This window comes from Streptomyces sp. NPDC001070 (genome assembly GCF_053598835.1).
This window is the reverse complement of the sequence record NZ_JBSFLB010000021.1, coordinates 1-109,494: the sequence shown is the minus strand read 5'-3', so window position 1 is coordinate 109,494 and position 109,494 is coordinate 1. Positions and strand designations below refer to the sequence as shown.

General features: G+C 73.4%; 110 protein-coding genes and 1 pseudogene (1 of these 111 only partly in view). 43 read left to right on the top strand and 68 right to left on the bottom strand.

The window, feature by feature from the left end; genetic code table 11:
* The 3 genes in view from ACWDAS_RS25185 to ACWDAS_RS25175 are tightly spaced (at most 41 nt apart) and all read right to left on the bottom strand, a layout consistent with a single transcriptional unit that may run on beyond the window.
* Nucleotides 1-128 carry the start of a GNAT family N-acetyltransferase gene (locus tag ACWDAS_RS25185; RefSeq protein WP_450394923.1) on the bottom strand. 694 nt of this gene lie to the left of the window's left edge, so 128 of the gene's 822 nt are visible here — the first part of the coding sequence; its start codon is at nucleotides 126-128; its stop codon lies beyond the left edge, outside the window.
* Nucleotides 125-682 carry a YbaK/EbsC family protein gene (locus ACWDAS_RS25180; RefSeq protein WP_450394921.1) on the bottom strand — a complete coding sequence of 186 codons (558 nt, stop codon included), beginning with the start codon at nucleotides 680-682 and terminating at the stop codon, nucleotides 125-127. The genes ACWDAS_RS25185 and ACWDAS_RS25180 overlap by 4 nt, the downstream gene beginning before the upstream one ends.
* A gap of 41 nt (nucleotides 683-723) precedes the next feature.
* Nucleotides 724-1,296 carry a helix-turn-helix domain-containing protein gene (locus ACWDAS_RS25175; protein WP_450394919.1) on the bottom strand — a complete coding sequence of 191 codons (573 nt, stop codon included), beginning with the start codon at nucleotides 1,294-1,296 and terminating at the stop codon, nucleotides 724-726.
* 96 nt (nucleotides 1,297-1,392) lie between these two features.
* On the opposite strand from ACWDAS_RS25175, the gene ACWDAS_RS25170 reads away from it, so the two are divergent.
* Complete coding sequence (locus tag ACWDAS_RS25170) at nucleotides 1,393-2,256, top strand: EamA family transporter (RefSeq protein ID WP_450394917.1); 864 nt, start codon at nucleotides 1,393-1,395, stop codon at nucleotides 2,254-2,256.
* A gap of 115 nt (nucleotides 2,257-2,371) precedes the next feature.
* Here the strand turns inward: ACWDAS_RS25170 and ACWDAS_RS25165 are convergent, their stop codons facing one another.
* Nucleotides 2,372-3,148 (bottom strand): acyltransferase, encoded by a 777-nt coding sequence (locus ACWDAS_RS25165; protein WP_450394915.1) that lies wholly within the window; start codon nucleotides 3,146-3,148, stop codon nucleotides 2,372-2,374.
* Nucleotides 3,149-3,188: 40 nt separating this feature from the next.
* Nucleotides 3,189-4,109: a pseudouridine-5'-phosphate glycosidase gene (locus tag ACWDAS_RS25160; RefSeq protein WP_450395068.1), complete on the bottom strand. Its 921-nt coding sequence runs from the start codon at nucleotides 4,107-4,109 to the stop codon at nucleotides 3,189-3,191.
* 56 nt (nucleotides 4,110-4,165) lie between these two features.
* Here ACWDAS_RS25160 and ACWDAS_RS25155 point away from each other — a divergent pair, with 56 nt between their 5' ends.
* Nucleotides 4,166-4,699: a gamma carbonic anhydrase family protein gene (locus tag ACWDAS_RS25155; protein WP_450394912.1), complete on the top strand. Its 534-nt coding sequence runs from the start codon at nucleotides 4,166-4,168 to the stop codon at nucleotides 4,697-4,699.
* Nucleotides 4,700-4,703: 4 nt separating this feature from the next.
* Here ACWDAS_RS25155 and ACWDAS_RS25150 read toward each other — a convergent pair whose 3' ends face one another.
* On the bottom strand, nucleotides 4,704-5,357 hold the full coding sequence (locus ACWDAS_RS25150; protein WP_450394910.1) for a DedA family protein: 654 nt from the start codon (nucleotides 5,355-5,357) through the stop codon (nucleotides 4,704-4,706).
* Between the two features lie 134 nt (nucleotides 5,358-5,491).
* The gene (locus ACWDAS_RS25145) at nucleotides 5,492-5,944 is read right to left on the bottom strand and encodes a DUF4442 domain-containing protein (protein WP_450394907.1); all 453 of its coding nucleotides are present in this window, start codon (nucleotides 5,942-5,944) and stop codon (nucleotides 5,492-5,494) included.
* A gap of 72 nt (nucleotides 5,945-6,016) precedes the next feature.
* Between ACWDAS_RS25145 and ACWDAS_RS25140 the strand changes: the two genes are divergently transcribed.
* Together ACWDAS_RS25140 and ACWDAS_RS25135 are read left to right on the top strand one after the other, a co-directional pair.
* Nucleotides 6,017-6,982: a hypothetical protein gene (locus ACWDAS_RS25140; protein WP_450394905.1), complete on the top strand. Its 966-nt coding sequence runs from the start codon at nucleotides 6,017-6,019 to the stop codon at nucleotides 6,980-6,982.
* A gap of 87 nt (nucleotides 6,983-7,069) precedes the next feature.
* A complete protein-coding gene (locus tag ACWDAS_RS25135) occupies nucleotides 7,070-8,401 on the top strand; it encodes an MFS transporter (RefSeq protein WP_450394903.1) in 1,332 nt (443 codons plus the stop codon).
* On the opposite strand, the gene ACWDAS_RS25130 is transcribed toward ACWDAS_RS25135, so the two are convergent.
* On the bottom strand, nucleotides 8,341-9,135 hold the full coding sequence (locus ACWDAS_RS25130; protein ID WP_450395065.1) for a spermidine synthase: 795 nt from the start codon (nucleotides 9,133-9,135) through the stop codon (nucleotides 8,341-8,343). The two genes, ACWDAS_RS25135 and ACWDAS_RS25130, sit on opposite strands and share 61 nt — an antisense overlap.
* A gap of 120 nt (nucleotides 9,136-9,255) precedes the next feature.
* Nucleotides 9,256-10,428, bottom strand: coding sequence for an elongation factor Tu (gene tuf, locus ACWDAS_RS25125; RefSeq protein WP_450394900.1), 1,173 nt, complete (start codon nucleotides 10,426-10,428; stop codon nucleotides 9,256-9,258).
* Between the two features lie 273 nt (nucleotides 10,429-10,701).
* On the opposite strand from tuf, the gene ACWDAS_RS25120 reads away from it, so the two are divergent.
* Entirely contained in the window at nucleotides 10,702-11,115 is a 414-nt protein-coding gene (locus tag ACWDAS_RS25120) for a DUF6086 family protein (protein WP_450394897.1), read from the top strand.
* Here the strand turns inward: ACWDAS_RS25120 and ACWDAS_RS25115 are convergent.
* Both ACWDAS_RS25115 and ACWDAS_RS25110 read right to left on the bottom strand, forming a co-directional pair.
* Nucleotides 11,102-11,743: a class I SAM-dependent methyltransferase gene (locus ACWDAS_RS25115; protein WP_450394895.1), complete on the bottom strand. Its 642-nt coding sequence runs from the start codon at nucleotides 11,741-11,743 to the stop codon at nucleotides 11,102-11,104. The genes ACWDAS_RS25120 and ACWDAS_RS25115 overlap by 14 nt on opposite strands.
* Nucleotides 11,740-12,453: a DNA alkylation repair protein gene (locus ACWDAS_RS25110; protein WP_450394893.1), complete on the bottom strand. Its 714-nt coding sequence runs from the start codon at nucleotides 12,451-12,453 to the stop codon at nucleotides 11,740-11,742. The genes ACWDAS_RS25115 and ACWDAS_RS25110 overlap by 4 nt, the downstream gene beginning before the upstream one ends.
* Nucleotides 12,454-12,503: 50 nt before the next feature.
* Here ACWDAS_RS25110 and ACWDAS_RS25105 point away from each other — a divergent pair, with 50 nt between their 5' ends.
* The 3 genes from ACWDAS_RS25105 (at nucleotide 12,504) to ACWDAS_RS25095 (ending at nucleotide 15,637) form a co-directional block, all read left to right on the top strand.
* Nucleotides 12,504-13,178, top strand: a complete 675-nt coding sequence (locus ACWDAS_RS25105; RefSeq protein WP_450394891.1) for a TVP38/TMEM64 family protein — start codon at nucleotides 12,504-12,506, stop codon at nucleotides 13,176-13,178.
* 532 nt (nucleotides 13,179-13,710) lie between these two features.
* Complete coding sequence (locus tag ACWDAS_RS25100; RefSeq protein ID WP_450394888.1) at nucleotides 13,711-15,051, top strand: transcriptional regulator; 1,341 nt, start codon at nucleotides 13,711-13,713, stop codon at nucleotides 15,049-15,051.
* Between the two features lie 55 nt (nucleotides 15,052-15,106).
* A complete protein-coding gene (locus ACWDAS_RS25095) occupies nucleotides 15,107-15,637 on the top strand; it encodes an NUDIX hydrolase (RefSeq protein WP_450394885.1) in 531 nt (176 codons plus the stop codon).
* A 60-nt stretch (nucleotides 15,638-15,697) separates the two neighbouring features.
* On the opposite strand, the gene sigJ is transcribed toward ACWDAS_RS25095, so the two are convergent.
* Nucleotides 15,698-16,651, bottom strand: coding sequence for an RNA polymerase sigma factor SigJ (sigJ, locus tag ACWDAS_RS25090; RefSeq protein WP_450394882.1), 954 nt, complete (start codon nucleotides 16,649-16,651; stop codon nucleotides 15,698-15,700).
* A gap of 155 nt (nucleotides 16,652-16,806) precedes the next feature.
* Here sigJ and ACWDAS_RS25085 point away from each other — a divergent pair, with 155 nt between their 5' ends.
* Nucleotides 16,807-17,220: a hypothetical protein gene (locus tag ACWDAS_RS25085; RefSeq protein WP_450394879.1), complete on the top strand. Its 414-nt coding sequence runs from the start codon at nucleotides 16,807-16,809 to the stop codon at nucleotides 17,218-17,220.
* Between the two features lie 83 nt (nucleotides 17,221-17,303).
* Here the strand turns inward: ACWDAS_RS25085 and ACWDAS_RS25080 are convergent, their stop codons facing one another.
* Nucleotides 17,304-17,918 carry a flavin reductase family protein gene (locus ACWDAS_RS25080; protein WP_450394876.1) on the bottom strand — a complete coding sequence of 205 codons (615 nt, stop codon included), beginning with the start codon at nucleotides 17,916-17,918 and terminating at the stop codon, nucleotides 17,304-17,306.
* A 34-nt stretch (nucleotides 17,919-17,952) separates the two neighbouring features.
* Nucleotides 17,953-18,513, bottom strand: coding sequence for a hypothetical protein (locus ACWDAS_RS25075; RefSeq protein WP_450394873.1), 561 nt, complete (start codon nucleotides 18,511-18,513; stop codon nucleotides 17,953-17,955).
* Between the two features lie 36 nt (nucleotides 18,514-18,549).
* Here ACWDAS_RS25075 and ACWDAS_RS25070 point away from each other — a divergent pair, with 36 nt between their 5' ends.
* Both ACWDAS_RS25070 and ACWDAS_RS25065 read left to right on the top strand, forming a co-directional pair.
* Complete coding sequence (locus ACWDAS_RS25070; RefSeq protein WP_450394870.1) at nucleotides 18,550-19,257, top strand: response regulator transcription factor; 708 nt, start codon at nucleotides 18,550-18,552, stop codon at nucleotides 19,255-19,257.
* Nucleotides 19,254-20,615: a sensor histidine kinase gene (locus ACWDAS_RS25065; protein WP_450394867.1), complete on the top strand. Its 1,362-nt coding sequence runs from the start codon at nucleotides 19,254-19,256 to the stop codon at nucleotides 20,613-20,615. The genes ACWDAS_RS25070 and ACWDAS_RS25065 overlap by 4 nt, the downstream gene beginning before the upstream one ends.
* A 39-nt stretch (nucleotides 20,616-20,654) precedes the next feature.
* On the opposite strand, the gene ACWDAS_RS25060 is transcribed toward ACWDAS_RS25065, so the two are convergent.
* Nucleotides 20,655-21,425, bottom strand: coding sequence for a CAP domain-containing protein (locus tag ACWDAS_RS25060; protein ID WP_450394865.1), 771 nt, complete (start codon nucleotides 21,423-21,425; stop codon nucleotides 20,655-20,657).
* 314 nt (nucleotides 21,426-21,739) lie between these two features.
* Between ACWDAS_RS25060 and ACWDAS_RS25055 the strand changes: the two genes are divergently transcribed.
* From ACWDAS_RS25055 to ACWDAS_RS25040, 4 genes are read left to right on the top strand one after another with little or no spacing between them, the layout of a single operon-like run.
* The gene (locus ACWDAS_RS25055; RefSeq protein WP_450394863.1) at nucleotides 21,740-22,225 is read left to right on the top strand and encodes a cation:proton antiporter regulatory subunit; all 486 of its coding nucleotides are present in this window, start codon (nucleotides 21,740-21,742) and stop codon (nucleotides 22,223-22,225) included.
* A 4-nt stretch (nucleotides 22,226-22,229) separates the two neighbouring features.
* The gene (locus ACWDAS_RS25050; RefSeq protein ID WP_450394860.1) at nucleotides 22,230-23,447 is read left to right on the top strand and encodes a cation:proton antiporter; all 1,218 of its coding nucleotides are present in this window, start codon (nucleotides 22,230-22,232) and stop codon (nucleotides 23,445-23,447) included.
* A 30-nt stretch (nucleotides 23,448-23,477) separates the two neighbouring features.
* Nucleotides 23,478-24,425, top strand: coding sequence for a HAMP domain-containing sensor histidine kinase (locus ACWDAS_RS25045; RefSeq protein WP_450394857.1), 948 nt, complete (start codon nucleotides 23,478-23,480; stop codon nucleotides 24,423-24,425).
* A 2-nt stretch (nucleotides 24,426-24,427) separates the two neighbouring features.
* Nucleotides 24,428-25,087, top strand: a complete 660-nt coding sequence (locus ACWDAS_RS25040; protein ID WP_450394854.1) for a response regulator — start codon at nucleotides 24,428-24,430, stop codon at nucleotides 25,085-25,087.
* A 452-nt stretch (nucleotides 25,088-25,539) separates the two neighbouring features.
* On the opposite strand, the gene ACWDAS_RS25035 is transcribed toward ACWDAS_RS25040, so the two are convergent.
* The gene (locus ACWDAS_RS25035; RefSeq protein WP_450394851.1) at nucleotides 25,540-26,112 is read right to left on the bottom strand and encodes a rhodanese-like domain-containing protein; all 573 of its coding nucleotides are present in this window, start codon (nucleotides 26,110-26,112) and stop codon (nucleotides 25,540-25,542) included.
* Nucleotides 26,113-26,192: 80 nt separating this feature from the next.
* On the opposite strand from ACWDAS_RS25035, the gene ACWDAS_RS25030 reads away from it, so the two are divergent.
* Entirely contained in the window at nucleotides 26,193-26,480 is a 288-nt protein-coding gene (locus ACWDAS_RS25030; RefSeq protein WP_450394848.1) for a metal-sensitive transcriptional regulator, read from the top strand.
* A 43-nt stretch (nucleotides 26,481-26,523) separates the two neighbouring features.
* Here ACWDAS_RS25030 and ACWDAS_RS25025 read toward each other — a convergent pair.
* From ACWDAS_RS25025 to ACWDAS_RS25010, 4 genes and pseudogenes are all read right to left on the bottom strand, one after another.
* Nucleotides 26,524-26,655, bottom strand: a pseudogene (locus ACWDAS_RS25025) (sulfite exporter TauE/SafE family protein); the annotation flags it as partial.
* 334 nt (nucleotides 26,656-26,989) lie between these two features.
* Nucleotides 26,990-28,333, bottom strand: coding sequence for an acyltransferase family protein (locus tag ACWDAS_RS25020; RefSeq protein ID WP_450394845.1), 1,344 nt, complete (start codon nucleotides 28,331-28,333; stop codon nucleotides 26,990-26,992).
* A gap of 179 nt (nucleotides 28,334-28,512) precedes the next feature.
* Nucleotides 28,513-31,359, bottom strand: a complete 2,847-nt coding sequence (locus tag ACWDAS_RS25015) for a poly(A) polymerase (RefSeq protein ID WP_450394843.1) — start codon at nucleotides 31,357-31,359, stop codon at nucleotides 28,513-28,515.
* Between the two features lies 1 nt (nucleotide 31,360).
* Nucleotides 31,361-33,094, bottom strand: a complete 1,734-nt coding sequence (locus ACWDAS_RS25010; RefSeq protein ID WP_450394840.1) for an RNA ligase family protein — start codon at nucleotides 33,092-33,094, stop codon at nucleotides 31,361-31,363.
* Nucleotides 33,095-33,539: 445 nt separating this feature from the next.
* Here ACWDAS_RS25010 and ACWDAS_RS25005 point away from each other — a divergent pair, with 445 nt between their 5' ends.
* Nucleotides 33,540-34,577: a hypothetical protein gene (locus ACWDAS_RS25005; protein WP_450394837.1), complete on the top strand. Its 1,038-nt coding sequence runs from the start codon at nucleotides 33,540-33,542 to the stop codon at nucleotides 34,575-34,577.
* A gap of 79 nt (nucleotides 34,578-34,656) precedes the next feature.
* On the opposite strand, the gene ACWDAS_RS25000 is transcribed toward ACWDAS_RS25005, so the two are convergent.
* From ACWDAS_RS25000 to cobF, 4 genes are all read right to left on the bottom strand, one after another.
* A complete protein-coding gene (locus ACWDAS_RS25000; RefSeq protein WP_450394835.1) occupies nucleotides 34,657-34,827 on the bottom strand; it encodes a hypothetical protein in 171 nt (56 codons plus the stop codon).
* A gap of 53 nt (nucleotides 34,828-34,880) precedes the next feature.
* The gene (locus ACWDAS_RS24995) at nucleotides 34,881-35,003 is read right to left on the bottom strand and encodes a hypothetical protein (protein WP_450394833.1); all 123 of its coding nucleotides are present in this window, start codon (nucleotides 35,001-35,003) and stop codon (nucleotides 34,881-34,883) included.
* 137 nt (nucleotides 35,004-35,140) lie between these two features.
* The gene (locus ACWDAS_RS24990) at nucleotides 35,141-36,565 is read right to left on the bottom strand and encodes an MFS transporter (RefSeq protein ID WP_450394830.1); all 1,425 of its coding nucleotides are present in this window, start codon (nucleotides 36,563-36,565) and stop codon (nucleotides 35,141-35,143) included.
* A gap of 114 nt (nucleotides 36,566-36,679) precedes the next feature.
* Complete coding sequence (cobF, locus tag ACWDAS_RS24985; protein WP_450394827.1) at nucleotides 36,680-37,447, bottom strand: precorrin-6A synthase (deacetylating); 768 nt, start codon at nucleotides 37,445-37,447, stop codon at nucleotides 36,680-36,682.
* Nucleotides 37,448-37,895: 448 nt separating this feature from the next.
* Here cobF and ACWDAS_RS24980 point away from each other — a divergent pair, with 448 nt between their 5' ends.
* Entirely contained in the window at nucleotides 37,896-38,603 is a 708-nt protein-coding gene (locus ACWDAS_RS24980; protein ID WP_450394825.1) for a CAP domain-containing protein, read from the top strand.
* 66 nt (nucleotides 38,604-38,669) lie between these two features.
* Here the strand turns inward: ACWDAS_RS24980 and ACWDAS_RS24975 are convergent, their stop codons facing one another.
* From ACWDAS_RS24975 to ACWDAS_RS24960, 4 genes are all read right to left on the bottom strand, one after another.
* Nucleotides 38,670-39,938, bottom strand: a complete 1,269-nt coding sequence (locus ACWDAS_RS24975; RefSeq protein ID WP_450394822.1) for a glycoside hydrolase family 18 protein — start codon at nucleotides 39,936-39,938, stop codon at nucleotides 38,670-38,672.
* Nucleotides 39,939-40,471: 533 nt separating this feature from the next.
* The gene (locus ACWDAS_RS24970) at nucleotides 40,472-41,815 is read right to left on the bottom strand and encodes a 6-phospho-beta-glucosidase (RefSeq protein WP_450394819.1); all 1,344 of its coding nucleotides are present in this window, start codon (nucleotides 41,813-41,815) and stop codon (nucleotides 40,472-40,474) included.
* Nucleotides 41,812-42,564: a DeoR/GlpR family DNA-binding transcription regulator gene (locus ACWDAS_RS24965; protein WP_450394816.1), complete on the bottom strand. Its 753-nt coding sequence runs from the start codon at nucleotides 42,562-42,564 to the stop codon at nucleotides 41,812-41,814. The genes ACWDAS_RS24970 and ACWDAS_RS24965 overlap by 4 nt, the downstream gene beginning before the upstream one ends.
* 257 nt (nucleotides 42,565-42,821) lie before the next feature.
* Nucleotides 42,822-43,586: a hypothetical protein gene (locus ACWDAS_RS24960; protein ID WP_450394815.1), complete on the bottom strand. Its 765-nt coding sequence runs from the start codon at nucleotides 43,584-43,586 to the stop codon at nucleotides 42,822-42,824.
* A 231-nt stretch (nucleotides 43,587-43,817) separates the two neighbouring features.
* Between ACWDAS_RS24960 and ACWDAS_RS24955 the strand changes: the two genes are divergently transcribed.
* Entirely contained in the window at nucleotides 43,818-44,669 is an 852-nt protein-coding gene (locus ACWDAS_RS24955; protein ID WP_450394813.1) for a DMT family transporter, read from the top strand.
* Nucleotides 44,670-44,715: 46 nt separating this feature from the next.
* Here the strand turns inward: ACWDAS_RS24955 and ACWDAS_RS24950 are convergent, their stop codons facing one another.
* Nucleotides 44,716-47,124 carry a phosphoketolase family protein gene (locus ACWDAS_RS24950; RefSeq protein WP_450394811.1) on the bottom strand — a complete coding sequence of 803 codons (2,409 nt, stop codon included), beginning with the start codon at nucleotides 47,122-47,124 and terminating at the stop codon, nucleotides 44,716-44,718.
* A gap of 246 nt (nucleotides 47,125-47,370) precedes the next feature.
* Between ACWDAS_RS24950 and ACWDAS_RS24945 the strand changes: the two genes are divergently transcribed.
* A complete protein-coding gene (locus tag ACWDAS_RS24945) occupies nucleotides 47,371-49,287 on the top strand; it encodes a PAS domain S-box protein (RefSeq protein WP_450394809.1) in 1,917 nt (638 codons plus the stop codon).
* Here the strand turns inward: ACWDAS_RS24945 and ACWDAS_RS24940 are convergent.
* Nucleotides 49,262-49,627 (bottom strand): VOC family protein, encoded by a 366-nt coding sequence (locus ACWDAS_RS24940; RefSeq protein WP_450394806.1) that lies wholly within the window; start codon nucleotides 49,625-49,627, stop codon nucleotides 49,262-49,264. The genes ACWDAS_RS24945 and ACWDAS_RS24940 overlap by 26 nt on opposite strands.
* On the opposite strand from ACWDAS_RS24940, the gene ACWDAS_RS24935 reads away from it, so the two are divergent.
* Nucleotides 49,626-50,336, top strand: coding sequence for a class I SAM-dependent methyltransferase (locus tag ACWDAS_RS24935; protein ID WP_450394803.1), 711 nt, complete (start codon nucleotides 49,626-49,628; stop codon nucleotides 50,334-50,336). The genes ACWDAS_RS24940 and ACWDAS_RS24935 overlap by 2 nt on opposite strands.
* 27 nt (nucleotides 50,337-50,363) lie before the next feature.
* On the opposite strand, the gene ACWDAS_RS24930 is transcribed toward ACWDAS_RS24935, so the two are convergent.
* The 7 genes from ACWDAS_RS24930 to ACWDAS_RS24900 all read right to left on the bottom strand — a co-directional run bounded on the left by ACWDAS_RS24930 (nucleotide 50,364) and on the right by ACWDAS_RS24900 (nucleotide 55,820).
* The gene (locus ACWDAS_RS24930; RefSeq protein WP_450394800.1) at nucleotides 50,364-51,776 is read right to left on the bottom strand and encodes a hydroxysqualene dehydroxylase; all 1,413 of its coding nucleotides are present in this window, start codon (nucleotides 51,774-51,776) and stop codon (nucleotides 50,364-50,366) included.
* Between the two features lie 140 nt (nucleotides 51,777-51,916).
* Entirely contained in the window at nucleotides 51,917-53,083 is a 1,167-nt protein-coding gene (locus ACWDAS_RS24925) for a lactate 2-monooxygenase (protein ID WP_450394797.1), read from the bottom strand.
* A 66-nt stretch (nucleotides 53,084-53,149) separates the two neighbouring features.
* Nucleotides 53,150-53,425, bottom strand: a complete 276-nt coding sequence (locus ACWDAS_RS24920) for a hypothetical protein (protein ID WP_450394794.1) — start codon at nucleotides 53,423-53,425, stop codon at nucleotides 53,150-53,152.
* Nucleotides 53,426-53,432: 7 nt separating this feature from the next.
* Nucleotides 53,433-53,969 carry a DoxX family protein gene (locus tag ACWDAS_RS24915; RefSeq protein WP_450394791.1) on the bottom strand — a complete coding sequence of 179 codons (537 nt, stop codon included), beginning with the start codon at nucleotides 53,967-53,969 and terminating at the stop codon, nucleotides 53,433-53,435.
* 93 nt (nucleotides 53,970-54,062) lie between these two features.
* Nucleotides 54,063-54,674: an NAD(P)-dependent oxidoreductase gene (locus ACWDAS_RS24910; protein WP_450394788.1), complete on the bottom strand. Its 612-nt coding sequence runs from the start codon at nucleotides 54,672-54,674 to the stop codon at nucleotides 54,063-54,065.
* Nucleotide 54,675: 1 nt separating this feature from the next.
* A complete protein-coding gene (locus tag ACWDAS_RS24905; RefSeq protein WP_450394785.1) occupies nucleotides 54,676-54,894 on the bottom strand; it encodes a hypothetical protein in 219 nt (72 codons plus the stop codon).
* A gap of 50 nt (nucleotides 54,895-54,944) precedes the next feature.
* On the bottom strand, nucleotides 54,945-55,820 hold the full coding sequence (locus ACWDAS_RS24900) for an Fpg/Nei family DNA glycosylase (RefSeq protein ID WP_450394782.1): 876 nt from the start codon (nucleotides 55,818-55,820) through the stop codon (nucleotides 54,945-54,947).
* Between the two features lie 147 nt (nucleotides 55,821-55,967).
* Here ACWDAS_RS24900 and ACWDAS_RS24895 point away from each other — a divergent pair, with 147 nt between their 5' ends.
* The gene (locus ACWDAS_RS24895) at nucleotides 55,968-56,648 is read left to right on the top strand and encodes a hypothetical protein (protein ID WP_450394779.1); all 681 of its coding nucleotides are present in this window, start codon (nucleotides 55,968-55,970) and stop codon (nucleotides 56,646-56,648) included.
* Between the two features lie 15 nt (nucleotides 56,649-56,663).
* Here the strand turns inward: ACWDAS_RS24895 and ACWDAS_RS24890 are convergent, their stop codons facing one another.
* Entirely contained in the window at nucleotides 56,664-59,081 is a 2,418-nt protein-coding gene (locus tag ACWDAS_RS24890) for a SpoIIE family protein phosphatase (protein ID WP_450394777.1), read from the bottom strand.
* 180 nt (nucleotides 59,082-59,261) lie between these two features.
* Here ACWDAS_RS24890 and lnt point away from each other — a divergent pair, with 180 nt between their 5' ends.
* On the top strand, nucleotides 59,262-60,797 hold the full coding sequence (gene lnt / locus ACWDAS_RS24885) for an apolipoprotein N-acyltransferase (RefSeq protein ID WP_450394775.1): 1,536 nt from the start codon (nucleotides 59,262-59,264) through the stop codon (nucleotides 60,795-60,797).
* Here the strand turns inward: lnt and ACWDAS_RS24880 are convergent.
* Entirely contained in the window at nucleotides 60,769-61,677 is a 909-nt protein-coding gene (locus tag ACWDAS_RS24880) for a Gfo/Idh/MocA family protein (protein WP_450394772.1), read from the bottom strand. The two genes, lnt and ACWDAS_RS24880, sit on opposite strands and share 29 nt — an antisense overlap.
* Nucleotides 61,678-61,690: 13 nt before the next feature.
* Nucleotides 61,691-62,896: an FAD-dependent monooxygenase gene (locus tag ACWDAS_RS24875; protein ID WP_450394769.1), complete on the bottom strand. Its 1,206-nt coding sequence runs from the start codon at nucleotides 62,894-62,896 to the stop codon at nucleotides 61,691-61,693.
* A 652-nt stretch (nucleotides 62,897-63,548) separates the two neighbouring features.
* On the opposite strand from ACWDAS_RS24875, the gene ACWDAS_RS24870 reads away from it, so the two are divergent.
* Together ACWDAS_RS24870 and ACWDAS_RS24865 are read left to right on the top strand one after the other, a co-directional pair.
* On the top strand, nucleotides 63,549-64,133 hold the full coding sequence (locus ACWDAS_RS24870; protein ID WP_450394766.1) for a TetR/AcrR family transcriptional regulator: 585 nt from the start codon (nucleotides 63,549-63,551) through the stop codon (nucleotides 64,131-64,133).
* Between the two features lie 52 nt (nucleotides 64,134-64,185).
* The gene (locus tag ACWDAS_RS24865; RefSeq protein ID WP_450394763.1) at nucleotides 64,186-64,692 is read left to right on the top strand and encodes a DinB family protein; all 507 of its coding nucleotides are present in this window, start codon (nucleotides 64,186-64,188) and stop codon (nucleotides 64,690-64,692) included.
* 572 nt (nucleotides 64,693-65,264) lie between these two features.
* Here the strand turns inward: ACWDAS_RS24865 and ACWDAS_RS24860 are convergent.
* Nucleotides 65,265-65,927 carry a response regulator gene (locus ACWDAS_RS24860; RefSeq protein ID WP_450394762.1) on the bottom strand — a complete coding sequence of 221 codons (663 nt, stop codon included), beginning with the start codon at nucleotides 65,925-65,927 and terminating at the stop codon, nucleotides 65,265-65,267.
* Entirely contained in the window at nucleotides 65,924-66,973 is a 1,050-nt protein-coding gene (locus tag ACWDAS_RS24855; RefSeq protein WP_450394759.1) for a sensor histidine kinase, read from the bottom strand. The genes ACWDAS_RS24860 and ACWDAS_RS24855 overlap by 4 nt, the downstream gene beginning before the upstream one ends.
* Nucleotides 66,974-67,180: 207 nt before the next feature.
* Between ACWDAS_RS24855 and ACWDAS_RS24850 the strand changes: the two genes are divergently transcribed.
* Nucleotides 67,181-68,101: an ATP-binding cassette domain-containing protein gene (locus ACWDAS_RS24850; protein WP_450394756.1), complete on the top strand. Its 921-nt coding sequence runs from the start codon at nucleotides 67,181-67,183 to the stop codon at nucleotides 68,099-68,101.
* Nucleotides 68,098-68,922, top strand: a complete 825-nt coding sequence (locus ACWDAS_RS24845) for an ABC transporter permease (protein ID WP_450394753.1) — start codon at nucleotides 68,098-68,100, stop codon at nucleotides 68,920-68,922. Before ACWDAS_RS24850 ends, ACWDAS_RS24845 begins: the two co-directional genes overlap by 4 nt.
* A gap of 270 nt (nucleotides 68,923-69,192) precedes the next feature.
* Here ACWDAS_RS24845 and ACWDAS_RS24840 read toward each other — a convergent pair whose 3' ends face one another.
* The 6 genes from ACWDAS_RS24840 to ACWDAS_RS24815 form a co-directional block, all read right to left on the bottom strand.
* Complete coding sequence (locus tag ACWDAS_RS24840; RefSeq protein WP_450394750.1) at nucleotides 69,193-69,873, bottom strand: uracil-DNA glycosylase; 681 nt, start codon at nucleotides 69,871-69,873, stop codon at nucleotides 69,193-69,195.
* Nucleotides 69,874-69,950: 77 nt separating this feature from the next.
* The gene (locus tag ACWDAS_RS24835; protein ID WP_450394747.1) at nucleotides 69,951-70,934 is read right to left on the bottom strand and encodes an aldo/keto reductase; all 984 of its coding nucleotides are present in this window, start codon (nucleotides 70,932-70,934) and stop codon (nucleotides 69,951-69,953) included.
* Between the two features lie 101 nt (nucleotides 70,935-71,035).
* Nucleotides 71,036-71,797: an SDR family oxidoreductase gene (locus ACWDAS_RS24830; RefSeq protein ID WP_450394744.1), complete on the bottom strand. Its 762-nt coding sequence runs from the start codon at nucleotides 71,795-71,797 to the stop codon at nucleotides 71,036-71,038.
* A 23-nt stretch (nucleotides 71,798-71,820) separates the two neighbouring features.
* Complete coding sequence (fabG, locus tag ACWDAS_RS24825; RefSeq protein WP_450394742.1) at nucleotides 71,821-72,582, bottom strand: 3-oxoacyl-ACP reductase FabG; 762 nt, start codon at nucleotides 72,580-72,582, stop codon at nucleotides 71,821-71,823.
* A 120-nt stretch (nucleotides 72,583-72,702) separates the two neighbouring features.
* Complete coding sequence (locus ACWDAS_RS24820; RefSeq protein ID WP_245938895.1) at nucleotides 72,703-73,044, bottom strand: DUF3037 domain-containing protein; 342 nt, start codon at nucleotides 73,042-73,044, stop codon at nucleotides 72,703-72,705.
* A gap of 47 nt (nucleotides 73,045-73,091) precedes the next feature.
* Entirely contained in the window at nucleotides 73,092-73,910 is an 819-nt protein-coding gene (locus ACWDAS_RS24815; protein WP_450394740.1) for a HipA family kinase, read from the bottom strand.
* 303 nt (nucleotides 73,911-74,213) lie between these two features.
* On the opposite strand from ACWDAS_RS24815, the gene ACWDAS_RS24810 reads away from it, so the two are divergent.
* Nucleotides 74,214-74,675: a Rieske (2Fe-2S) protein gene (locus ACWDAS_RS24810; protein WP_450394737.1), complete on the top strand. Its 462-nt coding sequence runs from the start codon at nucleotides 74,214-74,216 to the stop codon at nucleotides 74,673-74,675.
* Here the strand turns inward: ACWDAS_RS24810 and ACWDAS_RS24805 are convergent.
* Nucleotides 74,658-75,347: an isochorismatase family protein gene (locus ACWDAS_RS24805; RefSeq protein ID WP_450394732.1), complete on the bottom strand. Its 690-nt coding sequence runs from the start codon at nucleotides 75,345-75,347 to the stop codon at nucleotides 74,658-74,660. The two genes, ACWDAS_RS24810 and ACWDAS_RS24805, sit on opposite strands and share 18 nt — an antisense overlap.
* 85 nt (nucleotides 75,348-75,432) lie before the next feature.
* Between ACWDAS_RS24805 and ACWDAS_RS24800 the strand changes: the two genes are divergently transcribed.
* On the top strand, nucleotides 75,433-75,903 hold the full coding sequence (locus ACWDAS_RS24800) for a pyridoxamine 5'-phosphate oxidase family protein (protein WP_450394729.1): 471 nt from the start codon (nucleotides 75,433-75,435) through the stop codon (nucleotides 75,901-75,903).
* Between the two features lie 51 nt (nucleotides 75,904-75,954).
* Here ACWDAS_RS24800 and ACWDAS_RS24795 read toward each other — a convergent pair whose 3' ends face one another.
* Complete coding sequence (locus ACWDAS_RS24795; protein ID WP_450394727.1) at nucleotides 75,955-76,869, bottom strand: LysR family transcriptional regulator; 915 nt, start codon at nucleotides 76,867-76,869, stop codon at nucleotides 75,955-75,957.
* 68 nt (nucleotides 76,870-76,937) lie between these two features.
* Between ACWDAS_RS24795 and ACWDAS_RS24790 the strand changes: the two genes are divergently transcribed.
* Nucleotides 76,938-77,906, top strand: coding sequence for a DMT family transporter (locus ACWDAS_RS24790; protein ID WP_450394724.1), 969 nt, complete (start codon nucleotides 76,938-76,940; stop codon nucleotides 77,904-77,906).
* Nucleotides 77,907-77,925: 19 nt separating this feature from the next.
* Here ACWDAS_RS24790 and ACWDAS_RS24785 read toward each other — a convergent pair whose 3' ends face one another.
* The gene (locus ACWDAS_RS24785) at nucleotides 77,926-79,263 is read right to left on the bottom strand and encodes an aminotransferase class I/II-fold pyridoxal phosphate-dependent enzyme (RefSeq protein ID WP_450394721.1); all 1,338 of its coding nucleotides are present in this window, start codon (nucleotides 79,261-79,263) and stop codon (nucleotides 77,926-77,928) included.
* Nucleotides 79,264-79,298: 35 nt separating this feature from the next.
* Here ACWDAS_RS24785 and ACWDAS_RS24780 point away from each other — a divergent pair, with 35 nt between their 5' ends.
* A complete protein-coding gene (locus ACWDAS_RS24780) occupies nucleotides 79,299-79,970 on the top strand; it encodes a pyridoxamine 5'-phosphate oxidase family protein (RefSeq protein WP_450394718.1) in 672 nt (223 codons plus the stop codon).
* 14 nt (nucleotides 79,971-79,984) lie between these two features.
* Nucleotides 79,985-80,623: an FMN-binding negative transcriptional regulator gene (locus tag ACWDAS_RS24775; RefSeq protein WP_450394715.1), complete on the top strand. Its 639-nt coding sequence runs from the start codon at nucleotides 79,985-79,987 to the stop codon at nucleotides 80,621-80,623.
* Nucleotides 80,624-80,656: 33 nt separating this feature from the next.
* Here the strand turns inward: ACWDAS_RS24775 and ACWDAS_RS24770 are convergent, their stop codons facing one another.
* From ACWDAS_RS24770 to ACWDAS_RS24745, 6 genes are all read right to left on the bottom strand, one after another.
* Entirely contained in the window at nucleotides 80,657-82,180 is a 1,524-nt protein-coding gene (locus ACWDAS_RS24770; RefSeq protein ID WP_450394712.1) for an FG-GAP repeat protein, read from the bottom strand.
* A gap of 149 nt (nucleotides 82,181-82,329) precedes the next feature.
* Nucleotides 82,330-83,316, bottom strand: a complete 987-nt coding sequence (locus ACWDAS_RS24765; RefSeq protein WP_450394710.1) for an EamA family transporter — start codon at nucleotides 83,314-83,316, stop codon at nucleotides 82,330-82,332.
* Nucleotides 83,317-83,428: 112 nt separating this feature from the next.
* Nucleotides 83,429-83,590: a hypothetical protein gene (locus ACWDAS_RS24760; protein ID WP_450394707.1), complete on the bottom strand. Its 162-nt coding sequence runs from the start codon at nucleotides 83,588-83,590 to the stop codon at nucleotides 83,429-83,431.
* A gap of 199 nt (nucleotides 83,591-83,789) precedes the next feature.
* Nucleotides 83,790-84,485 (bottom strand): pyridoxine/pyridoxamine 5'-phosphate oxidase, encoded by a 696-nt coding sequence (locus ACWDAS_RS24755; protein ID WP_450394704.1) that lies wholly within the window; start codon nucleotides 84,483-84,485, stop codon nucleotides 83,790-83,792.
* Nucleotides 84,486-84,558: 73 nt separating this feature from the next.
* A complete protein-coding gene (locus ACWDAS_RS24750) occupies nucleotides 84,559-85,980 on the bottom strand; it encodes a ricin-type beta-trefoil lectin domain protein (RefSeq protein WP_450394703.1) in 1,422 nt (473 codons plus the stop codon).
* Between the two features lie 293 nt (nucleotides 85,981-86,273).
* Entirely contained in the window at nucleotides 86,274-88,505 is a 2,232-nt protein-coding gene (locus ACWDAS_RS24745; RefSeq protein WP_450394700.1) for an RICIN domain-containing protein, read from the bottom strand.
* A gap of 581 nt (nucleotides 88,506-89,086) precedes the next feature.
* Here ACWDAS_RS24745 and ACWDAS_RS24740 point away from each other — a divergent pair.
* Both ACWDAS_RS24740 and ACWDAS_RS24735 read left to right on the top strand, forming a co-directional pair.
* Entirely contained in the window at nucleotides 89,087-90,391 is a 1,305-nt protein-coding gene (locus tag ACWDAS_RS24740) for a ThuA domain-containing protein (RefSeq protein ID WP_450394698.1), read from the top strand.
* A gap of 316 nt (nucleotides 90,392-90,707) precedes the next feature.
* A complete protein-coding gene (locus ACWDAS_RS24735; RefSeq protein WP_450394696.1) occupies nucleotides 90,708-91,136 on the top strand; it encodes a type II toxin-antitoxin system Rv0910 family toxin in 429 nt (142 codons plus the stop codon).
* 78 nt (nucleotides 91,137-91,214) lie between these two features.
* Here the strand turns inward: ACWDAS_RS24735 and ACWDAS_RS24730 are convergent, their stop codons facing one another.
* Nucleotides 91,215-93,488: a glycoside hydrolase family 3 N-terminal domain-containing protein gene (locus ACWDAS_RS24730; protein WP_450394695.1), complete on the bottom strand. Its 2,274-nt coding sequence runs from the start codon at nucleotides 93,486-93,488 to the stop codon at nucleotides 91,215-91,217.
* A 106-nt stretch (nucleotides 93,489-93,594) separates the two neighbouring features.
* Between ACWDAS_RS24730 and ACWDAS_RS24725 the strand changes: the two genes are divergently transcribed.
* Entirely contained in the window at nucleotides 93,595-94,698 is a 1,104-nt protein-coding gene (locus ACWDAS_RS24725) for a LacI family DNA-binding transcriptional regulator (RefSeq protein ID WP_450394692.1), read from the top strand.
* 109 nt (nucleotides 94,699-94,807) lie between these two features.
* On the top strand, nucleotides 94,808-95,416 hold the full coding sequence (locus ACWDAS_RS24720; protein WP_450394690.1) for a hypothetical protein: 609 nt from the start codon (nucleotides 94,808-94,810) through the stop codon (nucleotides 95,414-95,416).
* Between the two features lie 89 nt (nucleotides 95,417-95,505).
* Here the strand turns inward: ACWDAS_RS24720 and ACWDAS_RS24715 are convergent, their stop codons facing one another.
* A complete protein-coding gene (locus ACWDAS_RS24715; RefSeq protein WP_450394688.1) occupies nucleotides 95,506-96,126 on the bottom strand; it encodes a PadR family transcriptional regulator in 621 nt (206 codons plus the stop codon).
* Between the two features lie 171 nt (nucleotides 96,127-96,297).
* Here ACWDAS_RS24715 and ACWDAS_RS24710 point away from each other — a divergent pair, with 171 nt between their 5' ends.
* On the top strand, nucleotides 96,298-97,188 hold the full coding sequence (locus ACWDAS_RS24710) for a universal stress protein (RefSeq protein ID WP_450394685.1): 891 nt from the start codon (nucleotides 96,298-96,300) through the stop codon (nucleotides 97,186-97,188).
* 55 nt (nucleotides 97,189-97,243) lie between these two features.
* A complete protein-coding gene (locus ACWDAS_RS24705; RefSeq protein WP_450394682.1) occupies nucleotides 97,244-97,738 on the top strand; it encodes a universal stress protein in 495 nt (164 codons plus the stop codon).
* Nucleotides 97,739-97,833: 95 nt separating this feature from the next.
* Here the strand turns inward: ACWDAS_RS24705 and ACWDAS_RS24700 are convergent, their stop codons facing one another.
* Nucleotides 97,834-98,325 carry a cupin domain-containing protein gene (locus tag ACWDAS_RS24700; protein WP_450394681.1) on the bottom strand — a complete coding sequence of 164 codons (492 nt, stop codon included), beginning with the start codon at nucleotides 98,323-98,325 and terminating at the stop codon, nucleotides 97,834-97,836.
* 64 nt (nucleotides 98,326-98,389) lie between these two features.
* Entirely contained in the window at nucleotides 98,390-98,758 is a 369-nt protein-coding gene (locus ACWDAS_RS24695; RefSeq protein ID WP_450394678.1) for a DUF4267 domain-containing protein, read from the bottom strand.
* A gap of 88 nt (nucleotides 98,759-98,846) precedes the next feature.
* On the opposite strand from ACWDAS_RS24695, the gene ACWDAS_RS24690 reads away from it, so the two are divergent.
* On the top strand, nucleotides 98,847-99,428 hold the full coding sequence (locus tag ACWDAS_RS24690) for a TetR/AcrR family transcriptional regulator (RefSeq protein ID WP_450394675.1): 582 nt from the start codon (nucleotides 98,847-98,849) through the stop codon (nucleotides 99,426-99,428).
* 61 nt (nucleotides 99,429-99,489) lie between these two features.
* Here ACWDAS_RS24690 and ACWDAS_RS24685 read toward each other — a convergent pair whose 3' ends face one another.
* The 5 genes from ACWDAS_RS24685 to ACWDAS_RS24665 form a co-directional block, all read right to left on the bottom strand.
* Nucleotides 99,490-99,720, bottom strand: a complete 231-nt coding sequence (locus ACWDAS_RS24685; protein WP_450394673.1) for a GNAT family N-acetyltransferase — start codon at nucleotides 99,718-99,720, stop codon at nucleotides 99,490-99,492.
* Nucleotides 99,687-100,235 carry a hypothetical protein gene (locus ACWDAS_RS24680; protein ID WP_450394671.1) on the bottom strand — a complete coding sequence of 183 codons (549 nt, stop codon included), beginning with the start codon at nucleotides 100,233-100,235 and terminating at the stop codon, nucleotides 99,687-99,689. The genes ACWDAS_RS24685 and ACWDAS_RS24680 overlap by 34 nt, the downstream gene beginning before the upstream one ends.
* A gap of 151 nt (nucleotides 100,236-100,386) precedes the next feature.
* Nucleotides 100,387-101,859 (bottom strand): glyceraldehyde-3-phosphate dehydrogenase, encoded by a 1,473-nt coding sequence (locus ACWDAS_RS24675; RefSeq protein ID WP_450394668.1) that lies wholly within the window; start codon nucleotides 101,857-101,859, stop codon nucleotides 100,387-100,389.
* 136 nt (nucleotides 101,860-101,995) lie between these two features.
* Nucleotides 101,996-102,460 (bottom strand): hypothetical protein, encoded by a 465-nt coding sequence (locus tag ACWDAS_RS24670; RefSeq protein WP_450394665.1) that lies wholly within the window; start codon nucleotides 102,458-102,460, stop codon nucleotides 101,996-101,998.
* A 122-nt stretch (nucleotides 102,461-102,582) separates the two neighbouring features.
* Nucleotides 102,583-104,547, bottom strand: a complete 1,965-nt coding sequence (locus ACWDAS_RS24665) for an N-acetylmuramoyl-L-alanine amidase (RefSeq protein ID WP_450394663.1) — start codon at nucleotides 104,545-104,547, stop codon at nucleotides 102,583-102,585.
* A gap of 751 nt (nucleotides 104,548-105,298) precedes the next feature.
* Between ACWDAS_RS24665 and ACWDAS_RS24660 the strand changes: the two genes are divergently transcribed.
* Genes ACWDAS_RS24660 through ACWDAS_RS24650 form a run of 3 tightly spaced genes read left to right on the top strand, consistent with a single transcriptional unit; the run spans nucleotide 105,299 to nucleotide 107,110 of the window.
* A complete protein-coding gene (locus tag ACWDAS_RS24660) occupies nucleotides 105,299-105,706 on the top strand; it encodes a GMC oxidoreductase (protein WP_450394660.1) in 408 nt (135 codons plus the stop codon).
* A 2-nt stretch (nucleotides 105,707-105,708) separates the two neighbouring features.
* On the top strand, nucleotides 105,709-106,440 hold the full coding sequence (locus ACWDAS_RS24655) for a molybdopterin-dependent oxidoreductase (protein ID WP_450395061.1): 732 nt from the start codon (nucleotides 105,709-105,711) through the stop codon (nucleotides 106,438-106,440).
* Nucleotides 106,379-107,110: a cytochrome b/b6 domain-containing protein gene (locus ACWDAS_RS24650; protein ID WP_450394657.1), complete on the top strand. Its 732-nt coding sequence runs from the start codon at nucleotides 106,379-106,381 to the stop codon at nucleotides 107,108-107,110. Before ACWDAS_RS24655 ends, ACWDAS_RS24650 begins: the two co-directional genes overlap by 62 nt.
* A gap of 200 nt (nucleotides 107,111-107,310) precedes the next feature.
* On the opposite strand, the gene ACWDAS_RS24645 is transcribed toward ACWDAS_RS24650, so the two are convergent.
* Entirely contained in the window at nucleotides 107,311-107,865 is a 555-nt protein-coding gene (locus ACWDAS_RS24645; RefSeq protein WP_450395059.1) for a CGNR zinc finger domain-containing protein, read from the bottom strand.
* A gap of 128 nt (nucleotides 107,866-107,993) precedes the next feature.
* Nucleotides 107,994-108,470: a MarR family winged helix-turn-helix transcriptional regulator gene (locus ACWDAS_RS24640; RefSeq protein ID WP_450394655.1), complete on the bottom strand. Its 477-nt coding sequence runs from the start codon at nucleotides 108,468-108,470 to the stop codon at nucleotides 107,994-107,996.
* Nucleotides 108,471-108,810: 340 nt separating this feature from the next.
* On the opposite strand from ACWDAS_RS24640, the gene wrbA reads away from it, so the two are divergent.
* Nucleotides 108,811-109,419, top strand: a complete 609-nt coding sequence (gene wrbA / locus ACWDAS_RS24635; protein ID WP_450394653.1) for an NAD(P)H:quinone oxidoreductase — start codon at nucleotides 108,811-108,813, stop codon at nucleotides 109,417-109,419.
* Nucleotides 109,420-109,494: the final 75 nt, after the last annotated feature.

Below are 109,494 nucleotides of genomic sequence, written 5' to 3'. Positions count from 1 at the left end.
CGGGCGTAGAACGGCCAGCCGACGCCCTCGCGCACGAAGAGCGTGAGCGGGCCGAGCTCCTCGGCGCGGGCGCCCGCGCGGGGCACGGCGTCGTAGTAGCGCTCCAGGCGGTCCAGCAGTTCCGTCACGCGGGAAGTCCCAGCCCTTCCAGGAGTTCCACGCCGGGCAGCGACGCCAGTGCCTTCCCCGGCACCAGCAGCTTGCCGCGCCTGCGGCCGCTGCCGATGATCACGTACGGGGTGTCCGCGACCGCCGCGTCCACCAGCAGCGGCCAGGCGGCGGGCAGCCCGATCGGGGTGATGCCGCCGTACTCCATGCCGCTCTCGCCCACCGCGGTGTCCATGGGCGCGAACGAGGCCTTGCGGACGCCGAGGTGACGCCGCACGAACCCGTTCACGTCGGCCCGGGTGGTGGCGAGGACGACACAGGCGGCGAGCGTCACGTCCTGGCCGCGCTTGCCCGCGACGACCACGCAGTTCGCGGACTGGTCCATGCCGACGCCGTACGTCTCGGCGAAGACCGCGGTGTCGGCCTTCTCGGGGTCGGTGTCCACGAGCAGCAGTTCCTCGACGGGCACCTCCCCGCTCCAGGCGGTCAGGGCGGCGGCGACGGAGGCCGGCAGCAGGTCGAGCCGTTCGACGGCCGGGTGGACGTCGGCGAAGGTGCCGATGGGTGCGCGCATGTCCAGCACGCTAACAAATCCGGTGAGTTGGCGGAGGCGCCTCAGTGGGGGGCGGGGACCGAGATGGCCAGCGTCATCTCCATGACCTCGGTGCCCCGGTTGCGGTAGCCGTGCGGCGCCGCGGCCTCGAAGCTCGCGGTCGTCCCGGCGGGCACACGGTGCTCCTGCCCGTCGACGACGAGGGTGAGCTCGCCCCGCTCCACCCGGATCAGCTCCACCGTGCCGGGCGGGTGGGCGTCCGAGTCGTGGCCCTCCCCCGGCATGATCTGCCACGACCACATCTCCAGGGGGCCCGGCGCCTGACCGCCGGCCAGCAGCAGGCCCCGGCTGCCCGCCGGGGTGCTCCACAACTCGACGGCCTGGTCGGCGGGGACCAGCCGCACCTTGGGTCCGTCCTCGTAGTCCAGCAGGTTCACCAGGCTCGCGCCGAGCGCGTCGCCGATGCGGACGATGGTGCCCAGGCTCGGATTGGTGCGCGCCTGCTCGATCTGGATGAGCATGCCGCGGCTGACGCCCGCCCGGGCGGCGAGCGTGTCGAGGCTGTAGCCGCGCTCCAGGCGCAGGCGCTTGACGTTGCGCGCGAGGGAATGGGCGATCAGGTCGAGGTCCGGCACCTACACCGTCCAATAGATTGAATGCAGCAGTTCACTTTGCTGCACTACTCTGGGTTGCACTGCGCTGTTCACCGTACTGCACTGCGAGGGAGCCCCATGACCGCGGTCTTCGCCCTGGCCACCAGCCTTCTGTGGGGCCTCGCCGACTTCGGCGGCGGGCTCCTCACCCGCCGCTTCCCCGCGCTCACCGTGGTCGTCGTATCCCAGGGCGTGGCCGCCGCCGTGCTCGGCGCGGTCGTCGTCGCGACGGGCGGCTGGACCGAGGCCTCACCGCGCCTGTGGTTCGCCGCCGCGGCGGGTCTCATCGGCCCGGTCGCCATGCTCTGCTTCTACCGCGCCCTCGCCCTCGGCCCCATGGGCGTCGTCTCACCCCTGGCCACGGTGGGGGTGGCCGTCCCGGTGAGTGTGGGGCTGCTGCTCGGGGAACGCCCCGGGCCCGTGCAGTACGCGGGCATCGCGGTGGCCGTCGTGGGCATCGCCCTGGCCGGCGGACCCGAACTGCGCGGGGCGCCGGTGCAACGGCGGGCCGTGGTGATGACCCTGGTCGCGGCCTTCGGCTTCGGCGCGGTCATGACCCTCGTCGCGGAGGCCTCCCACACGGTCACCGGGCTCTTCCTCGCGTTGTTCGTGCAGCGCGTCTGCAACGTCGCCGTGGGCGGGGCGGCCCTGGCGGTGTCCGCGCGGCGGGGCGCGCCGGTGCTTCCCGAGGGGGGCCTGCCGACGGTCTGGCGCAGCCTGCCCGCGCTGTCCTTCGTGGGCCTCGCGGACGTCGCGGCGAACGGTTCCTACGCCCTGGCCGCGCACCACGGCCCCGTCGCGGTGGCCGCCGTCCTGGCCTCCCTCTACCCCGTCGTCACAGCGCTGGCCGCCCGCGGCGTGCTCGGGGAGCGGCTCCGCCCCGTCCAGGCCGCCGGCGCGGGGTTGGCCCTCGCGGGGTCGGTGCTGCTTGCCGCGGGCTGACGGGGTGCGTGTGGCTGCGCCGGGCTGCCCGGTGTCGCCTGTGTGCGGGTGCGTTGTGGTTGCCGTCGGGGGTGGGGGTCCCCGGACACGAACGGCCCGAACACGGGAACCGCGGTCAGGCTTCCGACGCCAGCTTCCCCTCAAGCCCCGCGAGAAGCTCCGGCTCCAGCCCCGCAAGCGCCGCCAGCTGCTGATGCGTCGCCCCCGCGGGAACCGGCCGCGGCGTAGGCGTCCGCAGCGGCGGCTCCCACCCCCGCTCGGGCGTCCAGCGCCGGACGACCCGGGCCGGCGCGCCCGCCACCACCGAGTGGTCGGGGACCTCGCCCCGCACGATCGCCCCCGCCGCGACGACCACGTTCCGCCCGATGCGCGCCCCCGGCAGGATCACCGCGCCCGCACCCAGCCAGCTCCCCGACCCGATCTCCACGGGCGCGGAGCGCGGCCACTGGCGGCCGATGGGCTCGTGGGGGTCGTCGTACGAGTGGTTGTCGCTCGTGACGTAGACGTACGGCCCGCAGTAGACGTCGTCGCCGAACACGACCGGCCGGGAGGCGATGACGTGGCTGCCGCGGCCGAGGACGACGCCGTTGCCGAGCCGGACGACGGGGTCGGGGCCGAGGTCGAGGCCGGGCATCATCCCGGCCGTCAGGGTGACCTGTTCGCCGATGATGCAGCACTCGCCGAGGTGGATCCACCGCTCCCCGAAGATCGTCCCCTGCGGGAACGCCAGCCGGGTGCCCGCCCCGATCCGGCCGAAGCGGAGCGCCCCGGGGCGGTCGGCGGACACGGCGCCCGCGTTCTGGATCCAGCGCCAGCCGCGGTGCACCAGACGCGAGACGGCACGGCGGCGCCAGGCCGCCGCGGAGGAGAACAGGTTCTCGTTTTTCGGCACCCGCTCACCGTACAGAGGGCGGGCGGACGCGGCCGGACGATCAGGTGTGATGTGCGCCGCGTTCGGCCCAGGCCACGGCGACCCGCGCGGCGAGCCGTACGTTGCCGCGCACGGCCGCGAGGTTGGCCTCCAGGCTGGCGCCGCCGGTGTGCTCGACGAGGTGCCCGAGGAGGAAGGGGGTGACGGCCTGGCCGGTGACGCCCTCGCGTTCGGCGGCGGCGAGCGCCTCGGCCAGGACGCGGTCGTGGAGGGCCGGGTCCAGTTGCTCGTGCTCCGGCACGGGGTTGGCGAGGATGATCGCCGAGGGCGGGCCGTCGAGGCCGTCCTGGGCGGCCATGACGCACGCGGCGTCGTCGGGCGTGGTGACCGTCCAGTCGACGGGCTCCCCGGACCGGCTGAGGTAGAAGCCGGGGAACTCCTCCGTCCCGTAGCCCACGACGGTGACGCCCAGGGTCTCCAGGCGCTGCAGGGTGGCCGGCACGTCGAGGATCGACTTCACCCCGGCGCACACGACCGTGATCCGGGTCCCGGCGAGCAGCCGCAGGTCGGCGGATTCGTCCTGCTCCTCGGTCCAGCCGCGGTGCACCCCGCCCAGTCCGCCGGTGGCGAAGACCCGCAGCCCGGCGCGGGCGGCGAGGAAGGCCGTGGCGGAGACGGTGGTGGCGCCGCTGGCGCCGGTGGCGATCGCGACGGGCAGGTCGCGGTGGCCGAGCTTGCGCATCCCCTCGTCGTTGGCGATGCGCTCCAGGCCCTTCTTGTCGAGCCCGACGCGGGGCACGCCGTCCAGCACCGCGATCGTCGCGGGGACGGCGCCGGCCTCGCGCACGGCGGCCTCGAGCTCCAGCGCCACCTCGTGGTTGCGCGGGCGGGGCAGGCCGTGGGAGATGATCGTCGACTCGAGGGCGACGATCGGGGTACCCGTTTCCAGCGCGATGATCACGTCATCGGAGAACTTCAGCACGCTGTACGCGCTACCCGCCACGCGATCAGCGCAATCACGCGGCTACGGTGATCCCCATGACGGAGAGAGCCTTGATCGCGGATGTCGCCGGGCGCACGCCCCGCCTGGACCCCGGCGCCTTCACGGCGCCGACCTCGGTGGTGCTCGGCGACGTGACGATGGCCGCCGGCGCGAGCGCCTGGTACCACGCGGTGCTGCGCGGCGACTGCGAGTCGATCAGTGTGGGCGCGGGCAGCAACATCCAGGACAACTCCACGGTGCACGCCGACCCCGGTTTCCCGGCGGTGATCGGCGCGGGCGTGACGGTCGGGCACAACGCGGTGCTGCACGGCTGCGTCGTCGAGGACGACGTCCTCGTCGGCATGGGCGCCACCGTCCTCAACGGCGCCCACATCGGCGCCGGCTCCCTGATCGCGGCGGGCGCGCTCGTCCCGCAGGGCATGCGGGTGCCGCCGGGCTCGCTCGTGGCGGGCGTACCGGCCAAGGTGCGCCGTGAGCTCACCGAAGAGGAGCGGGAGATGGTGCGGATCAACGCGGAGCACTACGTGCACCTCGCCGGCGCCCACAGGGCGGCCTTCGCGCGGGATTGACGCCTCAGTCCGCGGCCGCCGCCACGGCCTCCTCCTCGGCCGCCGTCTCGTGGGCCTTCGCGGCGGCCTTGGCCCGGCGGCGTACGACGAGGAACGAGCCGAGGCCGATCAGCACGGCGGCCGCCAGGCCCAGCCAGGAGAAGCGCTTGAGCCACGGCTCGGCGACGATGCCGACGTAGTAGATGACGACCGTGGTGCCGCCCGCCCACCCGATGCCGCCGAGGACGTTGGCGATGAGGAACTTCCAGTACGGCATCTTCAGCACGCCCGACAGCGGGCCGGCGAAGATGCGCAGCAGCGCGACGAAGCGCCCGAAGAACACCGCCCACATGCCCCAGCGCGTGAAGGACGCCTCGGCGGTCGCGATGTGCGCCGGCGAGAAGTGCTTGGGGAAGCGCCGGCCGAGCCCGTCCAGCATCGGCCGCCCGCCGCGGCGGCCGATGGCGTAGCCGATCGAGTCGCCCACGATCGCGCCGGCCGAGGCGCACACGCCCACGAGCCACGGGTTGACATGCCCCTGTGAGGCGAGCAGGGCAGAGCTGACGAGGATGATCTCGCCCGGCAGCGGGATGCCCAGGCTCTCCAGGCCGATGACGAAGCCCACCAGCAGGTAGACGCTGACCGGCGGGATCGTGCCGAGCCACTCCTGGACGTGCAAGGCCGCTTCCTCCCCCTAGGGCGGTCGGGTGTCGGGCAGTGCGCGGGGAGCGCATCGTTGCAGCGTAGCCGACATGCGGGCCGGCGCGTCGCCACCGGAGCGTCCGCCAAGGCCGCCCGGGCGGGGGCCGCCGCTCAGTTGTCGGGGCGCAGGGTCCAGACGATCGTCATCTCGCCCGTGACGGCTCCGTCCTCGCGCCGGATGGCGACGGTGACCGGGAACTCGGGGCGCTCGCCCCTGTCCAGTTCGGCGATGACGTCGGCGGCGGGGCGGCCGAGCTCGGCGGTGGCGGTGACCGGGCCCATGGCGAGCTTCTTGTAGCCGATCTCGGCGCGGACGGCGAGCGGGACGGCGCGCGAGAGCCGGCCGGCGAAGGCGGCCAGGACGATGGCGCCGCTGGCGGTCTCGGCGAGGGTGAACATCGCGCCGGCGTGGGGGCCGCCGACGTGGTTGTGGTAGGCGGGCTGGTCGGGGAGGCGGACCACGGCGCGCTCGGCGGTGGTCTCCAGGAACTCGATGCTGAGGGTGGCGGCCATCGGCACGGTGGCCGCCATCCGCTCGCCTATCTGGGGCTGGTTCTCGGACATGGCCGGATGTTACCAACAGGTAATGAACGCTTCCGTGGAACCACGACGGCCCGGCCCCTAGTGTCTCCAGCCATGTGGCCAGGACAGCAGCAGCCGGGGGAACCGCAGTATCCGCAGCAGCCCCCACAGAACCAGCCCCCGTGGCAGCAGCAGCCGCCCTCCCCGTACCGACCGCAGGAGCACCCGGCCTACCGGCAGCCCCCGCAGATGTGGGGCGCCCCGCAGATGCCGGGTGGGCCGAAGCCGCCCGGGGGACGCCGGGGGGCGGTGATCGCGGTGTCGGTGGTGGCGGCGGTCGCGGTGGTCGCCGCGGCCGTGCTCGTGGCCGTGAAGCTCACCGGGGACGACAAGGCGGAACCCCAGGCCGGACCGTCCGCAAGTGACTCCCCGCTCACCTCGGAGAGCGCCTCGGACTCCCCCACCCCCACACCCTCCGCGTCGGCGGGCGACGCCGGCCCGGGCCCGGACGACGCCCGCGGCGATCCGGGCGAGAACGCGGTCGAGCCCGTGGTGCCCGGCTGGCAGACCGTCGTCCGCAGCGACATGGGCGTCGCCTACGACGTGCCCAAGGACTGGACGGTGAAGTCGCAGGGCCTGCTCATCGGTTACGAGTGGGACAAGTACCGCATCGTCACCGGGGGCGCGGCCACGCTCGACGAGAAGTGGTGCGGCACCGACGAGCGCGGCCTGGCGGGCGTGAAGGGCGGCAAGGGCGCGAAGAGCCTGAAGTCCGAGGCCGCGAACGAGGCCTACAACTGGGCGTACGGCAAGTACAACCGGGAGGGCGGCACCAGCCTGACCGAGGCCACCGCCCGCACCTTCACCAACGCCCAGGGCGTCAGCGGCTGGATCTCCTCCACCCGGGCCACCGGGATGAAGGGCGAGTGCGCCGCCGACGGCACCGCGTACAGCTTCACCTTCCTCGGCAAGGACAAGGAGGTCCGCTCCTGGATCCTTGTCGTGGACAGCGGCTACGCGGGCGCGACCGACGCCGGGACGGTGGCGAAGGTGCGCGACAGCGTCCGGCTGGTCGGCTGAGGGCCCGGCGCGCCGGGCTCCGGGCCCCCGGGTCCCCGGGCCGGAAAACGGATTGCCAGAGGCGGGCCCAGCGACGATAGTCCCCGGGTGAACCCCGACACAGCAGCCCGGCTGCGCTTCCCGTCCTGGGCCGGCCGCAACTTCCGGCTGCTCGCCGCCGCCGCCTTCGTGACCGGGCTCGGCGCCTCGGGCGCCACCGTCGCCTCGGCCTTCGCGGTCCTGCAGGCGGGCGGCGGCGGTACGGACATCGGCCTGGTCGCCGCCGCGCGGACGGTGCCGCTCGTCGTCTTCCTGCTCATCGGCGGCGCGGTCGCGGACCGGCTGCCCCGGCACCGGGTCATGGTCGCGGCCAACTGCCTGAACGCTGTCTCGCAGGGCCTGTTCGCGGTCCTGGTGCTGACCGGCCGGGCCGAGATCTGGCACATGGCGGTGCTGGCCGCGCTGGGCGGCACCGGACAGGCCTTCTTCGCGCCCGCCAACGAGGGGATGCTGCTGTCGAGCGTCGACGGCGCGCACGCGGGGCGTGCCTTCGCGGTGTTCCGGCTCGGGGTCAACGGCGCGAACGTCGGCGGCGCCGCGCTCGCCGGAGCGCTGGTCGCACTCGCCGGGCCGGGCTGGGTCCTGGCCGTGGACGCCGGCTGTTTCGCGGTGGCGGCGGCGCTCCGCGCACTGCTGAGGGTGTCCCCCGCGGCGCTGCGCGACCCGGCGGCGCGCGGCGGCGGTCTGCTGCGCGATCTGCGCGACGGCTGGCGGGAGTTCGTCTCAAGGCGCTGGCTGTGGGGCATCGTCGTCCAGTTCTCCGTCGTCAACGCCGTGATCACGGCCGCCGAGGCGGTGTACGGGCCGCTCGTCGCCCGGGAGGAGCTCGGCGGCGCCGGGCCGTGGGGCGCGGCCCTCGCCGCGTTCGGCGCCGGCAACCTGCTGGGCGGGCTGCTGATGCTCCGCTGGCGGCCGCGCCGCATCCTGCTCGCCGGCACGCTGGGCGTCTTCCCGTTCGCGCTGCCGCCCGCCGCGCTCGCGCTCGCCCTCCCGGTGCCGCTGCTGGCCGCCGCCATGCTGGTCGCGGGCGTCTCCATCGAGGTGTTCGGCGTGGCCTGGATGATGGCCCTGCACCAGGAGATCCCGGAGGACAAGCTCTCCCGCGTCGCGGCCTACGACTGGTTCGGCTCGGTCTCCATGATCCCGATCGGCACGGCCCTGGCCGGCCCGGCCGCGGACGCCTTCGGCCTGTACGGCGCATTGTGGGGCTGCGCGGGCCTGACGGTGCTGCTGACCGGTGCCGTGCTCGCGCTGCCCGAGGTGCGGCGGCTGCGGCGCGCGGACGACGCCGAGCCGGAGCGCACGGTCGCCCGGGGCGGTCAGCCGACGCCGAAGGAGCCGTCGGGCGGGATCGGCGAGGGCACCGCGTCCTTGTCGTAGACCGGACGCGCCCCCCGCCGGAACACCGCCAGCGCGTCGCCGTCCACCACGCGGGCGGGGAAGACGTCGGACGCGGCCCGACGCGCGATGTGCTCCACCGGCAGCGGGGCGCGGCTCGCGGCCAGCACGGTGTTGCCGAAGCGGCGGCCCCGCAGCACCCCCGGTTCGGCGATCAGGCACACCTCTCCGAAGACCTCGCGCAGGCCCGCGATCTGCGGCCGCAGGAAGTCGAAGGGCGCCGAGTCTGCGAGGTTCGCCAGGTACAGCCCGCCGGGGCGCAGCACACGGGCCGCCTCGGTGACGAACTCGTACGAGGTCAGGTGCGCGGGCACCCGCGAGCCGCCGAAGACGTCCGCCACGACGACGTCCGCCGACGCGTCCCGGGCCCCCTCCAGCCACACGCGCGCGTCGTCCGTCGCGATCGCCACGCCGTCGCCGTCGCGCCCCATCGGGAGCCGGGCCGCGACCAGCGCCGCGAGCGCCCGGTCCGCCTCCACCACCTGCTGCCGCGAGCCGGGACGCGTCGCGGCGGCGTAGCGGGGCAGCGTCAGCGCGCCGCCGCCCAGGTGCACGATCTCCAGGGGTTCGCCCTCGGGCGCGGCCGCGTCCAGCACGTAGGCCAGGCGCCGGGCGTACTCGAACTCCAGGTAGGTGGGATCGTCGAGGTCCACGTACGACTGCGGGGCCCCGTCGACCGTGAGCAGCCAGCCCCCGGGCCGGTCCACGTCCGGCATGAGCCTGGCCGCGCCGAAGTCCACGTCCTGGGTCACGGGTATGCGTGCGTCGTCGTCCTCCACGCGGCAATTGTCCCAGCACGCGGAGGGGTCCGGGGGCGGAACCCCGGACCCCTCCTCTCACTCGGCGAGCGCCGTGACGGTGCCCGCGCCGACCGTGCGGCCGCCCTCGCGGATCGCGAAGCCGAGCCCCGGCTCCAGCGGCACCGCCCGGCCCAGCTCGACCGTCATGTCGACGGTCGCCCCCGGCAGGGCCGCCCCCGCCCCGCCCAGGTCCACGTCGCCGACGACGTCGGCGGTGCGGACGTAGAACTGCGGGCGGTAGCCGCTGGCGATCCCGGTACGGCGTCCGCCCTCGGCGGCCGGCAGCAGGTAGACCCGCGCCCGGAACCGGCGGCTCGGCGTGACGCTCCCCGGCGCCGCGACGACGTGGCCCCGCCGGACCACGTCGCGGGCCACACCGCGCAGCAGGAGCGCCACGTTGTCCCCGGCCTGGGCCTCCTCCATCGGCTTGCCGAAGGTCTCCAGGCCCGTCACGACGCTCGCCGTGTCCGCGCCCAGCACCTCGACGCGGTCGCCGACCCGGATCGTGCCCCGCTCCACGGCACCGGTGACGACCGTGCCGCGTCCGGTGATGGTCAGCACGTTCTCCACCGGCAGCAGGAAGGGGGCGCCGGTGTAGCGGTGCGGCATCGGCACATACGTGTCGACCGCGTCGAGCAGCGCCTCGATCGCCGCCGTCCACCGCGGGTCGCCCTCCAGCGCCTTGAGGCCCGACACCCGTACGACGGGCAGCGTGTCGCCCGGGTAGCCCTGGGCGGACAGCAGCTCGCGCACCTCCAGTTCGACCAGGTCGGTGAGCTCGGGGTCGCCGGCGTCGGCCTTGTTGAGCGCCACGACGATGTGCTCGACGCCCACCTGGCGGGCGAGCAGCACGTGCTCGGCGGTCTGCGGCATGACGCCGTCGAGGGCCGAGACGACGAGGATCGCCCCGTCGAGCTGGGCCGCGCCCGTGATCATGTTCTTCACGTAGTCGGCGTGGCCGGGCATGTCGACGTGCGCGTAGTGCCGGGTGTCCGTCTCGTACTCGACGTGCGCGATGGTGATCGTGATCCCCCGCGCGGCCTCCTCCGGGGCCTTGTCGATCCGGTCGAACGGCACGAACGCGGCGGAGCCGCGGGCGCTGAGCACCTTCGTGATGGCGGCGGTCAGCGTGGTCTTGCCGTGGTCGACGTGGCCCATGGTCCCGATGTTGAGGTGCGGCTTGGTGCGCTGGTATGCCTGCTTGGGCATGTTGCTTCCTCGGTAAGTCGATTCATCGATACGCGTGCGGGACCCCTGGATCGCGCCGACCCTCCCCCTGCGGGGTCCGCCGGACTGTCCGGGAAGGGTCAGATTCGGGCGCCGCCGAACGCGTTGGCCGAGAAAGCCCGGGCCGGGGCAGCCTGCAGCGCGTCCGCGACGGCGGACGTATCTGCGCTGAAGGCGTACCGGAACATGCCGTCGATGATCGGGGACGCCGGGTCCGGTGGTCCATCGATTTTCCGCGGGCCTGCCTGCGGAGCCGTGAGCCGGTACGACGACGTGGGTGACGAGGCCCTCTGGAACCCGTCCAACGGCGGGTGCGTGATGCTCACGCGCCAAGTGCCGCCGACCGGGGGCGAGTCGGGCGCTCCCTCCGGCATCCGGCCCATGGAGAGCGACGAGACGCAGATCGATCCGGCGGCCTTCGGGGAGTGCGCCGACGCCCTGCTCGCCCGGCACCGCGCCACCCGGCGCGCCGTCGTGCGGACGCTGGGCGAGGGGTTCACGGCGGCGGTACCGGTGCTCGCCGAGCGCGCCGGCGTGTGCGTCGACCGGTCGGCGCCGGAGCCGCAGGGCGGACTCAGGGACGTCCGGACGCCCTGGCCGGACGAGGACGCCTGGGACGTCCCGCTGCGCGAGAGGGGACGCGCGCCGGACCGCGTCATGCCCCGCTGACGCGGGCGAGGACGTAGCAGCGCTGGGTCTGGTTCTCCCGCGGGTAGGGGGCGCGCTCCAGCCGCGCCTCCACGTCGAACCCGGCGTCGGTCATCGCCCCCGCGACGGTCCCGGCGTCGTGGAAGTGGAAGTCGACGTCGACCTCGTGCCCCCACCACTCCGTCACACGCCGGACCTCCGTCCCGACGTGGAAGGCCACGAGCACCCGCCCGGACGGCCGCAGCACGCGCCGCATCTCGGCGAACGCCGCCCGCAGTTCACCCGGCGTCAGATGGACCACCGAGTACAGCGCGACGACCGCGCCGAACTCGCCGTCCGCCGCCGGGAGACGGAGCAGGTCGCCCTCGCGGAACTCGGCCGCGGGGTGCTCGCGGCGGGCGAGCGCGACCATCCCCGGCGACAGGTCGATCCCCACGGACGGCACCCCGCGCGCCGCCAGCCACGCCGTGACGTGGCCGGGGCCGCAGCCCAGGTCCGCCACGGGCGCGCCGTCCGCGGTCTGCTCGGCGAGGGCCGCCAGCAGGGCCCGGTCCAGCGGCTTGTGGGCCAGCTCGCCGCCGATGCGGTCCCGGTACTCCTCGGCCACGGTGTCGTAACTGCGGCGCACACGGCCGCGATCCCCCGTCACAGGTGCTTTCCCGCCTCTCTCACCGACAGCGGCGACAGCCGCTCCCCCGCCTGCGCGAGGAACGTCCGCACGGCGTCCGGGTCGGTGCGGGCGTACTCGCGCAGCGCCCAGCCGATCGCCTTGCGGATGAAGAAGTCACGATGGCCGGCCTGCCGCAGGCAGTAGCGGAAGAGCCGCCCGGCGTCGGTGTCCGTCCCGTACGTCAGCTGGTGCAGCAGCGCCGTGCGGGTGAGCCACAGGTCCTCGCCGTCGATCCATGCGTCCATCACGTCCACCAGCGCGGGGTCGGCGGCCACGAGCCGTCCGACGACGTGCGCGGCGAGCAGGTCGACGGTGTCCCACCACGGATCCGCGGTGATCAAGTGGCGGGCCGTGCCGAGGAAGCCGGAGGAGCACCACCCCACGTGACGGCGCAGGTAGTCGACGGCGAAGTAGCGGTACTCGCGTTCCGGGAAAGCCCAGCAGCGCAGCGCGACCGCCGCGCAGTCGGCCTCGTCCGGGCGCGGCGTGCCGGCCAGCACGGCCCGGGAGAGGGTACGCCGGGCCGGCGTCGCGATACCGAGGAACGGGAACGCGTCCCGCATGTACGCCGCCGCGGAAGCGGCCCGCACCGGGTCCGCGGCGCCACCGTACGCCGAGGTCAGACGCGGCAGCACGAGGTCCGCGAGGGCGCTGTCGGGCACGGACGGGGCGGCAGGGGCCATGGCCATACGGTACGCGCCCGCGCCGGAGCGACACCCTCCTCCGCTAGGCTCGCGGGATGTCCGACGCCACCGCCCTGTCCCACCCGCGCTCGCGCCTGGCGTCGTGGGCCCGGCTGGCGCTGCTGGTAGCCCTGCTGACGGCGGCCGCGGCCACGGTGATGGTCTGGGAACCGCAGCGGCTGCTCGCGCACGGCTGGCCCGCGCAGCTCACGGGCGCCGCGGCCGTCGTGCTCTTCGCCGCGGGCTACGGGCTCTGCGCCCTCGCCTTCGTGCCCCGGCCGCTGCTCAACGTGGGCGCCGGAGCGCTCTTCGGCGCCCAGGCCGGGCTCCCGGCGGCGCTCGCCGGCACGGTGCTCGGCGCCGGTCTCGCCTTCGTCCTGGGCCGCCTCCTCGGGCGGGACGCGCTCCGTCCGCTGCTGCGGGGGCGGGTGCTGCTCGCCGCGGACCGCCAGCTCAGCGAGCACGGCTTCCGCACGATGCTGGCGATGCGGCTCTTCCCCGGCGTGCCGTTCGCGGCGGCGAACTACAGCGCGGCGGTCTCGCGGATGCGTCTCGCGCCGTTCCTGGTCGCCACGGCGGTGGGCAGCGTGCCCAACACGGCGGCCTACGTCATCGCGGGCAGCCGCGCCGCGACGCCCACGTCACCGGTCTTCCTCGTGGCGATGGGGTTCATCGCCGTCACCGGCCTCGCCGCCCTCGTCGTCGCCGCCCGCACCCGCCGCAGGCGGTGACCCTCCGGGGGCGCACCAACGTCCGGTCAGGGGCGGACCGCCTCCGTCGCCGCCCGCAAGGGCCCTGCGGGGAACACCCCACCGTGCCGCAGTCGCCGACGGGACGTGAGGGGGGGGGGACGGGGTGGGTCCGTACGGGCGCTGCGCGATATCTGTGGCCCGCTGGACGACGTGCCGTTCAACCCGGGCAACGGACGCTCCAGCGGGCCGTAACCCAGCCCGCCAGGACCCTCCCCGGCACGCCCCCGACCCGCGCACCCCGGACAGGCGCCCCCGTACACCGCGCCCCCGGGCACCCCGCACCGCGGGGCGGGCCCGGCCGGCGCCCGGAACGAGGGGGGAAGGCAGGTCGGGCGGACGGCCGGGACGGCGGTCTCGGGTTCCGCCGGACCGCCCCGCGGCAGGCCCAGTGAACCGCGCACCGCCGTCCCCGGGAAGCGTGTGCGGCCGACGGCTTCGGGCGTGCGCTTCACACCCCGTGTGAAGCGCACGGCGCTACCATGCCCGCACGGGGCCACCTTTGGGGGCGGTCATGGTCGAACCCAACATCCTCCTCGACGCGTTGCTCTGCGAGACGGGGCTGTCGCACGCGGGCCTGGCGGCACGCGTGAACGCCGCGGGCCGGGCGTCCGGCCTGGCACTGCGGTACGACCGCACCGCCGTGACCCGCTGGATCGGCGGCCAGCGCCCTCGCGGCGGCGTGCCCGACCTGATCCGCCAGGTGCTGTGCCGCGAGGTCCGCCGTCCCCTCTCCCTGGGTGACATCGGAATGCCCGCCCCCGCCGCGAGCGCCCGTGCCACCGCCCCGCTCTCCGCGTTCGTCGACACCGCCACCGCCCTGTGGCGGTCCGACGAGCGCCGCCGCCCGGCGGTCCGCAACGCCGTACCGCTCACCGGAACGGAGGCGGTCATCCCGGTGTGGGAGTGGGAGAACCCGCCGGAGGACCGGGACGTGTCCCGCGGCGGCCGGGACCACGTCGGCATGGCGGACGTGGCGATGCTGCGCGCCGCGCGCTCGCACTTCGAGGGGCTGTACCGCAGCGCGGGCGGTGTGGCGACGCGCGAGCGGATCACCGGATTCCTCACCGCCGAGGCGGCGCCCATGCTCCGCGGCGCGTACACCGACCCCGTGGGGCGCCGGCTGCACCAGGCCGTCGCCGGGCTGCTGGGTATCGCGGGCATCTGCGCCTACGACGCCGACGCGTACGGCCTCGCGCAGCGCTACTTCCACCAGGCGCTGCGCCTGGCCAAGGCCTCGGGTGACCGGCGCCTCGGGGCCTGCGTCGTGGGAATGCTGGTCTACCAGTCGCTGTGGCTGCGCGACTTCCGGCAGGCCGTCGCCTTCGCCGAGGCGGCCCTGCGGACCGCGGGCCCGGCGATCACCCCGGCGCTGGCGGCTGACCTCTACGCGATGCAGGCCAAGGCGTACGGGCAGTTGGGCGACCCGGCCGGCGTGGCGCGCTGCGCGCGGCTGGCGCAGACGGCGGAGATCCGGATCCGGGCCGCGGAGGAGCCCGCGGAGACCTGCTACGTCCAGCCCGGCCTGGTGGACGTCCAGTTGGCGGAGGCGCACTTGGGCCTGGGCGCCCTGGCCCAGGCCCATGCCCACGCCGTGCGGGCCGCAGCGCTCCCGGCTCATCCGCGCGGGCGGGTGCACCGGCTGGCCGTGCTGGCCCACGTGGAGCTGCGCCGGGGCCGGGCGGACGAGGCGGCCGCGCTGGCCTCCGCCATGGTCGAGGAGGGGCGGGGGATGGAGTCGCAGCGGCTGCGCGACCGCTTCCGGGAGGTGCGCCGCCATCTGGCCGCCTGTGACGGCGCGGAGTCCGTACGGGCCGTCGAGCTGCTGGACGACGCGCTGCGCGTGCCGCTGTGAGCCGCAGCCGTGCTGCGATGGAGCCGGCACCGACACGGCGGGAGGCGGCGGCATCGTGCAGTGGAAGAACCTCGGGGAGCACACCGTGTACGAGAATCGATGGTTCCGGGTGAACCTCGCCGACGTGGAGTTGCCCGACGGGCGCCATCTCGACCACTACCTCATCCGGCTCCGCCCGGTCGCCGTGGCGACCGCCGTCAACCGGGACAACGAGGTGCTGCTGCTGTGGCGGCACCGCTTCATCACCGACAGCTGGGGCTGGGAGCTGGCGGCCGGGGTGGTGGAGGACGGGGAGTCGATCCCGGCCGCGGCCGCCCGCGAGATGCTGGAGGAGACCGGCTGGCGGCCCGGACCCCTGCGGCACCTGCTGACGCTGGAGCCGTCCAACGGCCTGACGGACGCGACCCACCATGTCTACTGGGCCGAGGAGGCGGTCCGCACCGGCCGCCCCCAGGACGACTTCGAGTCCGACCGGCGCGAGTGGGTCCCCCTGAAGGCGGTGCCCGACATGGTCGCCCGCGGCGAGGTGCCGGCCGCCAACATGGCGGCCGCGCTGCTCATGCTCCACGCGATCCGGCTCGGTTGAGGGGACCGGCGGCTCGGCGCCGTCGCCACTGGGCCCTCACGAGACGATGGCGGCGCCGGGTCAGCCCTGTCCGGTCCCGGTCCATGAGCGCAGTTTGTCCGGGTTGCGGACCGCCCAGATGCGGGTGACGCGGCCGTCGGTGAGGCTGAACGCCGCCACGGTCACGGTGACGCCCGCCTGCTGGGCGACCAGGCCGGGCCGGCCGTTGACCGTCCGCTCCAGGAGGGTCAGCCCAGGGGCCCTGCCTGCCATGTGGATCAGGAACCGGGCGATGCGTTCGCCGCCTTCGACGGGGCGGAGGACGGCGCCGACCAGTCCGCCGCCGTCGGCGGTCATCGTGGCGTCGGGGTCGAGGAGGTCGACGAGGGCCTTGATGTCCCCGGCCTCCCACGCCTCCTTGAAATGCCGTACCAGACCGGCCTGCCCGGCCGCCGGAACCGCCGGGGCCCGCTCGGCTCGGATGCGCCGGCGGGCCGAGGACGCCAGCTGCCGGCAGGCCGCCGGTGTCCGGCCGACGATCGCGGCGACCTCGGCGAAGGGGTACCGGAAGACGTCGTGCAGGATGAACGCCACGCGCTCGGCGGGCGTCATCGACTCCAGCAGGACGAGGAAGGCCATGTTCACCGACTCGTCCAGGGCGATCCGGTCCGCGGGGTCGGCCGGCCCGGCCCCGCCGCCGCCCGCCGGCCCGCTGATCCACTCCGTGCGGTCGGGCAGCGGCTCGGGGATCCACTCGCCGACGTAGCGCTCGCGCCGGACCCGCGCCGAGCCGAGCAGGTCCAGGCAGACCCGGCCGGCCACCGTCGTCAGCCAGGCCCCGGGCGACGCGACGGCCTCCTGCTGTCGCGGCGACATCGCGTACCAGCGGGCGTAGGTCTCCTGGACGGCGTCCTCGGCCTCGGCCAGCGAACCGAGCAGCCGGTAGGCGAGATTGGTCAGCCGGCGCCGCTCGCCGACGACCGTGCTGAGGTCCGGCTCGGACCGGTCGTGCCCCGGCTCGGATGGAGTGCTCATGGTCACGGCCGCTCCCGCTTCTTCCCGTCCGTCTCCGCTCTTCGCCACTTCGACGAAACACCGCACCGGAATGTGAGGCCGGCGCCTCGCCTCACATTTCACGGGCCCGCGTCGTCGGATCTCCGAGACGCTACCGATCCACCGCCGCGAGGCAGATGGGGGACCGCACCTTGGCCACTTCGACAACGTCACATCAGCGCAGCGTGGCATTCCTGCGGGTCGCGATCGCCCTGCAGACCTCGGCCATCTTCTTCCAGGCGGTCACCGCCGGGCTGCTGCTGTCCTCGTCCCACGGCGAGGCACTGCACAGCGCCGGAGCGCGCGTGATGTACGCCGCCTCGATGCTGTACGTGCTCGCCGCGATCCTGGCGTGGCGGCCGGGCGGCGGCACGCCCCGCCCGATCCTGTACGCCTGCGGCTTCCTCGTGCTCGCCTCGGTGCAGGTGGTGCTGGGCATCGCGCACGTGCCGTCGCTCCATGTCCCCCTGGGCATCCTGATGTTCGGCCTGAGCGTGCCGGCGCTGGGCCACGCGCTGTCCGCGCGCCTGCCGGGGGCGGCGGTGCGGTGACGGACGTGGCGTGATCCTTGGCGGTGACGCCCCACGGCACCGGGGCAGGCCTCGCCCAGGACGGGCCCGTGGAGCCTTCCGGCCTAGCCCTGGGTGACACCCGGCCAGTCGGAGTAGCGGATGCGGGAGATCTCCAGGACCTCGCCGGTCGTGCCCCACTCGTCCTTGCCGAGGCGGGCCAGCGGGCGGAGTTTGCGGACGTCGGGGTGGCCCTCGACCATGACGGCCTCGGAGACGGCGGCGTGCACCACGCGCCCGAAGACGACGGTCGAGTCGCCGAGGGTGACCGTGCTGTGCAGCTCGCACTCCAGGGCCACGGGCGAGGCGGCGACGCGGGGCGGCTTGACCGCGCGGCTGGGCTCGCGGGCGATGCCGACCGCCTCGAACTCGCTGACACCGCGCGGGAAGTCGGTGCCGGTGGCGTTGACCTGCTCGAAGAGGTGCTCGGGGGCGAGGTTGACCACGAACTGCCGGGTCTCCTCGATGTTGCGCAGCGAGTCCTTGCGCCCCACCGAGGTGAACTGCACGATCGGCGGGCTGACGCAGGCGACGGTGAAGAACGAGTGCGGTGCCAGATTGGCCGTCCCCGCCTCGCTGAGCGTCGAAACCCAGGCGATGGGGCGCGGGACGACCACCGAGGTCAGGAGCTTGTAGAACGGGGTCCGGCCCATGGCCTCGGGATCGAAGTCGATACGCATGGCGCCCAGTATCCCGCTCGGCCGCCGGGCCGGATCACCAGGACACCTCTTTGATGGCCGCCTTGCTCTGCGGGGTGGTCGTGGCGACGATCTCGGAGCGGTGCCGGTCGCCGGAGAACGTCACCGTCAGCTGCTGCGCACCGTCGCGCCGGGTGGAGACGGTGAAGCCGCTGGCCGGTACGGCGGAGACGAGGCAGACCGCGTTCTCGCCGAAGCGCACGGAGGCCTGCCCGCCCTGCGACTGCAGGGTGTGCACCCCGGCCCCGCCGGTACCGCAGTCGACGGGGGTGGCGGAGGCGCGGGGGGTGCGGGTGGCGGGCACCGGCACGGCCGGCCGGGACGGGGTCCGGGCCGGACGGCGGGCGGTGGGGCTCGCGGTGCGCTTCGCGGCGGGGGACGCCGGGGCGGAGCGGGAGGGGGTGGGCTTCGCCGCGGACGGGCTGCTCCCGGCCAGCGCGCTCTCGGGGATGTCGCGCGCGACCGGCGGCGTCGGGCGTGTCGAGCCCACCACGAAGCCCACGGTGAGCATGACCGCGGTCACGCTGACCGCGGTGCACGAGAGCCATATGACGACGTAGCGCAGGTACCGGGGCACCCCGCCATCTTTCCCGACCGGATACTGTCCCTCCACATGGCATCCGTACTCCTGGTCGAGGACGACCCCGCGATACGCGCGAGGCTGGTCGAGGTGCTGACCGCGCACGGCCACACGGTGCGCAGCTCGGCCCACGGTTTCGAGGCGCTCCGGCAGGCGGCGCAGCGTCCCCCGGACGCCGTGGTGCTCGATCTGGGGCTGCCCGACCTGGACGGGGTGGACGTGCTGCGGATGCTGCGCGGCATCTCGCGGGTCCCGGTCCTCGTCGCCACGGCGCGCGACGACGACAACGAGGTGATCCGGCTGCTGAACGCGGGTGCCGACGACTATCTGGTGAAACCCTTCTCCGGCGGCCAGTTGGCGGCCCGGCTGGCGGCGGTGCTGCGCCGCTCGTCGATGGCGCCGGAGCAGCCTGCGGGTCCAGCCCCGGAGGGGGCGGCCGGCGCGATCCGGGTGGGCGGTCTGCTGATCGACGTACCGGCCCGGGCGGCGTACCACGACGGGCTCGAACTGCGGCTGACCCGGAGGGAGTTCGATCTGCTGGCCTATCTGGCGGAGCACGCGGACCGGGTGGTGCCGCGCCGCCGGATCCTGGCGGACGTGTGGCGGCAGGCGTACGTGGAGGACCAGACCATCGACGTCCATCTGTCGGCGCTGCGCCGCAAGCTGGGCGAGCGGGCCTCACAGCCGCGCTATCTGCACACGGTCCGGGGAGTCGGCATCAAGCTGGTGACGCCGCGATGAGACGCGCCCTGGCCGGGGTGGCGCTGGCGGTGACCTCCATGGTGGCGCTGTCCTTTCTGATCCCGCTGGCGCTGCTGGTGCAGTCCGAGGCCAGGTCCCGGGCGACCACGGTGGCCGAGCAGCGCGCGGCGGCGCTCGCGCCGGTGCTCGCCCTCACCACACGGCCGGCGGACGTCCAGCAGGCAGTTGCGGGGCTGGACTCGGGCGACCATCTGAGCGTGCGGCTGCCGGACGGGCAGGTGGTGGGTACCGTCCACGCGTCCAAGGAGGCCCTCGACCGGGCGGCCGACGGGCGCAGGACGGTGGCCGCGGACACCTCCGCCGGCTGGGTCTACCTGCAGCCGGTGATCCTGGCCCGGGACCGGGTGGCGGTGGTGGAGTCCTTCGTACCGCGCGCGGACCTGGACCGCGGGGTGAAGGCGTCCTGGGCGATGATGGCCGTTTTGGCGCTGGGTCTGGTGGCGGGGTCGGTGCTGGTCGCCGACCGGCTGGGCGCGCGGGTGGTGCGCGCCTCCCAGGGCCTGTCCCGGGCCTCGCGCTCGCTCGGCGCCGGGGAACTGGGGATCCGGGTGGAGCCCAAGGGGCCGCCGGAACTGCAGGAGGCGGGGGTGGCCTTCAACACGATGGCCGACCGGGTTGTCGAACTGCTCGCCATGGAACGGGAGCTGGTCGCCGATCTCTCGCACCGCCTGAGGACCCCGCTGACCCGGCTGCAGTTGGAGGCCGAGCGGATCGCCGCGCAGGTCCCCGGCTACCGGGGCGAGGATCTGGAGGCCGCGATCGCGCACCTGGAGAGCGAACTCGACTCGATCATCGACGCGGCCCGTACGCCCCTGTCGGCGGCGCCCGAGCGCCCGGGCCGCGCGCGGGAGTGCGAGGCGTCGGCCGTGGTGCGCGGCCGGGTCGAGTTCTGGTCCGTCCTGGCGGCGCAGCAGGGGCGGGAGTGCCGCCTGGAGGCGACGGCCGAGGCGACGAAGGTCCCGCTCGGGGAGGACGAACTCGCGGCGGTGGTCGACGCGTTGATCGGCAACGTCTTCCGGCACACGCCGCAGGGCACGGCGCTGGCGGTGACGGTGGAGCGGACCGCCCGCGCCGTGCTGCTCACCGTGGACGACGCCGGGCCCGGGATCAGCGACCCGGACACCGCGCGGACCCGCGGGGTGAGCGTGGGCGGCTCCACGGGGCTCGGCCTGGACATCGTGCAGCGGACCGCGGCCGCCGGGGACGGCGGGATGGAGATCACCCGGGGGCCGCTGGGCGGAACGAGGGTACGGGTGACGCTCGGGCTCGCCGGCGGGCCGCCTGTGGGGGGAAGGAAAGCGGCCCGACGCGCGAGGCGCCACCCGCACCCGGCCTGAGGCCGACCGGCCGCCCCAGCTGACCGGCCGGTCGGCGGTTCAGCGGGGCGTGCCGAAGTCCTGGGTCCACCAGGGACCGTTGGACGACGTGTTCACGCCGACTCCGATCTGCTCGAAACTGCAGTTGAGGATGTTGGCCCGGTGCCCCTCGCTGTGCATCCAGGCGTCCATCACCGCGGCTGCGGTCCGCTGGCCCACGGCTATGTTCTCACCGAGGGTGGACCACTGGTATCCGGCCGCCTCGACGCGCCCGGCCATGGTGGACCCGTCGGGGCCGGTGTGGGAGAGGACGCCCGAGCGGGCCATCACGTCCGTGTAGTCCTGGGCGGCCTCGGTGAGCCGGTCCTCCAGGGTCACCGGGCGGCATCCGGCGGAGGCGCGCTCCTCGTTGACCAGCCGGACGATCTCCGCGACCACCGGGTCCTCGCCGTCGGTCGACGGGGACTGCGCCGCGACGGTCGTGGAGGCCGGCGCCGGCGTCACCGTACGGCTGGGTGTGGCGCTGGGCCGCGGCGTACGGGAGTGCCGCGAGGTGGGCTCGCGGCGTTCTTTCGTGGGGGAGGCGCTGGGGCTCGCGGGCGTGGCGGTGGGACCGGTGGTCTCCGGGCGGGCGTCGGAGGCGACGGGGTCGGCCGCCTCCTGGTCGCCGGCCTCCAGCGAGGCGGCGTTCTTGCCGCCGGGGCCGTTCCCGAACTGCCCGCCGACACCGACCAGGGCACCCGCCGCGACCGTCGCCACGGCCGCGGCCAGCGGCCAGGACCGCGCCGAGGGAGCGCGGCGGGCGCGGTGTCGTTTCCTGTGGGAACTCATGCTCGGGGTACCTCCGGCTGACGGGAACACCACCCGGGAACGTCGGCGAACGGCGTACCGGGCACTGCGACCCTAGGCGCACCCGGGGGAGAACTCGCCGGTCCGGAGCGGATCTTCAAGAACACATAAGGATGCGCTCAGGTAGGACACCGGTTGACACGGCGGTTTCCGCCCGCGGTGTGGGCACCGTCACAGCGGCGCCCGATGGGTGTCAACACCCATATCCGCACGGTTCGCCCGGATGAAAGGATGAGGATTCATGGGGGCGAAACGGACAAGGAATCGACGGCGTCGGCCGTGAAGGGAATCGAGCTGTGCCTGCTCCGCGGATGAGCACGACACCGTTGCCGGGTATCGGTGTCCGATACGACCTCACGACGCGGGAGCGGCGGCATGTGTCGGTCGTCGCCCATCGCGACGGTTCCCGTACGGTGAACGTGTACCGCGCCGACGACCCGGACGCCTGTGCGCAGTCGCTGCGGCTGACCGGGGCCGAGGCGACGTCGCTCATCGACGCGCTGATGCCGGCCCACCACAGCCCGAACCTGCTGCACACGACCGACCTCGGTCTGGTCGCCGAGCGGATCGAACTGCCCGCGACCTCCCTCTGGAACGGCCGCCTGCTCGGCGAGACGCGCATGCGCACGGACACCGGTGCCTCCATCGTGGCCGTGCTGCGCCGGGCGGACGCGATCCCCTCTCCCGCACCGGACTACCGCCTGGCCGGCGGCGACACCCTGATCGTCATCGGCACCCGTGAGGGCGTCGAGGCCGCCGCGGCGATACTCGGGCGGGAGTGAGCCCTTGCACTCCGCGGTCTTCCTCATCGAATTCGGTGCCATCATCCTCGGCCTGGGCCTGCTCGGCAGGGTCGCCGGCCGATTGCGTTTCTCCCCCATTCCCCTCTATCTGCTGGCCGGTCTCGCTTTCGGCGAGGGCGGCATCCTTCCGCTGGGCACCAGCGAGGAGTTCGTGGCGATCGGCGCCGAGATAGGCGTCATCCTGCTGTTGTTGATGCTCGGCCTGGAATACACCGCGAACGATCTGATCGGGAATCTCAGGACGCAGTATCCGTCGGGCCTGGTCGACATCGCGCTCAACGCCCTGCCGGGCGCGGTGGCCGCGCTGTTGCTCGGCTGGGGCCCGGTGGCGGCGGTGGTGCTCGCGGGTGTGACGTGGATCTCCTCCTCCGGGGTCATCGCGAAGGTGCTGGGCGACCTCGGGCGGCTCGGCAATCGCGAGACGCCGGTCATCCTGAGCATCCTGGTCCTCGAGGACCTGGCGATGGCGGTGTACCTGCCGATCCTCACCGCGCTGCTGGCCGGGGTCGGGTGGGCGGCGGGCAGTGTGACGCTGGCGGTGGCGCTGGGCGCCGCCGGGCTGGTGCTGCTGATCGCGGTCCGCTTCGGGCGGGTCATCTCGCGCTTCGTCTCCAGCGACGACCCGGAGAAGCTGCTGCTCGTCGTGCTGGGGCTGACGCTGCTGGTGGCGGGCATCGCCCAGCAGCTGCAGGTGTCGGCGGCGGTGGGCGCGTTCCTGGTCGGCATCGCGCTGTCCGGGGAGGTCGCCGAGGGCGCGCACTCGCTGCTGAGCCCGCTGCGGGACCTGTTCGCGGCCGTGTTCTTCGTCTTCTTCGGTCTGCACACCGACCCGGCCAGCATCCCACCGGTCCTGCTGCCGGCGCTGGCGCTGGCGGTCGTCACCGCCCTGACGAAGATCGCGACCGGCTACTGGGCGGCGCGCCGCGCCGGGGTCGCGGTGCGCGGCAGATGGCGGGCGGGCGGCGCGCTCGTCGCGCGCGGCGAGTTCTCGATCGTCATCGCGGGACTGGGTGTCACGGCGGGCGTCGAGCCCGCACTGGGCCCGCTGGCCACGGCCTACGTACTGTTGCTGGTGGTCTTCGGCCCGTTGACGGCCCGCTGCACCGAGCCGCTGGCGCGCGCCCTGGCCCGGCGCCGCGCTCCGGCACGCGGCAACGGCACCGAGCCTGACCGCACCCCGTCCCCCGTCGCCGGGGACTGAACCCGAGAGGCCGAGAGGAGGCCGGGAGCCGTGTCGCTGTTCTGGCGGATCTTCCTGCTCAACGCCGCCGTGCTGGTGGTGGCCACGGTGCTGCTGCTGGGGCCGGTCACCGTCTCCTCCCCGGTGCTGCCGGCCGAGGCGGCGGTGGTGGTTGCCGGCCTGGTCGCCATGCTCGTCGCCGACGCCGTGCTGTTCCGGGTCGGGCTGGCGCCGCTGCGCCGGCTGACCCGGGCCATGACGGCGGCGGACCTGCTGCGTCCCGGCAGCCGGCCGGCCGTCGCCGGACACGGTGAGATCGCGGAGCTCATCACGACGTTCAACACCATGCTCGACCGGCTGGAGAGCGAACGGGCCGCCGGCAGCGCCCGCGTGCTGTCCGGCCAGGAGGCCGAGCGCCGGCGCATCGCCCAGGAACTCCACGACGAGGTCGGGCAGACCCTCACCGCGGTGCTCCTGCAGCTCAAGCACGTCACCGAACTCGCCCCGGGCCCGCTGCGCGAGGAGCTGCACCAGGTGCGCGAGACCACCCGCGGCAGCCTGGAGGAGATCCGGCGCATCGCGCGGCGGCTGCGGCCCGGTGTCCTGGAGGAACTGGGGCTGCCCAGCGCGCTCCGGGCGCTGGCCGCCGAGTTCGCCCACCCGGGACTGGCGGTGGGCCATCGCCTGGACCCCGATCTGCCGGTGCCGGACAAGCAGACCGAGCTGGTCCTCTACCGGGTCGCCCAGGAGGGCCTGACCAACACCGCGCGCCACGCCGGCGCCGGGCGCGTGGACCTCGTCCTGGAGCGCACCGCCACCGGTGCGCGGCTGATCGTCCGGGACGACGGCAAGGGCCTGGGCGCCGCGCCGGAGGGCGCCGGGATCCGCGGCATGCGCGAGCGCGCCCTGCTGATCGGGGCGCGGCTCACGCTCGCCCCGGGACCGCACGGCGGCACCGAGGTGCGGCTCGACGTCCCCGCGTCGAAGGAGGACCGCTGACCGTGCCCGCCGCGGCGAAGACCCGGATCCTGCTCGCCGACGACCACGCGCTGGTGCGCCGCGGCGTGCGGATGATCCTCGACGACGAACCGGACCTGACCGTCGTCGCGGAGGCAGGGGACGGGGCCGAGGCCATCGAGCAGGCCCGCGCCCACAAACTCGACCTGGCCGTCCTCGACATCGCGATGCCCCGTCTCACCGGGCTCCAGGCGGCCCGCGAAATCTCCCGGCTCCGGCCCGGACTGCGCATCCTGATGCTGACGATGCACGACAACGAGCAGTTCTTCTTCGAGGCCCTGCGCGTGGGCGCCAGCGGGTACGTCCCGAAGTCCGTGGCCGACCGCGACCTCGTGGAGGCCTGCCGCGCCGCCATGCGCGACGAGCCGTTCATCTACCCGGGCGCGGTCACCGCGCTCGTGCGCAACCTCCTGGAGCGCGCGCGGCAGGGCGAGCCGCTGCCCGCGAGGGCCGTCACCGACCGGGAGGAGGAGATCCTCAAGCTGGTCGCCGAGGGCCACACGTCCAAGGAGATCGGGGACATCCTCTTCATCAGCGCCAAGACCGTCGAGCGGCACCGTGCCAACATCCTGCAGAAGCTGGGCCTGCGCGACCGTCTGGAGCTCACGCGGTACGCGATCCGGGCCGGCCTGATCGAACCGTGACGGCAGCCGGCCCGACCGGACGCGGAGCGGAGGAACGGTGGGCGGTCGGGGTGCGGGCGACTTCGACGAGGACACGGCGGCGGACCATCTGTCCCTGTCCACCGGGCGACTGGTCCCGGAGGTCGCGGAGGCGATGACCGGCGACCCGGTGGGGGGCCCGACGAGTACCGGGGCGTGGCCGTGCCGTGCAACGTGGGGCTGCCGCACCTGATCGCCGCCCAGGGGTGGCCCGGCGCCGTGCTCCCGGCGGCCGCGGCGGTCCGGGAGTGGGAGGCCGCCTGCGCCGGCGTCCGGGACGCGCCGTCGACGGCCCCGGACCCGGACCCGGGTACCGCGCGGCCCGCCGCGAGGTCGTCGCCCGCGCCTTCGACCGGATCGCGGGACTCTCCGAGGGCAGGGCGTGGTCCGCCGTCAGGTCACCCCTGGTTGCCACCCCTGGCTGCCCGTCGCGGTCAGTCGCGTGCCAGCGCGGCGAGGGTCGCGCCGAGGTCGGCGGGGCGGGGGCGGTTGTGCGGCAGCTTCGCCAGGAGGGCGGCCATGCCGCAGGTGCCGGTGACGGCGGAGAAGACCAGTCCGCCCGCGATCCCGGCGGACAGCAGCTGCCAGGCGGGGTGCAGCAGCCCGAGGCCGAGACCGGTGAGGACGACGGTGCCCGCGGTGAGGCGGACCTGGCGTTCCATGGACCAGCCGGTCCGGGTGGTGACGGCCGGCCGGTCGAGCGGGAGGCCGCGCTCGGCCCAGGCGTTGGTGCCGCCCACCAGGGTGGCGGCGGTGACGCCGTGCCCGGCGAGGGCGCGGCAGGCGTTCTCGGAGCGGCCGCCCGAGGCGCAGACCACGAGGAGTTCGCCGCGGGCCGCGGCCGACCGGAGGGCGGGCAGGGCTCGGCGCACCTGGTCGAGGGGGACGTCGAGGGCGCCGGGCAGGTGGCCGGAGGCGTACTCGCCGGGCGTGCGGACGTCCACGACGGTCAGTTCGGGGAGCCGGGTCCGTGCCCGGTCGATGTCGAGGGTGAGGAGGGTGGTCATCTCTGCTGTCATCCTTGGTCGTCGACGATGCCCCGGGAGGGGAGTAAATTACCCCTAGGGGTATTTATGGAGGAGTGTTCGTGGAACTGGATCTCGCGGCCGCCGAGCTGAAGGCGGTGCTCAACCGCCTGCGCAGGGCACAGGGTCAGATCTCGGGAGTGATCCGGATGATCGAGGAGGGACGCGACTGCGAGGAGGTCGTGACCCAGCTGGCGGCCGCCTCACGGGCCCTGGACCGGGCGGGCTTCGCGATCATCGCCACCGGTCTGCAGCAGTGCCTGACGGACACCGAGGGCGGTGTGAAGTCCGACGAGGACCGGGAGCAGATGCGCACCCGGCTGGAGAAGCTCTTCCTGTCGCTCGCCTGAGGCCCGGCCGCCGCCCGCGGTGGCGGCGGCGCGGCACGGCCGGTCACACGATCACGCCGATCAGCATGACCGCCGCCAGCGCCAGCAGCATCCGGGCGAAGATCCGCCGCAGCGCCCCGGCGGAGACCCGGCCGGCCAGCCGCTTGCCGTCCCAGGCGCCGAGCACGGCCGCCGCGGCGACGGCACGCCTCCCACGTCATTTACCCCCCGGGGTATATCCCATCGTAGCAGAGGTACCCCCGGGGGTATGCAGGAGCTTCTGCTGCCGCCTGGTCGGGAGGCAGGTACGGGAGGCGCCGTCGCGACGGCCGGACGGGGTGGGATGTCCACGTGACCGCGGTGTCGCCCGGGCGGGCGAAGGCGCCGCGGACGGGACGGCAGCGCGTGCGGGCGCCCCGCGGCGTCAGGCCTGCTTCAGGGGCGAGCCGGCGCCCGGGTACGCTCCGCCGATCGGCCGCGGGACATGGGACGTCGACCCCGCACGGGGCTGCCGCCGGGTGGACGCCCTGTCACGCGGCCTCTTCGGCGGCCTCCCGCGGTTCCCGGTGCCCGCGCGCGTCCGCCGCCCCGTGACGGGGCAGGGCCACCAGTGCCAGGCCGACGGCGAAGGCGAGCGCGGGCAGTACAGGGAACCGGCCGTCGGCGGCGAAGCCGCGCACCGCCCAGTACGCGAGGGCGGCAGTGCCGCAGGCCAGGCCGGACCAGAGCAGCGCGGGACGGCGGTACCCAGCGCCGGGGACCGGGGTGACGACCTCGTACAGGCGCGCCAGGACCCGCTCCAGCGGCCGCAGCGCGAACAAGACACCGGCCAGGAACACCGTGAGCACCAACAGCCACGGCGCGCGCAGCGCCCACCAGGCCGCAGTCCCGAAGGCCGTGTCGGGCGCAAGTCCGACGAGCCAGAACACCGCGGCGAGCAGCACCGGCAGCATGTGCCACAGGTACAGGGTCATGCTCGCACCGCCCAGGAACCGCACCGCCCGCCACACCGTTGCGCCGCTCAGCCATCGCCGGACGACCGGAGCGGCCAGCAGGCATCCGCCGACCTGGGCCACCACCCAGGCCAGCATGGCCACCGACGGGGGATCGGTGTTGCCGACGGTCTCTGCGGTGACCCGGATCAAGCTCACCGGGAACGGCCCGATGGTGATCAGCGCCGTGAAGGCGAGCGCGCCGCCGAGCGCCATCCCGGCGGCCGGCAACGACGACGGCATCCGGCGGAGCCGCGTCAACTGCCCGTCCCGCCAGCAGAACCCGAGCTGATAGGCCACGCCCCACACCAGCACGTAGTTGAGCAGCCCGGTGTACGACGGGGCGCCCGCCGCGAGCACCAGCGTGTCGGCCAGCACCGCGACCGCGCCCATCAGCGCCGGGACCAGCAGCCCCCAGCGCCGGTGCGCCCAGTGCAGTACCGGCGTCAGGGCGCTGAGCAGCAGATACACCGGGAGGAACCAGAACTGCATCGCCATCGCCCACCCCGCGAGCGACAGCGTTCCCCGGTCCACGCCGACCGCCGAGCAGACCGCGACGGCGAGCACCACCAGCCCGCAGTACGCGGCCGTCGGCAGCAGCAGCCGCAGCGCCCGCCGGGCCACCCAGGGGGCGGCCCCGCCGCCCGCGGCGCGGGTACGCGCCCAGGAACCGCCCGCCGCGTGGCCGCCCGCCAGGAAGAACAACGGCATGATCTGGAAACCCAGGGTCAGCCACTGCGTCCAGGGGATCTCCGCCAGAAGCTCCGGCGCGGCGATGCCCCCGCCCGGTTCCCGGACCAGGGCGGTGATCAGCCAGTGGCCGAGCACCACCAGGCAGATCGCCAGGGCCCGAAGGAAGTCGACGTACCGGTCTCGCTCCATGCCGGATCATGCTGCCGCACCCGTGACCGGGCCGCCATGGATGGCGACCGCCGCAACCGTTTCGTGCCCGCGGCGCGGCCTGACCGGCATCCGGGCGACAGCGCCGGCAGCGGTTCCGCACACCCCCCGGGGGGGCCTGGTGACGCGGCGTCAGGCCGCCGGTGCGTCAGGGGGCGCGCTCAGCGCGGCGTCGGCACCGCGCCGCCCTCCGCCCATGTCACCTCCACGCCGGGCAGGCCGCGGGTCCAGGGGGCGGCCAGGGCCGCGAGGGCGGCGGCGGTGGGCGGGTTGGGGCCGAGGCCGATCGCGTAGTGGGCGGAGCGGGGGGTGGTGCGGAAGGGGCGGGGCCAGGCGTGGGCGCCGGTGGTGCCGGTGTCCTCCAGGGCGGTGAGGAACGCGCGGACGCGGCCCCGGAACCGGCCCAGGGTGTCCTCGAACTCCGCCTCCGTCGCACCGTGCACGGCCTGCACGGCCCAGGCCGCGTGGCGGCGGTGGAGCGGGGGCGGGGCGACCAGTTCGGGCCAGGGATCAGCGCCCGTGCCGACCGCCGCCTCCAACACGTCCCAGGCTCGGTAGAGCTCCTGGGTGAGCAGGTCGCGGCCGCCCGGGCCGACCTGCGCGGTGCACAGCCGGACGGGCTCGGTCGGCGTGGCGACGGAGACCGCGGGGCCGGACTCCCCCGCGGAACCGACCGGTTGGCGCCAGTCCCAGGCGGCCCAGGTGGCGAAGAAGTGCCGGAGCAGCCCGTCGACGGGCACGCCGGGGGCGTCGTGGACGGTACGCGCGGCGAGCAGCGACCAGGCCAGGCCGGGCAGGCCGCCGAAGGGGGCGGAGTCCAGCCCGCGTGCCCGGGCCCATGCCTTGACCCGGCGGGCGAGACCCGCGAAGCGGTCGTGGTCGCCGGCCAGGTCGAGGACAGCGTCGGCGTCGCTGACCGCGCTGAGTGCGACGGCGGCGGCCTCCCCCAGCTCGGCGCGGCGGGCGACCGCTTCGGCGGGGTCGAGGGCCCCGGTGGCCACGACGACCAGGTCGACGTCCAGGTCGCCGGCGCGCAGGCGCAGTCCGGGCACGCGTGCGCCGGTCACCTGCCGTACGCGGGTCGCATCCGGCAGCGCGTCCGTCACCCGCGCCCGGACCTCCGCCATGTCGGCGGTGCCGGGCAGCGCGGCCACGAGGTCCAGGTCGGCGCCGGGAAGGGCGCAGCCCATGCGGCGGGAGCCGGCGACCTGGACCACGCCCCCGGACAGGGCCTCCGCGACGCGGCGCGCGGTCTCGCGGGCGTGCGGGGCGTCCTCCGGGATGCCGCCGGTCCCGCAGCCGTCGCCGGTGCCGGTCCCTTCCTCGGGCAGCCAGCGCAGCTCCCCCGTCCCCAACTCGACCGTGGCCCGGGCCCGCATCGGCTCGTCGCCGCGCCGTGAGAGCAGGACGAGCTCGCCGACCCGTGCCGTCGTGCCGCCGAGGCGGGCGGCGCAGTCGGCTGCGACCCGCAGCGGGTCGTGGGTGCGGCCGAGCGACAGATGCGGTGTGAAGCCCTCCGCGCGGCCGCGGCAGCGGGGGAAGCGGCGGGCGAGCGCGTGCTGGAGGACCGCCCAGGACGTGCCGCCGTCGGCCGCCGGGTCGAGCCAGACGGTGGCGTCCTCGCGGTGCCCGAAGGTGTGCACCCCGTCGAGCCGTGCGGTGAAGGGACCGATGCCGCAGACGGCCTCGGCCAGCAGGGGCGCGGCCCGCTCGAACGCGGCCTCCGGCACGAAGCCGAACAGCAGGTTGACGTGCGGCGGCCATCGGTGGATCTGGGGGTCGTGATCGCGTCGTACCGCCTGGATCGCGGGCCACAGCTCGTGCGGCGGCAGCCAGGCGACGGCGGTGCGCGCGGTGGGCGCCAGGTCGAGGACGCCGGCGGCATCGTCCGCTCCGCCCGCCGCGAGTGCCAGGGTGACCTCCACGCCGTAGTGGTCGGAGACGAACAGGCCCTCCGCCGTGGGCGTGTCGCCCCGCAGCGCGGCTCCCGTGACACGCGGTCCGCCCTCGCGCAGCAGTACGCGGTCGAGCCGGGAGGCACGGCCGCTGAGCGAGGAGACGGCGGCCAGCGGATTGGCCGCCGGGTCGAAGGTGGGCGTGCGGTCGTCCGGCCCGTGCGCCTCCGTCCAGGCGTCGCGCAGGCCCAGCGCGAGCGCCGGTCCGTCACCGCCGTCGTTGAAGTCGCCGAGCAGGAGCAGCTCGCCCTCGACTCCGGCCAGTCCCTCGGCGAGCCGGGCGAGTTCGGCCTGCCGCCGGGCGGGGCCGTCGTCGGAGTGGTCGCTGGTCAGATGGGTCGCGGCGACGACGAGCGGCCCGGCGGCCGTCCCGAGGGTGATCGCGGTGACGGCCTTGTGCGGGCCGAGTGCGTGCAGGGCGGCCTCCCGTACGGGCAGCCGGCTGAGGAGCAGCACCCCGCTGTCGTCGGTGTCCCGCCCGGACGGGTCGGTGCCCAGGGTGTACCGCGCGCGCACCCAGGGGGCCCGCAGCAGCATGTCGAGCAGGGCGGGCTCCACTTCCTGCAGGGCGATGACGTCGGCGTCGGCCTCCTCCAGGGCGCGCAGCAACAAGGGGCGCCGCCGGTCGGTGTCGATGCGGTGGCTGTCGTAGCGGTCCCACAGGGTGTTCCAGGTCAGGACGCGCAGTCCGCCCGCCGCCGTCCCGGCCCCGCCGGGCGTGTGCTCGACGGGGCGCCAGCCGTGTTGCCCGGCGTCCCACGCGTGCGGGACGAGGGCCGTGAAGAACGGCGGGCGCAGCAGGCGCGGGTCGCGGACGCGTCCGGCGTCGGTGGCGTCGATGCGGTCGGTGCCGGTGGCGCGGTCCCAGACGAGCTCGCCGTCCGCCTCGACGAACAGCACGCGGTGCCAGGGGATGTCGCCGCCGGGCACGAAGGCGGGCAGCGGGATCCGCTTGGGCGCGGCGCCGCGCTGGTGGACGCCGAGCACGAAGCGCGCCGGGTCGAACCGGGCGTCCCAGCGGACCCGGTGGTAGATCTCCTCGCTGGTGCGCATGTCACGCCTCCTGTCCGGCCGGGGCGCCGCCGAGCGTGCCGTCGGTGTCCTCGACGGTGCCGTCCGCGCCGATGTACCAGGTGCGGTGCGCCTCACCGGGGTAGGGCGGGGTGAACCGGCGGGTCTGCGCGGTCAGCACGGCGGCGGGCACGGGGTGGGCGCGGGTCGCGTTGCGCCGTGCCAGCTCCTCCTCGTCGACCACGGTCACCGCGTGCGTGATCAGGGCGTCACGGCGGCGGGCCACCGCGTGCACCAGGGAGCGCTGGTGCGGGTTGAGGGACGTCGCGTCCCACACCACCGTCGCACGTCCGGCCAGCGCGGTGTCGAGCCGGCGCAGTCCCTCGCGCAGGACGTCGGCGTTGCCGCGCTGGTCGGCGCGGGAGCCGCGGGCGAGGCGCAGGTCGTCGAGGCCGATGCGGACGGCGGTGCCGGGCAGCGTGTCGGCGAAGGTGCTCTTGCCGCTGCCCGCGGGTCCGGTCAGGTGGATCAGCCGGGGGAACTCCCCGGAGCGCCAGCGCCAGGTGGCGGCCACGGCCTCGTCGGCGCCGCCGATCCGTCCGGCGGCGTACGCGGCCCGGGCCTCCGTCCAGCAGCGGTCGGCCGCGTCGGGATCGAGGGCGGCGAGTGCGCCGCGCAGCCCGGACCGCAGCGGTTCCAGCGGCTCGGGGCCGAGCAGGCCGGCCTCCTCCGCGTGCAGCGCCGACCACTCGGTCTGCTCGCGGGCGGCGCCGTCCGGCGCGGCCGCGGACGCCACGGCGTGGAGCACGCCCAGGTCGGCGGCGAGCGCCACACGGGCGAGGCCGCCCGCGCGCTCCTCGTCGGGGTAAGGCCGGTGCAGGGCCGTGTGCAGTCCGGCCAGGTCGGCCACGCGCCGGGCCTGCGCCATGCCGAGCGGCCCGGCGAGGCGGGGCGCGAGGCGGACGCGGGGGTTGTCGTGCAGCAGCGCGGCGAGGACCCCGGCCAGCCGGGCGTCCCCGGTGCGTCCGAGCACGTCGAGCCGGGCGGAGACGTCGGCGGCGCGGTCGGCGGCCCCCGGGCCCGTGACGGGGACGCCCACGGCGGCGGCGAGCGCCCCGGCGTCGGGGGCCGCGCCGGAACGTACCGCCCACAGCGGGGCGGCCGGGCCGAGCCCGTTCTCGACGACGGGGGCGTGCATCCAGTGGGTGCCGGTGGTCACATGGCGTGCGCGCACCCACTTGGCGACATGCCGGCCGAACTCCTCGTACCGGAAGCCCTCGACGGTGCGGACGACGTAGCCCTCCTGCCGCGCCGTGTCGAGCCGCAGCGCGCGCAGCGCGCGTTCGTCGTACGTGCCGCGCCACAGCACCGGCGGCACCGGGATCCCGATCCGCCGCAGGAAGCGCACCGTGCCGTCCCAGTCGAGGCAGTGGTCGCCGTCCCACACCGAGAAACCGTAGAACCAGCTGTCCAGGTCCTCGTAGGCGAGGGAGTGGCGGGCGTGCAGATTCTCCCCGCACACCCGCAGGCCGGGCGGCAGGGAGGGGCCGATCCGCCCCTGGAGCGCCTTGACCCACGCCCGGGAGGGGTGGTGGGCCGAGTCGAGCGACCGGGCGTGCATCCCGTCGCGGTAGAGCGTGGTGTTCTCGCCGTCGAGTTTCTCGGTGACGACGACCTCGCGGCCCCGGAGCGCTCCGGTGTCCCCGGCGCGTATGTCGTCCGGCGTGGCCCCGGGCGACCAGGGCAGGTGCGGTGTGCGTGGATAGTGCGTGCGCATGGTGCCGGAATCCCCCGTGAGATGTGGTGCGCACTCACCGTAGGAACGCGGGAACCCGTGGGCCACCGATTAATCGGGGCGCACCACGGGGGAGGAATCAATTCCGGGAAACGAACGATCAGTGCGCGGCATCCCAATTCCTCGCACATGTAAGCACATTAATTGGGCCCTTGAGTTCTGCCCGTGAACGATTCCGGCTCCTCACGCTCAACAGGCTGCTCCCCTGCCGACGCGTCGCAGCACCCTCCGTCCGTCGCTGTGGGGCGGGGCGATCACAGCCGTCGTCCTGCTCGGCCACTGGGCCGTCACGCCGGGCACGAACGGCGACCTCCGGTACGTCCTCTGGTCGCCATGCGCGCATCCTCGCGCACAGGCCGCGGACGGGACCGGGTAGCGGCCGCAAAATGCTTGGTGGGGGCGGGGGGTGGGGCGGAATGATGGGCGGGTGACGTTCGTGGAGGTCGCCTGCGACGAGTCGGGCTGGGACGGCGAGAACCTGATCGGCGGGAACACGGACGTCTTCGCGCACGCGGGCGTGTGTGTCGCGGGCGAGGCCGCGGCCCGGGCCCTGCGGGAGATACGTGAGCGGATCCGCTCGCCCGCCGAGGAGTACAAGGCGAACCATCTGCTGCGCGAGAAGCACCGGGCGGTGCTGGAGTGGTTCCTGAGGCCGGCGGGGCCGCTGGGCGGCGACGCCTCGGTGCACCTCGTCGACAAGGCGTGGTTCGTGGTCGTGGCGGTCGTCGGCGTGCTGGCCCCGGGGCCGTCCGCCGCGGTGCGGGCGGCCGTGCTGTACCGCGAGGGAAGGCGCACCCTGGACGCGGCGCGGTGGCGCGCGTTCCTCCGGGCCGCCAACGAGCTGGTGCGCACCAGGAACCACGAGGACGGGAACGCTCCCGTCGACCCGTTCTACCGGGCTCTGGAGGCGCTGGATCCCGCGGACGGCGGTGACGGCGCCCTCTCCGGGGTCGTCGGGGTGCTGCGTAGGGCCAGGCCACGGGCGGAGGCGTTCCGGGCGCGGCTCGCGGCGGCGCCGGACGCGATGGAGCCCCTGGATCCGCTCTTCCCCGCGCTGGAGCGCACGACAGCGCGCTGGTGCGAGGGCGGGGCGCGGGTGCACATCGTGCACGACCGGCAGAACTCGCTCACCGAGGAGCGGATCGCACGGCTCGGGGCGGCCCTGGCGCCGGAACTGCGGCCGGCGGGGCTGCGGCTGGCCGAGTCGCGCCACGACCCGCGGATCCAGCTCGCCGACTTCCTCGCCGGAGTCGCGCGGAAGCTGGCCTCTGACGAGCTGGCCGGCCGCGGTGACACGGCGCTGACCGGCCTGCTGCGGCCCTACGTGGATCCGCTCTCGGTGTGGGGCGACGACCGGAGCTGGTCGCGGCTGGGGCCCGTGCCCGCCGCGACCGGGCCCCGGCCGCCGGCGCCTCAGCTCGCGCCGCTGAGCTTCGTGACGCGGTGCGCCAGGGCGACGGAGTAGCTCTGCCCGCGGTCCTGCGGGGAGATCTGCGCCATCGTGGCGAGCGTGACCCGGCTCATGTGCGTGCGGTGCTCCGGGATCAGCGAGCGGTACTCGGGGGTGACGACCGGCTGGGCGAGGGGGCGCGGGAGAAGGGCCGTTCCTGGATCCAGGAGCGGTCGAAGTCCGGGTTGAGCCGCTGCGGGTACGGGATGAACCGGTCCAGCAGCTCCGCGGAGCCGGTGGTGAAGCGCCAGTCGTCCCGCGGCACGTGGTCGGGACGGCCCGTCGTCTCCTGCGGCGGGCCGTCCCGACCGGCGCGGATCAGGATCCGCCGTCCTCCGCGACCGGGCCCGGGACTCCGTCGGCGGCCGTGGGCGTGGCGGCCCCGGCGTCCTCCCAGGCGCGCAGACAGGCCTTGATCGCCTGCCGGTTGCGTCGCAGCACGTCGATGCGGCGTTCGATGCCGCCGAGTTGGCGTCGCAGTCCGTCCAGATCCTTCGCCGCCGGACACGCGGCCGGGGTCTTCGCCTCATCCCGCCTACGCGGGGACGGAGCCCTGCCGGCCCGTGGGCGTGTGCGCCTCACGCGGTGGCGGGCCTCTCGGGTACGCACCGCCATGCCAGGACCGCGGCGGCCAGATAGGCGAGCGCCCCGACGGCCATCGCGAGACGCAGCCCCGTGCCGTAGTCGGCGGCGGTGGCGAGCAGGGTGCCGCCGAGTGCCACGCCGGTGGCGCTGCCGATCTGGCGGGTGGTGTTGAACAGGGCGGAGGCCGTCCCCGAGTACCCCGGGGGCGCGGCCGCCATCACGGTGGTGGTCGTGCCGGTGAGGGCGAAGGAGGTGCCGAAGCCCGCGGCGGTCATCGGGGCCACCAGCAGCGGGTAGGCGGGGTCGGTGCCCGCCGCGGCCCAGCCGGCCAGCCCGAGGGCGGCCACGAGCATGCCGGTGACGACCAGCGGGCGGTCGCCGGTCCTGCGGGCCAGCCGCCCGGACAGGACGGAGGCGAACATGGTCATCGCCACCGCGGGGAAGAGCGCCAGCCCGGTGCCGAGGGCGCTGAAGCCGCGCTGGTGCTGGAAGTACAGGCTGGCGGTGAACACCATGCCGTAGAAGGCGAAGTTGAACAGCAGCCCGATCACGGCGCCACCGCCGATCGCACGCGAGCGCAGCAGGCCCGGCGGGATGGCGGGGGACCGCGCCATCCGCTCGCGCACGGCGAAGGCCGCGGCCGCCAGCAGGGCCAGGCCCGCCCACGCCAGGACGGCCGGATCGGACCAGCCGCGCCGGCCGGCCTCGTTGAGGGCGGCGGTGAGCAGCGCGACCGCCGCCACGACCGCGCACTGCGCGGGCCAGTCCAGGGCCCGGTCGGCGCGCCGGGGCGAGGGCGCCACGTGCCGCAGCGTGAGCACCAGGCAGGCGACGCCGACGGGCAGGTTGACCAGGAACACCCATCGCCAGCCCACCGTGGAGACGAGCAGCCCGCCCAGCAGCGGTCCGGCGGAGGCCGCGATGCCCGCCATCGAACCCCACAGCCCGACGGCCCGCGAGCGCGCGGCGGGAGCCGGGTAGGCCTGCTGGAGCAGTGCCAGCGAGCCGGGCACGATCAACGCCGCGCCCAGCCCCTCCACCAGGCGGGCCGCGACCAGGGACGGGGTGTTCTGCGCGAGCGCGCACGCGGCCGAGGCGGCGGTGAACACGGCCACGCCGGTGCAGAAGATCCGGCGGTTCCCCAGCCGGTCGCCCAGCGCGCCAGCGGTCAGCAGCAGTCCGGCGAACACCATGGTGTACCCGTCGGTGATCCACTGGATCCCGGTGAGCGAGGCCGACAGCTCCCGGCCCACCACGGGCACGGCGACGTTGACGACGGTCACGTCCAGGATGACCATGAAGTACCCGGCGCACACCGCGAACAGCGGCGTCCGGGACCACGGCCCGGCCTCCCGCCCCGGCCCGGGGACGGGCGCGTGCGCGGACCCACCCCCCTCGGCGGCCTCCGCGAACGGCATGCCCTCGACCCCATCCCGTACGCATCGGTTCAGTGCCGGATGTCACAGTAAGGGGTACTTCGCTCGCATTCGGGGGATCGGCGCGCTGACCCAGGACCGCTCGGCTCGTGCCGCTCAGCCCGGTCCGGCGGAGCGGCGGCGCAGCAGGTAGGTGTCCATGATCCAGCCCTTGCGTTCGCGGGCCTCGGTGCGTGCCCGGACGATGCGCTCCGAGGTCTCGGCGAGCGGGCCGGAGAGCAGGATCTCGTCCTCGGTGCCCAGATAGGCGCCGTAGTGGATGTCCACGCCCTCGGGGTCGAGCCTGGTGAAGGCGTCACGGCCGTCGAGCATGACCACCACGTCGTCGACACCCTCGGGGAGGCCCTCGGCGAGACGGCGGCCGGTGGTGATCTGCAGGGGGCGGCCCACTCGAGTGAGGGTGAGGCGGTGGCGTGCCGCGAGGGCGGCGACGCTGCTGATCCCCGGAACGACCTCGTAGGTGCAGGACCCGGGCGCGCGGGCGAGGGCCTCGTCGACCACGGCGATCACGCTGTCGTAGAGGGACGGGTCGCCCCAGACCAGGAAGGCCCCGGTCTCCCCGGGGCCCAGATGGGCGGCGAGGAGTTCCGCCACGAGGTCGGCGCGGCGCCGGCGCCAGTCGTCGACGGCGTCCGCGTAGCCGGGCGCGGTGCGGTCGCGCTCGGCGTCGGGGACCTCGACGAGGCGGTGCCCGGGGCGGGCGTGCTCCACCAGCATGTGCCGGCGCAGGCGGATCAGGTCCTGGCGTTCCTCCGGCTTGCCGAGGACGAAGAAGACGTCCGTACGGCCGATTGCCTTGACCGCCTGAAGGGTGAGGTGTTCGGGATCGCCCGCGCCGATGCCGATGACGAGGATGTGTCGCATGCGGTGATTGTGCCCTGTGGTGTGCCCGTGGCGGCCACCACGGCAACTGTTCCCGGGACGTCCTGTGATGTCCCTCACGGCGGATTGGGCGGTTACGGTGCGACTTAGTAGCTGGCACCCGCACGGCATATATGATCCATCCGGAACGGAATGGGACATATTTCGCACAGGGGGGCGACGGCATCCGATCCGTACGGCGTCGTGGGCCACTCCCGGGGCGGGGACTGCTTTCTGAAGGACCATCAGGTCTCTTCCGGATGATGAATTCGGTGCCGCGGCACGCTCACCCGCCGGGCGCAAGAGGCGTCTTGGCTACGAGTCCGCGTAGTACCGATCTTTCATTGCCCGATGTTCGGGACGGTCCACACAATGGCCGGGCCCGCACGCCATCACGGCAGCTCAGGCGGGTTGTGAACACGGACGCCGAACCCTCGAGTGAGGTCACGCAATGACGAAGCACCGCCGGACGAAGCACTTCCGGAAGATGGCCGTCGCCGCCCTCGCCGTCGCCGCCGTGGGTGTGCCCTCGGTAGCCATGGCTTGCGTCGACGGTCAGCAGGGCCCGCAGAACAACGAGTCCCAGGGCCGCTGGAAGCACGCGTCGTGGGACGGATCCTGGAACGGCACGTGGTCCAAGGGCGGCCACTGGGGCGGCCACTGGGGCGGCCGGCCGTCCTCGGCCCCCTCCTCCGCACCGTCGGCCCCGGCCCCCTCCGCGCCGTCGTCGGCGCCCTCCGCGGCGCCGAGTTCCCCGGCGGCCGGTTCCGGCTCCACCCTGACGGGAGCGGCGGCCACCGTGCTCGACCTGGTGAACCAGGAGCGCGCGAAGGTCGGCTGCTCGGCCCTGAAGGTCAACTCCAAGCTGACCAAGGCCGCACAGGACCACAGCAAGGACATGGCCTCGCACCAGAACATGTCGCACACCGGCTCCGACGGCTCGTCCCCCGCCGACCGCATCTCCTCGAGCGGCTACAGCTGGAGCAGCTACGGCGAGAACGTGGCCTACGGCTACGCCTCCGCCTCCAGCGTGATGAGCGGCTGGATGTCCAGCCCGGATCACAAGCGGAACATACTGGACTGCTCCTTCAAGGAGATAGGGATCGGACTGGCGCAGCCCGGCAACTACTGGACGCAGGACTTCGGCGCCGCGCGCTGACGCCGTGCGCCGGGAGGACCGGCCGCCCCCGTGGCGGCCGGGCCTCCCGGCATGCGTACGGCGGGATCAGCGCAGCCCGCGGCCGAGCGCGTTGATCAGCTCGCCGTCGGAGGTGTCCCCGCTCAGCTCCCAGAAGAAGGCGCCGCCGAGTCCCTGGGACTTGGCCCAGGCGGCCTTGCCGCGGACGGTGAGCGGGGTGTCGTAGCTCCACCACTCGTCGCCGCAGCGGGCGTACGCGGTGCCCGCGACCACGTGCGTGGCCGGGCACCGGGTCTTGAGCACCTTGTAGTCCTCGCTGCCCGGCTCCCACGTGCCGGGGGCCGGTCCGGTGGCGCTGCCGCCGGGCGCCGTCTGCGTCACCCCGCTCCAGCCGCGGCCGTAGAAGCCGAGGCCGAGCAGGAGTTTGCGGGCGGGGATGCCCAGGCGGAGCAGCTTGTGGACGGTCGCCGCGGCGTTGGCGCCCTGCGCGGGGATGCCCCGGTAGGAGGTGAGCGGGGAGTGCGGGGCGGTCGGGCCGGTGGCGGACCAGGTGCCGAAGTAGTCGTAGGTCATCGGGTTGTACCAGTCGACGTACTTCGCGGCGCCCGCGTAGTCCGCGGCCTCGATCTTGCCGCCGTCCGAGGCGTCGGCGGTGATGGCGGCGGTGACCAGGTTCTTCTTGCCGAAGCGGTGGCGCAGCGCGCCCATCAGGTCCGTGTACGCGGTGGGGCCGCTGGTGTCGCAGGACATGCCGCAGGCGTTGGGGTACTCCCAGTCGATGTCGATGCCGTCGAAGACGTCGGCCCAGCGCGGGTCCTCGACGAGGTCGTAACAGGAGTCGGCGAAGGCCTTCGGGTCGGCGGCGGCCTGCGTGAAGCCGGGCGACCAGGTCCAGCCGCCGAAGCTCCAGAGGATCTTGATGTTCGGGTACTGCTTCTTGAGCTTGCGCAGCTGGTTGAAGTTGCCGTGCAGCGCGCCTTCCGCGGTGCTGTCGGCGACGCCGTCGACGCTGCCCGCCGCGTCGTAGGGCTTCTGGTAGTCGGCCCACTCGTCGCCGACGGCGCACTTGCCGTCCGTCACGTTGCCGAAGGCGTAGTTGATGTGGGTGAGCCGGGAGGCGGCGCCCGAGGTGACGACGTTCTTGACGTGGTAGTCGCGGGCGTAGATGCCCCAGTCGATGAAGTAGCCGACCACCTTCGAGGTGGTGTGCGGGGCGGGGTGGCCGTGGGACGCCGCCGCGGAGACCGGCTGGGCCGCGGCGGGGCCGGTGACCAGGCTCGCGGTGAGCAGCGCCGTGCCTGCGGCGACGAGGCCGACCAGGGCTCTGCGGAACCGTGATCCCTGCTGTCTGGGCATGGAGTCACCTCTGGTGAGGAAGCGGTCGTGAGCGCGCGAGGGTGCGGGGACACCCTAGAAGGACTAGACCAATAGGGTCAATGGTCTGCACCAATAAGGAAGTCCCCGCTCCCCACGCGGCGCTGACCGCACGTCAGAAGGTCCGCCGCGGCGGCCCGGGGGCGGCCGGGCGGCGCGTTGTCCTGGGCACGGTGGGCGTGGGCGTGCGCCACGGGGGCCGCCGGGCCAGTCGCCGATGAAGCCCAGGTCGAAGACGGCCTCGACGCGGCGGCCGGCCCACTCGGCGGGGACGGTGCCGAGGGCCCCTATCCAACTGGTGGAGCAGGGGGTGCCCCAGCGGTCACCGGTGGCGAAGGGGACGTACTCGGCTGCCGGCGCCTCGCTCACGGGCACCGGCTCGCCGTCCACGTGCCACGCGGTGATCGTCAGCGGCACCTACGCGGCGTACACCTCGGGGCGGATGCGCTGTTCGAGGACGCGGTCGAGGCGCGCCTCGACCTGCTTGCGGTCGTCGTGCATGGGTGCGGGTCCCCTCAGTCCCGGAGGTAGGCGAGGTCGGGTACGTGCTTGCGGTAGCCGTCGAGCAGGCGCTGGGCGACGGCGACGGAGTCGACGAGCGGGTGCAGCGCGAAGGCACGCAGGGCGGCGGAGCGGTCGCCGGTGGCGGCGGCCGCGATGACGTTGCGCTCGACGGCCTTGACGGAGGTGACCAGGCCGACGGCGTGGTCGGGCAGCGGGTCGCCGACGATCGGGCGGGCGCCGTTGGCGTCCACGTGGCAGGGCACCTCGACGACGGCCTCGGCGTCCAGCGGCTCTATGGCGCGCCGGTTGCGGACGTTGAGGATCAGGGTCGTGCGCTCGTCGAGGGCGATGGCGCGCATGAGGGCGAGGGCGACCTTCTCGTAGCCGCCGGACTCCAGGTCGCAGGAGTCGCGTTCGCCGGCCCCGGCGGCCTCGCGGACGTCGGCGCCGTAAGTGGTCTCGCGCTCCAGGCGGGTGGCGTCCCAGGCCGCGAAGGGCTCGGTCCCCGGGGCGCGCATCTTCTCGTAGAAGCGCTGCTGCTGGTCGAGGAGGAAGGCGCCTCGGGTGTGCTCCGCCTCGCGGGCGGCGGCGACGGACTCGCGGTTGAAGTAGTAGTAGTGCAGGTACTCGTTGGGCACCGCGCCGAGGGTGCGCAGCCAGTCGGCGCCGAAGAGCCTGCCCTCCTCGAAGGAGGTCAGCGCGGCCTCGTCGGCGAGCAGCCGGGGCAGCAGGTCGACGCCGTCGACGCGGACCGCCCGCAGCCAGCCCAGGTGGTTCAGGCCCGCGTAGTCGAACCAGGCCCGGCCCGGGTCGATGCCCAGCGCCCGCGCCACGCGCTTGTTGAGGCCCACCGGCGAGTCGCAGATGCCGATGACGCGGTCCCCCAGGTGGTGGGACATCGCCTCGGTGACCATGCCGGCGGGGTTGGTGAAGTTGATGACCCAGGCCTCGGGGGCGAGCCGGGCGATGCGCTGGGCGATGTCGACGGCGACGGGGATGGTGCGCAGCCCGTACGCGATGCCGCCGGGGCCGACCGTCTCCTGCCCGAGGACGCCCTCGGCGAGGGCGACGCGCTCGTCGACGACGCGTCCGGCGAGTCCGCCGACGCGGATCGCGGAGAAGACGAAGTCGGCGCCGGTGACGGCCTCGTCGAGGTCGGTGGTGACGGTGACCCCAGGCGCGTCGGGGTATCCCTCCGCCTGCTGCCGCAGCACCCGGACGATCGCGTCGAGCCGGGCGGGGTCCAGGTCGTGCAGGGTCACATGGGTGACGCGGCCCTCGGCGCGGTCCTCCAGCAGGGCGCGGTAGACCAGCGGAACGCGGAAACCGCCTCCGCCGAGAATCGTGAGTTTCATGCCTCGACCACCTCCACCCCCGCCTCGCGCAGCGAGGTCCGGGTCGTCGCGTCCGCCGGGGCATTGGTCACCACGACGTCGATGTCCTCGGGCCCGCAGACCCGGGCCATGCCGGTGCCGGGGAACTTCCCGGCGTCCGCCGCGAGCACCACCTGGTCGCTCGCGGCGATCATGGCCCGTTTGACGGGCACCTCCACGGCGGTCGTGTCCAGTATCTGCCCGTCCGGGCGGATCCCGCTGGTGCCGAGGATGAGCCGGTCGGCCCGGACCTGGCGCAGGTTGTCCTCGGTGAGGAAGCCCACCAGGGAGCGGCACTCGCGGCGCACGACCCCGCCGAGCAGCACCAGTTGGATGTCCTTCTCGTCCTGCAGCTCCTCGTAGACCGCGAGGTTGCCGGTGATCACCGTGAGGGAACGGCCGCGCAACCGGCGGGCGACCCGCAGCGCGGTGGTCCCGATGTCCAGCAGGACCGTCTCGCCGTCCTGGATGATCTCGGCGCAGCGGACGGCGATGGCGTCCTTGGCCTCGACGCGGACGGCGGCGACGTCCGGGAACGGGTCGTCCTCGCCGGTGAGCGGTATCGCGCCGCCGTAGACCCGCTTCAGCAGGCCTTCGTCCTCGAGCTGGATCAGGTCCCGGCGGATCGTGGCCTGGCTGGCGCCGATCTGCCCGGCCAGCGCGGTCACCGAGGTGGGGCCGTCCGACCGCAGGGCGCGGAGGATCAGCTCATGTCGTCGGTCGGGGAGCATGGCACGAACACTACGCCCGCCTTCTGCAAAGTCAATCAAAGTCGAGCAGATTTGTGATTGACCCTTGTCAAACCACTGCATACTTCGGCGGCCAGAAGACCATCGACGTCTTCGGGCCGGCCGCCGAGGCGATTCCGCCCCAAGGGGCTCACCGCCCGCCTCGTGCTGATCGGCGCCGTCCGCGGCTGACCGCACGACTCCCGGGGCACCGGGACGAACTGCGGCGCCCGGCGCCCCGGGACGCCCTCGCCGGGCGGTCAGCCCGGCTGGACCGTGACGACGCCGGTCCCGGTGGTGGCCGTGATGCGGTGCGGCGATGAGGGGTCGGTGGGCACGGAGACCTCCTTCATCCCGACGTCGGCGGTGGCCCGCACGTCGTACGCGGAGCCGGACGGCACGGTGACGGTCACCGCGCCGTTCCCGGTGGCCGCGTCGACGTTCCCCGGCGCGACCGTGAAGGCCGCCTCGACGGTGCCGTTCCCGCTCTTCAGGGTCGCCCTGCGGGCGCCCAGCGCGGTGCCCGCGACGCCGCCGTTCCGCGTGGTGAGGTCCACCGGGCCGGCCACCCCCTCCACGTCGACGTCACCGTTGTCGAGCGTGACGGTGACCGGCGTGGCCGCGGGCACCGTGACGACGTAGTCGACCCGGCACGGCAGACTGCCCCCGCACCCGGAGCCGGTCAGCTCCAAGGTGCCGTCCGCGACGTGGTGGCGAGTGGTGGGCCTGACGTCCCCGTACTCCAGCGTCTCCACCACCGACATCGGCCCGCTGCGCACGGTGACCCGCACGGAGCCGTTCACATTGCGCACCTTGAGGGCCTTCGCTCCGGAGACCTCGTACGAGTGCGGCGATGACCCGGCCGAGGCGCCGCCGGCCGCCCCGGGGCTCGAAGCGGGCGCGGACCTCGCCGCGGACCCCGGGGCCGAGGGCTCCCGCTCGCCGCCGCCCGCGTCGCAGGAGGCGACGAACCCGGTCGCCGCGAGGGCCAGGACGGCCGCCACCACGCGCCAACTCTTCACCACTGCCTTCTCCTTGCACGTCGTCAACAACCGCCCCATGGGGAGCATATCGCTGCAAAGGAGGCATTCCCGATCCTCCGATGGGGTGACCCGCCGGCCCGGACGCGGGCACACGCGCTTCGACCGGGGCGCGGCGAACGGGCGGCAGCCGGCGTCCGGGTGGCGCGCGGTCGGGCGGGGGAAGAGGCGTGGCGGTCGCGCCGGGCGCCCGCCGCCCACCGCTACGGTCCGTGCATGGGACCGGGTATCGCCTTCGCTCTGTGTGCCGCCGTGCTGATGGGGACGGCGACCGTGATACAGGCCATGGGAGCGCGCCGGGCCGCCGCGGGGACACCGGGGGCGCCCGGGTCGGGGGCGCGGACGCTGCTGGCGGCGCTGCGGCGCTGGCCGTTCGTGGTCGGCGTCGGGATGGACATGCTGGGCTTCGCGGCGGAGCTGATCGCCCTGCGGTCCGTGGCGCTGTTCGTGGTCGAGGCGGCGCTGGCGTCCTCCCTCGCGGTCACCGCGGTCGTTGCGGCGCTGCTGCTCAAGGTCCGGCTGCGCGCGGCGGAGTGGACGGCGGTGGGGGCGGTGTGCGCCGGGCTCGCCGTGCTCGCGGTGTCGGCGGGCCGGGACGGCCGCGGTGAAGGGGACGTGCGGCTGCGGCTGGCGATCCTCGTCACGGCGGTGGTACTGGCGGTCGCGGGCCGGGTCGTGGAGAGCCGCGTGGCGCGGAGCAGGGCGGCCGTGCTCGGTGCCGTGGCCGGGCTGAGCTTCGGCGTCGTGGCGGTGGCGGTGCGGATGCTGATCGGCTTTTACATGGGCGAGTTGCTCGCCGATCCCGCGACGTACGCCGTGGTGATCTCGGGGATCACCGGCTTCGTCTTCCTCGTCGATGCCCTCCAGGCGGGCTCGGTGACCGCCGCGACGGCGGCGATGGTGATCACCGAGTCGCTGTGGCCGGCGGTCTTCGGGGTGGTGTGGCTGGGGGACTCGACGCGCCACGACCGCGCCCCGCTGGCCGTCCTCGGCTTCGTGCTGTCGATCGCGGGGGCCCTGGCCCTGGCACGGTTCGGGGAGGCCGAGCAGAACGCGCCGCCCGCGTGAGCCGCGGGCGGCGCGCCGTACGGGGCCGGTTCGGCGGATCAGCGCGTCACCGTCCGGGCCAGGTCCACTCGGCGACCTCGGGCAGGTCCATGCCGTGCTCGCGGATCCAGGCGTGGTGGCGCAGCCGGGAGTCCTCCATCAGCTGCCGTACCGGCGCGGCCCGTACGGCGAGTCCCGGGACGCGGTCGATGACGTCCATGACCAGCCGGAAGCGGTCGAGGTCGTTGCGGACGACCATGTCGAAGGGCGTGGTCGTGGTGCCGATCTCCTTGTAGCCGCGCACGTGCAGGTTCACGTGTCCGGCGCGGCGGTAGGCGAGGCGGTGGATGAGCCACGGGTACCCGTGGTAGGCGAAGATGACCGGCTTGTCGCGGGTGAACAGCGCGTCGTAGTCGGGGTCGGCCATGCCGTGCGGATGCTCGTCCCGCGGCAGCAGCCGGGCGAGGTCGACGACGTTGACCACCCGTACGGACAGCTCGGGCAGGTGACGGCGGATCAGGGAGGCGGCGGCCAGGACCTCCTGGGTGGGCACGTCGCCGGCGCAGGCGAGGACGACGTCGGGTTCGCGGGTGCCGTCCTCGGTGCCGGCCCACTGCCATACGCCGGCGCCGCGGGCGCAGTGGGCGCGGGCGGCGTCGAGGTCGAGCCAGTCGAAGCAGGGCTGCTTGCCCGCGACGACGACGTTGACGTAGTCGCGGCTGTGCAGCACGTGCTCGGCGGTCGACAGCAGGGTGTTGGCGTCCGGCGGCAGGTAGACCCGGACGACCTCGGGCGCCTTGTTGAGGATGTGGTCGATGAATCCGGGGTCCTGGTGGGAGAAGCCGTTGTGGTCCTGCCGCCACACGTGCGAGGTGAGCAGGTAGTTGAGGGAGGCGATGGGCCGGCGCCAGGGCAGCGCCCTGGTGGTGCGCAGCCACTTGATGTGCTGGTTGACCATCGAGTCGACGATGTGGACGAAGGCCTCGTAGCAGGAGAACAGCCCGTGCCGGCCGGTGAGGAGGTAGCCCTCCAGCCAGCCCTGGCAGGTGTGCTCGGACAGGATCTCCATGACGCGGCCGTGCCGGTCGAGGTACTCGTCGACGTCGAGGATCTCCGCCTGCCAGGCCTTGCCGCTGGCCTCGTAGACGGCCTGGAGCCGGTTGGAGGCGGTCTCGTCCGGGCCGACCAGCCGGAAGTCTCGGCGCTCCGCCGTGTCGGCCATGACCCGTTCCAGCAGACTGCCCAGGATCCGGGTGGGCTCGTGGAGGGTGGCCCCGGGCTTGTCGACCTCGACGGCGAAGCGCTCCAGCGGCGGCACGGGCAGATCGCGCAGCAGCAGCCCGCCGTTGGCGTACGGGGTGGCGCCGAGCCGCAGGTCGCCCTCGGGCACGCAGGCCAGCACCTGCCCGGTGGGGGCGCCGTGCTCGTCGAACAGCTCCTGCGGCCGGTACGAGCGCATCCACTCCTCGAGCTGCCGCAGGTGCGCGGGGTTGTCGCGGACCGCGGCCATCGGCACCTGGTGGGCGCGCCAAGTCCCCTCCACGGGCACTCCGTCGACCTCGGCCGGGCCGGTCCAGCCCTTGGGGGTGCGCAGCACGATCATGGGCCAGCGGGGACGCCCGCCGTTGCCGCCGCCGTTCCTGGCGGCGCCCTGGATCTGCGCGATGCGGTCCAGGGCGGAGTCCATCGCCTCTGCCATCGCGCCGTGGACGGCCAGCGGGTCGTCGCCCGTGACGTGCAGGGGTTCGTGGCCGTAACCGCGCAGCAGCTCGTCGAGCTCGCTCTCGGGCAACCGGGCCAGCACGGTCGGGTTGGCGATCTTGTAGCCGTTCAGGTGGAGGACCGGCAGGACGGCGCCGTCGTGGACGGGGTCGAGGAACTTGTTGGAGTGCCAGGAGGCGGCCAGCGGCCCGGTCTCGGCCTCTCCGTCACCGATGACGCAGGCGACCACCAGGTCGGGGTGGTCGAAGGCGGCTCCGTAGGCGTGCGAGAGGGAGTAGCCCAGTTCGCCGCCCTCGTGGATCGACCCGGGGGTCTCCGGGGCGACGTGGCTCGGCACGCCCCCGGGGAAGGAGAACTGCCGGAACAGCCTGGCCATGCCGGTGGCGTCGCGGGGGACGTCCGGGTAGGTCTGCGAGTAGCTGCCCTCCAGCCACGCGTTCGCCAGGACGGCCGGGCCGCCGTGGCCCGGGCCCCAGATGGCCAGCGCCCGCTGCCCGCGGGCCCTGATCACCCGGTTGAGATGGGTGTGCACGAGATTCAGGCCGGGTGAGGTGCCCCAGTGGCCGAGCAGCCGTGGTTTCACGTGTTCGGGGCGGAGCGGTTCGGCCAGGAGCGGATTGCCCATCAGGTAGATCTGGCCGACGGCCAGGTAGTTCGCGGCGCGCCAATGGGCGTCGAGGGCATGGAGCTCCTCGTCGTGCATGGCTTCCTCCGAAACGTCGGGTACGGGGGATCTCCTCTCCAGACTCGGCATTCCCGGTGACGGTCCGCTAGGGCCGGATGGGGCCTCTTGCGGTTGTCCGAATGCCGCCGGATTGTTCGACACGAGCCGTGATCTGGAGTCCGCGTGCCGGAGGAAGGAACAGGGAAGATCGCGGATTGAGCGGATTCGTGCGATCGGGACCGCTTTCACCGCATCCCCGGCACGGCCCCGCCGCCAGGGCCTACGGTCCCGGAATCGGCCCCGTAGGCACGACCCGGATGGACAGGGGAAACCACGATGCACAAGACCCGGCCCGACTCGGCGTCGGCCCCGGCGGTCGGCGACCCCGCCGCCGAGGAGATGTTCCGCGCCCTGCTCGAGGCGGCCCCGGACGCCATGGTCATCGTGGACGACACCGGCACCATCAGACTGGTCAACGCCCAGACCGAGTCGCTGTTCGGCCACACCCGGCAGGAGCTGCTGGGCCACCCCGTCGAAGTGCTCGTGCCCCGGCGTTTCCGGAGCCACCACCCCACCTACCGGCACGGCTACGCGGACAACCAGCAGGTGCGGCCGATGGGCGCCGGGCTGGAGCTGTACGGACTCCGCAAGGACGGCCGGGAGTTCCCGGTGGAGATCAGCCTCAGCCCGCTGCAGACCGCCGACGGCCTGCTGATCTCGGCGGCGGTGCGCGACGTCAGCGAGCGCAAGGCCGCCGAGGAGCGCATCAACGAGCTGGCGGTGCTGGTCGAGTCGTCCCAGGACGCGATCCTCGCCAAGACCCTCGACGGCCGGATCACCTACTGGAACGCGGCGGCGCAGCGGCTGTACGGCTACTCCTCGGAGGAGGCCATCGGCCGGCACGTGTCGATGCTGGCCCCGGCGCATCTGAAAGAGGAGATCGCGACCCTGCTGGACCGGCTGTCGCGCGGCGAGCGGGTCGAGCACTTCGAGACGCTGCGGGTCACGAGCACCGGGCGGCTGCTGGACGTGGACGTCACCCTCTGGCCGATCCGCGGCCGGGACGGGTCCATCGTCGGGGCCTGCTCCATCGTGCGCGACATCGCCGACCTCAAACGCGCCGAGGAGGAGCTGACGGAGCTGTACCGGCAGCAGCGGCACATCGCCCTGACCCTCCAGCGCAGCCTCATGGGGTCACCTGCGGAGCCGCCCGGTATGCGCACCGCCAGCCGGTACTTCCCCGCGACGCAGGGCGCGGGCGTCGGCGGCGACTGGTTCGACCTCATCCCGCTGGGCGGCGGTCAGGTGGGCGTGCTCATCGGCGATGTGATGGGCAGGGGCCTGGAGGCCGCCGCCGTGATGGGGCAGCTGCGGTCGGCTGCGCGCGCGCTGGCCAAGACCGGCATACCCCCGCGGCAGCTGATGCAGGCGCTCGACGCCTTCGTCACCGACCTGCCCGACCAGCTCGTCACCTGCTGCTATCTCGTGGTGGACCCGGACGCGGGCGAGGTGACGGTCTGCTCCGCGGGGCATCTGCCGGTGCTGCTGGTCGACCCGGGTCCCGAGGCCGCCGTACGCGAGCTGCCCGCGCCGATCAGTGTGCCCCTCGGTGTCGGCGACGTGCCCCACCAGCAGGTCTGCCTGCCCGTACCGGCCGGGTCGACACTCGTGCTGTACACGGACGGGCTGGTCGAGACCCCGCGCTCCGACATCGACGAGCAACTGGGGCGCCTCGGAATGGAGTTGTGCACCGCCTTCGGTCGGTCCGCGGGGCTGGAGGAGGCCGCCGACATGGTGCTGGCCTCGCTACGCCCCGACGCCGACGGCCACGCCGACGACGTCACACTGCTGCTCGCCCGGCTGCCCGAGGCGCCGCTCGCCGCGACCGCCATGGAGGTGCCGAGCCACCCCTCGGCGGTGGCCGAAGCGCGTGGTTTTGTACGCGAGACCCTGCGCGCCTGGGGGTGCGACCCGATCTCGGACGCCGCCTGCCTGCTGGCCTCGGAGGTGCTCACCAACGCCGTGCGGCACGCCCAGGGGCCCTTGCGGCTGCGGCTGCACCGGACGGACCACGACGTCACAGTCGAGGTCACCGACCACAGCACACACATCCCGGAGCGCCGGCCCGCCGAACTCGGCGACGAGTCGGGGCGCGGGCTGCTTCTGGTCGAGGCCCTGGCCACGGGCTGGGGCACCCGGCCGTCCAGCGACGGCAAGACCGTCTGGTTCACCCTTCAGCTGACGCATCCGTGACGGGCCGGCCGCCGCCGCCCGTCACCTCGACGAAGTGCGGGTTGTGCATCACGCCGAGAAGGTTGCCGAAGGGATCGACGGCGGCTCCGGCGACGAAGCCGTGGCCGTGGTCGCGCGGCGCCTCGTGCTCACGGGCCCCGAGGGAGAGCAGGCGCTTCCAGGTGGACTCGATGTCGTCGACGTGCCAGTGGGCGACGACGCCGGCGGGCGCGGACGGCGGGCGGGAGACGCGGTCAGTTCCGGTCCGCATGGGGAGAACGCCGACGGCGGCCGCGTTCACGACGGCGCGGGCCGCGCGCCGCTGGTCCCGGGCCGCCGCCCGTCCGTAGCATCGGGCCATGGCAACCCTGTGGGAGCTCATGCGCGACTGCATCCCCGACGACCACGCCCGCCAGGTCACGTCGCGCTTCTACCTCGATCAGGCCATGACCTCCGAGCAGGCCCCCGACCGGGTGGTCGACCTCGGCTGCGGCCGCGGCACGTCGGTCGCGCTCTTCCGCCGGCACAACCCGCGGGTGCGGTGGGTGGGCGTCGACATCCGCGACTCCCCCGAGGCACGGCAGCGCCCGGCCGGGAAGGAGGCGGTCGTCCACTACGACGGCGTCCGCCTGCCCTTCCGCTCGGACACCGTCCCGCTGATCTATTCGCACCAGGTGTTCGAGCACGTCGTGCACCCGAGGGAGCTGCTGGCCGAGATCGGCCGGGTGCTGCGGCCGGGCGCGGTCTTCATCGGCAGCACGTCGCAGTTCGAGCCCTACCACTCGTTCAGCCTGTGGAATTACACCCCGTACGGGTTCCGGGTGCTGGTCGAGGAGGCCGGCCTGCGCCTGGAGGAGATCCGTCCGTCGCTCGACGGGGTGACCCTGATCATGCGCACGTACCACGGCAGGCCTTCGGAGTACGGACGGTACTGGGACGAGACGTCGCCGCTGAACGCCGAGATCGACACCTGGGCCAAGCGGACGAAGCGGCACACCGCCCTGGTGAATCTGCGCAAGCTCACCTTCTGCGGGCAGTTCGCCTTCCGCGTGCGCAAGCCCGCGCGATAGCGATTTCCCGGCCCCTTCGGTCGCCGGTCAGCCCAGGTCGAAGGTGTTGGGCAGACCGAGGCGGTAGCGCAGTTCGTCCACGCGCTTGAGCGGCTCCATCTCCGGCGGCCGGTAGAGGGTGTGGACCCGGCAGCGGTCGGCGCCCGAACCGTCGGCGTCGAGCAGGGCGTTCACCGCGCGCCGGGCGGACTCGTTGGCGCCCTCCATGGTGGCGAGGTCGACGTCGGTACGGACGTAGTCGCCGGCGAGGAAGAAGTTGGGTACGGCCGTCGCGGCCGAGGGGCGGTCGTAGAGCGTGCCGGCGGGGTGGATCAGGAGTTGCTCGCGATTGCGCGGATCGGGTCCCCCGAGGCCGGTGACGGCCGGGTCCATGAACCACGACAGCAGGTCGGCGTCGTCCAGGACGTGGTCGCCGGCCGTGCCGACGGCGTCCTTCAGCTGGGCCCACGTCTCGGCGACGATCTCCTCGCGGGTGCACTGCCGGGCCGGCCTGCCGTACAGGATCCCGGGCCTGTCCCACTCCGAGATGATGGCGAACTCGACGCCGAGCGACCTGAGGTGGACCTCCCAGGGGTCGATCCACGCCTCGCTGGTGGGCGCGTTGAGGACGCGGTCGATGTCGGCGTCGCCGTCCTGGCCCCGGCCCAGCAGACCCCACAGCAGCAGCGCCTCGATGATGACCCGGGCCACGGTCCGGGTGGAGGCCTCCTCCGCGCGGGTCGCCACGAGGTTGCGGGTCTGGCCGATGCCGAAGAAGCGGCGGTACTCCTCGCTCATGTCCTCGGCGCGGATGAAGTCCCACCAGGGCACCTTCTCCCACTGGCCCTCGCGCCGGGCGTCGCAGCTGGTGAGGTGGACGAGAACGCGGTCGGCGAAGTACGCCGCCTCGTGCGCGGGCATCCGGGTCACCAGACCGAGCACGGACAGCACCTGGTCGCGGATCCATGCGGGCGTGAGGTCGCCCACGCGCGGCGGGGTGGTCACGCGCCGCAGCGGGAAGTGCAGATCGGCCCGGCCGCCCGCGCGGGCGAACAGCGTCTCGGTGCCGGAGCGCAGATTGTCGTGGACGCCGCCGGGGTTGCCGGGGAAGGGGATCCGGCGCAGGGTGTCCGGCAGGTTCCGGTAGAAGCCCGGGACGAACCGGAAGCCGTGCTCCCCCGGCAGCGCCCTGCGCCCGCCGCCGCCCGTGCCCGGCACGTCCATGCTGCGGGCCTTCCCGCCGAGCGCCGTGTGGTACTCGTACACGGTCACGGCGTAGCCCCGTTCGGCCAGTTCGTGCGCGGCGCTGAGCCCCGACACCCCGCCGCCGAGCACCGCCACGCGCTTGGCCGTCGCGGCCGCCCGCGCCACCCCGGGCACGCCGGCGCCGACCGCGACCGCCCCGGCGGCCACCCCGCCGGCCCTGGCGAGGAACCGCCTGCGCGTCTGTCCGTCCGCCATGCAGGCCTCCCCGACCTGACGGTTCATCATGTCCACGCCAGGTTAGGCACTCCCGCCCCCGGCCGCGACGGTGCGTCCGCGGCCACACAGGACTCTCACAGCGTGTTCGGCGCCGGACGGCGGGGCGCCGCCCGGCTCTCCTACCCCTCGCCGAGGGACAGCGCCTCCGGACCCAGGTCGCCCGGCCTGGAGTGGCCCGAGAGCGCGAGGGTGAGGTCGAACTCGGCCAGCAGGCAGCGGATGACGTGTTCGACGCCCGCCTGGCCGCCGAGGCCGAGGCCGTAGGCGTAGGGGCGGCCGACGAGGACCGCGGCGGCGCCGAGGGCCAGGGCCTTGAAGATGTCGTCGCCGGTACGGACGCCGCTGTCGAAGAGGACGTCGAGGCGGTCGCCGACCGCGCGCACCACGGCGGGGAGGGTGTCGGCGGCGCCGACGGCGCCGTTGACCTGGCGGCCGCCGTGGTTGGAGACGACGACCCCGTCCATGCCGGCGTCGGCGGCCAGGCGGGCGTCGTCCGGGTGCTGGACGCCCTTGAGGACGATGGGACCGTCCCAGTTGTCGCGCAGGAAGGCGAGGTCGGGCCAGGTCTTGCCGGGGTCGGCGAACATGCCGACGAAGTGCAGGACGGCGGCGTTCGGGTCCTCCTCGACGGGCTTGGCCAGACCCGCCTGGAAGGCGGGGTCGGTGAAGTAGTTGGCGGTGCCGATGCCCTTCAGGAAGGGGAGGTACGCCTGGTCCAGGTCCCGGGGCCGCCAGGCGAGCAGCGGGGTGTCGAGGGTGACCAGCAGTGCGGTGTACCCGGCGGCCTTGGCGCGGCGCAGGAAACTGCGCGTCACCTCGCGGTCCTTGGCCCAGTACAGCTGGAACCAGCGTTCCGCGTCACCCATGGCCCCGGCGACCTCCTCCATGGGCGTGCTCGACGCCGAGGAGAGCACATAGGGCACGCCCTGCGCCGCGGCGGCGCGGGCGGCGGCGCACTCGGCGTCCGGGTGGACGATCGACAGCACGCCGACGGGGCCGAGCGCGAGCGGCGCGCTCAGGGTGCGGCCCAGGACGTCCACCGTCAGATCGCGGGCGGACACGTCGCGCAGCATGCGCGGCACGATCCGCAGCCGGTCCAGGGCCTCGCGGTTGGCCCGCTCCGTACGGCCGCTGCCCGCGCTGCCGGCCACATAGCCGAAGGGACCGGGGCCGAGCCGCTCGGCGGCCAGCGCCTCGAGCCGCGTCAGGTCGGTGGGGAGCCCGGGGACCACGCCCGCGAGCCCGTTGAGGTAGATCTCGTACTGGTAGTCCGCCCGGTCGCCCATCCCTGTCCTGTCTCTCGGTGCCGCGAGGACTGTGCCAGGCGCCGGGCCGCCGCGTCCACCGTCCCGTCAGGCCGCGGGCAGATCGGCCGCCATGTCCGCGCGCACGGCGGCGTTGCGGCGCGAGACCACCACCGCCGCAGCGACCGCACTGGCGGCGAAGCAGGCCACGACCGTCCAGTGATGGTCCAGCACGTCGCCGGTCAGCCGGTCCAGGGAGTAGCAGCCGGGCCCGGCAAGACCGATCGCGGCCGCCGTGAAGCCCAGGAACGCCGGATACCCGAAGCCGCCAGATGCGGCTCGGTGCCGCGAGGACTGTGCCAGGCGCCGGGCCGCCGCGTCCACCGTCCCGTCAGGCCGCGGGCAGATCGGCCGCCATGTCCGCGCGCACGGCGGCGTTGCGGCGCGAGACCACCACCGCCGCGGCGACCGCACTGGCGGCGAAGCAGGCCACGACCGTCCAGTGATGGTCCAGCACGTCGCCGGTCAGCCGGTCCAGGGAGTAGCAGCCGGGCCCGGCAAGACCGATCGCGGCCGCCGTGAAGCCCAGGAACGCCGGATACTCGAAGCCGCCAGAGGCGGCGAAGAACCCGGCGGGCAGGTGCACGGAGACGGCTCCGGCCATCCCCCCGGCCGCCGCCGCGCCTGCCGCGGGGGTGGCAAGGCCGAGCGCCAGCAGGGTGCCGCCGCCCGCCTCGGCGAGGCCCGAGGCCAGCGCGCTGCGCCTGCCCGGCCGGAAGCCCATGGACTCCATCGCCTCGGCGGTGCCGTCGATGCCGTGGCCGCCGAACCAGCCCAGGAGCTTCTGGGCGCCGTGCGCGAAGAGCACTCCGCCGGTCCCCAGGCGCAGAGCGAGCAGTCCGAGGTCCTTGCGGCGGGTCATCGGCATGGCGGGGTCCTCTCGGGCGGCGCGGGGGGGGGTGTACGGCCAGTCTCGGCCCCCGCCGGGGGCCGCGCCGCTCGCGCTGGGCCGTCCGGGCGGTCAGGAGGTGATGGCCACGGCCCGCCGCACGCAGTCCTCGGAGCCGAGGGCACGGAGCATGAAGTCGGCGAGGTCGGCGCGGCTGACCCGGGAGGCGAGACCGAGCCGCAGGTCGGGGCCGGTGCGGTAGACGCCGGAGTAGCGGCCGCCGGTGATGACCGCGGGCCGCACGATCGTCCAGAGGTCGCCCTCGGCGCGGATCAGGTCCTCCTGGTCGTCCTTGTCCCGCATGATGGCCGGGATCACCAGCGAGGTCACGACCCGGTACACGCCGTGCCGGCCCGGCCCCGTCCCGTACGCGCCGACCACCACCAGTCGCCGTACGCCGAGCGCCCGCATGGCGGGCAGGATGCGCCGCATCCCGTCGGCGCAGACGGTCTCGCCGCGCGGCGCGTGCGTGCCCAGCGCGCTCAGCACCCCGTCGGCGCCGTCGATCACCCGGCCCACCGCCTCGGGGTCCCGGACGTCCCCGGGTACGACCCGCAGCCGCTCGTGCGGGGGGAGCCGGCGGGGGTCGCGGGCCAGGGCGGTGACCTCGTGGCCCGCGTCGAGTGCCTGCGCCACGAGTTCGCGTCCCACGTGGCCGGTGGCTCCGAAGATCGCGATGCGCATGTCAGCGGTGCTCCGGGTTCGGGAAGCCGATCCGGAATCCGGCGTCCCGGGCGCTGCGCCGGTTGCCGTGGTCGGGGATGCCGTCGGTGCCGGGGGCGGAGGAGGGGCCGGGGCCGGCCCCGCCGATCCGGCCGGCGGCCTCGGGGGAACGCCTCGGCGCGCGGTTGGGGAGGAGCGCGCCGAGGTCGTCGTCACGCCGGCTCCCGGTGGAATCGGACATGCTGCCCCCTTTCGGTCACCAGCCATCCTCGGTCACCTGCCGCACGGCGGCTACTTCAGCAACCGCGACATCCGCCGGTCGGCGAGCGGCTTGCCGCCGGTCTGGCACGTGGGGCAGTACTGCAGGGAGGAATCGCTGAAGGAGACCTCGCGGATCGTGTCGCCGCAGACGGGGCAGCGCTCACCGGTGCGCCCGTGCACGCGCAGGCCGGTCTTCTTCTCGCCTTTCAGCTCGCCGGCGGCCAGCCCACGGGAGCGTTCCACGGCGTCCTCCAGGGTGGTGCGCAGCGCTTCGTACAACCGGCTCACCTCCTCCTCCGAGAGGTTCGCGGCGAGCGCGTACGGGGACATCCTCGCCACGTGCAGCACTTCGTCCGAATAGGCGTTGCCGACCCCGGCGATGACGCTCTGGTCGCGCAGGACGCCCTTGATGCGCCGGCGTTCGCCCGACAGCAGCGCAGCGAAGGCGTCGCGGGTGAAGGCGGGATCGAGCGGCTCGGGGCCGAGGCGCGCGATGCCGGGGACGTCCTGGAGGTCGCGGACGCAGTGAACGGCCAGGCGCTTCTGCGTCCCGGCCTCGGTCAGGTCGAATCCGGCGCCCTCGGGTTCCTCCAGGAGCAGCCGGAGTGCGAGCGGACCCTTGCCGGGGCGCGGCGGCACCGTGGGCAGGTCGTCCTTCCAGCGCAGCCAGCCGCCGCGGGCCAGATGGACGGCCAGGTACGGGCCCGCGCCCTCGTCGGTGGTGAACACGAGGAACTTTCCCCGGCGTCCGACGGAGGTGACGGTGCGCCCGTGCAGCGCGTCGAGCGGCGGATCGTACGTCTTGAGGACGCTCACCGCCACCGGCAGCACCCGGGCGATGGCGTGACCGGCCATCCGGCCGGTGAGGAACCCGGCCAGGGCCTCGACTTCGGGCAGTTCCGGCATGCGACCAGTGTGCGCCGCCGGGCGCCGGGGGGCGAACGGCCGCGGACCGCCCGTGCCGGGTTTCGGCGCCAACGCCAGAGCATGAACAGACAGTTGGATCTTCGGGAGAACTGGACATCGGGCCGCCCGGTGTGAATGATCGCAGCCATGGCCGAATCTCTCCCCCTGCCCGCCGAGGCACCGAGCCACCCGGACCCGGGTGCGCTGGACCCCACCGAGGTGATCCCCCGGGCGCAGCCGGTGGAGGCCGGTGAGGCCGCCGAGGTCAAGGTCATCAGCGGAGAGGTCGTCGGCGGCCGCCACCGCGGGCGGAGCCGCGGTCCCGGCCGCGGGTCGCTGGGTACGGCGGTGCTGACGGCGACCGGAGCGGTCGCCGGACTGTCCATGCTGATGCCGCACGGCGGCTCCGGAAGCGCTGTCGCCGAGGCCGCCCAGGAGCCGGCCAGCATCGTGCCGGACGGGGTCGTCAAGGACGCCGTGGCGCCGCCCGTCGCGGGCGCCACCGCCTCCGCGCACACCGGCGAAGCCGCCACGACGGCGGCCGCGAGGAAGCCGACCGCGGACACGAGCACCGGCGCGGGCGTGCGGAACGCCGCGCAGACGGGCACCCCGGGCACGTCCGCGTCCGCGGGCCGGCACGCCCGGATCAGCGGCTCCTGGGACAGCGAGGACTGGCAGGAGGCCGTGGCCCGCGCCGTCGCCGGGCACCGCTCGGGCGCGCAGGGCCACTACAGCGGCCGGCACCGCTACGGCGGCGGGAACGGCGGCTACGGATCGGGCCAGTGGGACGGCGGCAGCCCCTCCGGCGACTGGTCCTGGCGCGGCTGACGGTGGTTCGGGGCGTCAGGGCAGTTCCCGCTCGGCCCAGATCGTCTTGCCGGTGGGCGTCTGCCGCGATCCCCAGCGCTGGGTGAGCTGGGCGACCAGCAGCAGCCCGCGGCCGCCCTCGTCGAAGACCCGGGCGCGGCGCAGGTGCGGGGCGGTGCTGCTGGTGTCGGAGACCTCGCAGATCAAGGTGGCGTCGCGGATCAGCCGGAGCTGGATCGGACCGCCGCCCCCGTAGCGGATCGCGTTGGTGACCAGTTCGCTGACGACCAGTTCGGTGATGAAGACGACCTCCGCCAGGCCCCATTCCGCCAGTTGGACCGCGGCCGACCTGCGCGCGTCGGCGACGACGGCGGGATCGGCGGGCAGCTCCCAGGTGGCGACCTGGCGGGCGTCGAGCGCCCGGGTACGGGCGACCAGCAGGGCGATGTCGTCGCCGGGCCGGTCCGGCAGCAGCCCGTACAGCACGTTGTCGCAGAGCTCCTCCAGGGTGCCGGCGGGCCGGGTGAGCGTCCGGCCGAGCAGCGTCAGACCCGCGTCGATGTCGTGCCCGGCCGATTCGATGAGGCCGTCCGTGTAGAGGGCGAGCAGGCTGCCCTCGGGCAGTTCGAGCTCCGCCGACTCGAAGGGCAGTCCGCCCAGGCCCAGCGGCGGCCCCGCGGGCAGGTCGGGGAACTCGGCCCGTCCGCCCGGCAGGACCACGGCGGGCAGGGGGTGGCCGGCGCGTGCCATCGTGCAGCGGCGGGAGACGGGGTCGTAGACCGCGTACAGGCACGTGGCGCCCACTTCCCCGAAGGACGGGTCATCGCCGCCGGGACCGCCCTGCCCCGCCTCCATGTCGAGCCGCACCACCAGGTCGTCGAGCTGGGTGAGGAGTTCGTCGGGCGGCAGGTCGACGTCGGCGAGGGTCCGCACGGCGGTGCGCAGCCGTCCCATGGTCGCCGAGGCGTGCACCCCGTGGCCGACGACGTCGCCCACGACGAGCGCCACCCGGGCGCCGCTGAGCGGGATCACGTCGAACCAGTCGCCGCCCACACCCGCCTGCGAGTTGGCCGGCAGATATCGGGAGGCGACCTCGACCGCGGCATGCCGGGGGGCGCGCCGCGGCAGCATGCTGCGCTGCAGGGTGAGGGCGGTGGCCCGTTCCCTGGAGTAGCGGCGGGCGTTGTCCACGCAGACCGCGGCCCGCGCGGCGATCTCCTCGGCCAGCAGCAGGTCGTCCGCGTGGAAGGGGTCGACGGTGCGGTGCCGGACGAAGATGGCCAGCCCCAGGGTGGTGCCGCGGGCGCCCAGCGGGACGATCATCAGCGAGTGCACGCCGTAGTCGACGACGCTCCTGCCGCGGGCCGGGTCGTACTCCGTCCAGCGCCGGATGTCCGGCTCGTGGGTGCGGTGCAGGGACCCCCGCCCGGTGATCAGGGCCCGGGCGGCCGGCGAGTTCTCGGGCACCGTGTCCAGCTCGCCGACCCTGGCGGCGGCCTCGGGGCAGCCGGGCAGCACGGACTGCTGGGCGACGCGGCGGAAGGCGAGGGACCCGGTGGCCGGCGTGGGGCCGGGTTCCTCGCCGCGGACGACGGAGTCCAGCAGGTCGACGCTGACCATGTCGGCGAAGCACCGCACGGAGATGTCGGCGAGCTCCTGGGCGGTGCGGGTGACGTCCAGCGTGGTGCCGATACAGGTGCTGGCCTCGTTGACGATGTCCAGGCGGCGCCGGGACTGGAACTGCTCTGTCGTCTCGTAGACCGCGGCGGACACCCCCGTCACGCGGCCCGCACCGTCCTTCAGCGGGAAGACCAGCATCGCGTAGGCGCGGTCGCGGTCGTCGCCGGACGTGCGGGCGAGGCTCTCCAGCCGTACGGCCTCGCCGGTCTTCATCACCTCCTCCTGGACGCGGTCGAACTCCTCGAACGCGGCTCCGGGCATGAACTCGCGCAGCCGCCGCCCGCGCACCTCCCGCACCGCCTTGCCGACCAGCCGCTCCATCGCCGCGTTCGCGTTGCTGAGCCGTACGTCGCGGTCGTAGACGGCGACGGCGACCGGGAGCTGGGCCAGGACCCGGGTGTCCAGGTCGGCCCGGTCGGGCACGCTCGCGGTGAGCGCCCAGTGGGCGGCACCCGACGCGTCGCTGAGCAGGCGCACACCGAGCGCCACCGGCAGCCGGCGCCCGTCGCGGTGCCGCAGGACCGCCGGGCCCGTCCAGCCGCGGCCGGCGACGATCCGGCGCAGCGCGGAGAAGGGCAGCGGGCCGGCGAGCAGGCCGGCGGCGGACCGGCCGAGCACCTCGGCGGACGACCAGCCGAGAAGCCGGCGGGCGTCCTCGCCCCAGGCGGTCAGCACGCCCGTGTCCCCGGCAGCGACGGCCGAGGCCGCGGGTGGTGTCAGCCCGTGGCCGTCCTCCCCTCCCCCGCGCTCCCCGTGGCCGGTATGCCTTTCCATGGGCGCGTCCTCGTCCTCACGGCCGTTCCCCCTCAGCATGATCCCTCGCCGGGGCACTCTCAACCGGCGGGCGGCCGCCCGGGCGCGCCGCCCACGGCGGGGCACGGCCGGTGAACGTGGCGTCGCCCTCTGTCCAAGGTCGTCCGCACGAACGAGACTGAGGCCAGGCGAGTGTGAGGAGTGGCGCAGGTGACGGTGAAGGTCGACGGGCCGCGGACGGTCTCCCCCCGGCTCGGCTCGCCCTGGGCGCGGGGCGCGGTGGCGGTGGCGGCCGGGGCGCTGCCCGCGCTGGCGTTCCCCGCGCCGTCGCTGTGGTGGCTGGCGTACGTCGCCCTGGTGCCGTGGATGCTGCTGGCGCGCGCGGCGCCGACGGGGCGGCGGGCCGCACTGGACGGGTGGCTGGGCGGGGCCGGTTTCATGGTGGCCGTGCACCACTGGCTGATCCCGAGCCTGCACGTCTTCATCGTGGTCATCGCCCTGCTGCTGGGAGCCTTGTGGGCGCCGTGGGGGTGGCTGGTGCGGCGGCTGCTCGGGGGCGCGCCGGGCCGCCGCGCGGTCCTGGCGGCGACGGTGCTCGTGCCGTGCGCCTGGCTGCTGGCCGAGCTGGTGCGGTCGTGGCAGTACCTGGGCGGCCCGTGGGGGCTGCTGGGGGCGAGCCAGTGGCAGGTGGCACCGGCGCTGCGGCTGGCGTCGATCGGGGGCGTGTGGCTGGTCAGTTTCCTGGTGGTTGCGGTGAACACGGCGCTGGCCGCGGTGATCGCGGTGCCGTCGTGCCGGACGGCCGCGGGCGCGGTGCTGGCGGCCGCCGCGGTGGGGACGTCGGCGGTCTGGGTGTGGGCGCCCGTCCCCTCCCGTACCGGGCAGACGCTGCGGGTGGCGGTGGTGCAGCCGGGGGTGATCGCCGGGCCGCAGCCGCGCTTCGACCGGGGGGAGCGGCTGACGCGGGCGCTCGCGGGCCGGGGCGTGGACCTCGTGGTGTGGGGGGAGAGCAGTGTCGGCTTCGACCTCTCCGCGCGCCCGGACCTGGCGAACCTGCTGGCCGCGCTGTCCCGCGACATCGGCGCCGACATCCTGGTCAACGTGGACGCCCGCCGCGCCGACGGCCTGGGGATCTCCAAGACCTCGGTGCTGATGGGCCCGGACGGGCCGGTCGGCCCGAGCTACGACAAGATGCGGCTGGTGCCGTTCGGCGAGTACATCCCGGCCCGCACGGTGCTGGGCTGGGCCACGTCGGTGGGCAAGGCGGCCGGGGAGGACCGGATCCGGGGCGATCACCAGGTGGTGATGGACGCGGGCACGGTGCGGCTGGGGCCGCTGGTGTGCTTCGAGTCGGCGTTCCCCGACATGAGCCGGCACCTCGCGGACGACGGTGCGCAGTTGCTGGTGGCGCAGTCCTCCACGTCCTCGTTCCAGGACAGTTGGGCGCCGGCGCAGCACGCCTCGCTCGCGGCGCTGCGCTCGGCGGAGACCTGGCGGCCGATGGTGCACTCCACGCTCACCGGGATCAGCGCGGTCTACGACGCGCGGGGCGAGCGGGTCGGCCCGTGGCTGGGCACGTCGCGCAGTACGGCGGAGGTCTACGACGTGCCGCTGGGTTCCGGGCGCAGCCCGTACGACCGGCTCGGCGACTGGGTGCCCCGGCTGGCGGTGCTGCTGCTGGCCGGGGCGGGCGCGTACGAGGCGGCGCTCAGGAGATCTGCTCGGTCACCGCGGTGACGACGCGCTCGCACAGTTCGTGGGTGCGCAGCGCGTCGCGGGCGTCGAGGGGCTTGCCGTGCCGTACGGCGTCGAGGAACGCGAGGGCGATCCCCTCTATCCCGCGCTGACGGGCGACCGGGACCCAGTCGCCGCGACGGCGGAGCGTGGGCTGTCCCTTGTGGTCGACGACATCGGCGAGGTTGATCACCTGGCGCTTGGTGTCCTGGCCCATGACCTCCAGGATCTCCTCGTTGGAGCCGTTCATCCGGTTCATCACGCCGATCGCGGTGAAGCCGTCCCCGGACAGCTGCAGCACGACGTGGTGGAGGAGTCCGCCCCGGCCCCCGGCCCGGACGTCGGTGTGCTCGACGGGACCGGGGAGGAGGAAGCGCAGGGTGTCGACGACGTGGATGAAGTCGTCGAAGACGACCGTGCGCGGGGTCTCGGGGATGCCGATGCGGTTCTTCTGCAGGAGGATCAGGTCGCGCGGGTGCTCGGCGCACTGCACGTAGCCGGGCGCGTGGCGGCGGTTGAAGCCGACCATGAGACCGACACCGCGCTCCTCGGCGAGGCGCACCAGGTGCTCGGCCCCGGCGAGGTCGTAGGCGAGCGGCTTGTCGACGTAGACGGGGACGCCGGCGGCGACGAGGCGTTCGGTGATCTCGACGTGCGTCTCGGTGGGGGCGTGCACGAAGGCGCCGTCGAGGCCCTGGTCGAGCAACGCGTCGAGAGTGCTGTGCCGGTGGGGGACGCGGTGGGTGTCGCCGACGTCGTCGAGGGTGGCACGGGTGCGGGTGTGCAGATGGAGTTCGACCCCCGGCTGGGCGGTGAGCACCGGCAGGTAGGCCTTGCGCGCGATGTCGCCGAGTCCGATGACCCCGATCTTGAGGGGTTCCATGTGCCGCTCCCGCCTACGGTGCCTGACCTGTGCCGTCGGCAGCATACGGGGAGGTCGGGGGCCGCCAGTCGGCGATGCCGTCGAGGCTGCGCAGCGCCAGGCGCGGGCCGACGCGGTTGGCGGTCGCGAACAGCGCGTCGCGCACGGCGACGGCGGGCCGGGCCGACCAGGTGGTGAGCCGCCCGATGCCCCGGGAGCGGCGTAGGACCACGGCTGTACGGGGCAGCCGCTGCGCGGTGTAGCCGGCCAGGGCCCGGTCCACTGCGTCGCCCCGGGCGTCGGGGGCGGCGAGGTGGGCGAGGACGACGGCGTCCTCCAGGGCCTGGCAGCCGCCCTGACCGAGGTTGGGGGTCATGGCGTGGGCGGCGTCGCCGAGCAGGGCGATCCGGCCGTGGTGGAAGGCGGGCAGGGGGCGCGCGAGGTGGTGGACGTCGTTGCGGAGGACCGCTCCGGGGGCGGCGGAGGCGATCAGTTCGGGGACGGGACGGTGCCAGTCTCCGAACAGCCGCCGCAGCTCGGTGCGTTCGTCGCCGTCGGGGGCGCGGCCACCCGGCGGGGCGACGGCGGTGGCGTAGCAGTAGACGCGGTCGCCGGTGAGCGGCACGGTGCCCCACAGCCGGCCGCGGCCCCAGGTCTCGTGCGGGGTGTACTCCCCGGGCGCCGGTACGACCATGCGCCAGCTGGTGAACCCGGCGTAGGCGGGCCCGGGGTGCGCCGGGAAGAGCGCGGAGCGCACGGCGGAGTGGATGCCGTCGGCGGCGACGACGAGGCCGGCGTCGATCGTCCCGGCCTCGGTGGAGACGGTGCCGTCCGGGGTGGCGGACACGACCCGCGTCCCGGTGCGCAGCGCGCCGTCCGGCAGGAGACCGGAGAGCAGCGCGACCAGCTCCGCCCGGTGGGCGATGACCACGGGCCCCCCGAAGCGCTCGGCGGCGGCCTCGCTGCTCGTACGGGAGAGCCAGCGGCCGTCGGGGCGGCGCAACCCGCCCTCGCCCTGGAACGCGGACATGGCGCGGACGGCGTCACCGACGCCGAGGACGTCCAGGGCGCGCAGCGCGTTGGGCGCGATGGCGATCCCGGCTCCGACGGGCTCGAGCGCGGCGGCACGCTCCAGGACGGTGACGCGCCACCCGCGCAACCCGAGTGCCGCGGCGGCGGCCAGCCCGCCGATGCCGGCTCCGACGACGACGGCGTGCGGCTGCTCCGATGTGCGGCTCATGGCACCCCTCCCGGGAGTACTACAGGTGTAGTGGCGCAGCGAGCGTACTACACCTGTAGTGAACGGGACCGCCGTCCCGTGCGGGGCAACCGCCTGCGACCGGGCGTCGGCGCGGCAGCCGCCCCAGGATCGGACCGCCCTCTCCGCCACGACGGCCCACACCGCGCCCGTGGACTGGGCCACGCGGCCCGTCGCCCGGCGAACCGGGGTGGCCGTCAGCAGCGGCCGACCCGAACGGAGCCCGTCACCCCCCAACGCCCTCCCCACCACACCGGACGACCCCCCTCCCGCTCACCGCGCGCACCCAGGCCCGCAAACGGCGGACCACCCGCCCAGACCGGAGGGCCGCCGGCAGCACCAACCCCAACGGAGCCCGCCGCCGCCCCCGGAACGACCTCCCCCACCACACCGCGCGACCACGGCGCGATCCCCGGCCCTGCGCACGTCGACGGCGGCCGCCCCGCAGCGGTCCGCTCCCCGGAGCCGCCGGCAGCGCCGACCCGTCGGGGCCCGGCGGCACGTCGCCTTGCCGCGCGGGCGTCCCGAGACGTGCCGCCCCGTCCGGCGCGGTCGACGCAGCGGCCCGGTGACGCCGGACGCGGGCCACCGGCACAGGAGCAGGCGGGCCCGGTGCGGCCGGTAGGTTGCGGGCATGAGCACCGCGCGGATCTCCCGCCCCGAACTGATCGCCGACACCGCACTCGCGCTGCTCGCGGAGCGCGGCATGCGCGGCCTGACCCATCGCGCGGTGGACGAGGCGGCCGGTCTGCCGCAGGGCTCGACCTCCAACCACGCCCGCACGCGCGCCGCCCTCCTGGAGGCGGCGGTCCGGCGGCTGGCCGTCCGCGAGGCCCAGGTGCTCTCCGCCGCCGAGATGCCGCCGCCGTCCCCCGGCCCCGAGGGCCTCGCCGGGCTGCTCGCGCTGGCCCTGCACCGTTCCGTCACCGGCGCCCGAGACCTGACCCGGGCCCGCCTGGAACTCGCCCTGGAGGCGACCCGCCGCCCCGAGCTGCGCGCGGTCTACGACACCGCGGGGCGGGCCTTCCGCGACCAGTTGGAGGGGATGCTGCGCGCAGCGGGCTCCGCCTCCCCGGAGCGGCAGGCGCGGTCGCTCATCGCGTGGTGCGAGGGAGTGCTCTTCCACTCCGTCGCGGGCGCGGGGTCCGGGTCGCCGCCGTCCGAGGCCGAGTTGCGCGTGGGCGCCGCAGAAGTGCTGCGAGGGATGCTGGGCGGTTGACGCGGCCGTTAATGCGTCGACGTTGCCGGAGGCCCCCGCCATCATGTCCGCCATGACGACGACTCCGGAGCGCACCGACCCGCCCTACATCGCCGACGAGCGCACCATGCTGGAGACCTGGCTGGACTTCCACCGCGACACCCTCGCGATGAAGTGCGCCGGTCTCGACGACGACCAGTTGCGCACCGCCAGTGCGCCCCCGTCCGACCTCACCCTGCTCGGCCTGGTCCGGCACATGGCCCGGGTCGAGCGCGGCTGGTTCCGCAACGTCCTCGCCGGTGAGGGCGCGCCCCAGCTCTACCTCACCGAGGATGACCCCGACGGCGAGTTCCACGACCTCGACAAGGCCGACACCGCCGAGTCGTTCGCCACCTGGCGCGCCGAGATCGCCCACGCCCGCGAACTCGCCCGCGGCCGCTCCCTCGACGACGTCGGACTGCGGCGCGGCAAGGAGATCTCCCTGCGCTGGATCTACGTCCACATGATCGAGGAGTACGCCCGCCACAACGGCCACGCCGACCTCATCCGCGAACGCATCGACGGGGTGACGGGCGACTGACCGCCCCTGCGAGGGCCGGCGGCGTTCCCGACCGGGCGCCGGCGTGGCGCCCCGGCCCTCATTCCCCGACGTGGTGCAGCAGTTCGTCGCAGAGCACGCCCGGATCACCGGAGGTCACGCACACACGCGTGTCGTCGCGCCAGTTCCTGGCGATACCCAGGCCGGCGAAGGAGTCAGGGGGAAACCGGCCGCGTCGAGTTCCACATACCCGTGGTGGAACGTTCCATGAACCCCCCTCGTCGCGCGCCGCCCGAGAGCGTAGACGACCACCCGCCCGTGCGGCCGCGGGGTTCGCCCCTGGGCGTACGCAGCAGGCGATCACCGCCGAACGGCTGCGCATCGCATGGGAGTTTCTCGGCGCTTCCAGTAAGTCGTGACCAATGTCGTGCGGCATGCGGGGGCGGGGCACTTTCTCTGTCAACTCCAGCGTGCAGAAGTGCAGTAGCCCGGCAGAAAGCCCGGTCGGCGTGATCGGGCAGCCTGTCCGCGTCGAAGGTCTCCAGGTCGCCAGGACAGCAGGCAACGGGAGCGATTGAGCGTTTCGGGGTTCAACGTGGTGTGCGAGGGCTCCGTCAGCGAGGCAGCGTGACGAGTCCCATCTCATAGGCGGTGATCACGAGCTGGACACGGTCTCGGGCACCCAGCTTGGTGAGCAGTCGCGATATGTGCGATTTGGCCGTGGCCACCGTGATGAAGAGTTCCTCCGCGATCTCGCTGTTCGACCGGCCGCGTCCGACCAGGGTCAGCACTTCCCGTTCCCGCTCGGTGATGCCCTCGACGGGCTGTGAGGAGCGCTCCGGGGCAGCCGCAGGGCGCCCGACGAAGTCCGCGATCAGGCGGCGCGTCACACTCGGCGCGATCAGTGCGTCGCCGGCGGCGACCACACGGATCGCCGCGAGGATGTCGTCCAGCGCCATGTCCTTGACCACAAAGCCGCTGGCGCCCGCGCGGAGCGCGCCGTAGACGTGGTCGTCATCGTCGAAGGTGGTCAGGACGAGGACGCGGGTCGTGGCCGGACCGGCCGTGATCAGGCGCGTGGCTTCGATCCCGTCCATGCCGGGCATCCTGATGTCCATCACTATGACGTCGGGGGCGACATCCGTGACGAGTTGGACCGCCGCGGCGCCGGTGGCCGCCTCACCGACGACCTCCAGGTCGGGGTGATCGGCCATGATCACGCGCAGCCCCGACCGTACCAACGGCTGGTCGTCGGCGAGCACGACCCGGACGGTCATCGGGCCTCCACCGGAACTCCGACGGGTTCGGGCAACGGCAGCCGGGCCGCCACCCGGAAACCGCCCTCGGGACGTGGCCCGGCGCTGAAGTGGCCGTGCAGCAGGCCGACCCGCTCCCGCATGCCGACGAGGCCGAAGCCGTGGGCCAAGCCGTTCTCGGTGGCGCCGCAACCGTCGTCGACGACTTCCACGGACAGCTCCTCGTCCCCGTAGTCGATAGCGACCCGGCAATGCCCGGTGCCTGCGTGGCGCACCACATTGGTCAGCGCCTCCTGCACGATACGGTAGGCAGACAGGTCGATGTCGGCCGGCAAAGGACGCTGCTCCCCGCTGCGGCGTACGTCGACGCGTACGCCCGCTTCCACGGTCGCCGCCGCCAGCTGTTCGACGTCATCAAGCCCCGGCGAGGGCGCGAGCGATGCCCGCCCCGAGGCCGCCTCGTCCGCGTCGGCCTGGATGGCGATGATGCCGATACTGTGCGCGATCATGTCGTGCAGCTCCCGTGCGATCCGCAGCCGCTCGGCGGTCACGGCCTCGCCCACCTCATGCGAACGCAGCGCCACCGCGTGCTCGCGGCGCTCGCGACTCAGCAGACCGACCATGCAGGATGCGGCCAACGCCAATAGGGCGATCACGCCGTTGACGCTCAGGCCGTCCCCGTGCGCGAAGCCGCCGATCAACAAGGCCTGCACGGTGAAAGATACGGCCACGGCGACGATCGAAGCTCGTCGCGTCCGGGTGGCGACAATGAAGCCCAGGACGAGGTCAACCGCCAGGAACGACAGGAACTGGCCCTGGAACGACACCGCCGGGCTCGGATGGACGGAGTGGGGAGTGAGCGCCATCACGGCTGTGGATCCGAAGAGCGTCAAGGCCAGAGCCAGCAGCGGCATCCGCCGCACCACGGCGACGAGCAGGCTCACAGCCAGCAGCGACCCGACACCGTGGACCGTGCCCGATGCCCGCGTCGCGCCTCCCACCAGCAGACCCAGCATGAAGAGGTACAGGACACCGCCCGCCCAGGCCATGACCTTCGTTCTGGTCATCGGCGGTAGGCCCTCCCGGAAGGGAGCTTGCGCCGCGAAGGGCGCCCAGACAGCGGGGTGATCGGTATGGCGTCCATGCCGCGAGACTAGCCAGCCGCTGCCCGCGCGGCATCGGTCCGGGGATGTACGCCCGCGGGCTGACCGGGCCGCACGATTGCCGCCCCGGGTCCCATGACCGGACGAGGTCTTCTCGGCAGTGTGGGTGCCGTGATCGAAGTCAGCGAACTCACCAAGCGCTACGGCAGCAAAACGGCCGTCGACCATCTGTCCTTCACCGTGCGGCCGGGCCGGGTCACCGGATTCCTCGGCCCCAACGGAGCCGGCAAGTCCACGACCCTGCGGATGATCCTCGGCCTGGACACGCCCACCATCGGCGCCGCGACCGTCAACGGAATCCCCTTCCACCACCACCCGCGCGGACTGCGGCACGTCGGCGCTCTCCTCGACGCCGGGCAGGTCCACGGCGGCCGAAGTGCCGCGGCACACCTGTCCGCCCTGGCCCTCAGCAACCGCATCCCGCGCCGCCGGGTGGCCGAGGTGCTGCAGGAGGTGGGGCTGGCCGGGGTGGCGAACCGCCGCATCGGCGGGTTCTCCCTCGGCATGAAGCAGCGGCTGGGCATCGCCGCCGCCCTGCTCGGCGATCCGCCCGTACTCATGTTCGATGAGCCGATCAACGGCATGGATCCGGAGGGCGTGCTCTGGGTACGCCGGCTTTTCCGGCGTCTGGCTGCCGAGGGGCGCACGGTCTTCCTCTCCAGCCACCTGATGTCGGAGATGGAGAACACAGCCGACCAGCTCGTCGTCATCGGCCGGGGCCGCCTCATCGCCGCCGAGTCGGTACGGGACTTCGCGGCCCGTAGTACCCGTAGCAGCGTTGTGGTGGGGACACCACAGGCCGCCGAACTGGCAGCCGTGCTGACGGCGGCGGGCGCCTCGGTCGAGACGACAGGCTCGGCCGGCGCCGAGAGACTCGCCGTCGCCCGACTCCCAGCGGACCGCATCGGGGCGCTCGCCTTCGAGAACGGTATCCAGCTCAACGAGCTGACCACCCGCAGCGCCTCACTGGAGGCGGCCTTCATGGAGCTGACCGCAGACAGCGTCGAATACATGGCAGGACAGCCCCGATGACCACACTCGCCTCCGTCTCCCCGGCCACCCACTTTGCCGAGCCGCCCGCCCGCTTCCGAGACCTGCTCGCCTCCGAGTGGATCAAGATGCGGTCCCTGCGCTCCACCCCGTGGACGATCGCACTCACCGCCTTGTTCGTCATCGGGTCCGCTGCCGTGGCCACGATGGCGGACCACGCCGCGGGCTCCGGCCCTGCTGATTTCCTGCCCTTCGACGCCTACCCACAGGCCGGCTCCTGGACGCTGATGCTCGTCGCCGGCAGCGCCGGCGCCCTCACCGTCGTGAGCGAGTACAGCAGCGGCTTGATCCGCACCACCATCGTTGCCGTCCCCGCCCGCGGCTCGGTGGTGGTGGCCAAGGCAGCCGTCGTCGCCGCGCTGTGGACCGCGGTCGGCGCGGCCGTCTCCGCCGGTTCGTTCCTGGTCTCCCAGGCCATCCTGTACGGGCGACACGTCGGCGTTCCGATCACCCACCCCGGCGTGTTCCGGGCGCTGGTGGCATCGGCGTTGCTGGCTCCGGTATGCGCGCTGGTCGGTCTGGGCCTCGGCGTCTTGCTCCGGCACGCCGCCGCGACCATGGTCACCAGCGTGTTCACCCTGCTGATGCTCCCCACCATGTTCTCGGAGAGCGATCGCTGGTCGGCGGACATCAAACACGCGATGGTGTCGGCCGCCTGGAGGCGCCTGGTCCAAAACTGGGGGCCTCAACCCGGATCCCTGGGCTACACCGCCGCGGTCTCCGGCTCCTGGATCGTGTACGCGCTCTGGCCGCTGATCACAGTCGCAGTCGCCATGCTCGTGGTGAGGCGCCGCGACGTGTGAGCATCCCTTCAGGACGTGCACTCTGTTGCCCGGGACCGGTGTCCCCCACGGCCGGAAAGGTCGGGATGGACCCGGCGAAGGCGGGGCCTGGGCCGCGGCGTGGATCGCTCGCCTGGCGGCCGGCCCCGAGATCCCGGTTCCGGCGGCGAGGTCGCCGTGGGCGCGACTCGTGATCATCGCCTATGAGTCGGGGCTCGTGGCGCCGTCACGATGAACATGCGGCCCGGGCCCGGCGATGACCCCCGTGCACCGCCCGGCCCGGCCGCGGCCTCACTGCCCCAGGTCGGGGATGCGCCAGTCCACGGGGTCGTGGCCCTGCGCCTTGAGCGCCTCGTCGATCTGGGTGAAGGGGCGGCTGCCCAGGAAGAGCTTGGCCGACAGCGGCGACGGATGGGCGCCCTGCACGACCGCGTGCCGCTCGGTGTCGATCAGCGGCAGCTTCTTCTTGGCGTAGTTGCCCCACAGGACGAAGACCGCCGGATCGGTCCGGGAGGCCACGGCCTTGATGACCGCGTCGGTGAACTTCTCCCAGCCCTTGCCCTTGTGCGAGTTGGCCTCGGCCTCGCGCACCGTCAGCACCGCGTTGAGCAGCAGCACGCCCTGCTCGGCCCACGGCATCAGATAACCGTTGTCCGGGATCGGGTAGCCGTATTCCTCTTTCATCTCCTTGAAGATGTTGCGGAGCGAGGGCGGGGTCTTGACGCCGGGACGCACCGAGAAGCACAGCCCGTGCCCCTGGCCCTCGCCGTGGTACGGGTCCTGGCCGAGGATCAGCACCTTCACCTTGTCGTACGGAGTGGCCTCCAGGGCCGCGAAGACCTGCTCGCGCGGCGGGAAGACCTTGTGCTTCCCGCGCTCGTCCTCCACGAACTCGGTGAGCTGCGTGAAGTAGGGCTTCTCCAGCTCCTCGCCGAGGACGGCCTGCCAGGACTCGGGCAGCGTGATGGGCACGTCGGGAACCTCCGGTACGCGATCCGTTACTGGGGACGAACGTACCGGTCCGCACTGACAATCCGCCCGGCCGGGTGTCAGGCGGCGTCCAGCCGGGCCCGCAGCTCCGGGCCGAGGTCCAGGTCGGCCGCGGGCAGCAGTTCGTCGAGCTGTGCGACGCTGCTCACCCCGAGCACGGGCAGGACGGGGACGTCGCCGCCCAGCAGCCAGGCCAGCACGACCTGGTTGGGGGTGGCCCCGGCCTGCTCCGCCACCTCCCGCAGCACGCGCAGCCGCCGCTCCGTGCCCTCGTGCCGGTACTGCTCGGGCACCGTCTTGTCGTCACGGGTGTACGCGCCGTGGACGAGCGTGGAGTACGCCGTCAGGTCCAGGTCGGACTGGGTGCGTGCGTAGTCCAGCAGTTCGGCGTCGGCGTGCCGCTGGATGCCGAAGCGCGCCCCCGGCCGCGGGTGGAGGTAGGTGTGCCGCTGCTGCACGATCCGGTAGCCGGGCAGCCCGCGTTCGGCGGCGATCCGGCGGGCCTCGGCGACGCGCCACGTCGCGTGGTTGCTGACGCCGAGCGTGCCGACCGTGCCGTCCGCGACGAGACCGGCGAAGGCCTCCACGGTCTCCTCCAGCGGGACGCGCCGGTCCTCGATGTGCGCGTAGTGGACGTCGACGCGGTCGGTGCCCAGCCGGCGCAGGCTGCCGCGCAGGCCCGCCCGGACGGCCTCCCCGGCCAGCCCTTCGGCGTTGCCGGGGCGGCCCTCGTCGTCGATCCACCGCGTGCCGCGTGAGAGGTCGGGCCGGGCGCCTACCTTGGTGGCCAGCACGACGCCGTCCCGGGCGCCGCGGCTGCGCAGCCAGCGGCCGAGCAGCAGCTCGCTCTCGTCGCCGGTGGCACCGGCCACCCAGCAGGCGTAGTTGTCGGCGGTGTCGACGAAGGTGCCGCCCGCCTCCGTGAAGCGGTCGAGGATCGCGAAGGAGGTCTCCTCGTCGACCGTGGTGCCGAAGGGCAGGACGCCCAGGCACAGGGTGCTGACCTTCGGCCCGGCGCCGCCGGCCAGTGTGCGGTATCGCATGGTGCGCACTCCTCGGACATGTCGAAGTCCCTGGTGCCGGCCGCCACGACGGCGGCCGGCACCGGGAACTGTGCACGTTGGAGTGCGGACGAACGCAAGCCTCAGGCGCCGACGCTGGCGTTGAGGAAGATGCCGCCGTCCACGACCAGCGTCTGGCCGGTGATCCAGGCCGCCGCGTCCGAGAGCAGGAAGGCGGCGGCGCCGCCGATGTCCTCGGGCACGCCGAGCCGCTTCAGCGGGTAGGCGGCCGCGGCCTCCTCCTCGCGGCCCTCGTAGAGGGCGGAGGCGAACTTGGTCTTGACGACCGCGGGGGCGATGGCGTTGGCGCGGACGCCGGGGGCCATCTCCGAGGCGAGCTGCAGCGTGAGGTTGACCATCGCGGCCTTGCTCATGCCGTACGCGCCGATGAACGGGGAGGCGCTGATGCCCGCCACGGAGGCGATGTTGACGATCGCGCCGCCGTTCTCCTTCATCCACGCCTTGTACGTCTGCTGGGCGAAGCCGAGCGCCGAGATGACGTTGGTCTCGAAGACCTTGCGGGCGACGCCGAGGTCGAGCTCGGCGAGCGGGCCGAAGACGGGGTTCGTACCGGCGTTGTTGGCGAGGTAGTCGACGCGGCCGAACGCCTCCATCGCGCGCTCGACGGCCTCGGCCTGGTGCGCCTCGTCGTGGGCCTTGCCGGCGACACCGAGGGCGCGGTCGGCGCCGAGCCGCTCGACGGCCTCCTTCAGCGCCTCCTCGTTGCGGCCGGTGATGACGACGCGGTCGCCGCGGGCGACGAGCGCCTCGGCGATGCCGTAGCCGATGCCGCGGCTGGCGCCGGTGACGATCGCGACGCGGCCGCTGTCGGGCTGGGTGCTCATGGGTGCGGGTCTCCTGTCGCGGTTCAGTTGAGGGGGCCGCCGGCCACGTACATCACCTGGCCGGAGACGAAGCCCGCGTCGTCGCCGGTGAAGAAGGCGATCGCGTTGGCCACGTCCTCGGGCCGGCCGACGCGCTGGACCGGGATCTGGGTGGCGGCCGCGGCCTGGAACTCCTCGAAGCCCATGCCGATGCGGGCGGCCGTGGCGGCGGTCATGTCGGTGACGATGAAGCCGGGGGCGACGGCGTTGGCGGTGACGCCGAACTTGCCGAGCTCGTGCGCGAGGGTCTTGGTGAAGCCCTGCAGGCCGGCCTTGGCGGCGGAGTAGTTCGCCTGGCCGCGGTTGCCGAGGGCGGAGGACGAGGACAGGTTGACCACGCGGCCGAACTTCGCGTCCACCATGTGCTTCTGGACGGCGCGGGTCATCAGGAAGGCGCCGCGCAGGTGCACGTTCATGACGGTGTCCCAGTCGGACGCGCTCATCTTGAACAGCAGGTTGTCGCGGAGCACGCCCGCGTTGTTGACGAGGATCGTCGGCGCCCCGAGCTCCTCGGCCACACGCGCGACCGCGGCCTCGACCTGCGCCTCGTCGGAGACGTCCGCGCCGACGGCGATGGCCTTGCCCCCCGCCTTGGTGATCTGCTCGACGGTGTCCTTGCACGCGTTCTCGTCGAGGTCCAGCACGGCCACGGCGCGGCCCTCGGCGGCCAGGCGCACGGCGGTGGCGGCGCCGATGCCGCGCGCCGCCCCGGTCACGATCGCTACGCGCTGCTCGGTGGTCGACATCTGTTCTCCTCAGCCCTGTGGGGTGGCGGTCGCGCAGGTGAGCGACCGCTTAGTACGTCCCGTTGCCGAAACCGTAGGAGCGCAGTGACCCTGTGTCAACGCCCACCGCGCCGATGTGGCTCAGCGCACCAGAAGATCCAGCAGACGGTCCACCTCGGCCTCGGGGTCCTCGGTCAGCCCGGTGTGGATCGGGCCCGGCTGCACGATGGTGCTGCGCGGCGCCGTAAGCCACCGGAAGCGCCGCCCCGGATCGTCCTCCGCCGCCTGCCCGGCCCGCTCGCCGCCCGCGCAGATGCCCTCGTACCCGCGCAGGGCGGCCCGTACGCCCGCGACGTCGACGTCCGGGTCGAGGCAGCGCAGCCGGGTCTCGTCCAGATGGACCCGGGCACCGACGAAGGACTTCGCGCGGCAGTACACCAGCACGCCCGCGTTGATCAGCTCACCGCGCTCGATCCGCGGCATCACGCGCACCAGCGCGTACTCGAAGACATCGCGCCCGCTCGCCGTGCTCACTTCGCGGCCTTCCCCTCGACCCAGGTGCGCAGCCACTCCGGCGGCGCCTGCTTCTCCTGCTGCTTCGGGGCGAGGGTGATCCGCTCCCCCACCGTCCCGGCCCTGGCCAGCAGCACCCGCTCGTACGCCCGCCGCACGTCGTCGGGCCCCGCGAAGCCGGGCTCGTCGACCAGCCACTCGTCGGGGATCTGCGCGGTGACCTCGCGCAGCAGCGCCTCGTCCACGCGCGGGGCGAGGTCGCGCGCGGCGGCCTCGATGTCGGGGGCGAACCGGGCGAGGGCGTGGTCGGCGGCGTCGTAGGGCTTCGCTGCGGCCTGGTCGGCGCCCTTCCAGTTGTGGTGGAAGATCAGCGAGGCGCCGTGGTCGATCAGCCAGGGGTCCTTGTGCCAGACCAGCATGTTCGGGTTCCGCCACGAGCGGTCGACGTTGCCGACGAGGGCGTCGAACCACACGATCCGGCCCGCCTCGCCGGACTCCACCTCGAAGACCAGCGGGTCGAAGCCGAGCGCGCCGGGGAGGAAGTCCATGCCGAGGTTGAGGCCGCCGCTGGCCTTCAGCAGGTCCTGGATCTCCTGGTCCGGCTCGCCGAGCCCGATCACCGGGTCGAACTGGAACCGCACCAGCACCGGCACCCGCAGCCCCAGCCGCCGGGCCAGCTCGCCCGCGACCACCTCGGCGACCAGCGCCTTGCGGCCCTGGGCCGCCCCGATGAACTTCACCACATAGGTGCCCAGGTCGTCGGCCTCGACGACCCCGGGCACCGATCCGCCCTCACGCAACGGCGTGACGTAGCGGATCCCGGTCACTTCCTCCATGGGCGCATCTTAATGATCGGTGTCCCACGGCCACGCCGCACCGCCGCCCGGGCTCACTCGCCGGCCGCCCGCAGAGCGATGGACAAACGCCACCACGCGCCCCACGCAGGCACAGGGACGGCGGCATGACGGCCGGCAGGGGCGGCCACGACCGACTCCCATCGGCAGCGGCCCGGGCGGAAATTCCGGCGGATGGTTGAACAGTCCACCCATGTCGTCCGTACGACATGGCAGGGCGTGATCACACGCTCCCGGGCCCCGGCAAGCGGTCCGGAACGGACGAGGCAACAGGATGTGTGACGCATGGCCGAGACGACTGGCATCGCAGGAGGTCCCACCCGCCGCGCCGTGGTCGCCGGAGTGGGCGCGGCGGGGCTCGCGGCCGCGCTGGCCGCGTGCGGTGACTCCAACGACTCCGCGGGAGCGTACAGCCCTGCCGCACCGGCGCAGAACGGCGACCAGGGGAACGGCGGGGCCGCGGCGGCGCTGGCCAAGACGACGGACATCCCGGTCGGCGGCGGCAAGATCTTCGCGGACAAGAAGGTCGTCGTCTGCCAGCCCAAGGCCGGCGAGTTCAAGGCGTTCTCGTCGATCTGCACACACCAGGGCTGCGCGGTCAACGAGATCGCGGGCGGCACGATCAACTGCCCCTGTCACGGCAGCAGGTTCAGCATCAACGACGGCAGCGTGGCGCACGGCCCGGCGACCCAGCCGCTGGCCGCGGCGAACATCAAGGTCGAGGGCGACTCAGTCGCCCTGGCCTGAGTCCGCTCGGCCCGCGTCCCGCGGGCCCTGCCCGGACCGTTTCCAGCTGCCGATCACCTCGTCGGCGGTGGTGACCGTGGCGACGAGCGCGAGGGTGTGCCGGACCATGTCCGCCGTGTAGGTGTCCGGCACCCCCGCGATGGCGTCGGCGGGCACGACTGCCTCATAGCCGAGGTTGACCGCGTCGAAGACGGCGTTGGGGACGGCCACATTGGCCGACACCCCCGTGACGACGACCGTGCGCACCCCGAGGTTGCGCAGCACGGCGTCGAGGCCGGTGCCGGCGACCGGCGACAGCCCGTGCAGCCGTCGCACGACGAAGTCGCCGGCACCGACCGGTATCTCCGCCGCGACCTCGACGGCCGGGGTGCCGGTGATCTGCTGCACGGGCAGGCGCTCGGCGGCGCGGAAGATCCTGGCGTTGCGGCCCGCGCCACGGCCGTCGGGGCGGCGTTCGGCGACGGCGTGCACGACGGTGGCGCCCGCCGCGTGGGCGGCGGTGACCAGCCGGGCGGTGGCGTCCAGCGCCCCGGTGGCGCGTACCGCCGCGGCGAGTTCCGGCAGTGCGCTGCCGGGCCCGACGACCCCGCGCTGGCACTCGACGGTGAGCACGGCCGTGTGCCGGGGAGTCACGAGTGCGTCCAGCCGCCGGTCCCCGTTCCCGTTCGTCATGCTTGCCCCCTCGCGCGCGGCTGCCCTACCGTCGTCCCAAGTGACCGTATCTGACGCACCGTCAGGCAGGGAAGTGGGGGCGCTCATGCCCGTCGCACAGCGGCGCGGACGCCGGATCATGATGACCCCGGAGGAGATCGACGCCTTCCTCGCCGAACAGCGCACCTGTCGCGTCGCCACCGTCTCCCCGGACGGCCGCCCGCACGTGGGCGCGCTCTGGTTCGCCTGGGACGGCACGTCCCTGTGGCTGTACTCCATCGTCCGCAGCCGCCGCTGGGCCGACCTGCGCCGCGACCCGCGCGTCGCCGTCGTCGTGGACGACGGCACGGACTACGGCGAACTGCGCGGCGTCGAGCTCTCCGGCACCGTCGAGTTCGTCGGCGAGGCCCCCCGCACCGGCGAGCCCCAGCCCGCCCTCGACACCCCCGAGCGCCTCTTCGCCGCCAAGAACTTCGGTCTCGACGCCATGCCCCACGACGGCCGCCACGCCTGGCTCCGCCTGACCCCGGACTCCGTCGTCTCCTGGGACTTCCGCAAGATGCCGGGGCTCGGCTGACCACACGGACGACCGCGCCGGGGCTGCCCGGGCGGCCGTGCGGGGACGATCTCAGCCGCCGGTGGCCGCCATCTCCGCTCCCGCGCGGCGCAGGGCCTCGACGGCGACGCGGATCGCGGGGCGGCGGTCGGCGTCGGAGCGCCAGACGGCGTAGATGTGGCGCTGCATGGTGTGGCGTACGGGGATGGCGCGGACCTCGGCCGGGAGGGGACCGCGGCCCAGCCGGGGCAGGACGGCGACGCCCAGGCCGGCGGCGACGAGGGCGAGGACGGTGGGGTGCTCCTCGGCGTGGTGGGCGATGCGCGGTTCGACGCCCTTGCCTCGCAGGGTGAACAGCAGCCACTCGTGGCAGAATCCGCCGTCGGGCCAGGCGATCCAGTCGTCGTCGGCGAGTTCGCCCAGGTCCACCTCGGCACGGCCGGCCAGCGGGTGGCCTTCGGGGACGACCACGTCCGCGATGTCGTCCAGGAGCGGTTCCTTGGCGAGGCCGCCGGGCAGGGACAGCGGCTTGTTGTACCAGTCGAGGACGACCGCGAGGTCGATGTCACCGCGGACGAGGCGGCCGAGCGCGTCCTGGGGCTCCATCTCCTGGATCATCGCGCGCAGCTTCGGGTAGTCGCGCCGCATCGCGGCGAGCGCCTGGGGGAACAGGCCCCGTACGGAGGTCGGGAAGGCGCCCATGCGCAGCTCGCCGACGGGGGCGCCACGGTGCGCCTCCAGATCGGAGTGGGCGAGCTCGACGAGGGAGAGGATGCGGCCGGCGTGCCCGGACAGCAGCCGGCCGGCGTCGGTCAGCCGGACCCCGCGGCCGTTCTTGGCCAGCAGCGTCTGGCCGGTCTCGCGTTCGAGCTTGCTCATCTGCTGGGAGACGGCCGAGGTGGTCACATGCAGGACGTCCGCCGCCGCGCTCACCGACCCGTAGGTGGAGATGGCGTTCAGGATGCGCAGGCGCTCCAGGTTCAACATGTAAGCGATGCTACGTGATCACCGGGAGGATTTCTCGCTTGTCCTAAGAGGTTGGATCCGTCATCGTGATGGCCATGAGCGCACCCAGCACCCACCGCCCGGCCGTCCCGGCCGTACCCTCCCCCGCCGATACCGCCCCGTCGACCGCCGCGCTCCGCCGTCCCGTGCTCGACTGGCGCGTCAGCTGGGCCGTGCTCGCGCTCATCTGGGGCTTCAGCTTCCTGTTCATCAAGGTCGGCACGGAGGCCTACGCCCCGCTGCAGGTGGCGTTCGGCCGTATGGCCTTCGGCACCGCCGTGCTGGCCGTCGCCTTCGCCGTCAAGCGGGAGCGGCTGCCGCGCGGCGCGCGCGCCTGGGGGCACATGGCGGTCGCGGCCCTGCTGCTGAACACGCTGCCGTTCACGCTCTTCGCGTACGCGGAGCTGTCCATCCCCTCCACGCTCGCGGGTATCTGCAACGCCACGACCCCGCTGTGGAGCATGGTGCTGTCGGTGGTCGCGCTCTCCGACGACAAGCCCACCCGGCAGCGGGTCGCGGGTGTCGGCATCGGTTTCGTCGGCGTGCTGACCGTGCTCGGCGCCTGGCAGGGCTTCTCCGGCACGGATCCGGCGGGCACCGCGATGGCGCTGGGCGCCTCCGCGAGCTACGCGGTCGGCTGGATCTACGTGCGCCGGACCCTGAGCGGCAGTGGCAACTCGGCCCTGTCGATGTCCTCCGCGCAACTACTGCTGGGCACCGCGCAACTGGCCGTGCTCACCCCGCTGTTCAGCTCGGCGCCCGCCTCCTTCCCGCTCTGGCCGACGCTGTCGGTCGTGGCGCTGGGCGCGTTGGGCACCGGGATCGCCTTCCTCCTGCAGTACGGGATCGTCGCGGAGAAGGGCCCGACCATCGCCACCATGGTCACCTACCTCATCCCGGTCATCGCGACCGCGGCCGGCGTCGCCCTGCTGGGCGAGCACCTGACCTGGAACGAGCCGGTAGGCGCCCTCGTGGTGCTCGCCGGAGCCGCGCTGACCCAGCGCCGCCCGGCGGGCTGAGACCGGTCCGCCGCGCACGTCAGCCGAAGCGTCCTGGGGTGTGTGGGTGGGCTGTGACGGCGGCGGTGAGGGTGTCGGCGAGGGCGGGGATCTCGTGCGGCGTGAGGGGTGAGACGGTGATGCGGATGCCGGGGGGCGAGCCGAGCCGGTAGCGGGCGCCGGGGGCGACGGCCCAGCCGGCTTGCAGCAGGCGGGTGACGGTGCCGGTCTCGTCGGGGACCGGGATCCACACGTTCATGCCGCTGCGGCCGTGTGCGGTGACGCCGCGGTCGGCCAGTGCCCGTACCAGGGTGTCGCGGCGTGCGGCGTAGGCGGCGGAGACGGCGGGGATGTCGACGGCTTGGGTGCGCCACAGGTGGGCCAGGGCGTGCTGGAGCAGGTGGCTGACCCAGCCGGGGCCCAGGCGGTGGCGGCCGCGGATCCGGTCGACGGTGACCCGGTCGCCGGTGAGGGTGGCCAGGCGCAGGTCGGGGCCGTAGGCCTTGGCGGTGGAGCGGACCAGGATCCAGTGCCGGGTGCTGCCGGCCAGTGGGTGCAGGGGCAGTTCGGTCAGGCCGTGCACGTGGTCGTCGTCGATGACCAGGACGTGGGGGTGCTCGGCCAGGACGGTGCGCAGGTGGCCGGCGCGTGTGGCGGACAGGGTGGCGCCGGTGGGGTTCTGGCCGCGGTCGGTGACGATCAGTGCTCGTGCGCCGTGTCGCAGGGCGGTGTCGACCTCGTGCGGGAGGGGGCCGTGGTCGTCCACGCCGACCGGAACCGGGCGCAGTCCCAGGGCGGGCAGGAGGTCGAAGACGCTGCCCCAGCCGGGGTCTTCGACGGCCACGGTGTCGCCGGGACGCAGGTGGGCCAGGAGGGCGCGTTCCATGGCGTCCAGGGAGCCGGAGGTCAGTGCGACGGGTCCGTCGGGGACGCCGTCGGCGTCGAAGGCGGCACGGGCCAGGGCGGCGAGCTCCTCCACGACCGGGGTGTGGCCGTAGAGCATGGGGTGCCGGGCGTGGCGGGCGGCCGCCTCGGCCAGTGCCTCGCCGAGCGGCGGCAGCAGCGCGGTGTCCGGGTTCCCGGTGGACAGGTCCCGCACCCCGGGCGGCAACTCGACACGGATGGCCTCACGCGCGGTGGTGGCCGGCCGCGGCCGCACCCGGCTGCCTCGCCGGCCGGCGGTCTCGATGACACCCCGGTCACGCAGCAGACGATAGGCGGCCGCGACCGTGTTGGCGTTGACACCCAGCGACACCGCCAGCTCCCGCAACGGCGGCAACGCCGCACCCGGCACCAACACCCCCTCCCCGATGGCCCGCTCCACACTCGCCGCGATCTCGGCTGCGCCCCGGCCAGTGAACGTGTACTCTCCTAGCACAAACAGCATTATGCACTAATGCAAAGGATCGCGCCATGTCCGCCACGCCCTCCGCGGCCGATGCGTACGACGTCACCGACCGCACCGTCCCCACCCGCAGCCGTGAGCGCGCCTCGTACGACCGCGACCTGGTGCACGCGATCCTCGACGCGGACTACCTGTGCCACCTCGGCTTCGTCCGCGACGGCGCACCGGTCGTGCTGCCGACCCTCTATGCCCGCGTCGGCGAGCGGCTCTACGTGCACGGCTCCACCGGCTCCCGGCCGCTGCGCGGCGCCGGCGAGGACGACGGGCTGGCGGTGTGCCTGACCGTCACGCACCTGGACGGGCTCGTACTGGCCCGCTCCGCCTTCAACCACACGATCAACTACCGCTCCGTGGTGGTGCACGGCATCGCCCGCCAGGTCACCGACCCCGCCGAACGCGCCACCGCCCTGGACGCCCTGGTCGACAACATCGTGCCCGGCCGCGCCGCCGACTCCCGCCCCGCCAACGCCAGGGAACTGGCCGCCACCGCCGTCATCGCCCTCGACCTGCACGAGGTCTCGGCCAAGGTGCGCACCGGCGGCCCCGGCGACGACCCCGAGGACCTCGCGCTCCCGCACTGGACCGGCGTGCTGCCCGTGACCCGCGCCTACGGAGCACCGTTGCCCGCCGACGACCTCGACCCGTCGATCACCGTCCCCGGCTACCTCACAGCACTCTGAAGGGAGCCCCGCGCATGCTCGTCCATCCCTGGGACTCCGCCCTCGACGAGACCGAGTGGCAGGGCTGGCTGGCCACGCACGACTTCGGCCAGCTCGCGGTCAACGGGCCTGACGGCGAGCCGCCCTTCGTCCAGCCGCTGCACTTCGCCTACGACGCGGAGCGGCGCGAGGCGGTCACCCATCTCGCCCGGCCCAACCCCCTCTGGGCCGCGCTGGACGCCGGCCCCCGCGTCACCCTGAGCGTCGTCGACGACTACACCTTCATCCCCGGCCCGTGGCACGCCCCCGAGGGCGCCCCACCCGAGCACGGGACGCCCACCAGCTACTACGCCGCCGTGCAGTTGCTGTGCCGGGCCCATGTCGTGGACGACCCGCACGAGAAGGCGGATCTGCTCCACCGGCAGCTCGCCCACTTCCAGCCGCGCGGCGACTACGCCCCCGTCCTCCCCGGCGAGGCGCCTTTCGGCCGGATGCTGCCCGGCATCCGCGGGCTGCGGCTGGAGGTCACCGACGTCCGCGCCAAGTTCAAGTTCGGCGGGAACAAGCCGCGCGAGACGCAGCAGCGGGTGAGCGGACTGCTCGCCGAACGAGGCGGTCCGGGCGACGCCGCCGCCCGGACCCATCAGCTGCGCCGCCTGACGCAGCCTCGTTAGAACCTGCCGGCCTGCCTGGACGGCGTCGCCGGATCAGTCGTCGATCGCCGCGCCGAACCGGGCGTCCCGGTACGGCGCGCCGAGCGAACCGGCGCCGTAGGTCCAGCTCCCCGGCAGCTTGAGGCCGGTCGAGCCGGCCGAGAACACCCACACCACACCTTCGTTGGTGTTCTCGCCCGGAGCCGCGACGAGCAGACCGAAGTAGCCGTCGCGGTTGGGGTCGGTGAGGGAGACCTGGCCGCCGAACTTGTCGCCCTTCTCCGCGGCGCCGGGGACGCCGGCCGAGTTCTGGTTGACGTCCAGGACGCCGGCCGTGGTGAGACCCCCGGCCGAGCCGCGCAGGACCCAGACGGCTCCCGCGTCCGCGACGCTGCCGATGTCCTCGCCGGAGGCGCCGATCGCGACGTCCGCGTATCCGTCGCCGTTGACGTCGCCGACGGAGAGATCGGTGCCGAAGCCGTCGCCGCGCTCGGCGACACCCGGCACGCCGGGGTAGTCCTGGGTCCACCACACGGGCGGGCTCCCCGGGCCCTCCTGCCCCACGGGCCCGTCGGTACCGCCGTAGTAGACGCCGACCGTGCCGCCGGTCATGAACTCGCCGCCGTCGTCGGGGCTGTGCGGCTCGCCGGTGACCAGATCGTCGTAGCCGTCGCCGTTGATGTCGCCGGAGGCGACGACGGGACCGCCGCGCAGGGCGACGACGGGCCGGGGGTCGATGTCGTCGCTGAGGATGACGTACGACCAGCCGTGGCCCGGCTCGTCGCCCACGCTGAGGCCGGAGACCACGAGGTCGGCCAGTCCGTTGTCGTCGTAGTCGCCGGTGGTCAGGGACCGGGGCGCGATGCCCGGGCCTTCGTCCTGCTTGGCGAGCGGGGTACGGTGCCGGTCCTTGAAGAACTTGAACGGGGACCCTCCGCCGTCCCTGCCCGCCGCGCGTTGCGGCGCGGATTCGTACTGATAGATGGAGAGGCCGACCTTGTCGAGCACGGCGAGCAGATCACCCGGCACGTACGAGGTGAAGTGCCCCGCGGCCAGGGCGCTGCCGAACCGGTCGCCCTTCGCGGCGCCGTCGGACTGCAGCCAGTCGCTCGCCGAGCCCGACAGCCCCTTCGCCGATCCCCACAGGACGACGGCGCCGCCCGCGTCGGCGCCTATGCCGCTGAGGTCCTCACCGGGGATGCCGACGATGGCGTCGTCATAGCCGTCCCCGTCGAGGTCGCCGGAGGCCACGGCCTGGCCGAAGGCGTCGCCGGTCTCGGCGGCACCGGGCACACCGGCGGTGTTCTGGCTGAAGACCCTGGCGTTGCCCGTGGTGACGCCCTTCGGGCCCCCGTACTGCACGGTGACGGCCCCGGCCCCGGACCGCCCGCCCACCGTGGCACCGGGTGCGCCGGTCAGGACGTCCTCGTACCCGTCACCGTTGAAGTCGCGGTTGCGGTCGTTGGCGTGGGTGCCACCGGGGGTCCCGGCGTGGGAGGCGGGGGCGGTGGCGATCGCCGCCCCCGTGATCAGCAGGAATGACGCCGCGGTGACCGCAGCCGAACGGTTCTTGCGCATGAGCGGCTCCTTCGCTCAAGAACGGCCGGGCGGGTGCGGGGGTGTCCGGAAAGAGCCCGTTTCCTTGTCCGGCAGTGTCTTTGACACGCCATGAGAGGAAAGGGTTGTAAGGAGGCGTACGGGAATGCGGCGGGGCGTCCGCCCTGTGATCAGCCCTGGACGAGCGGGCTCATGCTCGCGGTGTCGGTTTCGGCGGCGGGCGTCCCGGAGGCCACGACCGTGGTCGTCCCCTGCTTCTTGGCGGTCTGGGCGACGAAGGCGCCCGCCAGCACGAGCGTCCCGCCGACCATCTGCGGCACGCCGAGGTGCTCGCCGAGCAGCACCCAGGCGAGGACGGTCCCGACGACGGCCTCCAGGCAGGCCACGACTCCGGCCACCTGCGGGGACAGCCGCCGTACGGCCACCACGCCGGTCAGGTAGGCGAGCACGGTGGCCACCAGGACGACCCATCCGACGAGCAGCAGGGCGGGCACGTCCGTCTCGCCGAGGGCGGCCTGGCGGGTGAGCACCGACCAGTCCATCGTCCAGGGGCGGGAGACCGCGGTCAGCACGACGGCGCCGATGGCCAGGCCGTACGCGATCACGGCGACCGGGTCCGGAGCGTTGTCGCCCTCGCTGCCGTGGTCGGCCAGGACGAAGTAGCTGACCTGGCAGCAGGCGGCGCCGAAGGCGAGCGCCAGCCCCAGCGGGTCGAAGGCGAGGCCGGACCACACCTCGACGACCGCCGCCATGCCGCCGACGGCGAGCACGACGCCGATCGCGGCGGCCCGGCTGACCGCCTTGCGCTGGACGAAGCGCACCCAGCCGAGCAGGAGCGCGGGGCCGAGGAACTCCACGAGGATCGCGACACCGACCGGGATGCGGGAGATCGCCGCGAAGTAGAGCGCCTGGACGCCGGCGACACCGAGCAGGCCGAAGCCGAGCAGCAGCCCGGGGCGGCGCAGGAGGAGCGCCCGGTGCCGCAGCAGGACGGGCAGCATGACGAGTGTGGCGCCGGCCACTCGCAGCCACACCACGTGCAGCGGGTCGAGCCCCGCCTCGATCAGCGGCTTGGCCGCCACCCCGGAACCGCCGAACGCGAACGCGGACACCAGCGCGAGCCAGAGCCCGGCGTTCCTCCCCTGAGACACATGCATCGGGCCATGATGTCAGCTCGCGACAGGACCGTCACCCCGGTAGCGACTGTCATCCTCACCACGTTGCCGGAACACCCGCGAGGGCAGGGCCTCCGGCTCCACCCCGCCGACCTCAGCAGCTGTGCCGCCCGGCTCCGCCGTCGGCCACGAGCGCCGCGAGCGGTTCGGTGCCGTCGGCCTGCGGCGCGCCCCGCTCCCGCGCGCGGAGGGCGGCGCCACGCACGGCCGCGGCGGCGGCCGGGCTCCACCCGGGGTCGTCGACGGCGGTGAGCACGGGAGGGCGCCGGAGTCCTCCTTGGAGCCGCGCCAGCCGATGCCGCAGCCGATCGTGCGCTGCGCGAGGCAGCCCAGGACGCGTGCCACCCGCCCGCCGCCCTTGCCCGATCCTGCCGACCTCGCCCCGATCGGGCGTGCCCGGCCAAGGCGCCGTCCGGCCTTCGGCACCTGCCTCGGGGCCGGAGCAGTCCGCTTCCTCAGGGCCAGAGCAGTCCGCGCGTCCAGCCGCCGGGGGCGGAGGCGTCGCGGACGTAGCGCAGGCGGATGTGGCCCTGGACGGGGGCGCCCTGCCAGAACTCGGCCTCGTCGGCGGTCAGCCGGTAGACGGTGTGGCCCTCGGGCACGTCCTCGGGGTGGGCCGCGATGTGTTCGGTGGCCCGGCGGCGGGCCACCTCGTACGCGTCGCGCCCGTTCAGCGGGGCGCTCATCACGCCGGTGAAGCCGGCGATCCGGCCGGCCTCGCGGCGGCCGAGGAAGTCGCGGCGGGCGGCGGCCCGCCCCAGGATCGCGACCGTTCCGGTCACCCGGATCTGCCGGCCGTGCCGCGGCCAGTACCAGCTGAGGGCGGCGTACGGGCGGTCCGCCAGGTCGCGGCCCTTGCGGCTGGCCGCCTCGGAGGCGAAGTCGAAGGAGAGTCGGTCGAGGTCGATGCCGCGCAGCATGAGCACCCGAGCCGAGGGCCGGCCCGCGGCGTCCGCCGTACTGAGGGTCATGACATGCGGCTCCGGCACACCTTCGTCGAGGGCGTACGCGAGCCAGCGGGCGAACACCGGCCCCGGTTCGGGCCCGGCCGTGGCGGGGTCGAAGTGCGGGAGGGGCCCGGCGAGCACAGGGGCGGAGCGCATGCGCTCCCGGAGGGCGTCGGCGGTCACGGGGGCCTGGTCGTCGGTCACGGTCCGATCCTGGCATGCGGCCGCCCGGCGCACGCGGTTGCGCGGTGCGCCGGACGGCGGCGGTGCGGCCTCGTCAGGCCGGGAGGTGGAACTGCTGGTTGGTGCCGCCGGCGCAGGTCCAGATCTGCAGCCGGGCACCGTTGGCGGTCGACTTGTCGGTCACGTCCAGGCACTTGCCGGAGGCGGGGTTCACCAGGGTGTCGCCGCTGCCGCGCTGCCAGACCTGGGCGCCGGTGCCGTTGCAGTCGTACAGCTGCACCTTGGTCCCGTTGGCGGTGCCCGCGGCGGTGAGGTCCATGCACTTGCCGAGCGCGCGGATGGTGCCGTCGGAGCCCACCGTCCACTGCTGGGCGCTGGTGCCGTTGCAGTCGTACATCTGGACGGCGGTGCCGTTGGCGCTGCTCGCGGCGGCGACGTCGACGCACTTGCCGCCGAGGCCGGTGATCTGGCCGGTGCCGCCGGGGGGCGGAGGGGTGCCGCCGCCGGTCACGGTGTTGAAGATGCTCGAGAACTGCCAGGCGCTCTGGGGGGTGCCGCTGCAGCTGTCGGAGAGCTGGCCGTTGGTGGCGCAGGCCTTGTCGCGGCCGACCGCCCAGAAGGCGAGCTCCTGGATGCCCTTGGACTTGGCGAAGTCGGCGAGCGTGGTGGCGTTGCCGGTGGTGAAGGTCTCCGCGGTGGTGTCGTTCACCCCGATCATCGGGGTGTTGCCCTCCATCGCCCACAGCTGCGCGTCGGTCTTGGTGGTCCAGATCGCCCCGAGCTGGTTGCGCAGGGCGGTGGCGGCGTCGGTGGCCGCCTTGCCCATGTCCATGGCCGGTCCGTAGTCCATCGTCATGATGTTGACGAGGTTGACGTTCAGCCCGTTGCTCTTGGCGTTGTTCAGCAGGCTGATCGAGTTGGACTCCAGACCGGTCGGGTTGACCGGGAGGGTGTACTGCACGTCGAGCTTGCGTCCGGCGGCCGCGTACTCCTGCTGGAGCTGGGCGAGCGCCTTGTTGCGGCGGTCGTTGGCGGTGGTGTTGTCGAGCTGGCCGCCTTCGATGTCGAGGTCGATGCGGGTGAGGTTGAGGGCGTCGACGACCTTCTTGTACTGCGCCTTGAGCGTAGCGACGCTGGTACAGGCGACGCCGATCTCAGTGCCGGAGGCGCCGCCGAAGGAGGCGATGACGTCGCCGCCGGCGGCCCGCAGGGAGTTGATCGCGGAGGTCCAGCCGGCGTCGGTGACCGGGGTGTCGCCGTTGAACATGGCGTTGCAGCCGCCGCCGTCGATGACGAAGGCGAGCGTGAAGTACTTCAGGCCCGTGGCGTTGCGGGCGTTGGCCATGGCCGAGGGCGAATTCCAGGTCTCGACGTACGGCGCGGCGTACTGGGCGGGGAAGCCGGGCCCGGGGTTGGCGGCGGCGCTCGCGCCGCCGCCGGTGGCGACGACGGCGGTGGCGGCCATGGCCAGGACGGCGGGGGCGGCGGCAATGGCTCTGACGGCGGATTTCAGCACAGGACGGCTCCTGTCGTGGGCGCAGGGGGTGCGCGTTGTGGGGGGGTGCAAGCCGTGGGGAGGGTTGGGGGGACTTGACTCTGCTGTTCACGTATACGAACAACACATCACTACATGAACAGCCGATGGCCGCAGAGGCTATGGACTAGACCAGCGCGGCGTCAAGACCTTTGCACAGGGCGGCCGTTCGGGGCGCCGTATCCCCGCGCCGCATCGCGGGCACGCCCGGTGGCGGGGCCGCCGTCGCCCGCTGCGCGGACGGCGGTGGTCCCGCATGGGTCTCCCGGCCGGGGTCAGGGACCGGAGACCAAGTCGGCCACGTTGCTGGCGGAGTTGGACGGACCTCCGCTGTTGTTGATCACGTGGCTGATCGTGCCCGTGCCGCCGAGGGAGACGGTCACCATGTCGTGGAAGCGGACCCCGGACACCGCAGGCGCCTCGAAGGCCCGGTCGGCGACCACGGACGGGTTGACGTTGAAGTAGCAGTAGCTGCCGAGGCCCCATGCCTCATGGCCGGTCACCGAGGGGGCGACCTTGTAGGCGTCGTATCCGCGGGTGGAGCCGTTCATCCAGGCGGCCTGGTTCGGCGGGTCGTAGGGCATCTCGTTCTGGAAGAAGTACGTGCGGCCGCCGTCGCCGTTCCAGATCACCTGGTGCTGCTGGTAGTGCTCCACGAACAGGCCGTACATCGTCACGTTCGTGCCGTTGACGATCAGGCCGTTGGCGGCGGTGTTGCTGGTCCAGCCGACGCCGCTGCCGTGGTCGGCCCGCCACAGCCACATGTGGTCGCCGATGACGTCCGAGCTGTTGACCACCAGGCTCTGGGTGGCCTTGCCCACCCCAGCGCCGCCGATGCGGAAGAAGACGTCGTGCAGCGAGGTCGGGTCGGCGGTGTGCCGCGCGGTCGAGCCGGCCGGGCCGACCTGCATCAGGGTCTGCGAGTTGCTGGTGCCGGCGTCGATGAGCAGCCCGGCGATCTTCACGCCGTCGACGTCGGCCACGCTGACGGCGGTGATGCCGTTGTCGGGGACGAGAGTCGCCAGGCCCAGGCCCAGTACGACGGTGTCGGCCCGGTTGATGTTGAGCGTCTGGTCGAGGTGGTAGACGCCCGGCGTGAACAGCAGGTTCTTGCCCTGGGCGAGCGCGCCGTTGATGTCGGTCGCGGTGGCACCGGGCTTGACGATGAAGAACTGGTCGATCGGCAGCGAACTGCCGGCCGGGCTGCCGCCCGCCCAGGTCGTGCCCTGGGTGTTGGTGCGCAGCGCGGGCACGAAGACCTTGTAGGCACCGGTCGAGTCCACGTACAGGAAGGGCTTCTCCCGGGTCACCGGCGACTGCGCGACCGTGGTGTACGGCGGGCTCGGGAAGGTGTTGGCCGGGGCGTTGACGTCGCCGACGAAGACCATGTTCCAGTTGGAACCGGTCCAGCTGCCCCACTGGCTGTTCCGCGACAGCCACTGCTGCTGCGAGCCGGAGCGCACCTGGCCGTCGATCTTGGAGTCGGCGATGAGGCCGCCGCTCGACCAGCCGCCGTCGTCCAGGTTGAGGTTGCCGCGGACGTGCATCCGGCGGTAGGGGGCCGCCTGCGAGACGGCCCAGCGGTCGGTGCCGCCGGTCGGGTTGACGGAGAGGTTCTCCGCGGACCGCCAGAAGTTCTGGGTGGCGTTGCCCTGGAACCAGTCGGCCTCGGCGTGGACCGCGCCGTTGATCGTCACGTCGTCCGGGGACAGGCCGAGGCCCGCGACCTGGGTGTAGAAGCCGACGTTGGCGTCGACGCTGTAGCTGCCCGGCTTGAAGAGCAGTGCGTAGCGCTGGGAGCCGAACTGGTTGGACTCCTGCTGGCCGAAGACCTGGTTGAGCCGGCTCTGGATGGAGGCCGACGACATCGACGGGTCGAAGACCGAGACGTTGGGGCCGAGGTCGGGGGTGCCGGGCGGGTTCTGCGGCGTGTCGGTGGAGCCGAGGCTGAAGGACTGTGCGGCGGTGCCGTTGCAGGTGTACTGCTGGATGCGCGCGCTGTCGGCGGTCGAGGCGGCGGGCACGTCGAGGCACTTGCCGCTGTTGCGGTTGACGAAGTGGTAGGTGCCGCCGGCCTCCTCGACCGGCAGCCATTGCTGGTTGGCCCCGTTGGAGTACGACCAGAGCTGGACGGGGGCGCCGTCGGCGGTGGACACGTCGGTGACGTCCCAGGACTTGGACGCGTCGTTGCGGTTGTCGACCCGCACGTATCCGTCGCTCGTGGCCTGGAACTGCCACTGCTGCGCGGTGGTCCCGTTGCAGGCGTACTGCTGGACCGCGGTGCCGTCGGCGGTGCCCGCGGCGGCGGCGTCGACGCACTTGCCGCTGTGCTTGGCGGCGACGGTCACCCAGCCGGTGGGCAGTGCGGCGGCCTGGGCCTGCGGGACGGTCAGCACGACGGCGGACAGGCCCGAGGCGAACAGGGCTCCCAGGGCGATCGGTATGACGCGGCGTCGGATCCGGCCGCTGCCGGGGGCACCGGGGGGCGGCGCTCCAAGGGTTCTCATGGATGACTCCTGTGCCGCGCGGGGCGCGGCGCCGTGGGGGGGTGTACGCGGGCATGCCGAAGCGGGCGACGGCACGGCGTGTGATGACGGAATGGGGGGGTGGCCGGGCGCACGCGCCCGGCCTGCGACAGCAGCTCAAAGGTCTTGTCGACCTTTCTTCACGGCGTGAAGTTAGGCTTCCACAGCGGACACGTCAAGAGGTCGCGCTACGGATTCCGAACGCCGGGGAAACCGTGACGCGGCGCCAACTCCACTGCTGTGTACGGCGTTTGCGCAGATGGTGGCGGGTCCGGCAGCCCCCCGCCGCCCCGGCTGCACGGCCCCGGGCAGGTCAACACTTGAACGCCTCCACCTGGCAGAGCCGTCCGGCCCGGCCTCCGCGGGCCGATCGGTCACTCGGACCCGCTGATCAACGGCCGCGATCTGGGCGGCCATTACTGGTCTGTACCAAAGTCTTGACTGCGCCCTTCCTTCACTCCTTAAATCACGAGTTGACGAAGGCCTCCCCACCGCCTCCCCCCACCTCGCTCCCCCACCGGCGCCCCCCACCCGCGCCCGCCGACCGGGAAGGACCTCCCCCCATGACCCATGCCACGACCACCGCGCGGCGCGCCGCCGCGCGCCTGTTATTGCTGCTCGCCGTCCTCCTGGGCGTCACCGCCGCCCCTGCCACGGCCGCCCCCGGTGCCGCCGGGGCCGCTCCCTTCAAGGTGCTGGCGTTCTACAACGGCACCTGGGACGCCGCCCACATCAGCTTCGTCAAGGAAGCCAACCAGTGGTTCCCGCAGGCCGGCGCGGCGAACGGCTTCACGTACACCTCGACGACCGACTGGAACCTGCTCACCGACAGCGCCGCCCTCAAGCAGTACCAGGTCGTCCTCTTCCTCGACGACGCCCCGCAGAGCGCCGCCCAGCGCGCCGGCTTCGAGGCGTACATGCGCGGAGGCGGCGCCTGGATGGGCTTCCACGTCTCCGCCTTCACCACCGACGCGCAGAGCTGGCCCTGGTACTACGACCAGTTCCTGGGCAGCGGGAACTTCCGCTCCAACACCTGGGGCCCGACCACCGCCGTACTGCGCACCGAGGACCGCACCCACCCCGCGACCACGCACCTGCCGGCGACGTTCACCTCGTCGGTCAGCGAGTGGTACAGCTGGAGCAACGACCTGCGCGCCAACCCCGACATCGACATCCTGGCGTCCGTCGACCCGGTGAGCTTCCCGCTGGGCACCGACCCCAACCAGTCCTGGTACAGCGGCTATTACCCGATCCTGTGGACCAACACCGAGTACCGGATGCTGTACGCCAACTTCGGCCACAACGCGATGAACTACGACACCGACACCCCGCTGTCGTCGACCTTCGCCAGCGCCACCCAGAACACCTTCCTCCTCGACGGCCTCAAGTGGCTCGGCGCGGGCTCCACGGGTGACCCCGCCCCCTCCGACCCCATCTCCGAGACCGCGTGGTACTCCCTGGTCAACGCCGGCAGCGGCCGCTGCGTGGACGCCCGCGCCGCCGCCACGGCCAACGGCACCGCGATCCAGCAGTACACCTGCAATTCCACCACCGCCCAGGACTTCCACGTCCTCGGCACGGACAGCGGCTACGCCCGCCTCGCCGCCCGCAACGACACGACGAAGGTCGTGGACGTCACGGACGTCTCCACCGCCGACAACGCCCCGCTCCAGTTGTGGGCGTACGGCGGCGGCGCCAACCAGCAGTGGAAGCCCGTCGCCGAGACCGGCGGCCGCTACCACTTCACCGCCCGCCACAGCGGCAAGTGCCTCACCGCCCCCACCGGGGACCCCGGCGGCACCCAGCTGGTCCAGCGCCCGTGCGACGGCTCCGCCGCCCAGTCCTTCCAGCTCGTCGTCCGCCCCTGACACCGGACGATCGTGTGCGGCCGTCCGTCCCGCGCAGCCGGGCACGGACGGCCGCGTTCACCCAGGAGTGGGCCCTCGCCGGCCGCCCGGCGCGGCTCCGGGGAGCCTGGGGTGACGAGCCGGCGGGCCGGGTGGACGACAGGCCCACATGGGCGAGGTGGAGAAGGCGCGGCCGGAGTACGACGGACCGTTGCCCTGACGCGCCGCACGGACACCGCCGGGCACCGTCACATTTTCTGACTGTTCATCAGTATTGAAACTTCCAGCCGCGGCCGTTACGTTCCGCTCACTCGCCGACACAAGGGAGTGTGGTCGTATGGCCGAGGTCTCCGCACAGGCCCGCATCGCTGCTCCGGCCGAGAAGGTCTGGCACACCCTCACCGACTTCAGCTCGCACACGCAGTGGAGCACCACCCACACCGGCTTCCCCGACGGCGGCCCGGCGCCGCTGGAGCCCGGCGCGACCTACCGGGAGAACATGAAGCTGATGGGCTTCCCGGCCGAGGTGACCTGGGAGGTCACATCCGTCGAGCCCGGGCGGGGCTTCGAGATCACGGGCAAGGGCCCGATGGCCGTGGACCTGCAGACCCGCTACCGCCTGACGCCGGACGGCGACCACACCGACGTCCGCATCGACGGCGCCTTCAACGGCGCGGCGGTGGCCCTCATGGCGGGCAAGCTCAAGGACACGGCCACCGCCGCGCTCAACGAGTCGCTGCGCAAGCTCGCCGGCCTCGTCGAGTAGCACCGGAAGCCCTGCGGGGAGGAACCCGGAAGCCGGGGACCGCGAGCGGTCACGCTCGCGGTCCCCGGCGTCCGGCGCCTAACGCAGCACCGCGTCGGCGCTCTTGTCCCCCACTGTGAAGGTGTACGTGCCGCGCTCGACCCGAGGGGTTCCCGCGCCGTCGATGTCGCCCGGCGTCACGGCGAGCGCGCCGCGCGCGAAGTCCAGGCGCACGGTCCTGCTCTCACCCGCCTTCAGGTGCACCTTGGTGAAGGCGACCAGCTTCCGCGCCGGCCACAGCACCCGGCTGACCGCCCGTGACGCGTACACCGGGACCACCAGGTCGCCGTCCCGCGCGCCGGTGTTGGAGACGGTCACCTTGACGCCCTTGGCGTCCGCCGTGAGGGCGTCGTAGGCGTACGTCGTGTAGGACAGACCCGCGCCGAAGGGGTAGAGCGCGTCGTACGAGGACTCGAGGCCGCCGTTCGTGCCCGGCAACTGCTGGTAGTACATGGGCTCGTTGCCGATGTCCTTCGGCCACGAGACCGGCAGCCGCCCGCTGGGGTTGACCTTGCCGAACAGCACGTCGGCGACCGCGCCGCCGCCCTCGGTGCCCGGCAGCCAGGACATCAGCAGGCCGTCGGTGCCCGCCGCGTCGCCGAGGACCAGCGGGCGTCCGGCCACGACCACGGTGACGACCGGCTTGCCACTCGCCTTCAGGCTCTTGACCAGCGCCTGCTGGTCGGCCGAGAGCTCGGGCCGCGGGCTGTCCGCGGCGCCCTCGGCGGCGGCCTTCTCACCCACCACGACGACGGTCAGGTCCGCGTCCTTCGCCTGCGCCACCGCCTCGTCCGCGGTATCGGCCCGCACGACCTCGGTACCGGAGGGCGCGGCTGCGCGGATGCCCTCCAGGACGGTCGTCCCCGGCAGGTCGACCCCGTCCGGCACGCCCTGCCAGCCGATCGTCCAGCCGCCCGCCTGGTCGTTGATGTCGTCCGCGTACGAGCCGGCCACGACGATCCGCTTCGCGCCCGCGCGCACCGGCAGCACGCCGCCCTCGTTGCGCAGCAGCACCTGCGACTCGGCCGCGGCCTGCCGCGCGAGGGCGGTGTCCGTACCGAGCACGGCCTTGTCGGCCTTGGCGGGATCCACGTACGGGTGCTCGAAGAGACCGAGCTCGAACTTCATCCGCAGGATCCGGCCGACGGCCTCGTCGATGCGCCGCGTGGACACCAGCCCGCGGTCCACAGCCGTCTTCAGCCCGGTGCTCCACTCCTTGGCGAAGTACGGCTCCATCGCCATGTCGAGCCCCGCGTTGACGGCGAGGGCGATCGCCTCCGGGTAGTCCGCGGCGATCCTGTAGCGGGTCTGGAGGGCGCGCACGTCCTCCCAGTCGCTCACGGTGACGCCCTTGAACCCCCACTGCCCGCGCAGCACCTTGGTCAGCAGGTAGGCCGAGGCGGTGGCCGGCACCCCGTTGACGGCACCGGAGTTGACCATGACCGTCTTGGCGCCCGCCTGCACCGCCTGCCGGTAGGAGGGCAGGAGGGTGTCCTGGAGGTAGCGGACGGAGACGTCGGCGGGCACCCGGTCGTGTCCGTTGGAGGGCTCGGAGTAGCCGCCGTAGTGCTTGACGGTGGCGGCGACCCGCTTGGACGCTCCGGCGTGCTCGATGCCCGTGACCGCGGAGGCGGCCAGGGTGCCGGCGAGCAGCGGGTCCTCGGCGTAGGTCTCGTAGTACCGGCCCCAGCGCTGGTCGCGGGCGAGGTCGGCGACGGGGGCGAAGTTCCAGTCGATGCCGGTGGCGGAGACCGCGCGGGCGGTCGCGGCGGCGGAGTCCTTGACCGTGGCCGGGTCCCAGGTGGCGCCGAGGCCGATCTGGTGCGGGAAGACCGTGGCGCCGAGCACGTTGTTGTGGCCGTGCACCGCGTCGACTCCGTACAGGATCGGGATGTGCAGACGCGAGTTGGTGATGGCGTACTTCTGCACGGCGTTGACCATCTTCGCCCAGTCCTGGGGCGTGTTCTTGGCCGGGGTCATGCCGCCGCCGGAGATCACCGAGCCGACGGGGTAGTCGGCGAGGACGGTCTTCATGCAGCTCTCGTTGAGCTCGCCGCCGCTCCACTCGCAGTCGCCCTGGATGCGGGCGACGGCGATCTGGTCCATCTGGCCGATCTTCTCCTGCAGCGTCATCCGCTTGAGGAGGTCCTTCACGCGCAGTTCCACGGGCGCTCCGGCCCGGGTGTAGACGGGCCCGTCGGCGCGGGCGGGTACGGAGGCGACCGCGGCGGCGCAGGCCGCGGCGGTCGAGAGGACGAGGAGGTTTCTCAACCGGCTGCGGAGGAGGCGTGTGCGCGGTTCGTTCGTTGGCATCGCAGGCATCCCGTTCCTGTCCGGGCCCTTCCGGGCACTGGCCGTAAACGTTTCCGGCTGCTGTCGCACCGAAAGCCTGACGGCGACATGACATATCGTCAAGACTGTGACCGTGCTGCGAATGCAGGAGGATCCGTCCTCCGTACCCCCGCCCAGGACCGGCCCGCCGATCACCCTCCGGGAACTCGCCCGGCGCAGCGGGGTGTCCACCGCGACCGTGTCGCGCGCGCTCAACGGCCGGGCCGAGGTCAGCCAGGCCACCCGGGAACGCATCCGGCGGCTGGCCGGCGAACTGGGCTACGCGCCCAACGAGCCCGCCCGCACCCTGGTGCGGCGCCGCTCCGACACCATCGGCCTGCTGTGGGACACCGCCCACGAGTCGCGCGGACTCCACCACCCCTTCCTCCAGGGCCTGTTGAGCTCCGTACGCACCGCCCTGTCCGACGCGGGCTACCACCTCATGCTGCTCACCACGGCCGGACCGGACGACCCGGACACGACGTACGTCCAGGCCGTACGGCGCCACAGCCTGGGAGGCGTCATCGCGATGGGCCGGCCCGCCGACGACCGCGCCCTGCGCGCGCTGGCCGCCTCGGGCATCCCCTGCGCCGGGCTCGACGTCGCCCTCGACGGCCCGCGCACGGTCAGCGTCGCCTCCGACAACACGGCCGGGGCCGAGGCGGCCGTCGCCCACCTGCACGCTCTCGGCCACCGCCGGATCGCCACCGTCACCGGACCGCCCGAGCTCGCCCCCGCAGCCGAGCGGCTGACGGGGTTCCGCACCGCGTGCGCGCGACTCGGCCTGCCGGTCCCGGAGGAGTACGTCGTCACGGGGGACTTCTTCCTCGACAGCGGACGCCGGGCGGTCCAGCGGCTGCTCGCCCTCCCCGATCCCCCGACCGCGCTGTTCGCCGCGGGCGACCTGATGGCGATCGGCGCCGTCCACGCCGTGGCCGACGCGGGCCACTCCGTCCCCGGCGACCTGGCGGTCGTCGGCTTCGACGACATCGACGCCGCCGCCCTCGTGCGCCCCGCGCTCACCACGGTCGCCCAGGACCACCGGGCGCTGGGCACCGCGGCCGTCGCGGCGCTGCGCGACCTGCTCGGGCCGGAGCCCGCACGTCCGCTCCCGCCGCGGGTGCTGCCGACGCGACTGGTGGTGCGGGGGACGTGCGGGGCCCGGGCCGCCCGGCCCGGGCCGACCCCCTGACCGGCCGTCACCAACGGGTGACAGTGCGGCATTGATCCGTTCCGCCCGGGTACGGTACCGCTTGCCCCGGCCACGCCGGGCCGACGGATCGACAGGGGGAGCCCCGCCCATGCACATCACCCGTAGCGCCGCCACCCTCGCGCTCGCCGTGCTCGCCGCCGCGGCGACCGCGTGCGATCCCGCCGACGGCGGCACCACCGGCGACGGCCGGCCGTCCGCGCGAGTTTCGGCCGCCGGCACACCGGCCGAGCTGCCCTCCTTCACCGGCATGGGTCTGCAGGCCGCCCAGGACAGGGCCCAGTCGCTCGGCTTCCACCGCCTCGACTCGCACGACGCGCTGGGCCGCGGCCGCGACCAGGTCTGGGACCGCGACTGGAAGGTCTGCTTCCAGCGTCCCGCGCCGGGGCGTCAACCCATCACCGCCACCGTCGACTTCGGCACCGTCAAGCTCGAGGAGGGCTGTCCGGCCCGAGACGCTCCCCCGCCCGCCTCGGCGGGCTCGACCATGCCCGACTTCACGGCCAGGTCCCTGAAGGCGGCCCGCGCGTCGCTGACCGACTCCACCAGCATCACGGCAGAGGACGTCTCGGGACAGGGCCGGTTCATCCTCCTGGAGAGCAACTGGAAGGTGTGCGCGCAGTCGCCTGCCGCGGGCACCCGGCTGAAGGGGCAGCCCGTCTCGTTCAAGGCCGTGAAGTTCGGCGAGGACTGCCCGTAGCCGCCGCGCGCACAACGCCGGTGGCCCGGGACACGAGCGCGTCCCGGGCCACCGGCGTACGGGGCTCTCCCCCGCCCCCGCCAGGGGCGTCAGTCCTCGTCGGCGAGGATCAGATAGAGCTTCTTGCGGGCCTCGTTGACCACGGCGAGCGCCTTGTCGCGCTGCTCGGGCGTACCGGTCGCCCAGACCTGCCGGAAGGCGTCGACCAGGCCGGCGCCCGCCTTGCGGATCTCGTTCATGGCCTCCCAGTCGATGCCGCGCCCGGCCTCCTCCCACGGGGCGTCCGGCCCCGCCTCAGCCTCGGTGCGGCCGGCCTCGGTGAGCGTGAAGAGCTTCTTGCCGCCCTCCGACGCGCTGCTGATCAGGCCCTCGTCCTCCAGCAGCTGCAGGGTGGGGTAGACCGAGCCGGGGCTCGGCTTCCACGCACCGCCGCTGCGCTCGGCGATCTCCTGGATCATCTCGTAGCCGTGCATCGGCCGGTCGGCGAGGAGCGCCAGGATCGAGGCGCGCACGTCACCGCGCCGCGCCCTCCCCCGAGGGCCTCCCCTGCCTCCCCGTCCGCCGTGCCACGGCCCGGGTCCCCAGGGTCCGCCGCCGAAGGGCGGCGGGCCGAACGGACCGAAGGCCGCCCGCCGCTGCTCGTGGTCGTGCTCGTGGTCGCCACGGCCGTGATGGCCGGGCCCGAAGTGTCCGTGTCCGTGGGAACGCATGATGACGCTCCTTCCATCGTTGAACTGTCGCGATGCTTCAACGATATATCGGCAACAGTCGCATGGCAAGGCTCTTCGCCGGGGTCTCCCGCGCACCCGATGGCGGCGGTCCGGGACGGGGGTCACGCTGGGGAGACGGGGGGATCGTGCCCGACCCGACCGGAGGTGGCTGTGGCGAACGCGCAGGGGCGTCGGCCCGTCGTCGTCGGCGTCGACCCCGATCCCGGCAAGCGCATGGCGCTCGCGTGGGCCGCCGAGGAGGCGGACTTGCGCGGGCTGCCGCTGCGCCTGGTGCACTCCCAGGGGGTGCCGACGGGTGGGTACCGGTCCGGGGAGGTGAGGCCGTCCTGGGAGGAGTGGAACGAGGCGCTGCACACGGCGGGCGACCGGGTCCTCAAGGAGGCCGTCGCGTTCGTCGAGTCCCGCCACCCGAAGGTGGCGGTGTCGGGGCTGCTGGCCGAGGGACAGCCGGCGTGGGTCGTACGCGAGCAGGCGCAGGACGCCGCCCTGGTCGTACTCGGCTCATGGCACTTGAGCACCGCGCAGGAGCTGTTCACCTCCGCGTCGGTGGCCCTGCCGGTGATCGCGCACGCCCGCTGCCCGGTGGTCGTGGTCCCCGAACCGGAGCCCGTCCCCCGGCAGCCGCCGCACTTCGTGGTCGCCGTCGACGGCAGCCCGCACTCCGCCGCCGCCGTGGACGTCGCGTTCGAGGAGGCGGCCCTTCACGGAGCGGCCCTGAGGGCCCTGCACGCGTGGCGCCCCCCGCTGCTCGGCGCGATGGACGAGGAGGCCGCGGAACGCGATGCCCGCCGCCTGCTGTCCGAGACGGTCGCCGGCCGGAGCGGGACGTACCCCGAGGTGGAACTGGACCAGGAGGTCGTGCGCGGCCATCCGGTGCAGGTGCTCACCGAGGCGTCCGGCGGCGCGCTGGGCCTGGTGGTCGGTACGCGGGGGCGCGGCGGTTTCACCGGCATGCTCCTGGGCTCCGTCAGCCAGGGCGTTCTGCACCACGCGCGCTGCCCGGTCATCGCCGTCCCGCTTCCGGACCGGCAGGACTCGTAGACGTCCGGCGCCGTCAGGCGGACCGGCCCCGGGAACGGACATGGCGGGAGGCGAAGTGCACACCGATCGTCAGGAGACGGCGTCGGCCGGACGGCGGGCGCGGGAGCCCCGGATCGTCGTCGGCGTCGACGGTTCGGCCTCCTCCAAGGAGGCGCTCGCGTGGGCCCTGCGGCAGGCGTCACTCGTCCACGGCGTCGTCGACGCCGTGATCGCATGGCAGTTCCCGCAGTTCCACGGTTCGCTCGGCTGGATGCCGCCCACGGACGGGACCCTGGGTCTCGACGACGCCGCCGCGCGGGTGCTGGACGACAGCGTCAGCGAGGTGGCCGGCCCCGAGCCGGACGTGGAGATCCGCAAGTGGGTCGAGTGCGGCACCCCTGCGGGCGTCCTGCTGGATGCGGCCGCGGGAGCGGCGCTGCTCGTGGTCGGCAACCGCGGGCACGGCGGGTTCACGGAGGCGGTCCTGGGATCGGTGGGCCGGCACTGCACCCACCACGCGCCCTGCCCGGTCGTGATCGTCCGGGGGCATGAGCCCGCGACGGGCCCGTGACCGAGGGCGCGAGCCCGCCGGGATTCGGCCGGCGCCCGCGCCGGCCCCGGGCGCCCGCTCGCCTGGGCGGCACCCGGGGACCCGAGCGGTCCGGCTCAGCGGCGGTCGTTCCAGGCCGCGCTCTGCAGGAAATAGGTGTCGTACAGCTCCTGCACCTCCAGCAGGCTCTCCGGACCGGCCTCGCCCAGGCCTATGCGCTGCAGGTGGCGGAAGTACTCGAAACGCTCGACGCCGGGGGTGATGACGATCAGCATGTCGGCGTCGCATCCGGGAGCGGCGGCGAAGGCGTGCGGGAGGCCGGGCGGCACGACGACCAGGTCGCCGGCTCCGGCGGTGACGACCTCGTCACCGGACAGGAACCGGGCCTCGCCGTCGAGCATGTAGAACATCTCGGCCGACGCGTCGTGCCGGTGCGGCCGGGCGCCGTCGGCGCCGCCGGCCAGGGTGACGCGCTGCGTCGAGAGCGCGCCGCCTGTCGAGCTGCTGTCCGCCAGCAGCCGGACGGTGGTCGGGGCGCGGCCGATCACCTCGGCCTCGGCGGAGCGGACGATCACGGATGTGTCGAAGTCGGGCACGATCAATGACATTGCGGGCTCCTTGTGCGGGCTCTGACGGGTCTGCCGGACTGACGGGTCTGGCGGGTCTGCCTGGTCACACGGTGAAGAGCAGGGCGGCGCTGATCAGGACGACGACTGCGGTGGCGAAGTGGATTCCGAAGGCGACCGCCTTGGGGCCGCCATTGCGCAGGACGATCAGGGTGTCGCCGAGCGGGGTGAGCGCCACGATGAGCATGAACCAGGCCTCGGCCCGGGCACCCGCGAAGGCGAGCAGGGCCAGGCCCATCACGCCGAGGGTGGCGTCCCGCAGCCCCTTGATCGTGAGGTAGGCGGCGTCGCCGTCCGGCTTGGCGGGCACGCCGTAGCCGGCGGCCGCAGGGCGGGGCTGGAGCAGGAACCGGGCCCCGATGAACAGGACTAACAGGTCGAGCACGATGGCCAGGGTGTACGCGGTGGTGGTCACGTCCGCTTCTCCTCGCTAGCAGCGCTAGAGTCAAGAGCGAAGCTAGCAGAGCATCGACAGAAGGTCTAGCGATGCTAGAATTTCCATCATGTCGATCCGGACGCGCCGGGAGCACGAGCGAGCGGAGCGCGAGCAGCTGATCATCACCGCCGCGCGGGAACTGGCCGAGGCCGAGGGCTGGGACGCGGTCACCACACGACGGCTGGCCGCCGAGATCGAGTACAGCCAGCCCGTCCTGTACAGCCACTTCAAGGGCAAGGACGCCATCATGGCGGCCGTCGCGGTGCACGGTTTCGCGGAGATGGCGGGCGAACTGCGGGCGGCGCGCACCGCGGCGACGGCCCCGCGGGAGGTCCTCGCCGCGGTGGGCGAGGCCTATACGGCGTTCGCCCGGCGGCGGCCGGCCCTCTACGACACGATGTTCACGCACAGCGTCGGCCTGCCTTTCGCCACCCCGGAGGCGCCGGCGGCCCTGCGCGACGCGTTCGGCGAACTGCTCCGGGCCGTCGAGCCGATCGCGGGCCCCGGCGATGACCCGGGGCTCCTCACGGAGACCTACTGGGCCGGGCTGCACGGCCTGGTCACCCTCATGCGCAGCGGCCGTCTGCCGGAGGAGGCACCAGGCCGCCGCCTCGCCCTGCTGATCGGGTGCTTCGCCAGGGTCCGCTGACCGCTCGTCCGCTGACCGGCCGTCCGCCCGGCCGGTGCACGGCGGTCGCGGATTCCCCATGTCAGGGAAGAAGGACGGTGAGCGACGTACGGGTGACCGTGAACCCGAGCCGCTCGTAGAGGCGGCGAGGGGGATTGGCGTCGCTCACCGCCAGCCCGATCCGCGTCAGGCCGCGGGACGCGGCGTCGGCGAGCACGCGGCGCAGCAGCCGGGATCCGAGGCCCGCGCAGCGGGGATCCGGCCGTCGGAAGACCGTCGCTATCCACGGAAGGCCGTCGCGATCGGTGACCACGACCCCAGCGACCACGCGATCGGCCGCGTCGACGGCCAGGACGCTGCACGGCAGGACCGGTCCGAGTACCTCGCCCGCCAGCAGCGGGACGAGCAGGGAGTCGAGGGCCTGGTCGTCGCTCCCGGGGTGGTGGTCGGGGTGCCCGGGGGGAGGGCGGCGCGCAACGCCGGGAACAGCTCGCGGGCCTCGCGGTCGCAGGACGGCGGGTGGAGTCCGTCCGGAAGGAGCGAGGACGACCACTCGGGCATCGGGGGGTCGGCGACCAGATCGCGCTGCATGGTGTGGGCGTGCCGCATGACGCGTGCACCGTGCCGGACCAGTTCCCCGCCGAGTTCCACGGACCCCGAGACGGCCCAGCCCGGCATCCCGGCGAGAACGGACGGCACGGGGTCGGGCCCCACCGCCTCCGCGAGGTCGGCCCGGGGACGGCCGTCGCGGACCCCCTCGACGTACGTCAGTACCGGCAGCCCGTCCGGGCCGTTGAGTGTCGCGCGCCCTCCTTGCGGCGGGGCCACTTAATTCGCGCCTGTCGAGGGCGACTTGGTTATCATCCGGCCCATGCTGCGGTCGCCGGACCGGACTCGCAAACGAATTAGGGGGCCGCGGCGGCTCGCCGGCACGCCGCCGGGACCCGTCCTGACGGACCCCGGCCGGCGCGCCGGTCCGTCACACGTCCGAAGCGCCGCCCGCCACCGGGGCCGGGTAGGTCGGGTACTCCACCTCGGAGACGTGCTGGACGACCCGGATGACCTGGCAGGAGTAGCCGAACTCGTTGTCGTACCAGAGGTAGAGGATGGCGTTGTCGCCGTCGACCTTGGTGGCCCCCGCGTCGACGATCGACGCGTGGCGCGAGCCGATGAAGTCGCTCGAGACGGCGTCGGGGGCGCTGATGAAGTCGATCTGGCGCTTGAGCGGCGAGTTCAGCGACACGTCGCGGAGGTGGTCGAGGACTTCCTCCCGGGTGGTCTCGCGCCCGAGCTGCAGGCTGAGGATCGCGATCGAGACGTCCGGCACCGGCACGCGGATCGAGCTGCCGGTGATCCTGGCCTTGAGGTCGGGCAGTGCCTTGGCGACGGCCGAGGCGGCACCGGTCTCGGTGATGACCATGTTGAGCGGCGCCGAACGGCCGCGCCGGTCGGAGCTGTGGTAGTTGTCCAGCAGGTTCTGGTCGTTGGTGAACGAGTGGACCGTCTCGACGTGGCCGCGCAGCACGCCGTACTCGTCCGCCATCGCCTTCAGCGGCGGGACGATCGCGTTGGTGGTGCAGGAGGCGCAGGAGAGGATCTGCTCGTCCGGCTTGATCATGTCGTGGTTGACGCCGTGGACGACGTTCGGGACGTCGCCCTTGCCCGGCGCGGTGAGGACGACCTTGTCGACGCCGGGGCGCAGGTGCTGCGACAGGCCCTCGCGGTCGCGCCACTTGCCGGTGTTGTCGATGAGGATGGCGTTCTTGATGCCGTGGGCCGTGTAGTCCACCGACGCCGGGTCGTCGGCGTAGATCACCTTGATCTCGTTGCCGTTGGCGATGATCGTGCTCTTCGCCTCGTCGACGGTGATCGTGCCCTGGAACTGGCCGTGGATGGAGTCACGGCGCAGCAGCGAGGCGCGCTTGACGAGGTCCTCGGCGGCCCGGCCGGCGCCCTTGCGAACGACGATGGCGCGCAGCCGCAGGCCGTTGCCCGAGCCGGCCTTCTCGATGAGCAGGCGCGCGAGGAGGCGGCCGATGCGGCCGAATCCGTAGAGGACGACGTCGCGCGGCTCCCGGCGCTCGATCTTGTTGGCCCCCGTGGCTCCGGCGACGGCCCTGGCGGTGAACTCCTCCACGGACAGGGCGCGGTCGTCGGCCCTGTAGGTCGCGGCGAGCATGCCGATGTCGATCTGCGACGGACCGAGATCGAGCGTGGTCAGGGCACGGAGGAACGGCAGGGTCTCGGTGACGGAGAGTTCCTCGCCGGCGATCTGCCGGACGAACCGGTGGGCCTTGAGGATGCTGATCACCGACTTGTTCACCAAGGAGCGGCTGTGGAGGAGGACGGTGACGTCCCGCTCCCTGTGCAGCTTCCCGATGATCGGAATCATCGATTCCGCGATCTCCTCGCGGTTCTTCCAGTCGGTGAACGAGTCCTCGTTGACAGTCACAGGCTTATCTTTCGAGCTAGGCGGTGCTCATATGTTAACCAGCCCGCCACTTTGATCATCCACCGGGTCCCTCCCGGGTCCACCGGACCGCGGACGGAGCCCGACCCCGGCCCGCAGACCAGCCCGCGGGCGGAGGTCAGGAGATCCCGATGACGCCCACGGCCGCCAGGCCGGTGTCCGCGCGCAGAAGGATGTCGTAGAGATACGTGTCGTCCGCGCGGGGTGCCAGGACCTGCCGGGCTCCGCTCGGCAGGGTGCGGGAGACCGTCTCGTGCCTCTGCCCGGGCGCCGATCCGCTGACCGCCACGAGCGTGACCGGCCTCCTCCCGACGTTCTCCAGCGTGACGGAACGGGTCCTGGGGCACAGGACGTCGTGCGGGGCGGAGCAGTGGAATCGCACGTCGCCGAAGTCCAGCAGGCCGCACGAGACGTCGGTGGCGAAGGCGAAGCGCGAGGAGCAGACGGCGCCGACCCGCAGGTTCTCCGCCGGGGTCGCCGTCACCGCCCGCCCGCCGGACCGTGGTGCGTCCGCGTACGACACGGCGAACATGCCCAGGGTGACGGTGGTGGCGAATACGGCGGGCAGGAGTGCTGTGCGCACCTGTGGCTCCAGAAGTCGTGCAGGCGAGGCGGTGGATCGAGGCGAAGCGAGGCCGGGACGTCACGTGCGGGTGAGGCCCGCGGGCCGGGGCCGGCGGGCCTCACTCTCGGCGCGTGCCTACGTCAGCGACCCGTGCCGGGATCGTTGCGCGCCGGCAGCTCGGTCGCGATGACGTCGCCCGCGTAGACCAGGGCGACCCGGTGGTTGTACTGGATCGTGTACATCTTCTTGGCCCCGAAGACGACCTTGCCGTCACCCTTGAAGTAGTCGTCGGTCAGGGCCGCCGGCGCGGTGGCGACGTACGCCTGGCCGGACGGGATGCTGTACATGCTCAGCGGGGCCTGCGAGGAGGCGCCGTACCCGGCCGGGTACTCCGAGGCGTCCGGGTAGCTGGTGCCGTAGACCTTGCCGGGCGGCGTGGCGGGTGTCACGCCGGCCTTGACGATGGTGTAGCCCCCGTGCGCCGGGACGGTGTTGCAGCCGTACGGGTTGTAGAACCACACCTTCGAGCCGCTGAACCAGATGGCGGTCCAGGCACCTTCCTTGTCGGCGACCACGAACTGCTGGCCGGCCTGCACGGTGTTGCCCCAGTCGTTGATCCGGTCGGTGCCGGCGGCACCGGAGTGGATCGCCGGGTCCCCGAAGAGGGGCGCGGTGCTGCTGGGGGCGGTGCGCACGAACAGGGTGTTCGACGCCTGCGTCACCTTGGTGCACTCAGGGGTGGCACCGGTCGGGTCCTCGGACGGGCAGATCTCGGCGGTCTGCTGGTTCCGCTCGAAGCCGGGGGCGATGGTCACCACCGAGCCGATGTCACCGACCCCGTGCTTGCCCGTGACGGGCGCGCCGAGCAGGGCCATGAAGTGCTCCCAGTCCCAAGCGGTGCCCGGGTCCCAGTGCATGCCCGCGACATAGGACGACGCGGGGCCGACAACGTTGTCATGGCCCAGGATGTGCTGCCGGTCGAGCGGGATGCCGAAGCGCCCGGCCAGGTACTTCACCAGCTCCGCCGTGGCCTCGTACTGCGCCTCGGTGTACCAGTCGGCCCCGTGCGCGGCGAAGCCCTCGTGCTCGATGCCGATGGAGTGCATGTTGGTGGAGTAGTTGCCCGCGTGGAAGGAGAGGTCCTTCGTCGGCATCATCTGCGTCACCGCGCCGTCCGACGACCGCATCACGTAGTGCGAGGCGGTCGTGCTGCCCGGGGCCTGGAAGGTGGCGATGGCGGACTCGTACGAGCCCTCGGTGTCGTGGATGACGATGGTGTCGATCCGGATCCCGTTGGCGGGCCGGTTGGACACCTGGCCGTTGCTCGACGCCGCCGGCACGAAGGTGCAGTCCACGGTGGTGGGGCATTCGACGTCGGCGGTCGCCGCGGCCTTCAGGTGCAGCTTCGCCAGCTGGGCCTTGGCGGGCTCGACCTGCGGCATGGCGGCCAGGCTGACCCGCTGGCCGTCCGTCGTGGTACGGCCGGCGCCCTTGGCCAGGGTGGCGAAGACACGGTTGGCGAACGCCTGGGCGCCCTGCCGCTGCGAGGCCTGGCTGTAACGGGCCACGGCCCCGTACCAGTCGCCGGGGTCGGCGGAGGCGGTTCCGGCCGTGGCCTTCTGGTACGACGCGAGGAGCGCCGCGCCGCCGCGGATGTTGGCTGACGGGTCGTTCCTCAGCTCCCGCGCGGACAGACCCGTGAGCTTCGCCGCGGCCTGGAGGGTGTGCAGGGCCGGGTCGGCGACGAAGGACGCGATGTCGCTGCGGCCGGCCGCTCCGGCGCCACCACCGGCCACCATCTCCGTCGTGACGTCGGTGAGGTGCATCGGGCCGTAGCCACCGCTCGCGCTGTGCGCGCCCGCGTGCCCGTCCCACGCCGACTCCTGGTACGCCACGGCCAGCAGCACCTGCTCCGGCACCCCGTACTCGGCGGCCGCCGCCGCGAAGTCGTGCTGCCGAGCGGTGTCCGCCGGGGCGGGCGCGCCGGTGGCCCGCGCCGTCAGCGGCACGGCGACCGAGCCCGCGACGGCCAGCGCGGCGACCGCGGCCCGCAGAGCCGGCCTGCGCCGCGACGCGCGCCGGCGTATGGATGTGTCTGATGTCATCAAAGATCCCAAATGTGGAATGAAGGGGGTCGATTCCCGCGACAACGGTCCGATGTGACGTGCTGCCGGCCTCCGAAAGGCTCGCGGATTCTACTCGCGGCGATCTCCCCGGATTGAGGCACCGTCAGCATTCGGCCAAATCAGTCGACTTGGCGCGGAGTCACGGGCCCGGTGGACGGCGCCGACCCGTGCCGCCCCGAAGGGGACATCACCGGCGCATGGACCTTCATACGCCAACGGCCGGCCACGTCCGCCGAACGACGAACCGGACAACCGCACAGGTCCATCGGCGGAATTTCTGGGGCCCACTCTCAACTCCCGCGCCCGTGCGCACGTATTTCGAGAACCGAAGCAGCGCACATCCCGCGCCGGCAGACGTAATCCACCAGCACGCCGCACATTCCGCGGCGTACGCCGGCCGGGCACCACGCGACTGCGGAATCCCACGAGGTCCCCCCTGCCCGGACGGGCTGCCCGGAGGGAGGGATCGCGGAACCGGAACCCGGCCCGAGATGCTTGCTGCCGCAAGCAAGTAGACCAAGAATGTGCTGCACCATGCAAGTAAGTGGTTCACATATCGCGCACGTCCGGACAACCGCCACCAGGCCCCGCCGGATCGAGACGCAAAACCCTCCGAATCGTCACTTCCTTGACAGGTGATATAACGCCATGCGATGGTCATCACCGTTTCGGTAGGTGACGAGGGCGATCATCGCGTCGCGCCAGGAGCAAGACACCGAGGAGAGGCTTCGTGAGCCAGGCTGCGGAATACGACTACGTCGTGGTGGGCGCAGGCACGGCCGGCAGTGTGCTGGCGGCGCGCCTGTCCGAGGACGACGGCGCCCGCGTACTCCTGCTGGAGGCGGGCAGCTCCGAGGTGCCCGATGTGATGCCCGTTCCCCCCGCCTGGCCCCTGCTGCTGGGCACCTCGTACAACTGGGGCGAGCGCACGACCGAGCAGGCGTCCACCGGGACGTCCGTCCCGCTGGCGCGGGGCCGGGGCCTCGGGGGTTCGTCGGCCGTCAACGCCATGGTCGACGGCCTGCGCGTCGCCGACGCCTCCGTCATGCCGTCCATCGTCTCGGGCAACACCAACGCGACGGTGTACGCCATCGCGGAGCGGGCCGCCGCGTTCATCACGCGGAAGGAGGCGCGGTGACCATGGCCGATCAGGAGAACGAGACCGCCGAGGGCACTCCGGTGGCGCGCCGGGCGATGCTCGGAATGCTGGGTGCCGGGGCCGCCGGCGTCGCCGCCGCGCCCTGGTTGCAGCGCGGTTGGGAGAAGTTCCTCGGCTCCGCCTCTCAGGTCGACCCCACCGGGCTCACCGGCGTGCTGCCCAACCCGGGGGGCTTCCGGTACTACAGCGTCGTGGGCTCGGTGCCGCGCAAGGACGCGAGCACCTACCGGCTCAAGGTCAACGGTCTCGTCGACCGCCCGAGGACGTACACACTCGACGACCTGCGCGCGCTCCCGCAGTCCCGGATCGTGCGGGACGTGCAGTGCACCGACGGCTGGCGGGTGGCGGACACCCCGTTCGAGGGGGTGCGGCTCTCGGATCTCCTGGACGCCGCCGGGGTGCGTCCCGACGGCAAGGCCATCCACTTCACCTGCTTCGACGGCGTCTACACCGAGAGCCTGACGCTCTCCCAGGCACGCCGCGCCGATGTGCTGCTGGCCCTGAAGATGCAGGACAAGCCCGTCAGTCACGAGCACGGCGGCCCTGTCCGCCTCTACGTGGCCCCGATGTACTTCTACAAATCGGCGAAGTGGCTGTCCGGAATCACCGTGACCGACGAGGTCATACCCGGTTACTGGGAGGAGTACGGCTATGACGTCGACGGCTGGCTCGACGGAGCCGACCGGCGCGGTGGCGACGCCGCCGCGACCTGAACGCTCCGGGCACGTCCTCCGGTTCAGCCCGGCCGAGCGCCTGGTGCACCGCGCCACCGGTGTGCTGATGCTGCTCTGCCTGGCGACCGCGGCCTGTCTGTACCTGGGGCCACTGGCCCAGTTGGTGGGGCGCCGTCACCTCGTCGCGACGGTCCACGAGTGGTCGGGCATCCTGCTGCCGCTACCCTTCCTGCTCGGCCTCGTCTCACCCGCCTTCCGTGCCGACCTGCGCAGGCTGAACCGCTTCACCGGCTACGACCGGCAGTGGCTGCGATCCGTCCGCCGGCGCCTGACCTCGCCGTCCATGCGCCCCGCGGGCAAGTTCAACGCGGGGCAGAAGATCTACGCGGGCTGGCTCGCCGGGGCCGTCCTGGTCATGATGGCCACCGGCCTGCTGATGTGGTTCACGGGTCTGCTGCCGGCGATCTCCCGTACGAGTGCGATCTTCGTCCACGATGTCCTGGCCTGGGCCGTCGCCGTGGTGGTGATCGGCCACATGCGCATGGCGTACCGCGATCCCGAGGCGCGGCTCGGGATGCGCACGGGGTTCGTCGCGCGCGACTGGGCGAGGCGGTGGCATCCGCACTGGCTGGAGGAGGACCGGCCGGGCGCGGGGCGGGAAGCGGGAGCGCCGCGCGTCGCGAGTGAGCGGCGCACCCCGGGCCTTTGACACTCGACGACCGGTCGCCCACGTTATTTGGGCGACCGGTCGTCTTGTATGCATCAGCTGTCATCGAACGCGCCCGACCGGGGCCGGAATCGAGCAGCACCCATGACCACCGCCCCGAAAAAAGGACATACGCGCAAGCGCACTGTGCCCCGGACGTGGCCGCCGCGGCGAGACACCCCGGCCGCAGCGCACCTGGACCGCTACTGACCCGCCGACGCCGCGGCCTTCTTCCGCGCGCGGTAGGCGGCCGCCTTCACCCGGTTTCCGCACGGGTCCATGGCGCACCACTCCCGGCGGCTGCCGTGCGACCGGTCGACGTAGATCTGCGTGCACTCCGGCCTGCTGCACTCCTTGATCAGCGACAGCTCCGGCCCGCTGACCACCCGGATGGCCTGGCGGGCCACCGACGACAGCGCCTGCTGCGCGGTCGCCTCGACCCGCCTCCCCTCCCGGGTGAGCTGCGGGATCGCAGACGGCGTACGCGCCATGGCGTTGACCAGGGCGAGCGCGTCGGCGTCATAGTCCTCGTTCGCCAGCCCGGCCCTGACGAGCGCGTAGATCGCCTCCCGGAGGGACACCGCGTCCTGCACGTCGGACGGCAGACAGTGCGTCTCGCCGTCGACGAGTCCGGACTCTCGGAACCACGCGTCGAGGCTCTCCGGCGTGGTGAGCATCTCCAGAGGCTCTGCGTTGCGGCGTCTGCGCAGGGTTCCCACGAAGTCCAGCACGGGGGTACCGCACGGGAAGGCATGCATCATGTCACCATTTTGACAGGTGACGCACAAGAGGGCAAGGAGTGCGGCTCGCTGTCCTGAGGGCGGTCGCGGGGGCGGGGCACGGGATCGCGGGCGCGATCACCGCCCCCGGTCGACCCCGGCAGGGATCAGTCGTGGTGCGTATCGCCGGCCGCCGCGACACGCCTGAGGCTGGCGGTGAGCCCGGAGAGGTCCTGGCCACTGAAGTGGTCGACGAGGTGACGTCGCACGCTGGCGAGGTGCGTCGGCCAGGCCTGGTCCAGGCGAGCCAGGCCGGCCTCCGTGAGAACGGCATTCCACCCGCGCCCGTCCTCGCTGCACTTGATCCGCTCGACCCAGCCCCGCTTCTCGAGCCGGATGACGACGCGGGTCATGCCGCTGAGGGAAAGGCTGCAGACGGCGGCGAGCTCACTCATCCGCATCGCCCGCGCGGGGGCCTCGGACAGGTACATCAGGGGCGTGTACTCCGAGAGCGGCAGCCCCGCGCCCTGGAGCATGTCGGCGTCGACGGCGCGGGGCAGCGCCAGCAGCACCCGTCCCAGCGCACGCACAAAGGCTTCCTCACTCGCGTTGAGGGGCTGCAACCGCTGCTCTTCGGACGACATGCCCCCACTTTAGCTTCTTGACAGGTCAATGACGCCACCCACTTGCCGCGGCAATCAGCGACCCTCAACACGCCTGCGAGCAGACACTTCCCCGCCCCGCCGCCGAGCGGCCGCAGGGCGTCCGAGGCGACCGCGCCGCCGGATCGGCGCGTATGACGTGCGCCCACGGGCCGGTCCGCGTGCCGGGGCCGACGGCGCAGGGACCTCCGGGTTCCGAAACTCGAACCGGCACTCCTTTGACTATTGTCGACCGGTCATCTACTTTCAAATAGACGACCGGTCGACTAGTCCACCGGCTCGACTATCTCCCATCGACAAGCAATGAAACGGAGTGCCTACAGTGGCCACCCCCGTCAAGCTCGCCATCGTCTACTACTCGTCCACCGGCACCATCAGCGAGATCGCCAAGGAACTGCACGACGCCGCCGTCAAGGCCGGTGCCGACGTCCGGCTGCTCAAGGCGGCCGAGCTGGCCCCGCAGTCGGCGATCGACTCCAACCCGGTCTGGGCCGCCAACCACGCGGCCACCGCCGGCGTGCCGGTGGCCACCCCCGAGGACGTCGAGTGGGCCGACGCCGTCATCTTCGGCACCCCCACCCGCTTCGGCAACGTCTCCTCGCAGCTCAAGCAGTTCATCGACACCCTCGGCGGCCTGTGGGCCCAGGGCAAGCTGGCCGACAAGGTCTACAGCGGCTTCGTCTCCACCGCCACCGCCCACGCCGGCCACGAATCCACCCTGCTGGCCCTGTACAACTCCGTTCACCACTTCGGCGGCATCACCGTCACCCCCGGCTTCACCGACCCCAACAAGTTCGTCGACGGCAACCCTTACGGCACCTCCCACGCCGACGGCCAGGGCCAGAACCCCGTCGACGACACCACCCGTACCGCCGCCCGCATCCAGGCCGAGCGCGTCGTCCAGGTCGCCGCGCGGCTCAAGGCGGCCTGACCCCCGCACCGCGGTGGCCACCGGGCCCCAGGTACGGATGCAGGCGGGGACCACGGTCGAGGGCGTCCTCGCCAC

What these genes read in the sequence shown, in the direction of transcription:
- ACWDAS_RS25180 (WP_450394921.1), bottom strand. Translation starts at nt 682, where the DNA reads ATGCGCGCACCCATCGGCACCTTCGCCGACGTCCACCCGGCCGTCGAA.
- ACWDAS_RS25170 (WP_450394917.1), top strand. Translation starts at nt 1,393, where the DNA reads ATGACCGCGGTCTTCGCCCTGGCCACCAGCCTTCTGTGGGGCCTCGCC.
- ACWDAS_RS25155 (WP_450394912.1), top strand. Translation starts at nt 4,166, where the DNA reads ATGACGGAGAGAGCCTTGATCGCGGATGTCGCCGGGCGCACGCCCCGC.
- ACWDAS_RS25145 (WP_450394907.1), bottom strand. Translation starts at nt 5,944, where the DNA reads ATGTCCGAGAACCAGCCCCAGATAGGCGAGCGGATGGCGGCCACCGTG.
- ACWDAS_RS25140 (WP_450394905.1), top strand. Translation starts at nt 6,017, where the DNA reads ATGTGGCCAGGACAGCAGCAGCCGGGGGAACCGCAGTATCCGCAGCAG.
- ACWDAS_RS25130 (WP_450395065.1), bottom strand. Translation starts at nt 9,135, where the DNA reads ATGCCGGACGTGGACCGGCCCGGGGGCTGGCTGCTCACGGTCGACGGG.
- tuf (WP_450394900.1), bottom strand. Translation starts at nt 10,428, where the DNA reads ATGCCCAAGCAGGCATACCAGCGCACCAAGCCGCACCTCAACATCGGG.
- ACWDAS_RS25110 (WP_450394893.1), bottom strand. Translation starts at nt 12,453, where the DNA reads ATGGCCATGGCCCCTGCCGCCCCGTCCGTGCCCGACAGCGCCCTCGCG.
- ACWDAS_RS25105 (WP_450394891.1), top strand. Translation starts at nt 12,504, where the DNA reads ATGTCCGACGCCACCGCCCTGTCCCACCCGCGCTCGCGCCTGGCGTCG.
- ACWDAS_RS25100 (WP_450394888.1), top strand. Translation starts at nt 13,711, where the DNA reads ATGGTCGAACCCAACATCCTCCTCGACGCGTTGCTCTGCGAGACGGGG.
- sigJ (WP_450394882.1), bottom strand. Translation starts at nt 16,651, where the DNA reads ATGAGCACTCCATCCGAGCCGGGGCACGACCGGTCCGAGCCGGACCTC.
- ACWDAS_RS25085 (WP_450394879.1), top strand. Translation starts at nt 16,807, where the DNA reads ATGGGGGACCGCACCTTGGCCACTTCGACAACGTCACATCAGCGCAGC.
- ACWDAS_RS25080 (WP_450394876.1), bottom strand. Translation starts at nt 17,918, where the DNA reads ATGCGTATCGACTTCGATCCCGAGGCCATGGGCCGGACCCCGTTCTAC.
- ACWDAS_RS25070 (WP_450394870.1), top strand. Translation starts at nt 18,550, where the DNA reads ATGGCATCCGTACTCCTGGTCGAGGACGACCCCGCGATACGCGCGAGG.
- ACWDAS_RS25065 (WP_450394867.1), top strand. Translation starts at nt 19,254, where the DNA reads ATGAGACGCGCCCTGGCCGGGGTGGCGCTGGCGGTGACCTCCATGGTG.
- ACWDAS_RS25060 (WP_450394865.1), bottom strand. Translation starts at nt 21,425, where the DNA reads ATGAGTTCCCACAGGAAACGACACCGCGCCCGCCGCGCTCCCTCGGCG.
- ACWDAS_RS25035 (WP_450394851.1), bottom strand. Translation starts at nt 26,112, where the DNA reads ATGACCACCCTCCTCACCCTCGACATCGACCGGGCACGGACCCGGCTC.
- ACWDAS_RS25020 (WP_450394845.1), bottom strand. Translation starts at nt 28,333, where the DNA reads ATGGAGCGAGACCGGTACGTCGACTTCCTTCGGGCCCTGGCGATCTGC.
- ACWDAS_RS25015 (WP_450394843.1), bottom strand. Translation starts at nt 31,359, where the DNA reads ATGCGCACCAGCGAGGAGATCTACCACCGGGTCCGCTGGGACGCCCGG.
- ACWDAS_RS25010 (WP_450394840.1), bottom strand. Translation starts at nt 33,094, where the DNA reads ATGCGCACGCACTATCCACGCACACCGCACCTGCCCTGGTCGCCCGGG.
- ACWDAS_RS24990 (WP_450394830.1), bottom strand. Translation starts at nt 36,565, where the DNA reads ATGCCGTTCGCGGAGGCCGCCGAGGGGGGTGGGTCCGCGCACGCGCCC.
- cobF (WP_450394827.1), bottom strand. Translation starts at nt 37,447, where the DNA reads ATGCGACACATCCTCGTCATCGGCATCGGCGCGGGCGATCCCGAACAC.
- ACWDAS_RS24980 (WP_450394825.1), top strand. Translation starts at nt 37,896, where the DNA reads ATGACGAAGCACCGCCGGACGAAGCACTTCCGGAAGATGGCCGTCGCC.
- ACWDAS_RS24975 (WP_450394822.1), bottom strand. Translation starts at nt 39,938, where the DNA reads ATGCCCAGACAGCAGGGATCACGGTTCCGCAGAGCCCTGGTCGGCCTC.
- ACWDAS_RS24970 (WP_450394819.1), bottom strand. Translation starts at nt 41,815, where the DNA reads ATGAAACTCACGATTCTCGGCGGAGGCGGTTTCCGCGTTCCGCTGGTC.
- ACWDAS_RS24965 (WP_450394816.1), bottom strand. Translation starts at nt 42,564, where the DNA reads ATGCTCCCCGACCGACGACATGAGCTGATCCTCCGCGCCCTGCGGTCG.
- ACWDAS_RS24955 (WP_450394813.1), top strand. Translation starts at nt 43,818, where the DNA reads ATGGGACCGGGTATCGCCTTCGCTCTGTGTGCCGCCGTGCTGATGGGG.
- ACWDAS_RS24950 (WP_450394811.1), bottom strand. Translation starts at nt 47,124, where the DNA reads ATGCCGAGTCTGGAGAGGAGATCCCCCGTACCCGACGTTTCGGAGGAA.
- ACWDAS_RS24945 (WP_450394809.1), top strand. Translation starts at nt 47,371, where the DNA reads ATGCACAAGACCCGGCCCGACTCGGCGTCGGCCCCGGCGGTCGGCGAC.
- ACWDAS_RS24935 (WP_450394803.1), top strand. Translation starts at nt 49,626, where the DNA reads ATGGCAACCCTGTGGGAGCTCATGCGCGACTGCATCCCCGACGACCAC.
- ACWDAS_RS24940 (WP_450394806.1), bottom strand. Translation starts at nt 49,627, where the DNA reads ATGGCCCGATGCTACGGACGGGCGGCGGCCCGGGACCAGCGGCGCGCG.
- ACWDAS_RS24930 (WP_450394800.1), bottom strand. Translation starts at nt 51,776, where the DNA reads ATGGCGGACGGACAGACGCGCAGGCGGTTCCTCGCCAGGGCCGGCGGG.
- ACWDAS_RS24925 (WP_450394797.1), bottom strand. Translation starts at nt 53,083, where the DNA reads ATGGGCGACCGGGCGGACTACCAGTACGAGATCTACCTCAACGGGCTC.
- ACWDAS_RS24915 (WP_450394791.1), bottom strand. Translation starts at nt 53,969, where the DNA reads ATGCCGATGACCCGCCGCAAGGACCTCGGACTGCTCGCTCTGCGCCTG.
- ACWDAS_RS24910 (WP_450394788.1), bottom strand. Translation starts at nt 54,674, where the DNA reads ATGCGCATCGCGATCTTCGGAGCCACCGGCCACGTGGGACGCGAACTC.
- ACWDAS_RS24905 (WP_450394785.1), bottom strand. Translation starts at nt 54,894, where the DNA reads ATGTCCGATTCCACCGGGAGCCGGCGTGACGACGACCTCGGCGCGCTC.
- ACWDAS_RS24900 (WP_450394782.1), bottom strand. Translation starts at nt 55,820, where the DNA reads ATGCCGGAACTGCCCGAAGTCGAGGCCCTGGCCGGGTTCCTCACCGGC.
- ACWDAS_RS24895 (WP_450394779.1), top strand. Translation starts at nt 55,968, where the DNA reads ATGGCCGAATCTCTCCCCCTGCCCGCCGAGGCACCGAGCCACCCGGAC.
- ACWDAS_RS24890 (WP_450394777.1), bottom strand. Translation starts at nt 59,081, where the DNA reads ATGGAAAGGCATACCGGCCACGGGGAGCGCGGGGGAGGGGAGGACGGC.
- ACWDAS_RS24880 (WP_450394772.1), bottom strand. Translation starts at nt 61,677, where the DNA reads ATGGAACCCCTCAAGATCGGGGTCATCGGACTCGGCGACATCGCGCGC.
- ACWDAS_RS24875 (WP_450394769.1), bottom strand. Translation starts at nt 62,896, where the DNA reads ATGAGCCGCACATCGGAGCAGCCGCACGCCGTCGTCGTCGGAGCCGGC.
- ACWDAS_RS24870 (WP_450394766.1), top strand. Translation starts at nt 63,549, where the DNA reads ATGAGCACCGCGCGGATCTCCCGCCCCGAACTGATCGCCGACACCGCA.
- ACWDAS_RS24865 (WP_450394763.1), top strand. Translation starts at nt 64,186, where the DNA reads ATGACGACGACTCCGGAGCGCACCGACCCGCCCTACATCGCCGACGAG.
- ACWDAS_RS24860 (WP_450394762.1), bottom strand. Translation starts at nt 65,927, where the DNA reads ATGACCGTCCGGGTCGTGCTCGCCGACGACCAGCCGTTGGTACGGTCG.
- ACWDAS_RS24855 (WP_450394759.1), bottom strand. Translation starts at nt 66,973, where the DNA reads ATGACCAGAACGAAGGTCATGGCCTGGGCGGGCGGTGTCCTGTACCTC.
- ACWDAS_RS24845 (WP_450394753.1), top strand. Translation starts at nt 68,098, where the DNA reads ATGACCACACTCGCCTCCGTCTCCCCGGCCACCCACTTTGCCGAGCCG.
- ACWDAS_RS24835 (WP_450394747.1), bottom strand. Translation starts at nt 70,934, where the DNA reads ATGCGATACCGCACACTGGCCGGCGGCGCCGGGCCGAAGGTCAGCACC.
- ACWDAS_RS24830 (WP_450394744.1), bottom strand. Translation starts at nt 71,797, where the DNA reads ATGAGCACCCAGCCCGACAGCGGCCGCGTCGCGATCGTCACCGGCGCC.
- fabG (WP_450394742.1), bottom strand. Translation starts at nt 72,582, where the DNA reads ATGTCGACCACCGAGCAGCGCGTAGCGATCGTGACCGGGGCGGCGCGC.
- ACWDAS_RS24820 (WP_245938895.1), bottom strand. Translation starts at nt 73,044, where the DNA reads ATGCCGCGGATCGAGCGCGGTGAGCTGATCAACGCGGGCGTGCTGGTG.
- ACWDAS_RS24815 (WP_450394740.1), bottom strand. Translation starts at nt 73,910, where the DNA reads ATGGAGGAAGTGACCGGGATCCGCTACGTCACGCCGTTGCGTGAGGGC.
- ACWDAS_RS24810 (WP_450394737.1), top strand. Translation starts at nt 74,214, where the DNA reads ATGGCCGAGACGACTGGCATCGCAGGAGGTCCCACCCGCCGCGCCGTG.
- ACWDAS_RS24805 (WP_450394732.1), bottom strand. Translation starts at nt 75,347, where the DNA reads ATGACGAACGGGAACGGGGACCGGCGGCTGGACGCACTCGTGACTCCC.
- ACWDAS_RS24800 (WP_450394729.1), top strand. Translation starts at nt 75,433, where the DNA reads ATGCCCGTCGCACAGCGGCGCGGACGCCGGATCATGATGACCCCGGAG.
- ACWDAS_RS24795 (WP_450394727.1), bottom strand. Translation starts at nt 76,869, where the DNA reads ATGTTGAACCTGGAGCGCCTGCGCATCCTGAACGCCATCTCCACCTAC.
- ACWDAS_RS24790 (WP_450394724.1), top strand. Translation starts at nt 76,938, where the DNA reads ATGGCCATGAGCGCACCCAGCACCCACCGCCCGGCCGTCCCGGCCGTA.
- ACWDAS_RS24780 (WP_450394718.1), top strand. Translation starts at nt 79,299, where the DNA reads ATGTCCGCCACGCCCTCCGCGGCCGATGCGTACGACGTCACCGACCGC.
- ACWDAS_RS24775 (WP_450394715.1), top strand. Translation starts at nt 79,985, where the DNA reads ATGCTCGTCCATCCCTGGGACTCCGCCCTCGACGAGACCGAGTGGCAG.
- ACWDAS_RS24770 (WP_450394712.1), bottom strand. Translation starts at nt 82,180, where the DNA reads ATGCGCAAGAACCGTTCGGCTGCGGTCACCGCGGCGTCATTCCTGCTG.
- ACWDAS_RS24765 (WP_450394710.1), bottom strand. Translation starts at nt 83,316, where the DNA reads ATGCATGTGTCTCAGGGGAGGAACGCCGGGCTCTGGCTCGCGCTGGTG.
- ACWDAS_RS24745 (WP_450394700.1), bottom strand. Translation starts at nt 88,505, where the DNA reads ATGAGAACCCTTGGAGCGCCGCCCCCCGGTGCCCCCGGCAGCGGCCGG.
- ACWDAS_RS24740 (WP_450394698.1), top strand. Translation starts at nt 89,087, where the DNA reads ATGACCCATGCCACGACCACCGCGCGGCGCGCCGCCGCGCGCCTGTTA.
- ACWDAS_RS24735 (WP_450394696.1), top strand. Translation starts at nt 90,708, where the DNA reads ATGGCCGAGGTCTCCGCACAGGCCCGCATCGCTGCTCCGGCCGAGAAG.
- ACWDAS_RS24730 (WP_450394695.1), bottom strand. Translation starts at nt 93,488, where the DNA reads ATGCCAACGAACGAACCGCGCACACGCCTCCTCCGCAGCCGGTTGAGA.
- ACWDAS_RS24720 (WP_450394690.1), top strand. Translation starts at nt 94,808, where the DNA reads ATGCACATCACCCGTAGCGCCGCCACCCTCGCGCTCGCCGTGCTCGCC.
- ACWDAS_RS24715 (WP_450394688.1), bottom strand. Translation starts at nt 96,126, where the DNA reads ATGCGTTCCCACGGACACGGACACTTCGGGCCCGGCCATCACGGCCGT.
- ACWDAS_RS24700 (WP_450394681.1), bottom strand. Translation starts at nt 98,325, where the DNA reads ATGTCATTGATCGTGCCCGACTTCGACACATCCGTGATCGTCCGCTCC.
- ACWDAS_RS24690 (WP_450394675.1), top strand. Translation starts at nt 98,847, where the DNA reads ATGTCGATCCGGACGCGCCGGGAGCACGAGCGAGCGGAGCGCGAGCAG.
- ACWDAS_RS24665 (WP_450394663.1), bottom strand. Translation starts at nt 104,547, where the DNA reads ATGACATCAGACACATCCATACGCCGGCGCGCGTCGCGGCGCAGGCCG.
- ACWDAS_RS24655 (WP_450395061.1), top strand. Translation starts at nt 105,709, where the DNA reads ATGGCCGATCAGGAGAACGAGACCGCCGAGGGCACTCCGGTGGCGCGC.
- ACWDAS_RS24650 (WP_450394657.1), top strand. Translation starts at nt 106,379, where the DNA reads ATGACGTCGACGGCTGGCTCGACGGAGCCGACCGGCGCGGTGGCGACG.
- ACWDAS_RS24645 (WP_450395059.1), bottom strand. Translation starts at nt 107,865, where the DNA reads ATGCATGCCTTCCCGTGCGGTACCCCCGTGCTGGACTTCGTGGGAACC.
- ACWDAS_RS24640 (WP_450394655.1), bottom strand. Translation starts at nt 108,470, where the DNA reads ATGTCGTCCGAAGAGCAGCGGTTGCAGCCCCTCAACGCGAGTGAGGAA.